91 protein-coding genes, 3 tRNA genes and 1 pseudogene (2 of these 95 cut by a window edge) are annotated in these 115,343 nt (G+C 44.1%); 32 read left to right on the top strand and 63 right to left on the bottom strand.

The genetic code is table 11. The features are described from left to right. The 19 genes and pseudogenes from cheY to flhD form a co-directional block, all read right to left on the bottom strand. Positions 1 to 389: the 5' portion of a chemotaxis response regulator CheY gene (cheY, locus tag ACSSU7_RS02820; RefSeq protein WP_015832190.1), read on the bottom strand. The gene continues 10 nt to the left of window position 1, outside the view; the window shows 389 of its 399 coding nt (coding positions 1-389); its start codon is at positions 387 to 389; its stop codon lies beyond the left edge, outside the window. A gap of 209 nt (positions 390 to 598) precedes the next feature. Further along, on the bottom strand, positions 599 to 1,669 hold the full coding sequence (locus ACSSU7_RS02815) for a protein-glutamate methylesterase/protein-glutamine glutaminase (RefSeq protein ID WP_492517221.1): 1,071 nt from the start codon (positions 1,667 to 1,669) through the stop codon (positions 599 to 601). 32 nt (positions 1,670 to 1,701) lie between these two features. Continuing rightward, positions 1,702 to 2,310, bottom strand: coding sequence for a chemoreceptor glutamine deamidase CheD (cheD, locus tag ACSSU7_RS02810; protein WP_492517220.1), 609 nt, complete (start codon positions 2,308 to 2,310; stop codon positions 1,702 to 1,704). Further along, positions 2,307 to 3,191 (bottom strand): CheR family methyltransferase, encoded by an 885-nt coding sequence (locus ACSSU7_RS02805; RefSeq protein WP_492517219.1) that lies wholly within the window; start codon positions 3,189 to 3,191, stop codon positions 2,307 to 2,309. The genes cheD and ACSSU7_RS02805 overlap by 4 nt, the downstream gene beginning before the upstream one ends. Before the next feature lie 304 nt (positions 3,192 to 3,495). Continuing rightward, entirely contained in the window at positions 3,496 to 4,062 is a 567-nt protein-coding gene (fae, locus tag ACSSU7_RS02800) for a formaldehyde-activating enzyme (RefSeq protein WP_036302902.1), read from the bottom strand. Between the two features lie 214 nt (positions 4,063 to 4,276). Next, the gene (locus tag ACSSU7_RS02795) at positions 4,277 to 6,349 is read right to left on the bottom strand and encodes a methyl-accepting chemotaxis protein (protein ID WP_492517807.1); all 2,073 of its coding nucleotides are present in this window, start codon (positions 6,347 to 6,349) and stop codon (positions 4,277 to 4,279) included. An 81-nt stretch (positions 6,350 to 6,430) separates the two neighbouring features. Further along, a pseudogene (locus ACSSU7_RS02790) lies at positions 6,431 to 6,877 on the bottom strand (MCP four helix bundle domain-containing protein); the annotation flags it as partial. Positions 6,878 to 6,973: 96 nt separating this feature from the next. Further along, positions 6,974 to 9,493: a methyl-accepting chemotaxis protein gene (locus tag ACSSU7_RS02785; protein ID WP_492517218.1), complete on the bottom strand. Its 2,520-nt coding sequence runs from the start codon at positions 9,491 to 9,493 to the stop codon at positions 6,974 to 6,976. 154 nt (positions 9,494 to 9,647) lie between these two features. Further along, positions 9,648 to 12,209, bottom strand: a complete 2,562-nt coding sequence (locus ACSSU7_RS02780; protein ID WP_492517217.1) for a methyl-accepting chemotaxis protein — start codon at positions 12,207 to 12,209, stop codon at positions 9,648 to 9,650. Positions 12,210 to 12,319: 110 nt separating this feature from the next. Next, positions 12,320 to 14,650 (bottom strand): methyl-accepting chemotaxis protein, encoded by a 2,331-nt coding sequence (locus ACSSU7_RS02775; protein ID WP_492517216.1) that lies wholly within the window; start codon positions 14,648 to 14,650, stop codon positions 12,320 to 12,322. 201 nt (positions 14,651 to 14,851) lie between these two features. Further along, positions 14,852 to 15,352: a chemotaxis protein CheW gene (locus ACSSU7_RS02770; RefSeq protein ID WP_492517215.1), complete on the bottom strand. Its 501-nt coding sequence runs from the start codon at positions 15,350 to 15,352 to the stop codon at positions 14,852 to 14,854. A 12-nt stretch (positions 15,353 to 15,364) separates the two neighbouring features. After that, positions 15,365 to 17,674, bottom strand: coding sequence for a chemotaxis protein CheA (gene cheA, locus ACSSU7_RS02765; protein WP_492517214.1), 2,310 nt, complete (start codon positions 17,672 to 17,674; stop codon positions 15,365 to 15,367). A 291-nt stretch (positions 17,675 to 17,965) separates the two neighbouring features. Further along, entirely contained in the window at positions 17,966 to 18,334 is a 369-nt protein-coding gene (locus tag ACSSU7_RS02760) for a response regulator (protein WP_015832200.1), read from the bottom strand. 120 nt (positions 18,335 to 18,454) lie between these two features. Continuing rightward, positions 18,455 to 19,003, bottom strand: coding sequence for a chemotaxis protein (locus tag ACSSU7_RS02755; RefSeq protein ID WP_492517213.1), 549 nt, complete (start codon positions 19,001 to 19,003; stop codon positions 18,455 to 18,457). 116 nt (positions 19,004 to 19,119) lie between these two features. Then, on the bottom strand, positions 19,120 to 20,058 hold the full coding sequence (motB, locus tag ACSSU7_RS02750; RefSeq protein WP_492517212.1) for a flagellar motor protein MotB: 939 nt from the start codon (positions 20,056 to 20,058) through the stop codon (positions 19,120 to 19,122). Positions 20,059 to 20,069: 11 nt separating this feature from the next. After that, entirely contained in the window at positions 20,070 to 20,930 is an 861-nt protein-coding gene (gene motA, locus ACSSU7_RS02745; RefSeq protein WP_492517211.1) for a flagellar motor stator protein MotA, read from the bottom strand. 231 nt (positions 20,931 to 21,161) lie between these two features. Further along, positions 21,162 to 21,956 (bottom strand): class I SAM-dependent methyltransferase, encoded by a 795-nt coding sequence (locus ACSSU7_RS02740; RefSeq protein WP_492517210.1) that lies wholly within the window; start codon positions 21,954 to 21,956, stop codon positions 21,162 to 21,164. A gap of 136 nt (positions 21,957 to 22,092) precedes the next feature. Further along, positions 22,093 to 22,671, bottom strand: coding sequence for a flagellar transcriptional regulator FlhC (gene flhC, locus ACSSU7_RS02735; protein WP_492517209.1), 579 nt, complete (start codon positions 22,669 to 22,671; stop codon positions 22,093 to 22,095). Positions 22,672 to 22,721: 50 nt separating this feature from the next. Next, positions 22,722 to 23,039, bottom strand: a complete 318-nt coding sequence (gene flhD, locus ACSSU7_RS02730) for a flagellar transcriptional regulator FlhD (RefSeq protein ID WP_492517208.1) — start codon at positions 23,037 to 23,039, stop codon at positions 22,722 to 22,724. A gap of 656 nt (positions 23,040 to 23,695) precedes the next feature. On the opposite strand from flhD, the gene flhB reads away from it, so the two are divergent. From flhB to motD, 7 genes are all read left to right on the top strand, one after another. Next, complete coding sequence (flhB, locus tag ACSSU7_RS02725; protein ID WP_492517207.1) at positions 23,696 to 24,859, top strand: flagellar biosynthesis protein FlhB; 1,164 nt, start codon at positions 23,696 to 23,698, stop codon at positions 24,857 to 24,859. Between the two features lie 23 nt (positions 24,860 to 24,882). Further along, a complete protein-coding gene (flhA, locus tag ACSSU7_RS02720; protein ID WP_492517206.1) occupies positions 24,883 to 26,964 on the top strand; it encodes a flagellar biosynthesis protein FlhA in 2,082 nt (693 codons plus the stop codon). After that, a complete protein-coding gene (gene flhF / locus ACSSU7_RS02715) occupies positions 26,961 to 28,295 on the top strand; it encodes a flagellar biosynthesis GTPase FlhF (protein ID WP_492517205.1) in 1,335 nt (444 codons plus the stop codon). Before flhA ends, flhF begins: the two co-directional genes overlap by 4 nt. A gap of 62 nt (positions 28,296 to 28,357) precedes the next feature. Further along, positions 28,358 to 29,137: a MinD/ParA family ATP-binding protein gene (locus tag ACSSU7_RS02710; RefSeq protein WP_492517204.1), complete on the top strand. Its 780-nt coding sequence runs from the start codon at positions 28,358 to 28,360 to the stop codon at positions 29,135 to 29,137. Between the two features lie 9 nt (positions 29,138 to 29,146). Next, positions 29,147 to 29,881: an RNA polymerase sigma factor FliA gene (locus ACSSU7_RS02705; RefSeq protein WP_492517203.1), complete on the top strand. Its 735-nt coding sequence runs from the start codon at positions 29,147 to 29,149 to the stop codon at positions 29,879 to 29,881. Beyond that, on the top strand, positions 29,863 to 30,612 hold the full coding sequence (locus ACSSU7_RS02700) for a flagellar motor protein (RefSeq protein WP_492517202.1): 750 nt from the start codon (positions 29,863 to 29,865) through the stop codon (positions 30,610 to 30,612). Before ACSSU7_RS02705 ends, ACSSU7_RS02700 begins: the two co-directional genes overlap by 19 nt. A gap of 38 nt (positions 30,613 to 30,650) precedes the next feature. Then, on the top strand, positions 30,651 to 31,505 hold the full coding sequence (gene motD / locus ACSSU7_RS02695; RefSeq protein WP_492517201.1) for a flagellar motor protein MotD: 855 nt from the start codon (positions 30,651 to 30,653) through the stop codon (positions 31,503 to 31,505). Positions 31,506 to 31,626: 121 nt separating this feature from the next. Here motD and ACSSU7_RS02690 read toward each other — a convergent pair whose 3' ends face one another. Together ACSSU7_RS02690 and typA are read right to left on the bottom strand one after the other, a co-directional pair. Next, positions 31,627 to 32,154 carry a PepSY domain-containing protein gene (locus tag ACSSU7_RS02690; protein WP_492517200.1) on the bottom strand — a complete coding sequence of 176 codons (528 nt, stop codon included), beginning with the start codon at positions 32,152 to 32,154 and terminating at the stop codon, positions 31,627 to 31,629. Between the two features lie 249 nt (positions 32,155 to 32,403). Continuing rightward, positions 32,404 to 34,212 (bottom strand): translational GTPase TypA, encoded by a 1,809-nt coding sequence (gene typA / locus ACSSU7_RS02685; protein WP_492517199.1) that lies wholly within the window; start codon positions 34,210 to 34,212, stop codon positions 32,404 to 32,406. A 414-nt stretch (positions 34,213 to 34,626) separates the two neighbouring features. Between typA and ACSSU7_RS02680 the strand changes: the two genes are divergently transcribed. Both ACSSU7_RS02680 and ACSSU7_RS02675 read left to right on the top strand, forming a co-directional pair. After that, positions 34,627 to 36,321, top strand: coding sequence for a DEAD/DEAH box helicase (locus tag ACSSU7_RS02680; RefSeq protein ID WP_492517198.1), 1,695 nt, complete (start codon positions 34,627 to 34,629; stop codon positions 36,319 to 36,321). A gap of 36 nt (positions 36,322 to 36,357) precedes the next feature. Then, a complete protein-coding gene (locus ACSSU7_RS02675) occupies positions 36,358 to 37,740 on the top strand; it encodes a DEAD/DEAH box helicase (protein ID WP_492517806.1) in 1,383 nt (460 codons plus the stop codon). A 57-nt stretch (positions 37,741 to 37,797) separates the two neighbouring features. On the opposite strand, the gene ACSSU7_RS02670 is transcribed toward ACSSU7_RS02675, so the two are convergent. The 3 genes from ACSSU7_RS02670 to ACSSU7_RS02660 all read right to left on the bottom strand — a co-directional run bounded on the left by ACSSU7_RS02670 (position 37,798) and on the right by ACSSU7_RS02660 (position 41,161). Beyond that, positions 37,798 to 38,226 carry a group II truncated hemoglobin gene (locus ACSSU7_RS02670; protein ID WP_492517197.1) on the bottom strand — a complete coding sequence of 143 codons (429 nt, stop codon included), beginning with the start codon at positions 38,224 to 38,226 and terminating at the stop codon, positions 37,798 to 37,800. 94 nt (positions 38,227 to 38,320) lie between these two features. Then, entirely contained in the window at positions 38,321 to 39,520 is a 1,200-nt protein-coding gene (gene purT, locus ACSSU7_RS02665; RefSeq protein WP_492517196.1) for a formate-dependent phosphoribosylglycinamide formyltransferase, read from the bottom strand. Between the two features lie 225 nt (positions 39,521 to 39,745). Continuing rightward, positions 39,746 to 41,161 carry a sigma-54-dependent transcriptional regulator gene (locus tag ACSSU7_RS02660; protein WP_492517195.1) on the bottom strand — a complete coding sequence of 472 codons (1,416 nt, stop codon included), beginning with the start codon at positions 41,159 to 41,161 and terminating at the stop codon, positions 39,746 to 39,748. A gap of 472 nt (positions 41,162 to 41,633) precedes the next feature. On the opposite strand from ACSSU7_RS02660, the gene ACSSU7_RS02655 reads away from it, so the two are divergent. After that, entirely contained in the window at positions 41,634 to 44,048 is a 2,415-nt protein-coding gene (locus ACSSU7_RS02655; RefSeq protein ID WP_492517194.1) for a TonB-dependent receptor, read from the top strand. 132 nt (positions 44,049 to 44,180) lie between these two features. On the opposite strand, the gene ACSSU7_RS02650 is transcribed toward ACSSU7_RS02655, so the two are convergent. Then, a complete protein-coding gene (locus ACSSU7_RS02650; protein ID WP_492517193.1) occupies positions 44,181 to 46,688 on the bottom strand; it encodes an ABC transporter permease in 2,508 nt (835 codons plus the stop codon). Next, positions 46,685 to 47,371 (bottom strand): ABC transporter ATP-binding protein, encoded by a 687-nt coding sequence (locus ACSSU7_RS02645; RefSeq protein WP_492517192.1) that lies wholly within the window; start codon positions 47,369 to 47,371, stop codon positions 46,685 to 46,687. Before ACSSU7_RS02645 ends, ACSSU7_RS02650 begins: the two co-directional genes overlap by 4 nt. 2 nt (positions 47,372 to 47,373) lie before the next feature. Here ACSSU7_RS02645 and ACSSU7_RS02640 point away from each other — a divergent pair, with 2 nt between their 5' ends. Beyond that, a complete protein-coding gene (locus tag ACSSU7_RS02640; protein WP_492517191.1) occupies positions 47,374 to 48,018 on the top strand; it encodes an arylesterase in 645 nt (214 codons plus the stop codon). Positions 48,019 to 48,058: 40 nt separating this feature from the next. On the opposite strand, the gene tilS is transcribed toward ACSSU7_RS02640, so the two are convergent. From tilS to ACSSU7_RS02600, 8 genes are all read right to left on the bottom strand, one after another. Continuing rightward, a complete protein-coding gene (gene tilS, locus ACSSU7_RS02635; RefSeq protein ID WP_492517190.1) occupies positions 48,059 to 49,540 on the bottom strand; it encodes a tRNA lysidine(34) synthetase TilS in 1,482 nt (493 codons plus the stop codon). Beyond that, the gene (locus tag ACSSU7_RS02630) at positions 49,509 to 50,480 is read right to left on the bottom strand and encodes an acetyl-CoA carboxylase carboxyltransferase subunit alpha (protein WP_492517189.1); all 972 of its coding nucleotides are present in this window, start codon (positions 50,478 to 50,480) and stop codon (positions 49,509 to 49,511) included. Before ACSSU7_RS02630 ends, tilS begins: the two co-directional genes overlap by 32 nt. 159 nt (positions 50,481 to 50,639) lie before the next feature. Further along, complete coding sequence (dnaE, locus tag ACSSU7_RS02625; RefSeq protein ID WP_492517188.1) at positions 50,640 to 54,122, bottom strand: DNA polymerase III subunit alpha; 3,483 nt, start codon at positions 54,120 to 54,122, stop codon at positions 50,640 to 50,642. A gap of 207 nt (positions 54,123 to 54,329) precedes the next feature. Then, on the bottom strand, positions 54,330 to 59,510 hold the full coding sequence (locus ACSSU7_RS02620) for a hybrid sensor histidine kinase/response regulator (protein WP_492517187.1): 5,181 nt from the start codon (positions 59,508 to 59,510) through the stop codon (positions 54,330 to 54,332). A gap of 90 nt (positions 59,511 to 59,600) precedes the next feature. Beyond that, positions 59,601 to 61,388 carry a methyl-accepting chemotaxis protein gene (locus ACSSU7_RS02615; RefSeq protein ID WP_492517186.1) on the bottom strand — a complete coding sequence of 596 codons (1,788 nt, stop codon included), beginning with the start codon at positions 61,386 to 61,388 and terminating at the stop codon, positions 59,601 to 59,603. Between the two features lie 92 nt (positions 61,389 to 61,480). After that, positions 61,481 to 61,996 carry a chemotaxis protein CheW gene (locus tag ACSSU7_RS02610; RefSeq protein ID WP_492517185.1) on the bottom strand — a complete coding sequence of 172 codons (516 nt, stop codon included), beginning with the start codon at positions 61,994 to 61,996 and terminating at the stop codon, positions 61,481 to 61,483. A gap of 85 nt (positions 61,997 to 62,081) precedes the next feature. Further along, positions 62,082 to 62,447: a response regulator gene (locus ACSSU7_RS02605; protein WP_492517184.1), complete on the bottom strand. Its 366-nt coding sequence runs from the start codon at positions 62,445 to 62,447 to the stop codon at positions 62,082 to 62,084. A 2-nt stretch (positions 62,448 to 62,449) separates the two neighbouring features. After that, entirely contained in the window at positions 62,450 to 62,830 is a 381-nt protein-coding gene (locus ACSSU7_RS02600) for a response regulator (protein ID WP_135276513.1), read from the bottom strand. 334 nt (positions 62,831 to 63,164) lie between these two features. On the opposite strand from ACSSU7_RS02600, the gene ACSSU7_RS02595 reads away from it, so the two are divergent. The 4 genes from ACSSU7_RS02595 to ACSSU7_RS02580 all read left to right on the top strand — a co-directional run bounded on the left by ACSSU7_RS02595 (position 63,165) and on the right by ACSSU7_RS02580 (position 65,891). Continuing rightward, on the top strand, positions 63,165 to 64,316 hold the full coding sequence (locus ACSSU7_RS02595; RefSeq protein ID WP_492517183.1) for an FIST signal transduction protein: 1,152 nt from the start codon (positions 63,165 to 63,167) through the stop codon (positions 64,314 to 64,316). 130 nt (positions 64,317 to 64,446) lie between these two features. After that, positions 64,447 to 64,947, top strand: coding sequence for a thiol peroxidase (gene tpx / locus ACSSU7_RS02590; protein WP_015832237.1), 501 nt, complete (start codon positions 64,447 to 64,449; stop codon positions 64,945 to 64,947). Between the two features lie 86 nt (positions 64,948 to 65,033). Then, the gene (locus ACSSU7_RS02585) at positions 65,034 to 65,375 is read left to right on the top strand and encodes a hypothetical protein (protein WP_492517182.1); all 342 of its coding nucleotides are present in this window, start codon (positions 65,034 to 65,036) and stop codon (positions 65,373 to 65,375) included. A gap of 54 nt (positions 65,376 to 65,429) precedes the next feature. Then, positions 65,430 to 65,891 carry a signal peptide prediction gene (locus ACSSU7_RS02580; RefSeq protein ID WP_492517181.1) on the top strand — a complete coding sequence of 154 codons (462 nt, stop codon included), beginning with the start codon at positions 65,430 to 65,432 and terminating at the stop codon, positions 65,889 to 65,891. Positions 65,892 to 65,893: 2 nt separating this feature from the next. Here the strand turns inward: ACSSU7_RS02580 and ACSSU7_RS02575 are convergent, their stop codons facing one another. Genes ACSSU7_RS02575 through ACSSU7_RS02555 form a run of 5 tightly spaced genes read right to left on the bottom strand, consistent with a single transcriptional unit; the run spans position 65,894 to position 70,762 of the window. Continuing rightward, a complete protein-coding gene (locus ACSSU7_RS02575) occupies positions 65,894 to 66,394 on the bottom strand; it encodes an aminoacyl-tRNA deacylase (RefSeq protein WP_492517180.1) in 501 nt (166 codons plus the stop codon). 39 nt (positions 66,395 to 66,433) lie between these two features. Continuing rightward, positions 66,434 to 66,787, bottom strand: coding sequence for a nucleotide pyrophosphohydrolase (locus ACSSU7_RS02570; protein ID WP_492517179.1), 354 nt, complete (start codon positions 66,785 to 66,787; stop codon positions 66,434 to 66,436). 9 nt (positions 66,788 to 66,796) lie between these two features. Continuing rightward, a complete protein-coding gene (locus tag ACSSU7_RS02565) occupies positions 66,797 to 68,044 on the bottom strand; it encodes a THUMP domain-containing class I SAM-dependent RNA methyltransferase (RefSeq protein WP_492517178.1) in 1,248 nt (415 codons plus the stop codon). 3 nt (positions 68,045 to 68,047) lie between these two features. Beyond that, positions 68,048 to 68,854, bottom strand: coding sequence for a polyamine aminopropyltransferase (locus ACSSU7_RS02560; RefSeq protein ID WP_492517177.1), 807 nt, complete (start codon positions 68,852 to 68,854; stop codon positions 68,048 to 68,050). Beyond that, on the bottom strand, positions 68,855 to 70,762 hold the full coding sequence (locus ACSSU7_RS02555; protein WP_492517176.1) for a ribonuclease catalytic domain-containing protein: 1,908 nt from the start codon (positions 70,760 to 70,762) through the stop codon (positions 68,855 to 68,857). A gap of 106 nt (positions 70,763 to 70,868) precedes the next feature. On the opposite strand from ACSSU7_RS02555, the gene ACSSU7_RS02550 reads away from it, so the two are divergent. The 3 genes from ACSSU7_RS02550 (at position 70,869) to ACSSU7_RS02540 (ending at position 74,033) form a co-directional block, all read left to right on the top strand. Beyond that, entirely contained in the window at positions 70,869 to 72,455 is a 1,587-nt protein-coding gene (locus tag ACSSU7_RS02550; RefSeq protein ID WP_492517175.1) for a protein adenylyltransferase SelO, read from the top strand. Positions 72,456 to 72,482: 27 nt separating this feature from the next. Then, positions 72,483 to 72,944 carry a Fur family transcriptional regulator gene (locus tag ACSSU7_RS02545; RefSeq protein ID WP_492517174.1) on the top strand — a complete coding sequence of 154 codons (462 nt, stop codon included), beginning with the start codon at positions 72,483 to 72,485 and terminating at the stop codon, positions 72,942 to 72,944. Positions 72,945 to 73,016: 72 nt separating this feature from the next. Next, on the top strand, positions 73,017 to 74,033 hold the full coding sequence (locus tag ACSSU7_RS02540; RefSeq protein ID WP_492517173.1) for a CobW family GTP-binding protein: 1,017 nt from the start codon (positions 73,017 to 73,019) through the stop codon (positions 74,031 to 74,033). 54 nt (positions 74,034 to 74,087) lie between these two features. On the opposite strand, the gene ACSSU7_RS02535 is transcribed toward ACSSU7_RS02540, so the two are convergent. Next, positions 74,088 to 74,876, bottom strand: a complete 789-nt coding sequence (locus ACSSU7_RS02535) for a class I SAM-dependent methyltransferase (RefSeq protein ID WP_492517172.1) — start codon at positions 74,874 to 74,876, stop codon at positions 74,088 to 74,090. Between the two features lie 66 nt (positions 74,877 to 74,942). Between ACSSU7_RS02535 and gloB the strand changes: the two genes are divergently transcribed. From gloB to ACSSU7_RS02505, 6 genes are all read left to right on the top strand, one after another. After that, positions 74,943 to 75,731, top strand: coding sequence for a hydroxyacylglutathione hydrolase (gene gloB, locus ACSSU7_RS02530; RefSeq protein ID WP_492517171.1), 789 nt, complete (start codon positions 74,943 to 74,945; stop codon positions 75,729 to 75,731). Between the two features lie 106 nt (positions 75,732 to 75,837). Further along, a complete protein-coding gene (locus ACSSU7_RS02525; protein ID WP_492517170.1) occupies positions 75,838 to 77,604 on the top strand; it encodes a LysM peptidoglycan-binding domain-containing protein in 1,767 nt (588 codons plus the stop codon). Positions 77,605 to 77,635: 31 nt separating this feature from the next. After that, positions 77,636 to 79,291 carry a peptide-binding protein gene (locus ACSSU7_RS02520; RefSeq protein WP_492517169.1) on the top strand — a complete coding sequence of 552 codons (1,656 nt, stop codon included), beginning with the start codon at positions 77,636 to 77,638 and terminating at the stop codon, positions 79,289 to 79,291. A gap of 5 nt (positions 79,292 to 79,296) precedes the next feature. Continuing rightward, positions 79,297 to 80,319, top strand: a complete 1,023-nt coding sequence (locus tag ACSSU7_RS02515; RefSeq protein ID WP_492517168.1) for an ABC transporter permease — start codon at positions 79,297 to 79,299, stop codon at positions 80,317 to 80,319. Positions 80,320 to 80,341: 22 nt separating this feature from the next. Then, a complete protein-coding gene (locus tag ACSSU7_RS02510; protein WP_492517167.1) occupies positions 80,342 to 81,187 on the top strand; it encodes an ABC transporter permease in 846 nt (281 codons plus the stop codon). Between the two features lie 98 nt (positions 81,188 to 81,285). Further along, positions 81,286 to 82,071: an enoyl-ACP reductase FabI gene (locus ACSSU7_RS02505; protein WP_015832253.1), complete on the top strand. Its 786-nt coding sequence runs from the start codon at positions 81,286 to 81,288 to the stop codon at positions 82,069 to 82,071. A gap of 111 nt (positions 82,072 to 82,182) precedes the next feature. Here ACSSU7_RS02505 and ACSSU7_RS02500 read toward each other — a convergent pair whose 3' ends face one another. The 8 genes from ACSSU7_RS02500 to tig form a co-directional block, all read right to left on the bottom strand. Continuing rightward, on the bottom strand, positions 82,183 to 84,081 hold the full coding sequence (locus tag ACSSU7_RS02500; RefSeq protein ID WP_492517166.1) for a SurA N-terminal domain-containing protein: 1,899 nt from the start codon (positions 84,079 to 84,081) through the stop codon (positions 82,183 to 82,185). A gap of 242 nt (positions 84,082 to 84,323) precedes the next feature. Beyond that, positions 84,324 to 84,400: transfer RNA gene (locus ACSSU7_RS02495), tRNA-Asp, on the bottom strand. Positions 84,401 to 84,562: 162 nt separating this feature from the next. Continuing rightward, positions 84,563 to 84,638 (bottom strand) — tRNA-Val (locus tag ACSSU7_RS02490). Positions 84,639 to 84,657: 19 nt separating this feature from the next. Further along, positions 84,658 to 84,930 carry an HU family DNA-binding protein gene (locus tag ACSSU7_RS02485; RefSeq protein ID WP_015832259.1) on the bottom strand — a complete coding sequence of 91 codons (273 nt, stop codon included), beginning with the start codon at positions 84,928 to 84,930 and terminating at the stop codon, positions 84,658 to 84,660. A 137-nt stretch (positions 84,931 to 85,067) separates the two neighbouring features. Next, positions 85,068 to 87,515, bottom strand: coding sequence for an endopeptidase La (gene lon / locus ACSSU7_RS02480; protein WP_492517165.1), 2,448 nt, complete (start codon positions 87,513 to 87,515; stop codon positions 85,068 to 85,070). A 317-nt stretch (positions 87,516 to 87,832) separates the two neighbouring features. Beyond that, entirely contained in the window at positions 87,833 to 89,113 is a 1,281-nt protein-coding gene (gene clpX / locus ACSSU7_RS02475; protein ID WP_492517164.1) for an ATP-dependent Clp protease ATP-binding subunit ClpX, read from the bottom strand. Positions 89,114 to 89,210: 97 nt separating this feature from the next. Next, positions 89,211 to 89,855: an ATP-dependent Clp endopeptidase proteolytic subunit ClpP gene (gene clpP / locus ACSSU7_RS02470; RefSeq protein WP_135276452.1), complete on the bottom strand. Its 645-nt coding sequence runs from the start codon at positions 89,853 to 89,855 to the stop codon at positions 89,211 to 89,213. Beyond that, on the bottom strand, positions 89,856 to 91,160 hold the full coding sequence (tig, locus tag ACSSU7_RS02465; protein WP_492517163.1) for a trigger factor: 1,305 nt from the start codon (positions 91,158 to 91,160) through the stop codon (positions 89,856 to 89,858). A gap of 774 nt (positions 91,161 to 91,934) precedes the next feature. Between tig and ACSSU7_RS02460 the strand changes: the two genes are divergently transcribed. Next, complete coding sequence (locus ACSSU7_RS02460) at positions 91,935 to 92,573, top strand: hypothetical protein (RefSeq protein ID WP_492517162.1); 639 nt, start codon at positions 91,935 to 91,937, stop codon at positions 92,571 to 92,573. A 108-nt stretch (positions 92,574 to 92,681) separates the two neighbouring features. Here the strand turns inward: ACSSU7_RS02460 and ACSSU7_RS02455 are convergent, their stop codons facing one another. After that, positions 92,682 to 93,212: a Spy/CpxP family protein refolding chaperone gene (locus ACSSU7_RS02455; RefSeq protein WP_492517161.1), complete on the bottom strand. Its 531-nt coding sequence runs from the start codon at positions 93,210 to 93,212 to the stop codon at positions 92,682 to 92,684. 198 nt (positions 93,213 to 93,410) lie between these two features. On the opposite strand from ACSSU7_RS02455, the gene ACSSU7_RS02450 reads away from it, so the two are divergent. Next, positions 93,411 to 94,118, top strand: a complete 708-nt coding sequence (locus ACSSU7_RS02450; protein WP_492517160.1) for a response regulator — start codon at positions 93,411 to 93,413, stop codon at positions 94,116 to 94,118. Continuing rightward, entirely contained in the window at positions 94,115 to 95,548 is a 1,434-nt protein-coding gene (locus tag ACSSU7_RS02445; RefSeq protein ID WP_492517159.1) for a HAMP domain-containing sensor histidine kinase, read from the top strand. Before ACSSU7_RS02450 ends, ACSSU7_RS02445 begins: the two co-directional genes overlap by 4 nt. A gap of 178 nt (positions 95,549 to 95,726) precedes the next feature. On the opposite strand, the gene ACSSU7_RS02440 is transcribed toward ACSSU7_RS02445, so the two are convergent. Continuing rightward, positions 95,727 to 95,811: transfer RNA gene (locus ACSSU7_RS02440), tRNA-Leu, on the bottom strand. 224 nt (positions 95,812 to 96,035) lie between these two features. Here ACSSU7_RS02440 and ACSSU7_RS02435 point away from each other — a divergent pair. The 4 genes from ACSSU7_RS02435 (at position 96,036) to ACSSU7_RS02420 (ending at position 102,171) form a co-directional block, all read left to right on the top strand. Next, complete coding sequence (locus tag ACSSU7_RS02435; RefSeq protein WP_492517158.1) at positions 96,036 to 96,284, top strand: hypothetical protein; 249 nt, start codon at positions 96,036 to 96,038, stop codon at positions 96,282 to 96,284. A 29-nt stretch (positions 96,285 to 96,313) separates the two neighbouring features. Further along, positions 96,314 to 97,759: a TolC family protein gene (locus tag ACSSU7_RS02430; RefSeq protein ID WP_492517157.1), complete on the top strand. Its 1,446-nt coding sequence runs from the start codon at positions 96,314 to 96,316 to the stop codon at positions 97,757 to 97,759. 46 nt (positions 97,760 to 97,805) lie between these two features. Beyond that, complete coding sequence (locus tag ACSSU7_RS02425; RefSeq protein WP_492517156.1) at positions 97,806 to 98,870, top strand: efflux RND transporter periplasmic adaptor subunit; 1,065 nt, start codon at positions 97,806 to 97,808, stop codon at positions 98,868 to 98,870. Positions 98,871 to 99,024: 154 nt separating this feature from the next. After that, a complete protein-coding gene (locus tag ACSSU7_RS02420) occupies positions 99,025 to 102,171 on the top strand; it encodes an efflux RND transporter permease subunit (protein WP_492517155.1) in 3,147 nt (1,048 codons plus the stop codon). 21 nt (positions 102,172 to 102,192) lie between these two features. Here ACSSU7_RS02420 and ACSSU7_RS02415 read toward each other — a convergent pair whose 3' ends face one another. Genes ACSSU7_RS02415 through ACSSU7_RS02395 form a run of 5 tightly spaced genes read right to left on the bottom strand, consistent with a single transcriptional unit; the run spans position 102,193 to position 106,689 of the window. Next, entirely contained in the window at positions 102,193 to 102,570 is a 378-nt protein-coding gene (locus ACSSU7_RS02415; RefSeq protein WP_492517154.1) for a 4a-hydroxytetrahydrobiopterin dehydratase, read from the bottom strand. A 27-nt stretch (positions 102,571 to 102,597) separates the two neighbouring features. Next, entirely contained in the window at positions 102,598 to 103,245 is a 648-nt protein-coding gene (locus tag ACSSU7_RS02410; protein WP_492517153.1) for an amino acid kinase family protein, read from the bottom strand. A gap of 35 nt (positions 103,246 to 103,280) precedes the next feature. After that, positions 103,281 to 104,708 (bottom strand): aminodeoxychorismate synthase component I, encoded by a 1,428-nt coding sequence (gene pabB / locus ACSSU7_RS02405; protein WP_492517152.1) that lies wholly within the window; start codon positions 104,706 to 104,708, stop codon positions 103,281 to 103,283. Then, the gene (locus ACSSU7_RS02400) at positions 104,705 to 105,757 is read right to left on the bottom strand and encodes a hydantoinase/oxoprolinase family protein (RefSeq protein ID WP_492517151.1); all 1,053 of its coding nucleotides are present in this window, start codon (positions 105,755 to 105,757) and stop codon (positions 104,705 to 104,707) included. Before ACSSU7_RS02400 ends, pabB begins: the two co-directional genes overlap by 4 nt. After that, entirely contained in the window at positions 105,754 to 106,689 is a 936-nt protein-coding gene (locus tag ACSSU7_RS02395; RefSeq protein ID WP_492517150.1) for an ATP-grasp domain-containing protein, read from the bottom strand. Before ACSSU7_RS02395 ends, ACSSU7_RS02400 begins: the two co-directional genes overlap by 4 nt. A 319-nt stretch (positions 106,690 to 107,008) precedes the next feature. On the opposite strand from ACSSU7_RS02395, the gene ACSSU7_RS02390 reads away from it, so the two are divergent. Next, entirely contained in the window at positions 107,009 to 107,734 is a 726-nt protein-coding gene (locus ACSSU7_RS02390; protein WP_492517149.1) for a HisA/HisF-related TIM barrel protein, read from the top strand. 53 nt (positions 107,735 to 107,787) lie between these two features. Here ACSSU7_RS02390 and hxlB read toward each other — a convergent pair whose 3' ends face one another. The 8 genes from hxlB to mch form a co-directional block, all read right to left on the bottom strand. Continuing rightward, on the bottom strand, positions 107,788 to 108,327 hold the full coding sequence (gene hxlB, locus ACSSU7_RS02385; protein WP_492517148.1) for a 6-phospho-3-hexuloisomerase: 540 nt from the start codon (positions 108,325 to 108,327) through the stop codon (positions 107,788 to 107,790). Between the two features lie 127 nt (positions 108,328 to 108,454). Continuing rightward, on the bottom strand, positions 108,455 to 109,087 hold the full coding sequence (gene hxlA, locus ACSSU7_RS02380) for a 3-hexulose-6-phosphate synthase (protein WP_036302738.1): 633 nt from the start codon (positions 109,085 to 109,087) through the stop codon (positions 108,455 to 108,457). A 264-nt stretch (positions 109,088 to 109,351) separates the two neighbouring features. After that, positions 109,352 to 110,305 carry a transaldolase gene (tal, locus tag ACSSU7_RS02375; protein WP_492517147.1) on the bottom strand — a complete coding sequence of 318 codons (954 nt, stop codon included), beginning with the start codon at positions 110,303 to 110,305 and terminating at the stop codon, positions 109,352 to 109,354. A gap of 85 nt (positions 110,306 to 110,390) precedes the next feature. After that, complete coding sequence (locus ACSSU7_RS02370; protein WP_492517146.1) at positions 110,391 to 112,427, bottom strand: CHASE2 domain-containing protein; 2,037 nt, start codon at positions 112,425 to 112,427, stop codon at positions 110,391 to 110,393. A 268-nt stretch (positions 112,428 to 112,695) separates the two neighbouring features. After that, positions 112,696 to 113,382: a response regulator transcription factor gene (locus tag ACSSU7_RS02365; RefSeq protein ID WP_492517145.1), complete on the bottom strand. Its 687-nt coding sequence runs from the start codon at positions 113,380 to 113,382 to the stop codon at positions 112,696 to 112,698. A 125-nt stretch (positions 113,383 to 113,507) separates the two neighbouring features. After that, the gene (locus ACSSU7_RS02360; protein ID WP_492517144.1) at positions 113,508 to 114,362 is read right to left on the bottom strand and encodes a triphosphoribosyl-dephospho-CoA synthase; all 855 of its coding nucleotides are present in this window, start codon (positions 114,360 to 114,362) and stop codon (positions 113,508 to 113,510) included. After that, positions 114,362 to 115,255: an ATP-grasp domain-containing protein gene (locus tag ACSSU7_RS02355; RefSeq protein WP_492517143.1), complete on the bottom strand. Its 894-nt coding sequence runs from the start codon at positions 115,253 to 115,255 to the stop codon at positions 114,362 to 114,364. The genes ACSSU7_RS02360 and ACSSU7_RS02355 overlap by 1 nt, the downstream gene beginning before the upstream one ends. 55 nt (positions 115,256 to 115,310) lie before the next feature. Next, a protein-coding gene (gene mch / locus ACSSU7_RS02350; RefSeq protein WP_492517142.1) for a methenyltetrahydromethanopterin cyclohydrolase crosses the window boundary here: on the bottom strand, positions 115,311 to 115,343 show its final stretch. It continues 948 nt past the right edge of the window; only the last 33 of its 981 coding nucleotides appear in the window; its start codon lies off the right edge, out of view; its stop codon occupies positions 115,311 to 115,313.

The following is a 115,343-nucleotide window of genomic DNA, read 5'->3' as shown; positions in this document are numbered from 1 at the left end:
GCTTTCTCAAGCTTCTCGAATATTTTTGATAGTTTTTCATCAAGTGTAGCGGCAGTAAAAGGTTTTACCACGTAACCATTAGCACCAGCCTGTGCTGCTGCAATAATATTTTCTTTTTTTGCCTCTGCCGTCACCATCAGCACTGGAAGCTTAGATAACTCAGCATCAGCACGAATGTTTTGCAGTAATGTTAAGCCATCCATATTTGGCATATTCCAATCGGATACTACAAACTCAAACCCACCACCTTTCAGTTTGCTTAGTGCTGCAACACCATCTTCAGCTTCATCCACATTGGTGTAACCCAACTCTTTAAGCAAGTTGCGAACAATTCTACGCATCGTAGAAAAGTCATCCACAACCAGAAATTTAGTATTTGTATTCGCCATGCTCTACTCCATTAACATTAACTACTCTTAGTGTTGCAAACTTTCAATCATGTTTGAACACTACGAATAAATTCTATAACTTTTATATATTGTACTGACTTATGACAAAGCCTGCTTTATTAACTCAAGGTACTATGATTAACTCGAGGATTAACTCAAGACATCGTGCATCTATAAAAACAATCCAGTATTCTAGGTATCACCAAGTCTTACACGCGTAATGCACGTGTGCTATTAGACATTAAATGATTAAGTACCAACTTTGGCAAGTCATTTAAATGTGCGACTTCATCCACGCCACCGTGCGCCACAGCCTCTTTCGGCATACCATACACCACACAGCTTTCCTCATTTTGAGCAAAATTGTAAGAGCCAGCATTTCTCATTTGTGCCATACCTGCTGCACCATCTTTACCCATACCAGTTAAAATTACACCAATAGCATTCTTACCCGCATGTAATGCTGCTGAGTCAAATAGTACATCTACTGAGGGTTTGTGACGATTCACCGGAGGTGCATCGCTCAACTCTGTTACATAATTGGCACCACTTCTTGCCAATAACAAATGCTTATCGCCTGGCGCAATATAAGCATGCCCAGGTAAAATACGCTCCCCACCCTCTGCCTCTTTAACGGATATTTGGCATAAAGAATTTAGCCTATTTGCAAAAGATTTAGTAAAGCCTGCGGGCATATGCTGCGTGATTAATATGCCAGGACAATCTGATGGCATCTGCAATAAAAACGCCTTAATGGCTTCTGTTCCACCTGTAGAAGCACCCACAATCAACAGTTTTTCACTACTAATCAGCGGGTTACGCAACTGCAACGGGCGTCCCTCAGCATTAGGTGCTACAGGATGGCGGCTAGGAGATGAAACCTTGGCTTGTGATGCAGCGCGGATTTTATCCGTGATTTCATGTGTGTATTCACGCATGCCTTCAGTGATAGACATTTTAGGTTTAGTCACAAAATCTGTTGCACCTAACTCTAATGCGCGCATGGTAATTTCTGAGCCTTTTTCGGTCAGTGTAGAAACCATCACAACAGGCATCGGACGTAAACGCATCAGCTTTTCTAAGAAATCCAGGCCGTCCATTTTAGGCATTTCCACATCAAGCGTTAATACATCAGGATTTAATTGCTTGATCATTTCTCGCGCAATCAGTGGATCCGGTGCAGCACCTACGACCATCATGTCTTTTTGGTCATTGATAATCTCAGTAAGTAAGCTACGAATTAGTGCTGAATCATCAATAACAAGTACTTTTATTTTCATTTGCTTATTCTCACGTCTTATTGCTCATTCAATTAAAACAAATCAATTGCACCACCGACATCAGCCGTTTTAAGTTTACTTGCGTAAACCTCTTCACGTTTAAACAAGGTGTCGTTATGCATTTGTTTCAGCTTCTTCACTAAAACCCGGCCAGTTTTAGGAAAGAAATAAACTTTTCTAGGATAGATATCTAATAAATCTTCACCTGTAATGCGTATCCCCTCGGCATTCAGATATTTTCTTACAAAAATAGCATTACGATCCCCAACATTGGTCGTAGTAAAACTCTTCAGCACATTACCACCGCCAAATATCTTGGCTTCTAAATTCTCACGGCGCGCACCGTTGCGTAGCAATTGATTAATCAAAACTTCCATGGCATAAGTACCATAGCGCATAGATTCAGAAACCGGACTATCTTTATCCGCTGCCGCACTGTCTGGCAACATAAAATGATTCATACCACCTACGCCTGTTTTGCTATCACGTATGCATGCAGATACACATGAACCTAACACCGTCACAATCAACATATCTTTATCGGTAAAGTAATACTCACCTGGCGCTATTTTTGCCGCATCACAGTCAAAAGTCCGGTCAAAATAAATCGTAGTAGAAATTTCTTCTTCTAACATACTCATGACGTCTTCTCTTTTTCCTGATAACCAGAGCGCCTGTGATGGCTACCGTCACTTAACGTGTACACAGTTTTACCTTTCAAATGAAAGGCATCTGAAACATAAAGAAAGTTCTCTGAATGACCAGCGAACAATAGTGCATGGGACTTCATTAACGGTACAAAGCGGCTCAAAATCTTAGACTGTGTAGGTTTATCAAAATAAATCATGACATTTCTACAGAAAATTGCATCGAAAGGCTCATGTAATGCCCAATTTTCATCGAGTAGATTAAGCTGATTAAAACTAATCATCGCTTTTAGCTCTTTTTTCACAGAAACCAGGCCCTCATTAGGGCCGGTGCCTTTTAGAAAAAAACGCTTACGTCTTTCTTCTGAAAGTTTGCTCACGCGCTCATAAGGGTAAACTCCACTTGATGCTGTAGACAGAACATTAGTGTCTATATCTGTGGCAATAATCTCAACTGGTGGATTTAGGCTACCAAAGGCTTCACAAGCAGTCATGGCAATTGTATAAGGCTCTTCGCCAGTAGATGCGGCAGAACACCATATACGTATAGGTTTTTTGAGCGATAGCAGATGGTCTGCAAGGATAGGGAAATGGTGCTCTTCACGAAAAAACGAGGTTAGATTTGTTGTGAGTGCATTAGTAAACGCCTCCCACTCAGCTGAGTCGTTTTGACTTTCGAGAATATCGAGGTATTGCTTAAAGGATGTTGCGCCTAAAACACGCAATCTTCTACCAATACGGCTATAGACCATATCAGACTTAGCTTCAGATAAAGAAATACCCGCATGACGATAAATTAAGTGACGTACTCTAGCAAAATCTTGAGCAGTAAAATTAAACTCTCGCCCCTCGTCGTGCTGCTCTTTTTTCAACATTAATTTCACCACGTAATTATTGTAAATTACTTACTGTACCAGTCTGGTACAAAGCACTTTAGCAATATGCTTTTGGCACTTTTAATTTATTATTTATTAATATTTTGCTGTTACTTATTATTTAACTTTTGATTATTGCTAGACAATATCAACGTGATGACAAGGTAGCAATGCAAGATGTAAATATCGACAAAACCATTTAATTAAAACTGGTGCTATCTGACATTTTCCATCTTAAAACATTGCTCCACATCACAACTTACTTATTATTACTTAACTTCTTATTACTAAACTACAAACTACTTTATGCCTTATCTGTTGCTCTTCTGTTGCCTTCTTTTGCAGCAAAAGGATGTGCAGAATCTTTATAAACTTTCAACAAATCAGCAGCTTTTGGCTCACGAGCGATTGCGCTTTTGATTGCTTGTTTAGTAGCACGGTAGTTCCAATCTTGAATACGATCATCCATGTCTGCAGTTTGGTCAATAAATACACCAACAGAAATGAATACGTCATCAGCTTCTTCTACTGGGATTGTGCCATCAGCAACACAGTCCATCACAGCCATCGCAACACCGCGTTGAGCTGGGCCAAACATTTGTAGTGATTGTTTAGTGTTTTTCAAAGTCACTTTATTAAACATTACTGTGTTTGGTTTTACCATCATGTTAGGAGCAACAATAGCTAACAAGCCATTCACACCTTCTTTTTGATCAGTTAGTGTACGGCAAAATGCATCTTCTGCAGCGCTACCACGTGGGCCCATGATAAGGTCGATGTGAGCAACATTTTTAAGATCCAAACCACTACCATCTGGACGATCTTCGATCACCAATGCTTCACCAATTAATACACGATCAATTACAGCCATTTAAGTCTCCTAGAACTTCTAAATAAATTTCAAAATTAACTACTTTGTTACACTTGGCGGTCGAGTGTAGCGTTACCACCAACTTTTACTTACATATGGTGGACAACGCTACACTCATCCACCTTACCCTATCTTAAAATTGCTAAAGTTAGCTGTCCGCTAACGATTTACCCTCTATTGTAAACCATTAGGTGCCTTAGCATAAAATCACTTTTTAAAACTCTTCCCAATCTCCATCATCAGAATTGGTTTTTACACTCAATTTGACAGGCGCAGGTCTTGTCACATGCGCTACTTTACTCACAACTACTTTAGACGCAGCTCGTGATGTCACTCGGCTTTCGTTATTGCTGCCCAGCTGAAACACGCTGATGGCGTTCATCAACTCATCTGCTTGTTCCATCATCGATTCAGCTGCTGCAGCGGCTTCTTCTACCAAGGCGGTGTTTTGCTGTGTGACATCGTCCATTTTCATAATGGCTTCGTTCACTTGCTCAATACCGGCGCTTTGCTCTTGTGATGCTGCTGAGATTTCTCCAATGATGTCAGATACTCGCTTGACTGAGCTGACGATTTCTTGCATGGTTTCACCAGCAGTTTCTACTTGTTTAGTACCTTCTGCAGTTTTGTTCACTGAGTTTGTAATCAGTTCTTTAATTTCTTTGGCAGCTGAGGCTGAGCGTTGTGCAAGATTACGTACTTCTCCGGCTACCACAGCGAAACCACGACCTTGTTCCCCTGCTCTAGCCGCTTCAACAGCTGCGTTCAAGGCTAGGATGTTGGTTTGGAAGGCGATGCCGTCAATGACGCTAATGATGTCTTCAATCTTTTTAGCGCTTTCGTTGATTTCTGCCATGGTGTTCACTACCGCAGATACCGCGACGCCGCCTTTAACCGCTACGCCTGAGGCTGCTGAGGCTAGTTGGTTGGCTTGTTTGGCGTTGTCTGCATTTTGTTTAACAGTAGATGAGAGTTCTTCCATGCTGGCTGCTGTTTTTTCTAGCGATGCCGCTTGGTCTTCTGTTCTGCGTGAGAGGTCTGCGTTACCTTGTGCAATTTCTTTTGCTGCGGTGTTGATGGTTTCAACGGATTGCTGCACGGTAACAATCGGGCTAACGATCATTTCTAGGGTTTCGTTCATGCCGTTCACAATTTTACGGTAGTCGCCTTGGTGTCTGTCTGCATCTGCACGTACGGTTACGCGGCCTTCACGCGCCGCATCTGCAAGTAGCTGAGCATCTTCGTTGAGTGCTTTGAGGTGGGCACGTACTTGTTCAATGGCTTCGTTGACGAATACTTTTTTGCCTGGGAATGTTTCTAATGGTGCGTCAAAGTCGCCTTCACCAAAGGCTTTAACACAGGCGAGTGCTTTCTCTGTTAGTTCTAGTTGGCCAGCAACAATGGCGTTAACGGCTGTCGCTAGTTCTGAGAAGCCGCCTTTAAATAGATGCGCATGCAGGCTCATGTCAATGTTGCCTTGTGCATGTTCGTTCGTCACCCATTTCACTGAGTCAACTGCGCCTTTAAGTTTGCCTTTGAGGCGATCTAGGTTCTTGTTGATCTCTGCTTTTTTACCAGGATATTGCTGTATCTGTACTTCAAAATCTCCGTCACCTAGCGCTCGCATCACTTGCGTGACTTCTTCTTTCTCTCGTACGTGGGCGCTAACCATCTGATTTAATGACTCAGCCATCTCAGCGTAAGTGCCTGCGAATTTAGAGGTATCGATAGCAGCATCAATCTCGCCCAAGTCATGTTGCTGAGACATGGTTTGCATTTCGCTGACAAATGTTTTGATATTGGCACGTAGTTGCTCGACACCTTCATTAATAAAGGCGCGTTGACCTGGGAAGCGTTCTAAAGGTGCATCAAAGTTACCCTTAGCAAACTCACCAATACATGCTGTAACTTTACGCATCACATTTGCTTGGTTAGAGGCCATTTCGTTAACATTACCAGCCATCACCTGATAGCTGCCACGCAGCTTACTGGTGTCGATAGAAGCGCCAATATTACCCAATTTATTTTGGGCTGACATAGCGCTCTGTTCTTCGATAACTGTTTTAAGTGCTTGCTGCATTGTCAACATGGAGGACATCAAACTTGAATCATCACGTGAGTCAACGTTAATCGTGCTATTTAAATCGCCTCTTGCAATATCGTTAGCAATTTTAGCAACCTCACTTGGCTCACCACCCAACTGTTTTCGTAAACTACGGGCAATTACCACACCAATCAAGATAGCAATAATCACAAAGAGTAAGCCTACTGCTAAAGAAAGCTTCATTGAGTTTTGCTTTACCGTTAGGGCATTAGCAGCAAACTTCTGACCAAGCTCAACTTTATAACGCATATGTGTAGCGATACTATCGTTTGCTTTTTCTGCTGGCGTACGAATCGCTATATAAAGTTCGTGTGCTAATTCTTTTTGATTAGCGCGTGAAGCTTCTAATATCGGCTCCATACGTGCGAAATAGACTTTTAAGTCTTCTATATCGGTTGCCAGCAAACCTTTTTCTTGCTCATCTGACACTAGGTCACCATACGAACCTGTAATCTCATTCAACTCGGCCTGTAGTTTTCTGATAGCCTCTTCAACTTCAGCCATTTTCGCTTCGTCTTTAATCAGCGTGTGATTTGCAACCCGAATACGTAGTGTATTGAATTTATAGCGTATTTCATCAAGTTTGATAACACTTGGCACAATATTGGTATTAGCATAATTTGCATCGTTATATACAGCATCCGACTGAAATGAGTTTAACGTTAGAACACCAACCAAACCTAAGACAGAAACCAATGTAATTAATAACATTTTTTTTGCGACAGTCATTTGCATTTAAAGCCCATTCCTTACTGAAAAAACCAAAATATCCATATATTCAAACATACTATTTAAAGATATAGCCAGTTAAAACTCTTCCCAATCTCCATCATCAGAATTGGTTTTTACACTCAATTTGACAGGCGCAGGTCTTGTCACATGCGCTACTTTACTCACAACTACTTTAGACGCAGCTCGTGATGTCACTCGGCTTTCGTTATTGCTGCCCAGCTGAAACACGCTGATGGCGTTCATCAACTCATCTGCTTGTTCCATCATCGATTCAGCTGCTGCAGCGGCTTCTTCTACCAAGGCGGTGTTTTGCTGTGTGACATCGTCCATTTTCATAATGGCTTCGTTCACTTGCTCAATACCGGCGCTTTGCTCTTGTGATGCTGCTGAGATTTCTCCAATGATGTCAGATACTCGCTTGACTGAGCTGACGATTTCTTGCATGGTTTCACCAGCAGTTTCTACTTGTTTAGTACCTTCTGCAGTTTTGTTCACTGAGTTTGTAATCAGTTCTTTAATTTCTTTGGCAGCTGAGGCTGAGCGTTGTGCAAGATTACGTACTTCTCCGGCTACCACAGCGAAACCACGACCTTGTTCCCCTGCTCTAGCCGCTTCAACAGCTGCGTTCAAGGCTAGGATGTTGGTTTGGAAGGCGATGCCGTCAATGACGCTAATGATGTCTTCAATCTTTTTAGCGCTTTCGTTGATTTCTGCCATGGTGTTCACTACCGCAGATACCGCGACGCCGCCTTTAACCGCTACGCCTGAGGCTGCTGAGGCTAGTTGGTTGGCTTGTTTGGCGTTGTCTGCATTTTGTTTAACAGTAGATGAGAGTTCTTCCATGCTGGCTGCTGTTTTTTCTAGCGATGCCGCTTGGTCTTCTGTTCTGCGTGAGAGGTCTGCGTTACCTTGTGCAATTTCTTTTGCTGCGGTGTTGATGGTTTCAACGGATTGCTGCACGGTAACAATCGGGCTAACGATCATTTCTAGGGTTTCGTTCATGCCGTTCACAATTTTACGGTAGTCGCCTTGGTGTCTGTCTGCATCTGCACGTACGGTTACGCGGCCTTCACGCGCCGCATCTGCAAGTAGCTGAGCATCTTCGTTGAGTGCTTTGAGGTGGGCACGTACTTGTTCAATGGCTTCGTTGACGAATACTTTTTTGCCTGGGAATGTTTCTAATGGTGCGTCAAAGTCGCCTTCACCAAAGGCTTTAACACAGGCGAGTGCTTTCTCTGTTAGTTCTAGTTGGCCAGCAACAATGGCGTTAACGGCTGTCGCTAGTTCTGAGAAGCCGCCTTTAAATAGATGCGCATGCAGGCTCATGTCAATGTTGCCTTGTGCATGTTCGTTCGTCACCCATTTCACTGAGTCAACTGCGCCTTTAAGTTTGCCTTTGAGGCGATCTAGGTTCTTGTTGATCTCTGCTTTTTTACCAGGATATTGCTGTATCTGTACTTCAAAATCTCCGTCACCTAGCGCTCGCATCACTTGCGTGACTTCTTCTTTCTCTCGTACGTGGGCGCTAACCATCTGATTTAATGACCCGGCCATTTCAGCAAATGCACCTTTATATTGGCTTGCGTCTATACAGACATCAATATTACCGATTTCGTGCTCTTTGCTCATATGTGCCACACCTTCTGTGATGGCTTTAACATTGGCGCGCAGCTGCTCAATAGCTTCATTAATAAACTTAAGGTTTCCAGGTAACGCATCAAAAGGTTTGTCAAAATTACCATTCGAGAAATCAATCGCATTTTGTGCGATTTTTTGCACTAGGCTTGATTGTACAGCTAGCATCACGTTGATTTTTTCTGCCATTGTATGATAGCTACCATGCAGGTTTTCTAAATTAATAGCCGAATTTACATTGCCTTTTGCATACTCAAGCGTAATGTGCTCAACGCGATCTACAATCGTAGATAAATTACTATTCATTAACTTTAGCGCATACTTCACACTAGACCTATCATTAGCATCGACATCAATTGCAACGCCTAAATTACCATTGGCCAATTGCCTAGTGATATCCACCAACTCCTCAGGGGCACCACCAACCATAATGGCCTCTTTACGAAGATTATTGGCAATAAGCATTAAAAAACCAGCTTCAATCACTACAGCCAATGCATGTAAGATTACTAAATTGTTATTTGCACCCAGTTGGAATAAATAAAAACCAGAATCAGGGGTTTGCAATAAATTGAAAGTTAAATGATGGAATGTAATTACTAATGCCGCGATAAAAATCGGTTTCCAATCACGGTAGGAGAGCAAAACAGCCAGCAAAATGAAAACAGAAAAATGTGCTTCATTCAAACCATGTGTTTGCTGAATAAATAGTGCGGAAAAAACCATAAAAGCAATGGCCAAAACCAATCGACTAACTATCGAACCAGGGAGGATGTTAATAATTAACAATGGAATTAATAGCGCAGGCAAACCAACTGCAAAAACTTCTGATTGCGTGCCGGAAGAAAAGCCGATGATTAAGCTAATAACGAACAATAGCAGCAAAGTCCAAGACATTAGCTTGTCAGTACTGGCAGCCCAAGCGTCAATGTGTGTATCTCTAGTTTTTTGCAATTTCATTTCCAATCTATTTAAAACATCTCAATTAATATATCAACCAAGCAAACACCGACAGGCAAAATCTAAGTAAGCAAATGTCGGTATATAACTCTTCTGCTAATATTGACTGTTGATATATAAAGGTCTGAGACCATTAATTTCTGTTACTCAATAACTAACTTCTTTTGCTGTCATGACCTAGTGTTGCGATACGTGCAGGTTGTGCTATCACCCTTAAATTTGGTCTGCTCTGCACGCGTCCGCTACTTAATTTAAACGCATTTACGGTATCCATCAAACCTACCGCTTGATCAACTAACGATTCTGCCGCTGCCGCAGCTTGCTCAACCAAGGCCGCATTCTGCTGGGTCACTTCATCCATGCTGGTGATCGCGTTGTTCACTTGGTCAATACCAGCACTTTGTTCGATAGAGGCTGCTGCAATCTCACCCATGATGTCAGTCACGCGCTGTACTGAGTTCACAATCTCTTGCATGGTTTTACCCGCTGTTTCTACTTGTGCGGTGCCTTGCGCTGTTTTACTGACTGAGTCAGTAATCAGTTCTTTAATTTCTTTCGCAGCTGAGGCTGAACGTTGTGCTAGGTTGCGCACTTCGCCTGCCACTACCGCAAAGCCTCGTCCTTGCTCCCCGGCTCTGGCCGCTTCAACGGCTGCGTTCAAGGCCAGAATGTTGGTTTGGAAGGCGATGCCGTCAATCACGCTAATGATGTCTTCAATTTTCTTGGCACTGGCATTAATGTCGCTCATGGTGTTAACCACTTGCCCGACTACTTCGCCTCCTTTAACCGCTACGCCTGAGGCTGCGCTGGCTAGCTGGTTGGCTTGCTTGGCGTTTTCTGCGTTCTGTTTTACGGTAGATGCTAGTTGTTCCATGCTAGAGGCGGTTTCTTCTAGGCTAGAGGCTTGCTGTTCGGTGCGGCTAGATAAGTCAGTGTTACCAGAGGATATTTCACCTGCAGCTGTGTTAATCGTTTCTCCAGCTTCGTGTACTTGGATAATCACTTCCGTTAATTTGTCCATCAACGCATTCACACCATCGCATAAGCTCGCAATCGCTCCCGTCTTGCCCGCTAAAGATACTCGGCTGCTTAAATCTCCCCCCTTAGCACCTTCAATGATAGCTTGAGTCTCCGCCACAGCATCAGATAATATTTTTGCTTCTTGCGCCTTCTCTGCAGCATCTGTAGCATTTTGCTGCATCACAGTATCGAGTGTGCCATTTACACCTTCAACAATTTTTCTGTAATCACCCCAGTGTTTTGTTACATCTGCACGTGTATTTAACTGGTGATTTTGAGCAGCTTGTGCCAACAAGTTAGCATCTGACACCAATAGATTTAAAGCATCAACGCAGGCATTTAAGTTGTTTTTAATAATATTAAAATCACCATTGTAATGGTCTGTAATTTTAGCTGGAATATTGCCCTTGGCAAAATTATCAACATAACCAGCTGCTACGCTTAGTGGACCAACTACAGCATCCAAACAATTATTAAAACTCTCAACGACTTTGCGGAAATCACCTTGATATTTAACAATGTCACCACGGTTATTCAATTGCCCTGCAATCGCAGCGTTTTCTAAGCTCATCGCTTCGTTGACTAGATTATTGACCGCATCAATACAAGTGTTTAAGTTATTTTTAATTGTATTAAAGTCACCATTGTAATGATCTGTAATTTTCGCTGGAATATCTCCTTTGGAAATTCTATCTACATAGTTTGCAGCCACATTAAGCGGCCCAACAATGGCATCTAAAGTATCATTTACGCCACTGAGTACCTTACGGAAATCCCCCTGATGACGGCTAACCTCAGCACGCGTTGCTAAGCGACCTTGTTGTGAGGCTTGCGAAAGCACAGCGATATCTGAGATTAATAGCTTGATATTGGCTTGCATAGTACTCATCGCAGCCATGGTGCTACTGCGATCATTTGCTTCTAATGGGATAGTAAAATCCAAATCCCCTAACGAAATACGCTTAGCAGTGTCGTACATCGTATCAGGTTCACCACCTAAGGCTTTCGTAATTGATCGTGTAATAGCGAAACCTAGCCAGACTAACATTAATAGCGCAAAAGCCAGCCCAGAGAATGTCAACAGGCGTACTTTTTCATAATTTGCAGATGCTGTGATGTATTCGTTTTCGGCTATTTCCAAATTATATTTAAGCAATGCTTTTAAATCAGTTTCAGCGGCCTCATACAAATCCACAGCCTGATCACTAATTGGCTGCAAAGCCTCATAATTATTAGCGCGCAATTGGGTAACTGCCGGCTTTAAAATTACTGAAACAAATTGACCTCGACTTTTTGCAAACTTATCTGCAAGCACTCTTTCCTCTGGCGATAAGTCGCTGTTGATATACGTCTCCCATATCTGACTTATTTCTTTCATTCTGCTTTCAATAAAATCAGCTTGTTGATTCGAATATTGTGCATCCAGCTCAATAGTCACCTGTCCATTTTCACCTACTATCGCTTTATAGTGACCTAACGCTGCATTTAGTCGCGCGCGATTCTTGAGCATATTAATCGCAATCTGATTTAAAGAACCCACTGGCACCATTCGGTGCTGATAAACAGATTTCAAACTATTTTTCACTTGACTCAGCTCAAAAAGACCAATTGCAGCCTGTGTTACTACCACCACCACAGCGAGTGCAATAATCACCATTAATCGCTGCGCAACAGTTAGCGCTCTAAGTAGCTTCATCCTAATATCTCCATTTTTACTACATATTTAATACAACAAAATTAACGCTATCTCTAAATTAAAGTTCGCACATTAAATGTAGAGACGCGTTTCTTTTGAATGCTTATTAACTAAAATTCTTCCCAATCACCATCATGACCAGCACCATTTAACTTAACCATTGGCGCATGCAACGCTTTACTTACTGGTTGTTTTAATGCGCTATTAAACCTAGCCAGTGAAGCTGGTTTTGAATTATTGCGCGCAACACTTTGCTTACTTCCGTACGTAGAGCCTTCACTTAATTTAAACGCATTTACGGTATCCATCAAACCTACCGCTTGATCAACTAACGATTCTGCCGCTGCCGCAGCTTGCTCAACCAAGGCCGCATTCTGCTGGGTCACTTCATCCATGCTGGTGATCGCGTTGTTCACTTGGTCAATACCAGCACTTTGTTCGATAGAGGCTGCTGCAATCTCACCCATGATGTCAGTCACGCGCTGTACTGAGTTCACAATCTCTTGCATGGTTTTACCCGCTGTTTCTACTTGTGCGGTGCCTTGCGCTGTTTTACTGACTGAGTCAGTAATCAGTTCTTTAATTTCTTTCGCAGCTGAGGCTGAACGTTGTGCTAGGTTGCGCACTTCGCCTGCCACTACCGCAAAGCCTCGTCCTTGCTCCCCGGCTCTGGCCGCTTCAACGGCTGCGTTCAAGGCCAGAATGTTGGTTTGGAAGGCGATGCCGTCAATCACGCTAATGATGTCTTCAATTTTCTTGGCACTGGCATTAATGTCGCTCATGGTGTTAACCACTTGCCCGACTACTTCGCCTCCTTTAACCGCTACGCCTGAGGCTGCGCTGGCTAGCTGGTTGGCTTGCTTGGCGTTTTCTGCGTTCTGTTTTACGGTAGATGCTAGTTGTTCCATGCTAGAGGCGGTTTCTTCTAGGCTAGAGGCTTGCTGTTCGGTGCGGCTAGATAAGTCAGTGTTACCAGAGGATATTTCACCTGCAGCTGTGTTAATCGTTTCTCCAGCTTCGTGTACTTGGATAATCACTTCCGTTAATTTGTCCATCAACGCATTCACACCATCGCATAAGCTCGCAATCGCTCCCGTCTTGCCCGCTAAAGGAATACGACTGCTGAGGTCTCCATCCTTGGCTGATTCAATAATGTGATCTGTCTCAGCAACAGCAGCTGCCAACTCGATTTCAGCAACGTGTTGTTGCGTAACATCGATGGCAACTTTAAAAACTTTAACCGGGCGACCTTGCACATCACAAATTGGGTTATAGCTCGCTTGCAGCCAAATCTCCTTACCACCTTTACCTACACGTTTATAAATTCCATGGTCGAATAGACCTTTGTTTAAGTTTTCCCAAAACTGCTTATATTCCAAACTATTAGCGTAGGCTGGATCAACAAGTTTACTGTGATGCTGTCCAATTACTTCTGCTTTTGAATATCCCACAACACTTTCAAAGTTTTCATTAATACTGGTCACTTTGCCGTCCATGCTAAACTCAATCACGGAATAAGCACGATCAATGGCAGCTAACTGCCCTGCGTTACCCGCATCTCGCAAGCTTTGCTCTGTGATATCAATCGCATAATTCACGATTTTAATGATTTTGCCATCTATGCCTTTAATCGGGCTCAAGTACGCCTGAACCCAAACCTCTTTACCACCCTTGCCTATACGTTTAACCTTACCTGACACATACTCACCTGATACTAGCTTTTTCCAGTTTTCTGCATACACAGGGCTTTTAACATCTGCAGGGTCAAGCAGCATTGACGAGTGTTTGCCAATCAATTCTGGCAATTGATAGCCCAGCAAATTAAGATAAGTTTCATTCGCATAAATGATGTTTCCTTCCAGATCCATCTCTATCATTGCTTGAAACCTTGCTATTGATTCATTTTGTGTTCGACTATCGAAATCCGCCACTTCACGTGCTTTAACCGCAGTAACATCTCGCCACTCTAAAACATTGCCAATGTACCCGCCCTTAGCATCATAGGTGGCAGTGACATAAAGCGAAATGACAAGCGAACCAACTTTGATTTCTGTTGAAAATGGTAAACGTGCAGGGGTTGCCAACATTTGACGCTGATGTTGTGGGTTTTTATGAAACACATCAATGCAAGTACCAACAATTTTAGCTGGATCAAACGTCGGAAACACTTTTAAAAACTCAGCTTTGTTGCTATTAAATAGAGCAGTGCTAGCTACGTTGACGTAGGTAACAATAAAGTTACGGTCAACCATCATGATGGCTGAAGAGGAACTATCCATTGCACTTTTTATTGTTGCCAATGTAGCTTCTCGCTTCTTCAAATCAGCAATCTCCGCATTTTTTTGGGTGATTTCTAACACAGACTGTTCAATCAGCGCTTTTTGCTCTTTTAATTCTTTTGATGTCTTACCTGTTAATCCATTAATTAATGCGGTAATCATGTGTTAGCTCCCAAAAGTGATGTAACGAAGTATTTAATTCAAACTAGTGTTTTATTTTTTTTCTACATTGAGCATCTTAAATTGCTCGTTTAAATCATCAAACGTTAACGACTCTATACATTAAAACTGTTATAAATCTCACCTTTCAAAACTCAGCTTACATAGCTAAAAGCTATAACCCTCTTATCTTAATACCGACTTCTAAGCTGCAACAGCATCTACCAGCGCCATTTCTTGACTAGTCATTAACTGTTCAATATCAACTAAAATCAACATTCTTTGCTCTAGTGTCGCCAAACCAACAATGTATTTAGTGTCGATACTGGTCACCAACGAAGGCACATCACGAATTTGATCTTCTTTCAATGCAATCACATCTGATACACCATCGACCACAATACCAACCACACGACCGTGCAGGTTCAAAATAATCACTACTGTAAATTCGTTATACTCAACTTTTCCTAAGTTGAATTTGATGCGCAAATCTACAATCGGCACAATCTTGCCGCGTAAATTCACCACGCCCTTAATAAACTCTGGCGTATTCGCAATTTGCGTTACCGCATCATAGCCACGAATTTCCTGTACTTTTAAAATTTCAAGCCCGTACTCTTCTGCCCCTAACACAAAGGTTAGATATTCACCCTCTGCGCTTTTAGCTTTTGAACTTACATTATTTACTACATTGTCAGTACTCATTGTTTAAGCTCCTTATGCATTGCGTTGCATATGCTGATTATTTTGGTTAGAAAATGAGGCTGCGCCGGTAATATAGTTGGTACTTTGCCCCATTTGTATCAAAGCAGCGACGTCCAATATTAAAGCCACTGAGCCATCCCCCATAATGGTCGCACCGGATACACCCAGTACCTTCTTAAAGTTTGTTTCTAAACTCTTAATTACAACCTGTTGCTGCCCCACTAATCGATCAACAAATAAAGCTGATTTTTTACCATCCGACTCTAACAGCACCAACACGCCTTGGGTTGGGTCGGTAATATCTGTCGCGTGATTAAACAGGCTATGTAATGCGATAATTGGCAAATACTCACCGCGCACATGCACCATACGCCCCTCGCCTGTCACTGTTTTAATATCTTCAGCGCGTGGTTGTAAGGTTTCAACAATCAAATTAAGCGGAATCACATAAACACTGTCGCCCAGCGATACTGACATGCCATCTAAAATTGCAAGCGTCAGAGGGAGTGAGATTGAAATAGTGGTACCAAAACCAAGCGCTGATCGAATCTCAACAGCACCACCCATAGAGGTAATGTTTCTCTTCACTACATCCATACCCACGCCTCGTCCAGAGACATCGGTAACAACTTCAGCAGTAGAAAAGCCTGGGGCAAAGATGAGTGAGAAAACCTCACTATCAGTCATGCTTTCACTTACAGCTAAGCCATTTGAGTGGGCTTTGGCTAGAATTCTGTCTCGATTTAAGCCTGCGCCATCATCCGTCACCTCAATAACGATACTGCCACCTTTATGCGCTGCAGACAAAGTTAAAGTCCCAGTCTCACTCTTACCGGCTTTCCTACGGTTTTCAGGTATTTCAATACCATGGTCTACACTGTTTCTAACCAAATGTGTCAGTGGGTCAACAATACGCTCGATTAAGCCTTTATCTAACTCAGTGGTCGCACCTATCGTGGCAAAGTCCACTTTTTTGTTTAGCTTAGCGGCTAAGTCCCGCACCATACGAGGAAAGCGAGAGAATACGAAATCCATCGGCATCATACGAATTGACATCACCGACTCTTGTAAGTCACGAGTATTGCGAGTCAATTGTCCTACACTGTTAATTAACGCCTCGTTTTGTACCGGATCCAACATACTGATGCGTTGCTCGATCATCGCTTGCGTAATCACCAGCTCACCTACTAGATTAATCAGTTGGTCAACCTTTTCAACGCCAACACGAATCGATGATGCTTCGGCACTTGCAGGTGCTTTGTCAGACTCACGACGTCCTGGATTTTTACGTTCAACCTCTTGTGCCAGCCCGCTGCCCGCCACAGCTTCTGGTTTAGCTGCACCAGTGGTCGGTTGCGCATTAGTCACACCACTATTAGATAAAGTAAGCGTGGTATCGTCACCTATCAGTTCTGACTTAACGGCATCTGGGTGAGGTTGGAATGGTGCAAAAAATCCGTAGCCTTCTTCTTGCTTTTCTTTGCCATCCTCTTCAAACAGGCCATAGCCTACTTCCTCATGAATAAGGACTTTAGTAGTAGACGCTGCTTTGCTTTCAACCGCTTCTGCGGCTATCGGATTAACTTCTGCAGCTGGCATTGTTGCAAATGATGCAACTGAGTTAGCTTTTAGTGAAATAACTAGATCATCAGGGTCAACAATAAAGGAACAAATAGAAACAATGTCTGCCTCAGATGAGTCTGTCGTCAATGTAATAACGAAATGCCCATCAGCCTGCTTGCTCACAGCAACATCGCCTAGCAAACCCAGCTCTTCTTTTAGGTTCTCTACATCTTTTTCTGTGATATCAGGCATCACAATATTAAAACAGCTGATACCATCAGCTACTTCAGTTTGCACAGGTGCAGCATCAACAGGCTGAGACACAGGTGATGGTGGTGCAACAACAGCTGTGGCTGGGGCTGGTGTTGCACCAGCTTCAGAAAGCTGTTTCAACATCATCTTCACATCAGCCACTTGATCTTGATCTACATCAGTTGCTAACCGATGGCCGTCCAACTCCATTTTAAGCACATCTTTAGCGGCAAGAAACGCATCAACATGCTCAGCAGTCAGAGCCATTTCGTGCTTACGAATCTTGTCTAACAGATTTTCGAGGACATGCGTAATTTCAGTCATATCCATAAAACCGAAAGTAGCAGCTCCACCTTTAATTGAGTGAGCTGCGCGGAAGATTGCGTTTAACTCTTCATTATCAGGATCGTCAATGTTAATACCCAATAGTAAACGCTCGGCCTCTGCTAGTAGCTCTTCAGCCTCATCAAAGAAGACTTCGTAAAACTGACTCATATCGATTGTCATTGCCGTACTCCATTTATTTACGTGCGCCACGTACAAAACGTACGATTCACACCAATACAGTTACCACATTTATCTCACGTATCCAGTAATTTCTACGACAAAACTACTGTTCCCGAACAACATTAAACACACTCAAACTAAAACACTTAACAGCAAAATAAACCTTAGTAGAAATACCTAGTAAATTTTACGTGCATTTAATACTTAGGCTTTAGAGCGCTAAGCTCAAGCTCTCCACTATTAGGGCGTTAATAGCGGTATAAACACCAGAAAAACATTAACTCTCAACAATTAAGAGCCAATGACTTTTTGCACGACTTCAATCAAACGTTTTGGGTCAAATGGTTTTACCAACCAGCCGTTAGCACCAGCAGCTTTACCTTTGGCCTTCATTTCATCGCTAGACTCAGTGGTTAACATTAAAATTGGCACTTTTTGATACGAGCCTAATCCGCGTAAGTTCTTAATTAAGGTCAGGCCATCCATAATTGGCATATTTTGGTCGGTTAAAACCAGATCTACAGTTTTCTCTTTTGCTTTATTTAAGCCATCTTGCCCATCTACCGCCTGAATTACATCATAGCCTGCAGCTTTAAGGCTAAATGCCACCATTTGGCGCAGTGAGCCTGAATCATCTACTGCTAATATTGTTTTTGCCATTTATCTACTCACTTTTATTACTGTTAACAAATAATCACCCAGACCACTAAAGTCAGAGCGCTTTCATGCTTAACCTATACTGCTTAACGGCACTAAATTTAATATATTTAGCGCAACTTACTAAAAAAGATCTATTTCACCTGTAGCCATATCTTGCTGACCAACTGATTGACGCAAACCACCAGACAAGGCACGACTACCCACCTGCAAACTACGACTCATTTCCTCTAAAAACTTAACAATTTCTTCATGCTCATGCCCTGGATCCATCTCGTTACTGTGTGACTCCAACTCATGTAACAAGTCCTTTAAACCATTAACTCTCTTGATTGTTCTAGCGACAAGCTGACTAGTAAGGTCTTGAAATTGAAGGCTAGTAATGACCACGTTGACTTCATCACCGATCTTAGATTTGAACGAATCTAATTTTTCTAAAACCGGTTCTTCAATTGCATATTTTGTAACCAAGGCATCTAAAACCTGCTGCTGTGCACAGACTGCATCATGCACTGCCGTAAAACTGGTACTTAACTTTTCAATTGCCTCACTTAACAAAAAAGTTGTTTGCAGCAAATCTGCCTCAACCTCAATTAAATGCTGCTTACCATGATCAGAAACCGCAGCAAGCAATTTTCGTAACTCAGCAATTGGTAATGTTTTTGTTTCCATACAGCAACAATCCTAACGCGTTAATCCCGCTTAATTAAACATACCCATCAATAACCATCAAACTCGCAACCCTTCGTATGAATAAAACGAGCAAGGCCTGCGACAAAACTTACTTATCATTTGCTCTTATTCAGTACGCTATCCATTGCCGCATGGTCAGCATCGGATTGTAATTTTGTTTCACCATCGTCTTTCAATGCATCTAGCTCGGCCTGTTTATTCATGACAATAATACTGATGCGCCGATTAATTGGATTAAGCGGATCATCTTTATCAAACAGCGACACTGAGGACAGCCCTACAACACGCAACAACTTTGCTTCATCCATGCCGCCAGCGATTAACTCCCTACGCGACGCATTGGCACGATCAGATGAGAGCTCCCAGTTACTATAACCCTTTTCGCCACTTGAGTACGGCGCAGCATCAGTATGCCCAGATAAACTAATTTTATTGGTGACACCATTGAGCATCTGGCCAATTTCTTTCAAAATCTGCTTAGCATATGGCTGCATTTCCGCTTTTGCAGACTCAAACATTGGCCGATTTTGCTCATCAACAATCTGTATACGCAAACCTTCAGTAGTGATATCAATCAATAGCTGTTTTTTGAATTTACTTAAAGTCGGGCTATCTTCGATGCTTTTCTCAAGTTTCTGTTTTAACTGCTCCAATTTTTCAGCTTCGGCCTTCTCCAACGCGGCCTTAGCATCCTTAATATCGACTGCTTTTTGCTTGCCGGGCGGACCATCAACCGGCTTCACCTGCCCTTGCTTTTTCGTCATATCTTTACCGCCACCACCTTTAATCAAGGTATCGCTAGCGCCGACAGAATCTCCTCCCATCAAAGCTACTTTTAGCGGCGTTTTAAAATACTCAGCAATACCTTCTTTTTGTGCCTTAGAAGTAGAACCCAAAAGCCACATCAGTAAGAAGAAGGCCATCATTGCTGTTACAAAGTCGGCATAAGCAATCTTCCAGGCACCGCCATGATGCCCGCCTCCGCTTTTTTTAATTTTTTTAACAATAATCGGCTTGCGTAATTCCTCTGCCATAACAAGCTCCCTTATTTGCCTTTAGCTTGTTTAACGTGTGACTCAAGTTCGGCAAAGCTAGGACGCTCTGTTGAATAAAGCACTTTACGCCCAAACTCAACGGCAATAGCAGGCGCATAACCATTAAGGCTTGCTAACAACGTCACCTTAACCGTTTGAAACATCTTCGTACTTTCCTCTAACTTCTGTTCTAGCAAGCCTGAAAGCGGCCCAACGAAACCATAGGCAAGCAAAATACCTAAAAACGTACCGACCAGGGCATGCGCAATCAGAATCCCCAGCTCAGCTGGCGGCAGAGCAACGTTTTCCATCGTGTGCACCACCCCCATCACTGCGGCTACGATACCAAACGCAGGTAGACCATCACCCAGCTTTGCAACGCAATGCGCAGGAACGTGCCCCTCCATATGATGCGTTTCAATTTCGTTATCCATTAAGTTCTCAACCTGGAAAGCGTCCATATTGCCAGAAACCATCAGGCGCAAATAATCTGTAATAAACTCAATCAAATGGTGGTCATGCTGCAAAGTAGGATATTTACTGAAGAGCGGACTAGCCTCAGGATTTTCCACATCATTCTCAATTGACATCATGCCGTCTTTACGAATTTTGGTCAGAATTTCAAACAGCAACGCCAATAAATCCATATATAGCGCTTTATTAAACTTTGACCCCTTGAACAGCGTCGGCAACGCTTTTAATGTTGCCTTCTGCGCCTTACTATCATTACCCACAATAAAGGCACCGACCGCACCGCCGAAAATCATCAACACCTCTAGCGGCTGCCACAACCCACCCAGGTGCCCCCCTGCTAGCGCATAACCACCAAAAATGGTGCCGCAAACAACAACATAGCCAATGATTACAAACATACTTACGCACCCCAGGTTTTGATACTACGATTTTCGAACATTCCCAATAGAATAGCCAATATAACGTAATTTAATTACTTGAATAAAGTAATTTTTTTTAGCCATGCATCTAATTCAAACCTAATCAACACAGACCGCATATCCATTCGGATGGATATATACCTAAAAATCATGTGGTTATACAAGAAAACCAGCTACAAACCTATCGTAAAACCGATTTCCTCAAATTTGTTAAACTTTCCATACATATAACATCTTTTTATGGCTACCCAACTGAACAACCTGCGTCGGCGCAACACCATCAATCTCAAACTCATAGCTGACTAGCAAACCACCGGTACGCATTTGCGCTTGTACCTTTTGCCACAAATCCGTCATTGCCGCAGGTGATAAATAAGCAAAAACAAGATCATAGTTTGCAAAATCGAGCGCACGATAGTCACCAAGCTTAAAATCGACTTTTGAACCATTAAACTTTGAACGCAACTTACTAACCAACCAAGGCAATGGAGCAATTTCTGTACCATCAACAAGGCAATCCGGTCTTTTTTCTGCAATATACATAGACATATCGCCCAAACCACTGCCTATATCGATGATACGCATGGCTTGATGCTGGGGGATTAAGGTTAAGACCTGTTGCCAGACAATTGGCATAGAGGGATAAAATGGTACTTGTGTGCGGAACGTTGTCCAATACAAACTAAGGCTAAGCAGAAAACCCATCAGGTAAAATGTATTGGATATCTGCCACTGCGACATCACCCAAACAGATATGGGGAATATAAAATGTATCCAACGCCACCATTTAGCCATGTTAGCGATGTAGGCTAAACATACGGCAAAACTGGCCTGTAACAAGATTAAGTAATATGGAAAATGACTGCGAGCTATATCAGTGTCATATAGCAACTGAGCTTGTAGAATGGAATCTAGTGAAAAAACAAAAGAAAATGCAACAAACTGTATCAGAACAGCGAGCGTTGCTGGCTTTAGATTGATTTTATTGAAAAATAACTGCAGCATTTTGATGCCAATTTAATTTTCGATACACACTCACCTCCCCAGTAACGTAGAGCATGTATTGATGTTTTTATTATATTTTTATGTACTGCTAGGCTATCAAAACTTTAACACAATATAAGAACATTACAAACGCTTGTTAGGCCGTCATTGTTACAACCTTGAAAGTAAGCGACTTGCTTTTTTTTGTTTTTCCCGCACGTGAAGGTACGTGGCATAAATTACAAACATAACTGCTATTTAAATCGTAAGCATTCACAATAAAGTTGCCGCCGCAACAGCTACAGCTTTGTAGCTTCAACATTTTACTCTCAACAAAACGCACCATTGTCCATGCACGCGTCATTGACAGCACAGGCTCAGCAGACTCTTCAGTTTCAACCTGCTGCAAATATAAGCTATACGCTTTAATAATTGCATGTATACCAGTTTCACCTGTGTAATCAAGCATGAATTTGTATATATTATAGAAAATAGACGAATGGATATTTGGCTGCCATGTTAAAAACCAGTCAGTAGAAAACGGTAGCATACCTTTAGGTGGTGAAACACCTTTAAGCTCTTTATAAAGTTTAATCAGGCGCTCACGAGACAACGTCGTTTGAGACTCCAGCAATTGCAGCCTTGCACCTAATTTAATCATCTGGATGGCAAGCTGAATCTGCTCAGATTCATTGACCACACTTTTAGCAGAAGTCACTGGGCTTTTATTTTCCATGATGGTTTCCTTCTTATTTTAAGCAGTATACTTATCAACCCTGATGACACTTAAACAATCGCCTCTGCCACTTGGCCCGACATCAGAATAGCTGCATGCAAATGCGCTTGTGAACGATCTTTTGTGTAATTGGTAAGCATACCTAGAATCGCGCTATCATCAAAGCGAAACCTCGCCAACATAACATTCGCACTGCTTAATTTAACCAACTGCATATTGCTCAAGCCTTCTAACAAATCTGCAATTTCACTACTAATACCTAAACGGAAAATTGCGGTCGCCTTATCAGCCCGGATAAGCTGTTGCGCCAACATTAAATAGTTGAGGTTGGCATCTCTGATTTCCGACATCAATTCTATTTCAGTCATTTTAAATTCCGATCTCAAGTATCTTGCTGTTGTTAAAACCATAGAACAATATGGTTAGTTGTACTTTGAGCCTTTTTAGGGCGATTAGCAAGAATACGCTGTCGGTATTTTTTGTGAGCAAACAAGACAAGCCAGTGTAGGCGCTTGTCTTACAAGCACCTACACTGGCTTAATAGGAACACAAATTGTAGCCTATATAGTTATACTCATCATGAGCATTAAAATACAGGGGGAATTATTTAACTAGCTTATAGTCGATAAAATTCCTAAAGTTTAAGTGATGAATTACCGTTAAAAATATCGCTGACATTCAACAATAAAAACATTAACGCCTTCATCCAATAAACACTTATCGGCAGAAGTTAAGGAAACTTTAGGGTGATCTGTAAAAAAATTTAATAAAATTTGAAAATAAATTATAACTAATTGTTTTTATTGTTTAATTTATTTTAATTTTTTTTGAAAAAAAATTAAAATAATGGCAAAAAAACATAAAAAACATTTAAAGTCATAACGTCAGCTACAAGAAAGCATGGTTTTTGCCCCCTATTCTTAAGATGCAATGGTAAGGTTTCAATGAATAATTTAGTTATTGAAAAAAGTAATCAGTTTTTTAGCAATGAACCGATTGGCAATATCAAATAACAGGGTACGTAATGGCTGAAGAAAGTGACTTAGAGAAGACGGAGGACGCCTCCCCCAAGCGCCTAGAAAAGGCTCGTGAGGAAGGCGACGTCCCTCGCTCTAGAGAACTAGCTACGGTAACTGTATTGTTAGCCGCAGGGTTTGCCATGCTGATGATGGGCGGACAACTGGCTGATGCGTTAAAAACATCAATGAGTTCTGGTCTGAGTTTTCAACGTGCCTATGCCTATGACCCTATGCTACTTCTGATGAAAATCTCAGATAATATTTACAATTTACTGCTGGCATTCTCACCCCTGGCGCTTATATTATTTTTTGTAGCAATCGCATCACCTGCCCTTATCGGCGGCTGGGTATTTAGCGAAAAGGCACTTATCCCAAAATTTGGAAAATTAAATCCGATTACAGGATTTAGCAATATGCTTTCCAAAAACTCTGTCGCAGAGCTCGTTAAGTCTATTGCTAAAGCCATATTAGTTGGCCTTATTTCCTACATCGTCATCTCACATGACATGGACTCCATTCTTTCACTTTCCTTACTGCCTTTAAATGAAAGCATTGCCGAAGTAAACCACTTACTACTTTCCAGCTTTTTGGCTATTGTGAGTGCGCTGGTGCTGATTGCAGCCATCGACGTGCCGTTTCAACTGTACCAATACGCAGAGAAGCTTAAAATGACCAAAGAAGAGGTCAAGCGCGAATCTAAAGAGTCTGACGGTAACCCTGAAATAAAATCAAGAATTCGCCAACAGCAGCGTGAGATGTCAAGGCGTAGAATGATGTCGGAAATTCCAAATGCGGATGTTGTGATTACCAACCCAACACATTACGCTGTGGCTATTAAATATAAAGAAGGTGGTATGCTAGCACCTGTTGTTGTAGCTAAGGGCGCAGACGCCGTAGCACTAAAAATACGTGAGGCCGCAGAGGAGCACAAAGTGCTCATTGTTGAATCACCAAAATTAGCGCGCGCCATATATACACACACTGAACTGGAGCATGAGATTCCTGAAGCGCTATATACAGCTGTTGCTGAAATACTGGCCTATGTCTTTCAAATGCGTATTTTCAATAAAGATGGTGGTTATCAACCTGAAGTCCCAAGCACACTACCGGTGCCTGATGAGCTAGACCCCCACAGCCTGCTGCCACTGCCTGGTGTGGATGATGTATAAAATGAATCTGGAGCACTTGTTTAATGAATCCAATTAATTTACCAGCTTGGATGAACAACCTCGGCAGCCGCACCGTTGCTGCACCACTTATCATTGTTTTGCTTTTATCAATGATGATCTTGCCGTTACCGGCTATCGCATTGGATGTGTTATTCAGCTTTAATATTGCCTTATCTATTATGGTATTGCTCATTGGTTTGCAAACCAAAAAGGCATTGGACTTTATTGCATTCCCAACGGTGTTATTAGTCACCACGATGTTGCGACTATCATTAAACGTGGCATCTACACGCGTAGTGCTCACCGAAGGACATACCGGCCCTGATGCCGCAGGTAAAGTGATTGAAGCATTTGGGCACTTTTTGATTGGCGGCAATTACACAGTGGGTATCGTAGTATTTGTGATATTGACGATTATTAACTTCACTGTTGTGACAAAAGGTGCGGGCCGTATTGCTGAGGTTGGCGCAAGATTTACATTGGACGCAATGCCAGGTAAGCAAATGGCGATTGATGCCGACTTGAATGCCGGCTTAATCGGTGAAGACGAAGCTAGAAAACGCCGTACAGAAATTAGCCAAGAATCTGAGTTTTACGGCGCAATGGACGGTGCAAGTAAGTACGTGCGGGGCGATGCTGTCGCAGGTATTTTAGTTACCATCATCAACATCGTAGGTGGTTTATTTGTTGGGATGATTCAACATGGCCTAGCATTTGATGATGCTGTCAAAATTTACACCCTACTTGCCATTGGTGACGGCTTGGTTGCGCAAATACCTTCGCTGGTGATTTCTGTCGCAGCCGGTGTGGTGGTATCTAGGGTAGCCAATAGTGAAGATATTGGCGGCCAGTTAACCACGCAACTATTTTCTAACCCCAGAGTGATTTATGTCACAGCCGCCATCGTTGGTGGTATGGGCATTATTCCAGGCATGCCTAATGTTGCATTTTTAGCCTTAGCAGCCTTTCTTGCTGGCATTGCTTACCTTGTTGATGAGCGCCAGAAAGTCGCGAATGCAGAACCTCAAGTTGAAGAGGTTCCTGTTGCGCCAATAGAGGTAGAAGAAGCTAGCTGGGACGATGTAACGCCAGTAGATACTGTGGGGCTGGAGGTTGGCTATCGCTTGATTCCATTAGTAGACAAGTTGCAAGGTGGCGATTTGCTAAAACGTATCAAAGGCTTACGTAAAAAGTTTGCCAATGAAATTGGCTTTCTCGCCCCTACTGTGCACATTCGTGACAATCTTGAACTAAAGCCATCTGGCTATCGTATCACTTTAAAAGGGGTTGAAATCGCGACCGGCGAGTCAAATTACGGTCAATTCCTAGCCATAGACCCTGGTATGGTCACAGGCCCGCTTGCCGGGCAAATTACAACAGATCCGGCTTTTGGTTTACCAGCAGTATGGATTGACGCCAGTCTTCGTGATGAAGCACAAAGCATGGGTTATACCGTCGTTGATGCTGGCACAGTGATTGCCACCCACATCAACCATATTATCTCCATGCATGCTGCTGAGTTATTAGGCCGCCAAGAAGTACAGCAACTACTAGATCACATTAGCAAAGAATCTCCAAAACTCATTGAAGATTTAGTACCAAAACTCATGCCGCTGTCTGTGGTACAAAAAGTGTTGCAAAACTTGCTGATGGAGGGTGTGCATATCCGCGATATGCGTACGATTATTGAGACCCTTTCAGAACACGCAAGTCAGACTCAGGATACAAACGACTTAACCGCATTGGTACGTGTGCAACTAGGCCGCGCCATCGTGCAGCAATTATTCCCTACCGGCAATGAAGTCACGGTGATGTCACTGGATAATAACTTAGAACGTCTGCTGTTACAGGCAATGCAAAACAACACTGGTGGCTCCGCAATGGAGCCTGGTATGGCAGAAACGCTATCTAGACAGGCTGAGGAAGCCGCAAGGCAACAAGAACAAATGGGCTTAACGCCAGTGCTACTTGTCTCTGCCCCGCTGAGAGCTGCGCTTGCCAAATTTCTGCGCAGGGCTGTACCAAATTTACGTGTACTTTCACACGAAGAACTACCGGATTCCAAAACAATACGAGTCACTAGTCTGATTGGAGGTTCTGCATGAACATTAGACGATTCTTCGGCAAAAACTCGCGTGAAGCACTGACAATCGTCCGTAGAGAACTAGGCGATGATGCGGTGATTCTATCCAACCGAGCGGTTGCTGGCGGCAATGAAATTATGGCGTTTACAGAAGTAGAAATGAACGCAATGGTCAATGCTAACCCAGCACATATGGCAAGTGAACCCTCTGAAGCAAAACCATGGCTGTCATTGCTGAATAAAAACGCGAGTGAAGAACATCAAGGCGTTGACGCTAACAGCATGGGCAGTGCAGCCAAGGCAAGCAATCTACGCCCAACACCCATCAACCACGATACGAATTTACACAACAATCTACAATCGAATAAAAGCAATGTCGCAACCAGCAAACAGATGGTATGGATGCTAAAAGAAATGCGTAGCATGCGCAACGTGATTGAATCACAACTGGCTACGATCGCTTGGGGCAATATACAGCAACGTGACCCTATTAAGTCTGAAGTGTTGAGCACTTTATTAGGCGCCCGCTTTAGCCCAGCATTATCAAGATATTTAGCAGAAAAGTTACCATCAAATTTAGATAGTAAAAAAGCCCAAGCATGGGTGAAATATATCCTGAGTAAAAACCTGAGCACCATAGAAAACGAAACCGAAGTATTGGACCAAGGTGGTGTGTTTGCCTTAATTGGCCCGACTGGTGTTGGCAAAACCACAACCACAGCAAAGCTGGCTGCGCGCTATGTAATGAAACATGGCACACAAAGCCTAGGCTTGATTACAACCGACGCATACCGGGTTGGCGGACATGAGCAGCTCAGAATATACGGTAAGATTCTAGGTGTGATGGTTTATGCCGTCAAAGATGAAACAGACCTCGCACTTGCGCTCAATGAACTGAAGAACAAGCATACGATTTTGATTGACACTGTTGGTGTAAGCCAACGTGATCGCATGGTCACCGAACAAATCGCCCTGCTCTCAACTAGCAATACGCCTATTAAGAAATTACTATGTTTAAACGCCACCAACACTGGTGAAACCTTAACCGATGTTATCAGTGCTTATAAAGGAAAAGGGCTGGATGGTTGCATCATGACCAAACTTGATGAAGCCGTCACCATAGGTAATACACTTGATGTGATTATTCGTGAAAAATTAAAACTGTATTACACAGCCGATGGACAACGTGTGCCTGAAGATATCAACCTAGCGAATAAAGTAGCGCTGATTCATTTAGCATTAAACTCAAAATCGCCAGCTAACCGCCCTTTTGAATTTTTAGAAGAAGAACTGCCATTTGTCATGGGGCAAGCTAGCAGCTTGAACACTATCTCTCAATTAGCGGAGATTTAATCATGTCTAATTTCAACAGCAGTCCTACACCTAACGATCAAGCTGCCGGATTAAGGCGAATTATGGCAAAGCCAAAGCCTAGAATAGTGTCGGTGCTGTCTGCGTCATCTACCCAAGCACAACCGCGCCTTATCACCAACCTTGCCGCCTCTATGGTTGCCCAAGGCAATGAAGTGCTAGTCATGCATGCCTCAGAGCACGCATCTGAACATCATTATGAATTGGGCCAGTCCCCTACGCTACTGGATGTGATTTCTAACAAGCATACGTTGGCGCAAGCAATCAAATCCACCAGCCATGGATTCTCTAGTGTGAAACTAATGCACAAAAACTCAGGTGCAAAGGCAAGTGAAAACCATACCAACAGCCAGCTTAACCTGATGTTTAACCAATTAGCTCAGCAATATGACATGGTGCTAGTTGACACCATGCTTAACTCAGCCAATGTGCTGCCCTTACATAAACTCAATGAAAGTGAAATCATTATCCAGCTCTCACGTAAGCCAGAATCGATTACAGAGGCGTATTCATTGATTAAACAAGTTTGCAGTGAGCTTGGCAGGCGTTCTTTTGGTATCATTGTGGAAGACTCAACTGATGCGCAGGCACAAATAGTATTTGGTAATATCGCACAGGTGGCAAAACGCTTTATGCAAATTGAATTAGAGTTTTTTGGTGCAATTCCTGCTGATAGCCACATCAGCCGAGCTTCCAAGCTGGGGCGCTCCGTCATTGATGCGTTTCCGCTCGCGATAGCGTCAACCGCATTGAAACAAATTGCACAACGCTTAGATTACAAGCATGATAATATTTTTAACAATAAGCAGGCACAACTAAGCTAAAGACGATTTATGTACACAGCGCACGGGAAAAAAGATCAAAAAGACGTTTTGCTGGATCAGCACGCTATCTTAGTTAAAAAACTCGCCTATCAATTAAAAGCAAAGCTACCGCCTAGCGTAGAACTTGATGATTTAATTCAAGCGGGCATGATGGGCCTGCTCGATGCTGTTAATCGCTATGAAGACACGCATGGTGCCCAGTTTGAAACCTATGCCGCACAAAGAATCCGCGGGGCAATGCTAGATGAGCTACGTAGCTCAGACTGGTTACCGCGTAGCATCCGTAAAAACATGCGTGATGTTGAACACGCCATTAGCCAACTAGAACAGCAGCTTGGTCAGCCCCCCACTGAAAACGATGTAGCCAAAAAGCTTAACTTATCGCTAGCGGAATACCATGAGATGCTAGGTGACTGTAGCGGACACCAACTGGTCTATTACGAAGACTTTCATGAAGCCGACAGTGGTGAACACTTTTTAGACCGCTTTCAAACCGATCATGATAGTGATCCAATTAAAGGCTTACTAATTGGTGACTTCAAAGATGCACTGATTGCTGCGATTGACTCACTACCTGAGCGAGAAAAAATCCTGCTGGGTTTATATTACGAACAAGAACTAAATTTAAAAGAAATTGGTGCGGTTATGAGTGTTTCAGAGTCCCGCGTATGTCAACTACATAGCCAGGCGGTTGCTAGGCTGCGTGCCAACTTAAGAGAGAAGTCATGGACTGGGGCAGTGTAATCGGGCTAATCCTTGCTGTTGCAGGGATTATACTAGGGCAAAAACTTGAGGGTGGAAACGTTGAATCGCTGTTGCAATATGCAGCTTTCCTTATCGTGATGTTTGGTACTTTTGGTGCGGTACTTGTGCAAACCCCACCAAAAACTTTTTTGCAAGGTTTAAAAATGCTAAAACTAGTATTTAAAAAACCTGTTGATGACAAAAAAGAACTGACGAAACGCATTTTAAACTGGAGCAACTTTGCGCGTAAAGAAGGCATTTTCATGCTGGAGCCTTTCTTAAAAAGGGAAACTGATCCTTTCATCATTAAAGGTATGCGCTTGATGATTGATGGCACACCGCCAGAAAAAATTCGCGAGATATGCGCCATTGACATCTATTTCCATGAAGTTCAAATGCGTGGCGCAGCAAAAATATGGGATGCGGCCGGGGGCTATGCGCCAACTGTGGGTATTTTAGGTGCAGTTCTAGGCCTAATTCATGTGATGGAAAACCTATCCGACCCGAGCAAGCTAGGTAGCGGTATTGCTGTTGCATTCGTGGCCACGATTTATGGTGTTGGTTTTGCTAACTTGATATTTTTACCGATTGCCAACAAATTAAAAACACACATTCAAGCAGAGTTGAAAACACGTGAAATGCTGCTTAATGCATGGGTGTCTATAGCCAATGGCGACCATCCTAGAATCGTTGAAGAGCGCTTAGATAGTTACCTAGATAAACCGCACTAACCGCCCATCCATACAAAACAGCCATTTGAATATAAATCATGTCGAAACTCATTCGTAAAAGAGTAGAAGAGGATCAAGAGAACCACGAGCGGTGGCTGGTTTCTTATGCTGACTTTATCACGCTTTTGTTCGCGTTTTTCGTCGTTATGTACTCTATTTCCTCTGTAGAAATAGGCAAATACAAACAACTTACCAATTCTATTGGCACCGCTTTTAGCGGCAACGGTAGCTCTGGTGTTAACCAGACAAGTACAGAAAAAGGCCTAGGCGCACGTGGCGTTACGGAAGCTAATACATCGATTGTCAAACCACTTCCACTAAGTCATTTATATTCAGAAAAAATGCGTAGAGAGCGTGACTCTATGGCTAAAACTGGTACTGAGGTATCCAATAAATTAGCGCCGATGATTACCGAAGGCAAGATTCAAGTCATACAAACCAGCCGTGGTATCCGTATTGATATACAAGATAACCTGCTATTCGGCGCCGGATCTGCTGACTTATCACCGACAGCCAATGCAATCATCAGCGAAATTGTGCCACTCATTAAAGATAATCAACGGAAAATTCAGGTAGAAGGCCACACGGACAACACACCAATTCATACCGCTACGTTCTTCTCCAACTGGGAGCTTTCTGCCATACGCGCCAGCAGCGTTGTACGTTTACTAAGCAGCTTGGGTATCAGTGAGCAGCGTTTGAGTGCCACCGGTTTAGGTGCATCACAACCGATTAGCGAAAATGAATCAGAAACTGGGCGCGCTAAAAATAGACGTGTATCTATCATCATTACCTATGAACTGCCTACGCAAGAGGATACATCTAACGTGATTGCACCACAGGCATCTGCCCTACTGCCTAAAACGCAAGCAGTGCAGAAAGTCCTTAATTAGCCAATACCCAGTTTTTGAATCAATGACTTAAGTGTAGGTTAATTCGCTTTACCACCGCCAGAAAAAATTAAAGCCAGCATATTCTGGCTTTAATTTTATACAGAATCTATTATTTTACGAATTACTCTTTACCGATTTGGTATTCTTCGTAGCTTACTTCAACAATTTTGCCAGTAGTTGCATCAACTTCAACCTTAACCTCTTCTTTGTCCGCTTCTAAAATATCAAACTCGTAAGATGCTTTACCATCAGGCTCAAGTTCGTACTCTACTTCAACGACTGTACCAGGATGCGCAGCTAGTGCCGTTGCCTTAGCATCAGCCTCTGATACTTTAGCTAATGCTTTGAATCTAGCATTATCAGCTTTGACTTCTTCTTCAATTTCAGTCACTTTTCCTGTTTTAGCGTTGCACTCAACATCCCATGCTTTGCCATCTGCAGTTTCGATATCAAACTCATAAACACCCGCTTTATTCTCTGACTTAAATTCAGCCTTTACAATGGTGCCTTCGCGCTTAGTTAATGCGGCTTTTACGCACTTACCTAGGCTGTCATAAGCTTTTGGTTTGATTGTTTCATGGCCTGCAACTGCAGCGTTTGCAAAAAATACCGCCGCGATTAAAGTTGACCCTAAAGATAAACGAAACATTGTTAACTCCTATTATTGTTAGTGAAGTATAAAAATTAAGTAGCTAGATAAATCTATTACTATTTTTCAATTTTACCAAACTAGCACTAACCACTTGATTGTTTTACAAAATTATTACATTTTTGGTTGTAATCAGCCAACACTAGGCACCATGGCAGCACGATAAAGGCTGATTACAGCCAACCATCACTGAATCAAACGAGCATAATAAAAAACCCAGCACATGGCTGGGTTTTTTAATGACATCAATTACTCTTTTGATGCACGTTTACGCTCATGCTCAAGCAAGTAACGTTTACGGATACGAATGCTCTTCGGTGTGATTTCTACCAATTCGTCATCATCAATAAACTCAACTGCAGACTCTAAAGACAAGGCAACTGGTGGAATCAAGCGCACAGCTTCATCAGTACCAGATGCACGCACGTTAGTTAATTGTTTACCTTTAACTGGGTTAACGATCAAATCGTTATCACGGCTATGAATACCAATTACCATACCTTCGTATAGCTTGTCGCCAGGTACTGAGAACATACGACCACGGTCTTGTAGCTTCCACAATGCATAAGCCACAGCTTCACCCTGCTCAGCAGAAATCAATACGCCGTTGCGACGACCAGGCATATCAGCTTTAACAGGTGCATATTCGTCAAAAATATGTGCCATTAAGCCAGTACCGCGCGTTAAGGTTAAGAACTCACCTTGGAAACCGATCAAACCACGTGCTGGAATTTTGTACTCTAAACGGGTACGGCCATTACCATCAGATTCCATATTTTGCATTTCACCACGACGACGGCCTAACTCTTCCATCACGCCACCTTGGTTTTCATCTTCAACGTCTACCGTCAAGATTTCATATGGCTCACACTTTTCACCATTGATTTCACGGTACACCACTCGTGGCTTACCTACAGCCATCTCAAAACCTTCGCGACGCATATTTTCTAGAAGAATCGTCAAGTGCAACTCACCACGGCCAGAAACGCGGAACACGTCAGCATCTTGTGTATCTTCAACACGCAACGCCACGTTAACCAACAACTCTTTAGTTAAACGGTCACGGATTTGACGTGAAGTCACAAACTTACCTTCTGTACCCGCTAATGGTGAAGTGTTCACCATAAAGTCCATGGTCAATGTTGGCTCATCCACGCCTAAGTGTGGCAAACCTACTGGGTTTTCACGGTCACAAATAGTGAAACCGATACCAATATCATCAAGACCAGAAATAATCACGATATCGCCTGCTTCAGCTTCTTCCACTGGCACACGCTCAAGACCTCTAAAACCTAACACTTGGTTGATACGGCCTTGTGCAACTTGGTTGCCTTCGTTCATCACCACAACAACCTGACCAGGCTTGATTTTACCGTTACGTACACGGCCAACACCAAGACGGCCAGTGTAAGTAGAATAATCTAGTGCAGAAATTTGCATTTGCAATGGTGCACTGCTGTCGCCTGCTGGACACTCTACGTGGCTTAAAATCGTTTCAAACAATGGGCGCATATTATCGCTAGCTACGCTCATATCTAAAGTTGCAAAACCATTCAATGCTGATGCAAAAACAACTGGGAAATCTAACTGCTCATCTGTTGCACCTAAATTAGCGAACAAATCAAATGTTTGGTCAATCACCCAGTCTGGACGGCTACCTGGACGGTCAACTTTATTAATTACTACAATAGGCTTCAAACCTAAAGCTAATGCTTTTTTCGTTACGAAACGTGTTTGCGGCATTGGGCCTTCTACAGCATCCACTAGCAATACCACGCCATCCACCATACCTAATACGCGCTCTACTTCACCACCGAAGTCGGCATGGCCTGGAGTATCCACGATATTAATATGTGTACCTTCATAGTTCAGCGCAGTGTTTTTTGCCAAAATGGTAATGCCACGTTCTTTTTCAATATCGCCACTGTCCATCACACGCTCAGACACTGTCTGGTGAGATGTAAATGTACCTGCTTGATGTAGAAGTTTATCAACCATAGTTGTTTTACCATGGTCAACGTGGGCAATAATTGCGATATTTCTTAAATTACGAGACATTGTCTTGCTACCAGTTCATTGAAAGGCGGCGATTTTAACACATTAACCCCCAAGAATGATTTAACAATATGCAAATATAGAAAAAACTCTTTGACAAAGTGTAATTAATGCATATAATGCGCACAACTTAGAACTTTAAATAGCTAAACAAATAGCTCTAAAAGTTTTAGATTCATCGCCCTGACCCTCAGTCACTCGTGAACTTTTGAAGTGACTATCTTTAGATTTAATATTAAATCTATCTTTACTGGTTAGCGGCTATGCCCGTGCGCTGGTAAATAAAGCATCTCGAAACTATATATTTGAAACTTGCTTTTTGCGTTATGTTGTTTTTACAACATCACTGTAAACATACATGTATTTGCTTGCGCCCTTTTTATTGTTTTTATAAAACTGCTTTTGAAAGGGACTACCTTGTCTTTTGAATCATTAAATCTGAACCCTGCTATCCTTCGCGCTATTGAAGAAACAGGCTACACTACCCCTACACCTATCCAAGCACAGGCTATTCCTGTGATAATGGAAGGCCATGACTTGATGGCCTCAGCTCAAACAGGTACAGGTAAAACAGCGGGCTTCATGCTGCCAGCACTTAACTTACTTGCAACTCCACATGAGTCAAAAAGCCGTGGTCCACGTATTTTAGTGTTAACACCGACACGTGAACTTGCAACACAAGTGAACGAAGCAGCACGTAAATACGGCAAATTCTTACGCGCACGTACTGTAAGTATTGTAGGTGGCATGCCTTACCCACTGCAAAACAAATTGCTATCACAACCTCTAGACATTCTAGTTGCTACACCAGGCCGTTTATTAGATCACATGGAACGTGGTCGCATTGACTTATCACGTTTACAAATGTTGATTTTGGACGAAGCTGACCGCATGCTGGACATGGGTTTCTTACCTGATGTTGAGCGTATTTGTGAGCAACTTTCTGCTGAACGTCAAACACTATTGTTCTCAGCAACATTAGATGGCGACATCGCACGCATTGCAAACAAGATTCTTAAAAACCCTAAAACGGTTCAAGTTGCTGCGCAACGTGAAAAACATGCCAACATTGAGCAACGCTTGCACTTTGTTGATGACATGACACACAAAAACAAACTACTTGAGCATTTATTGATTGCGCCAGAAGTTAACCAAGCGATCATTTTCACCAGCACTAAACGTCATGCCGATGTTTTAGCTGAGGATTTGTATGCTGCAGGCCATAAAACAGCGGCACTACACGGTGATATGACACAAGGCGCGCGTAACCGTACATTGACTAAACTACGTCATGGTGATGTAAAAATCTTAGTAGCGACTGACGTTGCTGCACGTGGCATTGACGTACATGGCATTACACACGTAATCAATTACGACTTACCAAAATTTGCAGAAGACTATGTACACCGTATCGGCCGTACCGGTCGTGCTGGCAACACTGGTATCGCTATTTCATTCGCATCGAACATGGATAGACACATTTTGCGTAAAATCGAACAATTCACTGGTAACACCATGTCGCCAGCTGTGATTGAAGGTTTTGAACCAAAACGTGCCATGAAGATGGATGGCCCAAGCGGCAGCCGTCGTGATGGTCATAAACCAGGTGGTCGCGGTGGCTTTAAACCACGTGATGACCGTGGTGGTTACAAAGGTCGTGATGATCGCAATGGCGCTAGCCGTGACAGCGCTCCTCGTAGCGAAAACCGTTTTGAAAACCGCGGCAACCGTGATTCAGCACCGCGTGAAATCAATGGCAACTCAGCTGGTTATGCTGGCAGATCTGATGCTAACCGCTCAGAAAGACCAGCAAGCGACCGCCCACGTAGCTTTGGTGACCGCCCAGCGTTTGATAAAAACTCTGGTGACCGTAGCCGTGGCAACAACGCTGGCACACCTAACCGAAGCTTTGGCGATAGCGTAGCTTTTGGTAAAAAACCATATGCACGCGACGGTCAACGTAGCGAAGGTCGTAATGATCGTGGCGCAGCACCTGCTGCACGTCGTGATGGCGCTCGCAATGACAGCCGCAGCCCAGCACGTAGTGGCTTTGGCGGTGCAAACGCAGGTGCAGGCAATGGCGCACCACGTCGCTCACGTAGTTTTGTATAATTTAAGTAAAGACTTTAATTGAACAGTACCCAACAAATGACAGACATCGTAACGACTGACAGCCCAAGTTTCAGCACATTAGGACTCGCACCTGAGCTCTTACGTGCATTAACTGAATCTGGTTACACTACCCCAACCCCAATTCAGGCACAGGCTATTCCTGTTGCCTTAGCTGGTGGGGATTTAATGGCAGGTGCACAAACCGGCACAGGTAAAACTGCGGCTTTTTCACTGCCCTTGCTACAGAAGTTACTACCGCTAGCCAATAACAGCACTTCACCAGCTAAGCACCCCGTGCGCGCGTTGATTTTAACGCCCACACGAGAGCTTGCGATTCAAGTGGAAGAAAGCGTGAAAGCCTATGCCAAGCATACGCAATTACGCTCACTGGTGGTCTATGGCGGCGTAGATATCAAAACACAGACACCTCACCTTAAAACTGGGGTTGAAGTACTGGTAGCGACGCCTGGCCGTTTGTTGGATCATATTGAACAAAAAACGCTACAACTTAATCAAGTGCAAATGTTAGTGCTTGATGAAGCAGACAGAATGCTGGACATGGGCTTTATGCCTGATTTGAAACGAATTTTGGCATTATTGCCAAAACAGCGTCAGAACTTAATGTTCTCAGCAACATTCTCCAACGAGATTAAGAAGTTAGCAGATGACTTTTTAACCAAGCCTCAATTGATTGAGGTTGCGCGCAGCAATGCAACCAATGACAATGTGACGCAAAAAGTATATCAAGTTGCGCAATCAGATAAAGAAGCCTTGCTGATTCAACTATTAAAAGAAGCCGATGCAAAACAAGTCATCGTATTCACCAAAACAAAATTAACGGCGAGCCGTTTAAGCCGCAGCCTAGTACGCGAAGGCATTGCCGCAGACGCGATTCATGGCGATAAAAATCAACAAGAACGTATTAAAGCCTTGGATGCATTTAAAGCTGGTACAGTTTCAGCGCTTATCGCTACCGACGTTGCTGCACGTGGTTTAGATATTAGTGAATTACCGATGGTGATTAACTATGAAATCCCTAGTGCACCAGAAGACTATGTGCATCGCATTGGCCGTACCGGACGTGCCGGTGCAAGCGGTGTTGCAATTTCATTTGTCAGTGATGATGAAGAAAAATACTTGGTTGAGATTGAAAAATTAATCAAACGTCAAATTACTAAAGAGACCGTTACTTTAGACAAACCAAGTTCACGCGCACGCAGCCACGGCGCTAGCCAAGTGAAAGAGCGAGAAGCATCAACCGTTAGACGCATCCCTGCTAAAAAGAAAAGTGCAGATCCGTGGTTTGATAAGCCATACGAGCCAAACACACAGCAAGACAAAAATGTTGTTGCTACCAGACAAACTAACGCCAAGAAAGCGCCAGTAGCAGCCCTGCTTGGTGGCTTATCTAGAAAATAATCTACAGCACAGCGTAGTCTACAAAATAAATAGGGGCACTGATGTGCCCCTATTTATTTACTGCCCCTGCTTATTGCGCATAAAGTCAGCGACACCATAGAGCTGGTTTGCTAACTTTTTCATCAAATCGTCGTCATACTCCAACTGATGCATGGCCTTAATCATGCAATACATCCATTGATCACGTGCTGATTCACCAATTTCAAAAGGCATATGCCGTTTACGCAGCATAGGATGGCCGTAGCGCTCGATATATAGCTGCGGCCCACCTGTCCATCCGGTGAGAAACATAAAAAGCTTCTCGCGTGCAGAAGTTAAATCTGACTGGTGCATATCACGCAAAGGCTTGGCCTTAGGGTCGCTATCCATGATGTCGTAAAACGTTTCAACTAGCAGCCGTATATTTTGTGTTCCATTTTCCGCACCGCCAAGCAGTTCAAAAAATGTACGTTTATCACTGCCCGCTTCTTCTATCTCATTCAACATTGTCTTAAAACCTTGATTGCAACGTATCAATTGTCTCAATCATTAAGATCGAGGCAATCAACGCTACACATAACATTTACATACTTAACAGGTATTACATATCTACCGTGGTTACCAAGCTAGCCGCTAACTTTGCACTTGCTCTTGCTTCGGTAACGTCTTTCCCTGTTGCTAGCGCAACACCCATACGTCTTTTGGTAAAGGACTCTGGTTTACCGAACAAACGAATATCAGTATTAGTGACAGCTAAGGCATTTTCTACGCCTTCAAATGCCAGTTGTTTGGTATTATGTCCACCGTAAATCACAGCGCTCGCGCCTGCTTCACGTAAACTCACATCGACCGGCAACCCTAAAATTGCACGTGCATGTAAATCAAACTCACTAAAGCGTTGTGTAGCCATGGTTACCATGCCTGTATCATGCGGGCGTGGGCTCACTTCACTAAACCACACGTGGTCACCCTTCACAAACAGCTCTACACCAAACAAGCCCAATCCGCCTAGGCTATCAGTCACAGCTTTGGCGATACGCTTAGACTCTTCCAGCGCGTTAGTTGCCATGGGTTGTGGCTGCCAACTCTCTACATAATCACCCTTTTCTTGCAGATGACCAATTGGATCACAGAAATAAGTATTAATTTCACCTTGTGCATTTTTGGCACGCACGGTTAACAGCGTAATCTCGTAGTCAAAATCAATCTGGCCTTCAACAATCACCACGCCTTGATTAACGCGGCCGGCTGATGCTGCGTAGCTCCATGCGGCCGATACTTCACTTGCCTGTGTAAGGCGTGATTGGCCCTTACCTGAGGATGACATGGTTGGCTTAATAAAACATGGGTAGCCGATGCCGGCATCGATAGCGGCCTGAAGTTCTGCCTCGCTACGCGCAAATGCGTAAGGAGATGTCGGTAAATTAAGCTCCTCAGCAGCAAGTCGGCGAATTCCCTCGCGGTTCATGGTCAGCTGCACAGCTTTAACGGTAGGAATCACGGTTGCAATTCCTGATTTTTCAATATCTGCAAGGGTAGCCGTGTTTAAAGCTTCAATTTCAGGCACAATTAAATGCGGTTGTTCAAGCGCAATGAGCTGACGCAACGCCTGATCATCTGTCATATCGATGACATGCGCACGATGTGCAACCTGATGACCCGGCGCATTTTCGTAGCGGTCAACCGCGATCACTTCAACACCTAAGCGCTGCAAAGCAATAATCACTTCTTTGCCAAGCTCACCACTACCCAAGAGCATGACACGGGTTGCATTAGGACTTAAGGGAGTTCCGATTCGCATAGGGATTCTTTCGTTTGATGATTGCTCGAATCATACCACGCAGCTATTTTTAAGAAAATTGCAGATGCGGGTTAATTCACAAGAAAATCAGAAATAGAAGCAAATCAGCGGGTAGTAGCTACCTGTGTAAGTCACGACCATCATCAATGATCAGACCTATAATGCAGACCTTATATGCACTAAACTTTTGATGCTAAGTTTGAAGCGCGCCAAGCCTAGAATAAGCTAGGGTTTGATTTGGTGCTTATCCATACGGTAGCGCATCGTCATGCGCGTAATGCCGAGCTTTCTAGCTGCTTCAGAAACATTAAATTTAGTTTCTGCCAACACCTGTAACAATATCGCGCGCTCGGCTGAATCTAAAGCAGATTGATGCGAATCTAAAGACATCAACGGCACTGGCTCTGCCGGACGAGTATTTGGCAATGCCAAATCTATATCCGTTAACTCACCATTATGACAAAGCAACATGGCGCGCGTTACTTGATGCTTTAGCTCTCGCACATTACCTGGCCATCTGTAAGCTTGTACAGTGCTAATCGCCTCACGTGTAAAATGTGGGCTTGTTAGGCCATAACGCCTTGCAGTTTGAGCAGCAAAATGCTGCGCTAGCAACATGACATCCTGTCCGCGATCACGCAACGGCGGCATAGAGATACTCATCATATTCAGCCTGTAGTATAAGTCCTGCCGAAAACGCCCGCTCTGCGACATTTCATGCAAATTGCGATTGGTCGCGGCCACAAACCTAGCAGGCACAGCGCGCTCTTTGGTTGAACCAATGCGCCGAACTACGCGACGTTCCAGTACATTAAGCAATTTGGCTTGTAGCGCTAACGGCAATTCACCAATCTCGTCTAAGAATAGAGTACCGTCTTCAGCAGCCTCAATCAAGCCAGGCCTAGCGCCAACTGCGCCGGTAAATGCGCCCTTCTCATGCCCAAACAGTTCACTTTCCATCAACTCAGCAGGTAGTGAAGCGCAATCAACCTGCACGAACGGTTTTTCACTATTAGCGCAGGATAAATGCAATAAACGTGCAGCTACATCTTTACCGGTACCGGTTTCACCACCAATCAGTACCGTTGGAGGCACGCTATCATGTGAAACCAGCTGTGCGATGCGCTTAATCTGCATTTTCACATTCTGCATCGCAGGGCTATCCCCCAACAACTCAACCCCTTCTGACGCATGCGCATTACGCTGACGTGAATAATCCAAACTCTTGCTCTGGTTTGCCGCAGTTTCGGCTTTTTGAATCGACAATAGCAACTCTTCGAGATCAATCGGCTTTTTAAGGTAATCAACCGCCCCCTGCTTCATGGCATTGACCGCATCGCTAATTTCACCATGCGCAGTCATCACAATCACCACCGCACCTTTTGCTACAAACTCCGGTAGCAAATCCAAGCCATTACCATCTGGCAGGCGCATATCGAGCAACACCACATCCGGCGTAAACTGCCTCACGATATTACGCGCATCCTGCAGGCTCTCTACGTGTGCACACTCATAGCCGGACTTTTGCAGGCGGCGCACCACTGCACGTGCAAACAGTGCTTCGTCTTCAACAATCAGTACTTTTGACTGCTGCTTTCCTGTTACTAAGTTATCGTTGGTGCCGAGGTACGCTAATTGCAATGCTTACTCCTGAAATGCGAATGTGAAGTTGTTATCTATCAGTCAACGTTAGCAAGAAACATTCCAAACAGTATTAATATGAAATTCAATTAATCGCTAACCAAGCCCGCACTATGCCAATTTCAATAAAAACTATGCGCTGTGTATTACCAACAGCGTACAAAGCTAGCCAAGGTTAAAATGTGTTCAGGTAATTTTTGCTCAATAATTTATTAATTCAATCACGACATATTCAACCATAATATGGTTTATTACAACCATATTATGGTTATAAACAACCAATCAAGGCTATTTACAACCACTAATCAGTATGAGTAAAACTAATCAACTACTGCAGGCTATAAAACATACTCTATAAAATTCAAATAGTTAAATAAATAACATAGAAATCGACACGAAATGGAATATTAATTGCATATATTGGGCCACTATCACATGACGATAAATGTAATTTTTTATTGAAAGTAGCAAAATGAAGAAACCAGTAATGAAACTAAGCGCTGTTGCCGTGATGCTTGCATTCGCAAACACATCAGCATTTGCAGACGATACGCCAATGACCCTTAAAAAAGTTGAGGTGTATGGAACAACACCACTGCCTGGTATTGGATTACCGTTAAACAGAGTGCCCGCTAATATTCAAATGGCATCACCAAAAGACGTTAAGAATCAATCTGGCGTGTCAATTGCCGATTACATGACAAACAACATGCAGGGCGTTACTGTATCTGACATGTCAGGCAACCCATGGCAGCCGGAAATCAACTTCCGCGGCTACTCTGCCTCATCGTTACTTGGCAACGCTCAGGGTTTATCTACCTATGTAGATGGCGTACGCGTTAACGAGCCGTTTGGTGACGTGACACTTTGGGACAAAATTCCTAGTTTTGCTATTGGCAATATGCAAATGGTACCGGGTTCAAACCCTTTATTTGGCCTAAACACATTAGGCGGTGCAATTGTAGTTCACACAAAAAGCGGGCGTGACAATCAAGGTATGGCACTAGAGTACGAAGCTGGCTCATGGGGACGCCAACGTGCTTTAATCGAGGCTGGTGGCGTATCAAAAGATGGTTCAGTTGACTACATGCTAGGCTATCAACACACGACAGAAGATGGCTGGAGAAAAAGCTCACCTTCTCACCTGAATCAGTTATTTGGTAAATTTGGCTGGCAGAATGAATCCACGAAATTAGACCTCACCTATATCGGCACAGATAACAGCCTGATTGGTAATGGTTTCGCCCCTCAAAACCTGTTGAGCGGCGATCGCGATCAAATCCATACGCGCCCAGATCTTACTAACAACTACTCGCACTTCTTGGCATTAAACGGCTCACATTGGATTAACGAAGACACCATGTTCTCCGGTAACGTCTATTACAGAAAATCTAACCGTCATACCAAAAATGGCGACTTATGGGAACTTGAAGGTGCAAATGCTTATGGTTTAGAGGACGATGAAGAGTATGTAGGTTCAGTCATGAACACATCCAAAACCACACAAGACACCTACGGTATGACCGGACAAGTGACCTTTGACCAAGATTGGATGGGCAAGAAAAATCAATTTGTGGTTGGCGCTGGCTACGACTACACACTGATGCGCTTCAAGCAATCTGAACATATTAACGTCTCTAGTTTTAGTGAAGGCGATGAAGGTACCAGTGGCCTACCTGGACTAAGTGACACTGTATTTGATGGCAGCCGAGCACCTATCATGGCTGGTGACGGCTTACTCCCGCAAAGACAAACCACTGGCCTTACCGGCAAGCAATACACTGCTCGCTTATTTGCCACAGACACATTATCTCTTAACGACAAGTGGCATTTAACCGGCGGTGCAAGCTGGAACTTCACCCGTGTTGATAACGTAGACACCTTAAGAGGTGACCGCTCTTTAAGTAACCCAAACAGCTTGACGGCAAGAGATAGCTATACACGTTTAAACCCAAGTGTAGGCCTAACTCATACACCTAATGACAACTTAACGTTCTATACCTCTTACAGCGAATCTAGCCGTGCACCAACAGCTATTGAGCTTGGCTGTTCTAACCCGGCAGCGCCATGCTTGCTACCTTCAGCAATGGCGGATGATCCTCCATTAAACCAAGTAGTAGCAAAAACTTATGAGTTTGGTGCACGTGGCTTACTCACTGAAAATGTTCGTTGGAATGCTGGTGTATATCAAGCCGTTAACCACGATGATATTCAATTTACTGCAGCAGGCTCAGTAAATGGTGCTGGCTACTATAAAAACGTAGGCAGAACTAAACGCCAAGGGCTAGATATGGGCTTAGCTGGAGATGCCGACAAATTCAAATGGAGTGCTTCATACAGCTACGTGCGCGCTACTTACGACTCAGATGTATCGTTTGTCAGCCCATCAAATTCATCACAAGACATTGATCATGTAATTAACGCAAAACCAGGTGACCGTATTCCGTCTATTCCTGCGCATCAGTTAAAACTGCGCGGTCAATATACGGTAACGCCAGCATGGACCATTGGCAGCAGCGTAGTTGGCTTCTCTAATGCTTATGTCTGGGGCAATGAGAACAACCAACATCGTGCTAACAGTGCAAATTGCGTAGCAAATAACAACGAGGACTGTGCAACAGGCAACGGTAAAGTAAGCGGCTATTTCATTGTTAACTTAGATACACAGTACAACATTGGTAATGGCTGGAAAGCATTTGCTAAAGCCACTAACATTTTTGACCGTGAATACAATGTGAGTGGCCGTTTAGCTGAAACCATGTTTGCGGCTGATGGCACATATGGCACTGAGTCAAAACAACTTGGCTTATTACCAGGTGCGCCACGTGCAGCCTGGATTGGTGCTCGCTATGAATTTGGCGGCCCAAAAACATCTGCAAGTAAATAAACAGCAGTAAAAATAAGCTAGGTCATTTTAACGAATGACGGCTTAATAAAAAGGGGTTACAGCATGCTGCAACCCCTTTTTTATATCTGCTTGCGTTAAGTGCTATTAACTACACACCCTACCAGCAACCGACTAAATACTATTGAGCAATTGCCTTGGTGGTATATTCAAAAAACTACGCAAGCCCAGCCATGCTGCCGTTGGAATGATGACCGCAGCAACAAGTGTGCCTACCAGCATCACGCTCAAATTAAACTGAAATGGAATATTAAGCACACGCACGCTAATGTAATAAGCTAAAAAGTTTGCTGCAATCGATGCCACCAGTGCCGAGATAAAACCAATACAGGCAAACTCAGTCATATAAGCGATACTCACCTGTTGGCGTGATGCGCCAAACACGCGCATCAGCGTTGCTTCCCTCACGCGCTCTTCTCTGGTTGCAACTAAGGCCGCATACAACACTGCAACACCCACAAGCAGGCTAAAAGCAAATACGTATTCAACCGCCTGACTCATTCTTTGCATAATGCCACGCACTTGCTGCATCAAGGCAGCAATATCAATCACCGTTAAATTAGGGTACTGCTTAATCAGTTGATTGAGTGACTGCTCCGCGCCAATCGGCAAATGAAAACTACTGATATGGCTGGCAGTAAATTTATCCAGCACGCCTGGTGGTGTCACAGCAAAGAAGTTAGCGCGCATGGTATCCCACTCTACTTTTCTGAGGCTACTTACAGTCAAAGTTAGCGGATTACCAGCCACATCAAACTGCAGCTCATCGCCAAGTTTAATATTCAGACTTTTTGCCAAACCTTCCTCTAACGATATCAATGACTTGCCATCATCCTGACTTGACCACCAACGCCCAGCTATCAGCTTATTATCGCTCTGCATTTCTGCCGCCCAAGATAAATTAAACTCCCGCTCAGCAAGCCTTTTGGCACGTTCGTCTTGCCACTCCACTGTTTGAATCAGGTGTTTATTTTTACTCACCAAGCGCGCTCGTACCATTGGGAAAATAGCTGCATCTTTAATGTGCTGTGCAGTAAAAAACTGATCTACTTGAGCAATCTGGCTTGGTTGAATGTTAATCACAAATCGATTCGGCGCACCTTCAGGCAAAGAAGCCTGCCAATTACGGATTAGATCACCACGTATGAGCGTGAGCAACATAATCACCATCAAACCCATGCAAAAGCCTATCATTTGCACAGTAGATAACCCCAGTCGCCGCCTTAAGCCTTGTATGCCAAGATTCACTGATGCCAATACCTGAGTTTTGGGCGTCACCAACAAAGAGCGCTGTACTAAAAAAGTCAGTACATAAACAAAACCCAACACCACTAGGCTCAGTGCCAGCATTGCCGCAATAGTAGATAGCGCAATATTCACGTCATGCGCCTGCCAGAAAATCATCAGCGTCATCATCAACGCAGCAGGTAGATACTTAGCCTGCGCAGTCAATGGTTGCATCAAGGTATCTAGCCTCAGTATATTCATTGCGGACAGGTTTCTCATTTGCCATGCATGCGGCAATACCACGGCAACCATCATGCCTATACTCGCAAAAATGCCTATCAACACCGGCGCTAAAGAGGTGGGCGGCAGTGTTTCAACAAACAAGCTGCCCGCCAATTGCGCTAAGCCCAACTGCGCAAAAAAGCCTAGCAACGCGCCAACCAATGCACTGAGCAACGCAATGATTAGGGTTTGAATGGTCAGTATTTGCAACACCGTATTTTGTTGGGCGCCAAAGCAGCGCATCAACGCAAACGTATTTAGGCTTTGCTTGATATAAGGCAGGCTAGACAGCAACATAGCCACCATCGCCAACACCACGCTCACCATGGCAGACAAGCCCAAAAACTGCTGTGCTTTATCTAACGCTGTTTTAATCTCCGGTCGTGCGTTACGCACATCATCTATACGCTCACCTCGGCTCAATTTAGGTTTAGCTTGTATAGAATAATCATTAATCTTTTCTGGCGTAGATGCTAGCAACAGCTGGTATTTCACACGGCTGCCATATTGAATCAGCTTGGTAGTGGCTAAATCCGAGGCGTTCATCATCAGGCGAGGTGCAAAGCTAAACATATTACCGCCGCGCGAAGGCTCACGTAACAATATCGCCGCCACGACTAAACTACGCTCCCCTACCTCTAGCTGGTCACCCACCCGAACATCCAACAAGGTGGCTAAGCGTGGCTCTATCCAGACCTCACCGGATTGCGGGGCAGATTGCACAGATTGCCCGACCTCACCGCTATGTTGACCAATCGTTAAATGGCCACGTAACGGGAAATTAGCTTCAATTGCCTTAATTTCAACTAATTGACTAGATTCTGCGTGCATCACCATACTAGCAAACTCATAGGTGCGCGTTGTTGGAATTTTCTGTATTACTGCAGGCTCACTTAGCGCCTGCGGGATAGGATGGTCTGCAATGACAGCCAAGTCGCCACCTATCAGCAAGCTACCCTGCTGATTAAGGGCAGACTCAATACGCTGCGTAAAGAAACTCACTGCAGTGATGGCTGCAACCGCTAATACTAGCGCAAACACCAACACTCTTAACGCCCCAGCTCGCCACAGACTAATGGTCTGCGACCAAGCTAATTTAGTCGCAAGCATCATGATTGCGTCACTTCACGTAGAACGCCACCATCCAACTTAAACAGACGCTTACAGCGGTTTGCAAGCTGTATGTCATGGGTCACCAACACCAATGTAGTACCAGCCTCTTGGTTCATATTAAACAGCAAATCGATAATCATTTGCCCAGTGGCGCTATCTAAATTACCGGTAGGTTCATCTGCAAACAAAATACTCGGCTGCGTTGCAAAAGCACGCGCGATTGCCACGCGTTGCTGCTCACCACCAGATAGTTGCTTAGGGTAATGCTCTACGCGGTGACTAAGACCTACTTTATCCAAAGCCTCTAAGCTTAATTTTTTTGCCGCTAGATGGCTTTTTAATTGCAGAGGTAGCATAACGTTTTCAAGCGCGGTCAATGCAGGCAACAATTGGAATGACTGAAACACGAACCCCATATCTGCAGCGCGCACTGCCGCGCGGCCGTCTTCATTTAAGGTGCTAAATGCCTCACCTCTAATTTGAACGCTTCCACTAGTTGGGATATCCAACCCTGCAAGCATGCTGAGTAATGTTGATTTACCTGAGCCGGAGCTACCGATGATGGCGACTTGGTCGCCCTTTGCCACGCTGAGATTTAGGCCACTGAGTATGCGAATTTGGTTATCATGGTTAGTAATTTCGTAATGTAAATCTTGCGCTTGAATCATAGGAGGTTGTTGCATTCATGTTGTTCCGTTTATTGTTAGTATTTAAAACCGTATTGCTTAGTTTGTTCTTTTTGAATTTCGTTGCATGGTCTAGCCCGGTTTCTGCAGAAAACGCAAAAATTATGGTGTATGGAGATAGTTTATCTGCAGCGTATGGCATCCCACAACAACAAGGCTGGACATCATTACTACAAAAAAAGTTAGATGCTGAGCGCTATCAATACAAAGTCGTTAATACCAGCATCAGCGGTGAAACCACCAGTGGCGGGGTTAGCCGCATTCAACACACGCTTGAACAAACCAAACCCAAGATTATTATTCTTGAGCTTGGGGCAAATGACGGACTGCGTGGTTTACCTATTCAGGAAATGACTGCCAACCTCAACACTATCATTGAACACAGCAAAAAATCTGGCGCCAAAATATTATTAGTAGGAATGAGAATTCCGCCAAATTATGGGCCGCAATACACAAAGCGCTTTAGTCAAAGTTACGTACAACTGAGTCAGGAGCATAGCATTCCACTCGTACCATTTATGCTAGAAAACATCGCGGCAAAAGCTAACCTGATTCAAGATGATGGACTACACCCCAACGCCATTGCGCAGCCATTGGTTTTAGATAATATCTGGCCGTACCTAAAGCAATTACTGAAAAAGTAATCTTAGCTTATAGGCACAGAATCAGTAAAAGGTATTGGCACTAAGCCATTGATTGATGCACTTCAAATGTGGCAGGTTGCCAAGTAACCTCTATCCCTAACTCATCTTCAGCGGCTTTTAACTCATGTGCAATGCCAACCCCTGGCACGCATGCCAAACTGTCCTGCCAGTATATCAACGGCAAATGGTCACGTTGCCAAGGCGGGATATCGGCAGCTTGCAACAGATGCTTCAATGTTCGGGTTGGTCTGGAAGCATCTGGCTTAAAACGCTCGCCACCGCTACGGTTAGTAATTCTGAGCCTAGCCATGCCAAATTTAAGCGCTAAGCCAGCACCTAGCACTTGCTTAAAGGTAAGCAAACCACCATTAGGCACCGTTAAAGTTTCTTCGCCATTCCACACTAAGTCAAACGGTACGTTTACTTGGTCAATACAAAGATAAGCCCGTTGCTGGTAACGCTTTAGGATGTAATGCTGTATGTTGATGCTTAACTCTGCATCAGGCTTAGCGTTAAGCAATTGCTGCAACATCTCGCTAAGATGATCTGATGTGGGCATCGCAAGCTTATGCTGTGCAAACCACCATCTCAATAAGTTCTTAGCACGAGCTATACCCAACTGCTCTAAACCACGCAAACAAATGCTGTCGTTAGCGACTAAGTGTTGTGCATCCATTTCAGCTAACTGCGCTAATAACTCACTCGCCTCCGCAAGGTGCGAGGCTGTTCTGGCGATGACAGACTGCACGCTAGGATAACGCTCCTGTAAAATAGGCATTACATCGTGACGTATAAAGTTACGCTCATATCTAGTATTGTCATTACTCTCGTCATCACACCATGCAAGCCCATGCTGCATCGCATAATCATAAAGTGACTGCCTAGACACACCTAGCAACGGCCGCATCAGGTTACGTGTCTGGTCCACGGCAGCCATACTGCTAAGACCCTTTACTCCAGCGCCTCTTAATAGTTGCAAGAGCAAAGTTTCCGCCTGATCATCCTGATGATGCGCGGTAACAACAAAGTCTGCTTGGATTACACGCCGCGCATCAAACAACGCTTGATAGCGCAATAAACGCGCTGCTGCCTCAATGCCTAATTTGCTGGTTGTATCTACACTAACGTGGTTAATCGTGACAGGTACATGAAACAATTGGCACTGTTGCTCACATAAGGTAGCCCAAGCATCGGCATTAGGGCTTAAACCATGATGCACGTGTAAAGCATACAACTCAAAGCCGAGTAGCGGTTTGAGCGTAGCTAATAAATGTAGCAGTACAGAGGAATCTAAGCCGCCACTTAATGCGAGCAAAAGTTTGGGTGTTTGAGCCAATCGTTGGGTTGATGGCTGTGTAGCAGAGTCTAAGCGATTACTTAAAAATAAGTGTTGGCTTAAAAAAGAACGTAGTTCAGATAAGACTGGGTGAAGTTCAGCAGAAACAGGCTGGTTTGCTAAAGCTTGCTTACCAGCCCTTTTGACAGAAGCGTTACTTTTCAGCAACTTCTTTGAACTTGCCATAGCTCATTAAGCGCTCATAACGGCTCACTAATAATGTTTTAATTGATTTAGCTTTAAAGCGAGTTAACTCTTCTTTTAACGCCACTTTTAATGAGGCCATCATCTCTTCTGGTGCACGGTGTGCGCCGCCCATAGGCTCTGGAACAATCTTATCAATTAAGCCTAGTGTTTTGAGTTTATCTGCCGTGATGCCTAAAGCCTCAGCCGCCACAGAGGCTTTATCTGCACTCTTATATAAAATAGAAGCGCAGCCTTCTGGTGAAATCACTGAATATGTGCCGTATTGCAACATCAACAACTGATCTACAACGCCTAATGCTAATGCACCACCAGAGCCGCCCTCACCGATAATCACCCCGATAATAGGTGTTTTAAGCTCAGCCATCACATATAAATTACGTGCAATTGCTTCAGATTGACCACGCTCTTCTGCGCCAATGCCAGGATATGCACCCGGGGTATCAATCAGCGTAATAATTGGTATATTAAATTTTTCAGCCAGACGGAATAAACGCAAAGCTTTGCGGTAGCCTTCAGGGCGTGGCATACCGAAATTACGATACTGGCGCTCTTTGATATCACGGCCTTTTTGATGGCCAATCACCATCACTGGCTGGCCTTCAAACCTAGCGATACCACCTACAATTGCCGGGTCGTCTGCATATGCACGGTCGCCGTGCAGCTCTTCAAAGTCTGTAAATAACGCCTGAATATAATCTAATGTATATGGGCGCTGTGGATGACGTGCCACTTGAGATATCTGCCAAGCAGTTAAATTGCCATAAATATCTTCAGACAGTTTTTTGTTCTTTTTCTCTAATGCTGTCAATTCTTTTGAGATATCCAAATTATCGTGGTCATCATGTGATGAACGCAGGCTCTCAATTTTCGCTTCTAATTGAGCGATTGGCTGTTCAAAATCTAAATAAGTAATTTTCATATCGTTATGTTTTGTCTCAAATAATCTGATTCTATAATGCCTAATTTGCTATCAGGTGCAGGTTTGCGCTAACCGCAAGCCCATTAAAGAAGCATTCAGTTTGCATAAATCCGTCATTATTAGCGGCGTGACCACTTATATAGCTATATCCACAATGCGCTAATTATATAGGATTTTTACATTATTCTTACTCAACCATTCGCTTAAACTCGCAATCAGCTCATCATGCAAATCCACGCGCCAATCATTCCCCAGCATCAGCTCAACTTTGCTGGTTTGATTATGATACTCAATTTTAATCGGGCATCCACGTGCCTCATCTGATGCACTGACGCAATAAGGTTTTAATAATGTTTTTAATTTAAGCGCGTCGGACTGGCCATTACACATGATTTTCAAAAAGCTAGCGCGGTTATTTCTTAATGCGGAAAGGTCATATAGTTTGCGTGCATTGACACGCACCCCGCCAGAGAACTCATCGTGACTCACGCGCCCTTCTACAATCACCAATTGGTCATCTTTCAGCAGTTGCTGAGATTGATTTAGCAAATCATTGCCAACCACTACTTCAATTCTGGTTGTGCCATCATCCAAACCAACAATCGCCATTTTTCCGCGCGCAGTCATCCGGTTACGCACACCAGAAACAATGCCAGCCAGTAGCTGCGGTTGCTCTTTAGGCGCTAAGTTAGCCAACGTGGTACTAATAAACTGACTTAGATCCTTTTGGTATGACCAATATGGATGGCCGCTAAAATAAAAGCCCAATGCGATTTTTTCTTCTTGCAGGCGCTGCTGTTCCGGCCAAGGCGTAACACTAGGCAGCACATGCACAGATTGGTCAGACGCCTCACCAAACAAACTATTTTGATTGCTGTTAGCATTAGTTTGCTCAGCGGCACTAATCGCCAAGGCGACCCCTGCCAATAAAGCATGGCGATTAGGCTCAAGCTTATCAAACGCGCCGGCGCGAATCAGCGATTCAATGACGCGTCTATTCACTTTACGCAAATCTAAACGACTACAAAAATCAAATAAGCCAGTAAATGGGCCATCTTTGGTGCGTGCTTGCAAAATCACATCAATCGCGGCTGAACCTGTACCTTTAATTGCGCCCAAACCATACAAGATTTGGTTTTTACTCACGGGTTTAAATTTGAACTCACTTTCATTTACGTCAGGTGGTAACACCTCAACCTGATTCGGTGCACAATCATCATAAAAGATATGTACACTGTCTGTGTTATTCATATCAGCAGACATGGTGGCCGCCAAGAACGCCGCTGGGTAATGCGTTTTAAGATACGCAGTATGATAAGCAACCAGCGCATAAGCTGCAGCATGAGACTTATTAAAACCATAGCCAGCAAACTTTTCCAGCAAGTCAAACAAATCACTGGCTTGCTGCTCAGTCATGTTGTTTTTAGTCGCACCCTCGGTAAATATTTTACGCTGGGCATCCATCTCTTCTTTTTTCTTTTTACCCATCGCGCGACGTAGCAAGTCAGCACCGCCTAGGCTATAGCCAGCTACCACCTGCGCAATCTGCATCACCTGCTCTTGGTAAACCGCAATCCCGTAGGTTTCTTTTAAAATTGGCTCAGTAAGCGGATGTGGGTACTCTACGCGCTGCTTACCATGCTTACGGCGGCAATAATCTGGAATCAAATCCATTGGGCCTGGGCGGTACAATGCCACCAAAGCAATAATATCCTCAAAGCAATCCGGCATCGCCTGTTTAAGCATATCCTTCATACCACGCGACTCTAGCTGGAACACAGCGGTGGTATTGGCCGTTTTTAATAGCTGAAAGGTGGGCTTGTCATCAATCGGCAGTGTTTCAAACGATAGTGGCGCTAACTCACGCTCGGCACGTTGCTTGTTCGCGTTTTCCAGCGCCATGTCTAAAATCGTTAGCGTACGTAAGCCCAAAAAGTCGAACTTCACCAACCCTACTGCTTCAACATCATCCTTGTCGTACTGACTTACCAAGCTCGCACCGTCTGGCTGGCAGTATACGGGTGAAAAGTCAGCAATCTTGCTAGGAGAAATCAACACACCGCCCGCATGCATACCGATATTCCGCACCAAACCCTCTAAGCGCAGTGCAAGCTCTAGTAGCTCATTTACTTCCTCTTCATTTGCACGACGCTCGGCCAGTTGCGGTTCTTTTTCCAGTGCATCAGATAAGGTAATACCCAGCTCTAGCGGAATAAGTTTTGCAATGCTATCCACAAAGTTAAATGGCAAATCCAGCACACGGCCAACGTCTCGAATCACGGCCTTTGCCGCCATGGTACCGAAGGTGGCAATCTGTGAAACAGCATCAATCCCGTATTTTTGCTTCACATAATCAATGACCCGATCGCGCCCTTCCTGACAGAAGTCAATGTCGAAGTCAGGCATGGAAACACGATCTGGGTTCAAGAAGCGCTCGAACAGTAAGTTATATTCCAATGGATCTAGGTCAGTAATGCCCAAACTATATGCAACCACAGAACCTGCACCAGAACCCCGCCCAGGGCCTACTGGTACGCCATTATTTTTAGCCCAGTTAATAAAGTCGGCCACGATCAGGAAGTAGCCGGCAAAGCCCATCTGATTAATCACGTTGGTTTCAAAATCTAAGCGTGCGGCATACGTATCTTGTTTACTGCTACGCACCTGCTCGTCTGGGAACAACACCTCCAAGCGTTTAGCCAAACCTAAGCGTGCCTCTGAGATTAAATAATCATTCAGGCTTTCATTATTAGGGGTAGGAAACTGCGGTAAATAGTTTTTACCCAGCGTGAGGTTTAAATTGCAACGCTTCGCGATTTCCACACTATTGGTAAGCGCTTCTGGCATATCGGCAAATAGCACGGCAATATCTGCCTGCGTTTTAAAATATTGCTCAGTGGTAAAGTTCTGCGGGCGCCTTTTATCTGCAAGGACATAGCCCTCTGCAATACAAGTTCTTGCTTCATGCGCGCGATAATCATCTGGCGTGGTGAACTGTATAGGGTGCGTAGCAACAATAGGCAGACTTAACTCATGCGCAATACGGCGAGCATGCTGGATATACTGCTCTTCACCTGCTTTGCTTGCATCGGTAGCGATGCGCTGCACTTCTAAATAAAAGCGTTCAGGAAATAACTGATGCCATTCATTTGCTAGCTTTTTAGCCAATACTAAATTGCCCTGCGTACAGGCATGTCCTACATCACCAGCAAGTCCGCCAGACAGCAGCAATAAACCTTCAGTACCCACTTCAGAGAACCAAGCTCGCTTAAATTCAGCTCGGCCACGGTATTGATTGGTTAGATATGCACGACTTAATAAATGACATAACGTTAAGTATCCGGCATGAGACTGGCACAATAATAGCAAACGCGAAGGTTGCTCTCGGTTATCGGTATTTTCTAGCCAGATATCACAGCCGACAATAGGCTTAACACCCTTACCACGTGCGGTCTTGTAGAATTTGATTGCACCGAATAAGTTGCTCAAATCAGTCAATGCCAGTGCTGGCATTTGGTCACTCACCGCCTGCTTGACGTAGTCGTCTATGCGCACGATACCATCCACAATGGAATACTCGCTATGGCAGCGCAAATGGACAAAACTAGGAGAAACTGAGGGGGTTGGTGTCGTTTGTAGCATAAGGTAATTTTACCTTATTGACGAGTATCGTTGTAGGCAATGTAGATGTTAAACACTACAAATATATTACTTAATGCATCATATTTCCCATGATTTAAAGCTTGCTAAATCATACTTTTTAATGGTGGACAATCAACACAAGCGCGGCGACAGCATAGCGCAACAACCTTGCCCCATGCCAGCACTTGCGCTTAAGCGCACATCCTATTAATGATTAAGTAAGGCATGCACTTGCTCGATCAGCACCTCATCTTGCACTGGTTTACCCAAGAAAGCATTTACGCCAATTTCTGTGGCCACATTACGATGCTTCTCTGCGGTACGTGAGCTAATAATAATTAATGGCGTATGCGAGGTTTGTACGTTATCCCGCACGTAACGTGAGAACTCAAAGCCATCCATGCGTGGCATTTCGATATCGGTCAGAATAATCGCTGGCGATATTAGCTGTAACTTCTGAATCGCGTCCATACCATCGTTGGCTGTCAGCACCTCAAAGCCATCTCGCTCTAATACGCGTGACAGCACTTTACGCATCGTGAGGGAGTCATCCACAACCAAAGCAACTTTCTTCAGTTTCTCTACCACAGGTGCCACATTAGTGACCTTGATTGTGCCACTTGATAGCTCTTCTCTATTGGCGAGCAATACAGGATTAATTACCAAAATAATCGCACCATCACCCATCACCGTGGCACCAATCATGCCCGGCACATGCGACAGCTGGGTACCCATAGGCTTCATCACCACCTCTTGGTTACCGATCAACTCATCTACATGCAGCGCCGTACGATAGGCACCGCTGCGTAGCAAGACCACAGGCGTGTAAGTATGTGCCTGCGCCATATGGTCAACATCACCAACTAGTTTGGACAAGAAATGTAATGGATACTCCCGACCAGCCCAGCTGATTTTGTTTGCGTTATAGGCATCACTTAAATCTAATGATTTAAGCTTTTGCACCTGTTCCACCATCACAGATGGAATTGCATAAGTTTGCGTACCAACACGTGCAAGCACCACTTGCGCAACAGATAGCGTCACTGGCAAGTAAATGTTAAACATTGCGCCTAAACCGGATGCATTACTTACATCAATACGACCGCCCAGCGCGGCAATATCGCTACGCACTGCATCCAAGCCTACACCGCGCCCTGCAATTTGAGAAACGGTATCCGCAGTTGAGAACCCTGGTTCAAAAATAATCGTCATTAGCGCCTGGTCGGAAACTTCTTGATCTGCGCAAAACAAACCTTTCTCAACAGCTTTCTGTTTGACTTTAGCTAAATTAACACCTGCACCATCATCGGTAATCACCAATGTAATTTCGTCATTTTCTAAGCTAACTTTTAGCTTGATATGGCCAACTTCAGATTTACCTAACTTCACGCGCTCACTGGCAGACTCAAGCCCGTGTGCAACTGCATTACGCAGCAAATGCTCTAACGGCGCACCCATTTTATCCAGCACACCACGATCCAGCTCTATGCTTTCGCCTTCAATGGTCATTTCTACGCGCTTATTCAACTCTCTGGCAGTTTGGCGTACGATACGTTGCAAACGCTCAGATATGGTCGAGAACGGCAACATACGCACAGTCATCAAGCCTTGCTGCAACTCACGGTTCATGCGGTTTTGCTGCTGCAATGCCGCATCGGTCTGATCAAGGTTCAGTAACAAACCATGTTGAATAGTGGCCACGTCGTTTACGCTCTCGGCCATCATACGGGTCAGCTCTTGCAAGCGGGTAAATCGGTCAAACTCTAGCGGGTCAAACGTTTCATTAGCTTCTTGCAGCAAGCTCATACGAGATTGCAGCTGTGTTTCTGCCTCAATTTCCAACTCACGCAGATAAGTACGCAACCGGCTAATACTATCCGTCAAATCAGTAGAAGACTGTTTGAAGTTCTGCATTTCTCTGTCCATACGAGAACGCATGATAGAAACTTCACCTGCCTCATTAATCAATCTATCTAGCACATCGGCACGCATACGCAAGAACTGGGTTTTACGTTCACTCTGTCTGGTTGATTTTGGGGTAGCCGCTTTTACTTTGGCTTGTGCTGGAGTATCGCTCACTACGGCGCTACTCATATCACCTACCACGTCCTCTAACATGTAACCGATACGGTCAAACTCGACAAACATCGCATCAAAATCATCGACGGTTACTTGATGCCTTAACGCGCGAATCACGTGATCTTCCATCCCATGCACGCTGTCGCCAATCGCAGCCTGCCCGGCCATACGCGCACTACCCTTCAGCGTGTGTAATGCACGCTGAAGGGAGTCTGGATATTCAGCCTCTTTAGGATTAATGCGCCAACCTCTTAAATCCTTACCAATTTGTGGAATAAGCTCACGCGCTTCTTCCACAAACAAAGCCAACAGTTCATCGTTGACGATGGCATCTTTTCGCTGCAACGCTTGCTCTGCTGCCAGCAATGCGCTCGGTTCCACTGGCAACTCAGCCACAGGCTCAGCCTGCACAACATCATCTTGGAGAAGCTCTACTAGAGCAAGGTTAGCTGCTGCAAGCTCAACTTGGGCAAGCTCATCCTCTTGTGCAGCTTCCACCAGCGCTTCTGTTGCATTAGCTTTTGACTTGGATTTTTTCTTAGACTTCTCTGCACGTTCAATTTCGAGTACGGCAGCTTCCGCTTCTTGCGCAGCAGATGCCTGCATTGCCGCGGTAGATTCACTCAGCGCTAAAATTAATGCACGTGATGATCTTGGATTTTTAAGTGCTTTAGCTTTTTCCAAACCATCTTTCAGCGCTTTAACCACATTGCCATACAGCGCAATGTGCTGCGCAGTCCAGGTACTATGATGCTCATCCAACCAATGCTCTAAAGCACGAGCCAAGTCACCAATCGCTTTAAATCCGGCGGTAAGCGCATTACTGCCCAAAGTATGTGCAGCACGACAACTTTCCGGTGTAGGTAAATCGGTAGAGTTCTCCACCAGAGCCGCCTGTGCATCAAGCAATGCCTCTAAATGCTGCTGCGCCTCACCTAGGAATATATTGAAGAATGCTTTACTTAACTTGCGAGTACCACCTATCAGCACTTCTTCTTTTTGTACGGCAGGTTTCGCCGTTGCAGCATCCTGCTCAAGCTCATTGATTAATGCTGCAGCTTGTTGCTGAAATGGCACTGGATTGAGGGCAACTTTTTGCGCCTGCTGCAATTCCGCTACCCAATTTGCAAATGCGGCACTGACTTTCTCTACAAAAGCCAAAATAGCCGGCGTTGGAAAGGTTTTGCGCTCTAGCACCACATTAAGCAAATGCTCCACAGCCCAAGCCACTTCGCCCATGCCTAACAGGCCAACCGTGCGCCCGCTACCTTTGAGCGTATGGTAAGAACGGCGCACCTCAACAAAGGCCTCGCTATCTGTTGCATTAACGCGTAATGCCTGTAAGTTTTGCGCTAATGCAGCAAGCACTTCTTCAGCCTCTGCCAAGAAAATATCCAGCAGCTCAGCATCAAATGCCTGATCCAACACCTCATCTGCAACATTTACCACCGCGCTAGCTGGCAGCGTTTCAGCTTGAGCTGATTCAGCCTCAGCATCATCGCTTAAATTCAAGTCGATAGCTGACAGATCGACTGCTAACACATCCTCAGTTGAGCTAAGCTCTGTTAGGGCTAGATCTGGTGAAACAAGCCCAGTCGAAGTAAGCCCCAGTGTATCCGCTGCCTGTTCTAAACGTAACAATGCATCTGCCAACGCACGTTCAGCCTCGCTATGTACATTTGGCAACTCTTCCGCATACAAACCTAACATACTTAGGTTTTCAGCAATCAGTTCAAATACTGATAAGTGACCTGTGCTATCGTGCTCTCTAAAGTGCTCAACAAAATTGACGCTCAATTGTGCAATTGATTTTGGCACAGGCATTTCTAACATATCAAATGCTGCGGCAATTTGTTGTAATGGCTTGCTGGCCTCTTCTAACTCAGCAGTGTTTTCTGGGTTTCTGAAGAAACTATCTAATGCTTTTTCAACAATCGCCAGAGCTGCCAACACTTGTTTGGCAACAGCTTCCACCAAGGTGGCATCATGCTGAGCCTGCGCAAATGCATCCACAGCTGGCGCCAATGTCTCGCCACGCATGACAGCATGCAGGCGTGAGATTTGTGTATTAATTTTCTGATTAGCTTCTGCATCTAACTGCTGGTAATAATCGCAACTAGACTCCAGCAAATTCAACGAAGCAGCAACTTCGATAAATGCAACATCATTTAATTTAGCATCATCATGCTGCAAGCCTTCTGCAGTTTGATACGTAACCTTAAATAAATTAACGACACCCTCATGATTGAGGCCTTGCTGGACGGTATTCAGAATATGTTCAAATTTATTGACCAATGTAGCCAAATCAAGCGCGCTAGCTAGCTCATCATTAACACTAATGCTCGACCATAAATCTTTAAGCGTTGGGATATCTGCAATCAACTGCGCTAATGCCGCCTGCTCTGCCGCATTAGAGCTCGTAGCCTCCACTGCTTGTGTTTCTGACGGTAAAGCCGCATCTAACTCAAATGTATTTTTAACTGCTGAAATAGTGTCTGTGCTTCTGTCGCTAATCGCAACGTAATAAAGTAAATCTCGCAACAAACGAGATGGGACTTTGCCGTCCCCCATCGCTACATTACGTAATTGACGATCTAGCTTGCTACACAGTTTTTTTGCACCAGGGTTATCTGCTACTTTTTCTTGAGCCAGCGCATCAGTAAAGGCGGAGGCAGTCCACCACAGTGTTCTTGGTGCACTTTTAGATTGCACCTGCTGAACTTTAGCAACCGCAACGCGCATACCATCCAGTGCCACCGCATCCTTAGTGCGCAACCAATCTAGTAAAGACTTTTGAAAAGCAGCTCTTTGTTCTGAGACAAAAATCGGGATTGAAGACTCTTCAATCGGGTTGCTAGGTAAATCTTTAGGTGCGCTATTATCTACATCAGGAAAGAATAACTCACTCTCATCCAAGGTCTCGCCTTGCGCTTCAACGATAGGCTTTAAGGTTTTATAGAGCTTAGTGGGTTGGTCTGGCTGGCCATTTAGCAAATCTTGCAGATATTTAGACAACGCCTCTACAGCGCCAATCAAATGCTCCATTACCTCTGGGCTCACAGCGGTTTGCTGCTTTGCCAAACTATCGGCTAGTTTTTCTAGCTCGTGGCAATAACGTTTGCAGCCTTCTAAGCCAACCATATCAAGCGCACCGCTCACCTGATACAGATGCGCAATGGTAAACCTCAAGTTCGCGAACTCACTAGGGTTTTGATTGACCTCACTAAAGCTTTCCAGCACCTTTTTCAGTGACTGATCAATCTCATCTTTAACCCAAGACAATGGGCCAGTATCAAATGCTTCAGGCATTATTTACTTCCATTTTCGGTGTGTAGTTTTTCATGGCGTTTTATGTGTCTTATGCTAAAAATTAAACTTCTACGCAAAATATTCCATGTCTTAAAGTTTAAAACCAGCTACTGAATCACGTAACTCTTCCGCCAACGATGTGAGCTGACCTACAGACTCAGCAGTCAGTTTTGTACCTTCTGTGGTCTGTGTTGTAATCTCTTGAATCATCTGCATGTTATTTGCCACGGTGGTGGCTGACTCTGTTTGTGCATTGGTCGCGGTAGAAATCGATTGAATCAATCGCGCAAGATTAGTGGTAACAGACTCAATCTCATTCAGTGCTTGTCCTGCAGCATCCGCAACGCGTGCACCCTCAACTACACCCTCGGTTGATTTTTCCATCGCGGCCACCGCACCGTGGGTATCGGTCTGAATCGTCTTCACAATCGCACTAATTTGTTTAGTCGCCTCAGATGAACGTTCCGCAAGTCGCTGAACCTCCTCTGCAACCACGGTAAAGCCTCGTCCTGCCTCACCAGCTGAAGCCGCTTGAATTGCCGCGTTCAACGCCAGAATGTTAGTTTGTTCGGTAATGTCAGAAATCAGCTCAACGATCTCACTAATCTCTTGCGAGCTTTCGCCCAAGCGTTTAATGCGTTTAGAGGTTTCCTGAATCTGGGTACGAATCTCATTCATCCCTGAAATAGTGTTCTGTACCGCTTGTGAACCTTGAATCGCCGCCTCTAGTGAGCGCTGCGCCACCTGAGAAGCCTGCTCCGCATTGCTAGACACTTGCAAAATAGAGCGGGTCATGTCGTTAACCGCTTGTGTAGTTTGTGTAATCTGTGCCGCTTGTGTTTCAGCGGCAGTTAGCAACTGCTCAGAAGTACCTTGCGCCACAGAGGTCGCAGAAGTCACCTGCTCAGTTGCACGGTTAATCTCAACTACAAGGTCTCGCAAACTATCAATCGTATAGTTAATAGAGTCAGCAATCGCCCCTGCAATATTATCGCGTACTTCCGCTTTTACCGTTAAGTCGCCATCCGCCAAGTCACCCATCTCGTCTAGTAGTTGCAGCACCGCTTCTTGGTTTTCTTGGCCTTCTTTTGCAAGCTGGCTGGTTAAAGTAATCGATTGCACTGCCTGCTTCTTACCGTAAAAATACATCAAGCCAAGCAACACTAAACCTAGTAACAACAAACCAACCAATACCAATCGAATAAAACTGGTTTGCGACTCAATCAATGATTTATTTTCTTTAGCAATCATCTGGGTAAACGTATTACCTGCCTGCTTAGAAGCTTCAAAAGCAGCTGTTAGCTCTAGCAATGGCGCAGAAGCTGCTACGGTTCCTAATGGTAGTGCCGGAACATAGCGTTTATTTGCCACCTCAAAAAAGTTAGCACCAGCACTAATCACCTCTTCCAAAGGTGCAGCCAATTTTTTATTACTTAAATTCTTACGCCAGTATTCAGAACGCTCCTTGAACATGGCTTCACTTTTAGCCGCATTTGCTAAGGCATTGTCACGTTTCTGGTTATTAAAACTGGTAGAAGCAACATATGCCTCGTTGTATGACGCAAAAGCATCTAACGGGAACATTGGCGGCGGATTAGTATCTGCCGTTAGTCGGTCATAAGTATCTAGAATATTATAAATAGGGCCATTCACACGCACCTGATTAATTACCCAAAAGCTCAGTAAGGCAAACAAAATAAACGCAACAATCTGTAAGAAAAGCTGGCGGTAACCAGCACTCATGCTACCACTATCAGAGTTAGTTTTTTTGGCGATGGTCGAGTTAGAAATTTTCTCCTTAACGTTCGTCAAGAACCCACCCATCAACGAGCCTATTTGTGGTGGCAGGCCTTTTATAGCTGCAAGATTTAATGCCATTGTTAACCCCGATTTCTAAATTTATTTGCTTACTTAACCACTATTCAACCACTAAGATATCAATACCTAATACTTTACTCATGCTTAACCAATTATATTGGCTGTACAAAGTTTTTATTTTGAACCAGCGCCTCAACATCAAGCTCCAGCCAATCTCCACTCTCAGCATCTTTATACACGTTCATGCTAAAAAAATCAGCCTCACCTTCTGCAGGCTGAAGCTGCATACCTTGAATGCTACGTAGACCAATCAAACTATCTACCAGTAACGCTACTTGCGCGGTGGATTCTGTACTGAGCAACAAAATGCGATTATTAATAGATTTAGACGTTGGTGGCATCCCCATAAACTGCGCTAAATCTGAAATGCTATATAAATTACCACGGACGTTAGCAACGCCCAAAAACCATGGCTGTGTAAATGGCACCAACTGCATTGGAGGCACTGGCAACACTTCTTTCACGTCCTGCAAGTTGATTAAAAATCTTTTATTGCCAACAGTAACGCCTAAACGGGACGATGACTCCCCTCCAACTTGGTTAGCAGCATCTTTCAGTTTAGAAAGAATCGCCTCTTGAAACTCACGTAAATTAGAAGTTTGTGCCACGATTAATTATTAATCCTAATCAGTACCATTAAAAATATAAAGAAAACACATGACTAACAACTTAAACTCATCCACTTAAAGTTGATTACTCTATCGTTTTAATAATAGCCAGCAAGTCCGCCTCTACCACAGGCTTAGTAACACAGGCTTTAGCACCCATTTTTAATGCCCAAGCCAAATCAGTTGCCTGCGATTTACCCGTACACAACACAACGGGAATATGTGCAGTTGCAGGGTTTTTTGTCAGCGTGCGCGTCACCTGAAAACCGGTTAAGCCAGGCATCACTACATCACACAACACAAGATCGGGCGGATTAGCACCCACTTTAGTTAAGCACTCTTCGCCGCTTTCAGCCCCTACGACACGGTAGCCTGCTGTTTCTAACATTTCGGTTAGAAAAAAACGGTCTGTTGCAGAATCATCAACGACTAAAATAGTTTGTATTGCCATATTCAATCCACCTCTTTTTGATTACTTTTAGCCTTTGCAGCATAGATTTGTACTGCTTCTATCAGTGTTTCTTGGGTAAAGGGTTTGGTAAGGTATTGGTCTGATCCGACCATGCGACCGCGTGCCCGGTCAAACAAGCCATCTTTGCTAGATAGCATAATGACAGGCGTGGCCTTGTAACGGGCGTTTCTTTTAATGAGAGAACAAGTCTGATACCCATCAAGCCTGGGCATCATAATATCAACAAAAATCAAATCGGGATGCTCGTTAGATATTTTAGCCAATGCATCAAAACCATCTTCTGCGAGTATCACTTCGCAGCCAGATGCCTTGAGAAATATCTCCGCACTACGACGAATCGTATTGCTATCATCTATCACCATGACTTTGATTGTTGAGAGCTGATCTAATGTCAACTTTTCTTGAAACGGCTTTTCCTGGCTCACCAGTAAGCTCCTTATTTTGTATGCATCGCTACTATAGTATCAATTCTGCACTTGTTATATTTCATTTTATATACAGTCTGTCTTAATAAGCAATACCATTATTTACATTAATCAAAAAAATAATAATATTTATTTCAATCACTCTAAAGGGTAATCTATAATCAACAAAGTTACAATTTATTACAATTCATTACAATTGTCAGAATACAATAAAAACTTGACGCAGTAATAAATATTTTTAAAGGTCAATGCAGGTCATCAAGGGATAAGCATGATAATTAGACAAGAATCATTAACAGCTAAAATGTCGCTCAAAGATTTAGCTGCCACTTCACCTCTACCATCCGCTAACTTGGTATTGGTATTTGGATCAGTAAAGCGCTTTAGTGAAGCAAAACTTCAAAGCACATTAAAAGCACGTTACCCGACAGCACAAATCATTGGCTGCTCTACCTCTGGCGAAATAACCGCTACTGGCGTTTATGATGATAGCTTGCAAATCACCGCGATTTTATGGGAAAAGGCAGTACAGCGCGTCACCCACACCAAAATGACCGGCATGCAAAACTCATTTGAAACCGCAGTCACGCTAGCAAAACAATTAAAATCAGACAGCTTAAAAGCCGTGCTTGTGTACTCTGATGGTTTAAATGTGAATGGCTCAGAGTTACTAGAAGGCTTTAAAAGTGAACTCGGTGAAACGCCAATTATGGGCGGCATGGCGGGCGATGGCTTTAATTTTACCAAAACCGTACAGCTATTTAACGACACCGCGTCTGATGGCCTGGTGATTGCCGTGGGCCTATATGGCAACAGTTTAATTGCGGCCACTGGCGTTGGCCGAGGTTGGAAACCTTACGGCCCACCACGCAAAGTGACTAAGTCTGAAAAGAACGTGGTGCTGGAACTTGATGGCAAACCGGCGCTGCCGCTTTACAATATGTATATAGGCGCACACTCAGCTAAAGGGCTGCCAGGCAGCGGCTTAAAATTCCCATTTGCGGTAATTGAAGAAGGCAAGCGCGATATTGAGAAGATTCGTACCTTGCTCGCCATTGACCCTAAAACCAACAGCCTGACCTTTGCCGGTAACGTAGATGAAGGTGAAACCGTGCGTTTATGCCAATCTACGCATGACCGCTTAGTAGAAGGCGCTGGCGATGCTGCGCATTTAGTATCTAGCCATGCCAATGTAAACCAAACCGGCTTAGCCATCTGTGTAAGCTGTGTTGGCCGTAAAGGTGTCATGGCAGACCTAGTAGCTGACGAAGTTAAATTAGTGCAGCAAATTTTAGGTAATCAAACAGCTATCACTGGCTTTTATTCATACGGTGAATTTGCACCAAGACCGGACACTAACGATAGCGTATTGCATAACCAAACAATGACGATTGGTTACTTGAGCGAAGATCTACTGGCATAAGTAAACCCATACAATCAATGAATCAGGTGTGTAAATGGGCAGTATACTACTAACCCACAATGCACTTATGGTTGATTGCTTTAACTATAAACGATAAAGTTAGCCACTTTATAACAAAGGAGAATTAAGCATGGCAACAGTGACCCTCAAAGGCGGCCCAGTTAACGTAGGCGGTAACCTGCCACAAGTAGGCCAAACAGCACCAAACTTTGAACTAGCCGATGCAAAACGCGTGACACAATCACTCGATGCATTCTCTGGCAAACGCAAAGTATTAAACATTTTCCCAAGCATCGACACACCGACTTGCGCAACTTCTGTACGTACATTTAACCAAAAAGCGAGCAGCGTTGCTAACACCGTAGTGTTATGTATTTCTGCAGACTTACCTTTCGCACAAAGCCGCTTTTGTGGCGCAGAAGGCATTGAAAATGTAGTGACATTATCTACATTCCGCAATACAGCTAAATTTGCAACAGATTACGGTGTATTCATTACAGACAGCAGCCTAGCTGGCTTAACAGCACGAGCAGTTGTAGTGCTAGATGAACACAACAAAGTATTACACAGCGAACTAGTAGCTGAAATTGCAGACGAGCCTAACTACGAAGCAGCTTTAGCTGTTTTATAAGTTGTACGTTTGAATAACAAAAGCCCAGCAGATTAATTTGCTGGGCTTTTTTATTGAGCACTTTTCACGAATACTCAATTGACGTTATGCATAAAGATATCGACTACACCCCTAACCACATTCCAGCTAATGAAAGAATGCAAAATATTGCTTTTTCGATTTTACTGGCAGCTTATGGCGCATATGGTGTCTGGGTTAATGACTTATACATCCCTGGTAAGCGATCTAAAGGCGTCCATCTCCATGACGTTCCCGCGTGGATAATGTATGCAGCATTTATTTGCGCCTGTTTAGTTATGCTGTCAGTTGTCGTTGATCACTACGATAGACGGAACAACGAAACAAACTACAAGTTATTTGCCAATGTTTTTAGATATTTGGGATGGGGATTTTTTGTGCTTTCTTTAATCATGGCAATTATTCGTTAATTTACTCCGTCAAGTGGGCGACTAATGACGCCATCAATGCAAACATTAGCCTTTATGAGCACATATCTCAGAACACTTTCCAAGCTAATTGCATATGCCTGGGCTGCACCCAACACATTGCTGGGTATATTGCTTGGGCTGGTAATGATTGTTTTTGGTGGCAGAGTGCACTTTATGGATGGAGTAGCTGAATTTCATGGCGGCTGGGTGGGCAATTTCTTTGCATCACGCCCCCGTCCATTCTGCTTTGGCGCGATAACAGTTGGTCATGTTATTTTAGGTACATGCCACAACGAGCTTAGCGCACTGCGAGCGCATGAGCATGTACATGTTAGGCAATACGAGCGATGGGGAGTATTATTTTTGCCGGCCTATGCTTTGTCTAGCCTGTGGGAAGTGTGTCATGGGCGTAATGGTTACTGGAACAACTGCTTTGAAAAGCAGGCCTATGCTGAAGAAGCTAAGCAAAAGTTACAGGCTAGCTCATCTAGTGAAACATCTCATGGCGCCAGCTAGCCCTAAGCTTCAACCTTAACAAACTCGCCTTCATCTGCACCTGCAAATAAGGTCAATAAAGCCTCAGTGTTAAGTGCTAGCGCATAGCCCAACACTCCACTCCCGATGACCACAGTCTCATAATTGCGCACGCTTTTATCTACTAGGACACGTACCGTTTCTGGCAGCGCAATTGGCGGCACCGCGCCAACCACATAGCCTGTGGCTTCTGGCACTTCGTCATACTCTGCCATACGCAATTTACGCTCATTTAGGTGTTTGCGTAGTACGCCCCAATCAGCACGGCCGCCACCAGCTACGGCCAGCAATACAAACTGACCAGACTCACCCCTGAACACAACGCTGCGCAAGACAGCATTAGGATTTAACCCTTTGCTACTGAGCAGTTCTTCTAAGCTGCGTATTGGCTTTTTATCTTCACTTAAAGGAATTTCGATGACGTCAAAAGCAACTCCTTGCTGTTCAAGCAACTGGGTTACTGGAGATTGAATTGTATTACTCATCTTTTGCCCCTAAAACAATAGTACTAATCAATAGGCTGGTTATTCATACGCGCTGTATTTAGCGTTGCTGCCTTTGCATTTTTCTACTGGATATTTTTGCGCGTTCAAATCTATTTTTTTATTGGCGGCTTCAATTAAATCAACACCGCAAACTTCGGCAATCCGTAACAAATAAACCAAGGTATCAGAAAGCTCTTGCCCAACTTGCTCTTTAGTCTCGGCGTCTAAATTACGGCTTTCATCTTCTGTCATCCACTGAAAATGCTCTACCACCTCGCCTGCCTCTACTATCATGGCCATGGCGAGGTTTTTAGGTGAGTGAAACTGCGCCCAATCACGCTCGGTGACAAATGCATTGACGCGGGCTCTTAGTGCATCTAATGAGTCTGCCATGTGGTTTCCTTATGCCTCTGGTTTATCTTTTCGGTTAGAGCCTGCCACCATTTTAATTTCGAATAAGCGGCACTCTAATGGGCCATTAAATAGCGGCGTTTTTTTACTTGGTGAAAGGCGCATTAGCTTGGGCATGCGTAAATCATTGGTGAGGAAGTAAGTGTTCCAGCCCGCAAATTTGTGTTTAAGCGTTTCGCCCATTTTTGGGTAGAGCAAGGTGAGCGCTTCATCTTCACCAATACGCACGCCATATGGCGGGTTAGCCACTAACACCCCATGATCAGCTGGTGGAATCACGTTTAACATATCAACATGCGACACTTGCACCGCATCTAACAAACCGGCAGCTTCCAGGTTTTGCTTGGTCACGCGTACTGCGCGCAAATCCATATCGGAGCCGTATATTTTCTGGAAACTGACTTTTTTAACTTTGCTTAACGCTTGGTTTTTAATCTTTTTCCAAGTGTCTGATTCAAACGTTTTAAGTTTTTCAAAACCAAATTCACGTTTAATACCTGGTGCCATTTCAAGTGCCATCATGGCTGCTTCTAACAGGAAGGTACCGCTGCCACACATTGGATCTAACAATGGTTGGCCTGCTTGCCAGCCTGTGAGTTTTAAAATGCCTGCGGCTAAGTTTTCACGCAATGGCGCTTCAATGCTCGCGCCGCGGTTGCCGCGCTGGTATAGAGCTGCGCCTGAGGTATCAACATAATATTGATACTCATCTGTAGTTAGGTAAGCATGGATACGTACACTTGGTGTTTTAGTATCAATGTAAGGACGGCTACCTACTGCTAACCTGAATTTATCGCAAACCGCGTCTTTAATTTTTAGCGTTGCAAACTCTAGGCTTTTTAATGGGCACTTAACGCCTGTTACTTTCACCATAAAGTCATGTTTTACATCAAACCATTGCGGCCAGTTCATTTTGTAAGCGGCATTGAACAAGTCTTCCTCATTCAGGTATTTACCGCGCCCAACTTGCCACAAAATACGGGTGGCAATGCGCGAATGCAGGTTAGCCGCATAGCACACTGACCAATCACCATCAAAGCTCACACCACCATCAGTCACATTCACCACTTTTGCGCTAACTTGCTTAAGCTCATCCGCCAGCAGTTGCTCTAAACCGCGTGGACAGGTAGCAAAGTAGCGATTAGGCGCTTGCCTGTTTGGCTGCGCTGGTCTATTTTGCTGACCCTGCGGTTCACGTGGGCTGCGTTGGTCACGCGGGCTGTTTTTATCAAGTGCCATAAATTAACGATCGCTTTTCATAAATATTCGGTTATTACTACTATTGTTATTGTCTGCCAGTTTTTCTACAAACTGCATAAATTCAATTTTGTGTGTCTTTTCTAATAACTTTGCGCGGTCGCGCAGGCCATTTAGCCTTAAATCTGCAATGCCTTGCTTAAAGCCAAATACGGCAATATTGCCAGGCTTGCCAGTGCGCAATATCAGCACACGCTGATTAAAACTTTGCTCGATTCTAGTCAGATACACATCAAATTTTTTATCACTACCCCAGAGGTTAATCACAAATACGCCATCATCTTTTAAGGTTTGCGCGCATTGGTCAAAAAAGTCTTGGCTACAAAAGTTCGGGGGAATGCCGTTGCTATCAAAAGCATCAATAAATAAAACGTCAGCTACTTCTGTGTGCTCAGCTAAATAAACTAAGCCGTCACCCTCGATTACCTCAAACTTTTCATCATTATCTGGCACAAAGAACTGATTTTTAGCCACTTGGATGATTCTAGGGTTAATTTCAACGACAGTACCCTTAATTTCCGGGCAGTGTGCATAAACATACTTAGCAACTGAGCCGCCACCCAGTCCTATCGTCAGCATGTGCCTAACGTTACTGTGAAACAACAAAAAACACATAATAGCACGCGTATAAGTGAGCTCCAGCTCAAACGGCTCTCTAATCCGCATGGCACTTTGTACGGTAGCAGAACCTAAATGCAGTGCGCGCACCCCATTCAGCTCACTAACATCGACGGCTTCACTCAAAGCTGCATGCGCAAAGCCTTTTAGCATTTTTTTTGCCGCAGTAAACACTTAAGCTGCCTCCACTTCAGTTCCCTCATCCTCGGCAGGTATTTCGGTAACGGCTGCTTCATTCTCTAACACTTGCAGGAACTTAGTCCGCAGTTCCATCATCAGCGTATCCACTTCTTGCACTTGCAAACTCACACGCGTACCCACTTTTAACTCCGGCAGGCCGTAGACTTTGGTCATATACGGTAGATTATCCAAGCGCACCAAGTTTTCGCGCCATACCGTGGCGTGTACTTCTTGAATGTCTTCTTGAATCAAATACTGCAAGCACCAATAGCGCTCCATACGAATCTGAAACTCGCTGTACGCTTTATAGGTAAGCTCAAAGTTACGCATATGTGTGGTGAGAGCATCACTGTTTTGCGGGTAAACCGGTGGCTGATTTTGCACCACACTGATAATTTGTCGCTGGTTTATAAGATCAACTGCGCGGCGTAAAGGTGATGTGCTCCATGAATATTGTGCAACACCCAAGCCTTGGTGCGGCTCGGCCTTAGTGGTCATGTAAACTTTGCCGCCCATTTGCGCACGGTATAAACCCGGCACTTGGTGGCTGGCTAATAACGCACCCCATTGGCTATTGGCTTCAATCATCAACTCGGCCACTAGTTTATCCATAGGCGAGCCACGATGGCGCCCTACGATGCTCACTTTGCCGTCATTCACATAAAAGTTGTAATCTACCTGCGGCGGTTTTGTTGGGTCATATTTGCCGCGTGCTTTTTCTAAAGATTCTGCCAAATTAAATAAGAACAATAACTTAGACCAATACGGGTGGCCACTATCTGCCGCCAGCGTGGTTTCGTTAAAATATGGCTCCAACGCGTCATGCCGCAGGTTTTCTGCCACCTTAATCAACTCCACTTTACTGTGGCGCTGTGCGATAGTAAGGTCAGGATTCACATGCAGATACATCGACAGTACCGGCTTAATCTGCCCTTCATCTAAGCTAAACGGACGAATAGCCGACTCCGGCAGCATGGTGATTTTATGACCAGGCATGTAAACCGTGGACAATCGGTGCATCGCAGCAAGGTCTAAAGGGCTATCTACATCAATACCCAATGCTGGCGCGGCAATATGTATACCTACGCACGTTAGGCCATCGTCAAGCTGGCGGATAGAGAAAGCATCATCAATCTCAGTGGTGGTGCTATCGTCGATACTAAATGCCTCAGCTTCGGCCATAGGTAAATCAAAGCTGATACCCGCAGACAAGGCCGATAATTGCTCATCGGTAAACGCCTCGCCTTTTGCAAAATACTCGCGTAAAAAAGCACCCAAGTGATAATCATGCACGGAAGGAATCGCACCGCAGGCATGCAACAATTTAAGGTGGCTCAAATGCAAGGCACCGGCAGCCGTATCTAACACTTTAAATTCAAATGCGTTTTTATCTGGCTCGTACAGCAGCATATCGCGCTTTTGCATTAACTCTTCTGGCATGGTCAGCGCTTTTAGCTGCTCCACATAACCAGCCATTTTTTCTGCTAACAAACGCTTCTTTTCCAGCCCGGCTAATGCCGCTTTTAAAATATCTGCGGGCGCCGCCTTATAGCGGCCCTTACCCTTGCGGTTAAAATAAACCGGCGCACTGTGCAGGCGAACAGCAATAGCAGCCGCCTCTAAATGCGTTGGTTTTTTACCGTAATATTCCTGCGCAAAGTCTTCAAAGTTAAACTCGGCCTCGCCGCAACATTCCCACAGGAAATCAAGCTCAAGTTTATCTGCCTCAGCTTGTGCGGTTTCTAAAAAGCCAGACAATGGCGCCTCAAAGCGCAGCAACGCATTAGCCGCCTTGATTTTGCTACGTTTTCCGCTAATTGATTCAACTTGCATCGAGCTTTCAGCCTCGCTCATGATGCTGGCAACTTTAAAGTTGCCGTCTTCTTCGTAAAATACGTTCATTCCGTTTTTTCTATTTCCAATATAACCGCAATGATACATGAGCTAGCCTATGATTCACTGCAAAAAATTGTAACTTTAAGTAAGCCAAACCATCTAAAATGCAGGTATGAGAACACTTAATTTTGATAATCGCTTTTACAGAGAACTCCCAGGCGACGCAGTGACCGCCAACTACACACGCCAAGTAAAAGATGCACTCTGGTCCAGCGTCATGCCTACACCGGTGAAAGCCCCGTCCCTAATGGCCTATTCAAGCGATGTTGCTGAGATGCTGGGGCTGTCTGATGCCGATATGCACGACCCAGCCATGGTGAGTGCTTTAGGCGGCAATCAGCTACTGGAAGGAATGCAGCCCTATGCCACTTGTTATGGCGGTCATCAATTTGGCAATTGGGCTGGGCAATTAGGCGATGGCCGTGCCATTTATTTAGGCGAGCTGATTCAGAACAACCAGCGCTTTGAACTGCAACTCAAAGGTGCTGGCGAAACACCCTACTCACGCCGTGCCGATGGCCGTGCCGTGTTACGTTCTTCATTACGTGAGTTTTTATGCAGCGAAGCCATGTACTACTTAGGCGTGCCAACTACCCGCGCATTAAGCTTAGTAAAGACAGGCGACCAAGTAGTACGTGATATGTTTTATGACGGTAATCCTCAAATGGAGCAAGGCGCCATTGTTTGCCGCGTAGCGCCATCGTTTACGCGCTTTGGGCATTTTGAGCTATTAGCCAGCCGTGGCAACCATGCGCTTTTAAAACAAATGATTAGCTTTACGATAGATCGCGACTTTAGCGACTGGTTAAAGCAACAAACACACAGCTTAACCAAAGATGAACCCTCTGCATCACTCATTGAAGCGTGGTTTACAGAAATATGCGCACGCACAGCGCGCATGATTGCACACTGGATGCGCGTAGGCTTTGTGCACGGCGTGATGAATACAGACAACATGTCGATTACTGGTCTCACCATTGACTACGGCCCTTACGGTTGGGTAGATAATTTTGACCCAGGCTGGACACCGAACACAACTGATGCTCAAGGCAAGCGTTATTGCTTTGGTCGGCAGCATGATATTGGGCGCTGGAATTTAGAGCGCCTTGCCGATGCACTATCAACCATTTTGCCGGATGCCGTTGGTCTAAATCATGCGCTAGACCAGTATGAGGCCGTATATACACAAAGCTTGATAGACGCATTAGTGGGTAAGTTCGGACTTGATGATTGGCAAGAAGCTGATGGTGAAATGATTAACCGCTGCTTTGAGCTGATGACCCGTGCTGAAGTGGATATGACCTTATTTTTCACCCATTTACCACATATTGATTTAGCAACACCGAATATCGTAGATTTAAAAATCGCGTTTTATACCGAGCAAGGCTATAAAAACTTTGAGGCAGACTTTAATGATTGGTTAGCCCTATATGCAAAACGCATATTGCAAAGTGCTGAATCAGCAACAGTAAGGCACGCACGCATGGCTAGCCATAACCCGCGTTATGTGTTGCGTAATTACCTAGCGCAAGAAGCAATTGATTTAGCCGATCAAGGCGACACCAGCATGATTGAAGCGCTGCTTAAATTGCTGCGCAGCCCTTATACAGAACAAGCTGGCATGGAAAGATTTGAACAAAAGCGCCCGGATTGGGCAAGACATAAAGCGGGTTGTTCCATGCTCTCCTGTAGTTCATAATGCGCCCCTAATTCACCACAGTTACTCATGAACACACAACAAATTTTTACTGATGCCGGCTTAAGGTCAACCAAAGCGCGCCTTGCCGTACTAACAGTACTTACCAGCGCACGCACCGCATTGAGCCACTCTGAAATTTTAGAGCAGATGGCCAGCCAAAAAGAGTTTGATCGCGTCACCATTTACCGCGTGCTAGATTGGCTAACAGAACACCATCTGATTCATAAGATTTCAGGTGAAAACCGCGCATGGAAGTTCCAGTTTTCACACAATACTTATACACGTAGCGAAGCCAATGCGGACGAAAAGCAGCTACTACCGAACGCACACCAGCATGCTCACCTGCACTGCACCTCGTGTGGTGAAGTCACCTGCATACATGAAGTAAAACCGCAGTTTCCAAAACAAGTATTAGAGCTGTATCATGTTGAATCTATTGATATTAATATCAAAGGCTTGTGTCAGCACTGCAACACACAAACACGCTGACATTCAACTTGAGCAATACCCCCAACAAATTTAAACGCTAAATAAATTCAACATTAAGATAAATCTCGACCTATGGATAAACGCATCCCCGTTACACTGCTCACAGGCTTTCTAGGCTCTGGCAAAACCACTTTACTCAATAAGCTGTTGAGTGACCCTAAAATGCATGATTCTGCCGTCATCATTAATGAACTTGGTGAAACAGGCCTAGACCATATTCTGGCTACGCAGGTAGATAGTGAGCATATTGCAGATAACACCGTATTATTGAACTCAGGCTGCGTCTGCTGTACCTTAAAAAACGAGCTGGCGGACACTATGCGCGATTTATTCTTTAAACGTGCGCTACAGGCGATTCCGCAATTTAACCGCTTAGTGATAGAAACCACCGGCATGGCTGACCCCGGCCCGATTTTGGGTAATTTAATGAACGAGCCGGTGATTGAGTCCACTTTCAGGCTAGATGCCGTGGTAGTCACTATTGATAGCGTTTATGGTTTAAGTCAATTAGAAAACAATGTAGAAGCACTCAAGCAGGCCGCTGTAGCCGATGTTCTGCTGCTGACTAAAACCGATATCGCAGAACCGTCACAGGTACAGGCGCTACAGGAGAAACTAGCAGAAATTAACCCAGGTGCTAATCAACATTTGATTCAACATGGAGAAATCAACCCGGATAACATCATTGATGTTGGCTTATTTGACCCCACAGGCAAAACTGCAACACCGCAACGCTGGTTACGCACCCCAAGTAAAATTAGTGCGCCTAAAGGCACGTTACCGCAAAAACCACATCAGGACGGTATCACCAGCTTTACCGTCACCATGCCCAAGCCGCTGAACTGGCGCGATTTAAAACCTGTGATTTTGAAACTGTGCCAAACCCATGGCGCAAAACTATTACGTTTAAAAGGCATTATTCACGCGGAAGACCAGCCCGCACCGCTGGCGATTCATGCAGTGCACTTCACCCCCTACCCACCCACATTGCTGGAGGGTTGGGATGAAGAAGACGCAATGTCGCGCATCGTCATTATTGGTAAAGATATTGATGAAGCTGAAATTAGAAAAGCATTGATGCAGATTTAACTGATTTACGGCTAATTCATAGATTAAAAACTCTGATACTTTGCCATATCAGAGCTAGTCAGAACGCCCACGTTGACTAGGCTTACGTTGTGTAGGACGTACCACCAAATTCGGTTTTACTGGCACTGTTTTCCAGCTAGGCTTCAGTGGCGTCATGCCTGCTACACGTTTTTTGGCCACAATAAAATATACCCCGCCAATTGCCGATAACCATTTTGCGCCAAGCTTATCCATAAAGCCAAAACGGCGATGCCAAGACTCTTGCTCACAGGGTGGGGTATGACAACACATTTGTACCGAAATCACCTCAAACCCTAGCAAGGCTAACCAGTCTTTTAAACGACCCAAGCCAATAAAACTACCATTCCACGGAAATGTTTTCGCAGCGGCATCATTGTTGTGCAGTAAATTTCTCAAGAATAACGCCATGCCCCACAAACTCAGTGGATTAAAGCCTGATATCAACAAATGCCCTTCCGGCATCATCACACGCGCTGCTTCGCGTAGCGTCTGGTGGGGGCGCTCACTAAACTCAAGCCGGTGCGGTAAAATTAATAAATCCAAACTAGCATCTGCAATAGGCAAAAAATCATCGCTGCAATACAAATGCGGGAACTCCATTGCATTAGCATACTCTGTAGATCTATATCGGTGCGCTATACGTGAGCTGCGTAGCAAATCCATTTGCAAACAACCGATTTGCAATGCATTAAACCCAAACAAATCGACCACTGCCTGATCGTATAGCACTTGCTCTTCATGTTGCAAGTAACGACCAAGTGCTGAATTTAGCCATTGATACTCCGGGTGCTGCGGTGCTGATGTATTTAGTAGCTGACTCATAGCGTTGATGTCACTTTAATTGAATTAAAACAAACTAAATTTTAGTAAAGTAATATACTTAAACAGATGATAGACGATATACAACATCCAATACAAATTATTCCAATCACGGCTTTTAATGACAATTACCTGTGGCTTATTCACAACCAGCGCAAAGCCATTGTGGTGGACCCCGGAGATGCTACACCTGTCATTAACACCCTAAATCAACTTGGCCTAGATTTACAAACCATCTTAATTACTCACCACCATCAAGATCATATCGGCGGGGTGGATTTACTATTAAGAACATATCCTAATGTAGAAGTTTTTGCCCCAAAATTAGAACAGTACACATTTGCACATAAGCCTGTGAGCGAGCCAGAGCAACTGTATTTGGGTGATTGGATAAGCCACGCAAAAGTGATTGATGTACCAGGGCATACACTTGGCCATATCGCTTATTACATTGAAAATCAAGAACAGCAATGGCTATTTTGCGGCGACACCTTATTTGGCGCTGGCTGCGGCAGACTGTTTGAAGGGACACCGGCACAAATGATGGCATCACTGCAAAAGCTGGCAGCACTCCCTGCTAGCACGCAAGTGTACTGCACGCATGAGTACACCTTGCACAACATTAACTTTGCACTCAGTTTAGAGCCCGGCAACCCGTCGCTAGTTAAACGCCAACAGGATGCAAAAATACTGAGAACATCAGGCCAACCCACCCTACCCTCTACCCTTGCTTTAGAACTGGAAACGAATCCATTTTTACGCTGCCATATGCCTGAAATTCAAGCATCATTAAATACTGAAACAGCAACTAACTTACAAACATTCAGCGCAATGAGATCGCTTAGAAACTCATATTAATCATGAAGATAGACAATATTTATAAAGCATTTTACGGTGATTTTAACTTGACTTTGCGAACACACGTTCGTTACTATGTTGCATTATGATGAACAAGAGCGTTTTTATGGGTATTCAATTTTTCTTACGCATTGGTCAATCTATTCAAACTCCTGCCATCCAAACTATTGTTAGTTTAGTACGCACGCTCCAGTCCACACTGCTCATCAGCTTAGCCACTACAGTCATGTTGTTCAGCACAGCATCGTATGCAGAATCAAACACTATTTCTAATGTTGCTGGTGATGAGATTATTATTTTCTCAGATGACTCGTTTAAACCAGCCATGCGAGATTTAGGCAGCAAACCGGAAGCCAGTAAAGAGCTGCAAAGCCAAAAACCTTCACGAGGCGGACGCCTAGCAGATAGCTTTGAAATCAACATCAAAGACAATAAAACCAGCACAAACAGCGAAGCCAGCACTACGACATTAGATCAATCTGCAACGCAACATGATGATCTATGGCAACGCATTAAAAATGGCTATGCCATGCCAGATTCAACCTCTGCACTCACTACTAAACACGAGGAATGGTACAGCTCGCGCCCAGACTATGTACAACGCATGGTCGAACGTAGCCAACGCTATTTATTCCATATCGTTGAGGAAGTTGAAAAACGCGGCATGCCAACCGAAATTGCACTTTTGCCAATGATTGAGAGTGCATACAACCCTAAAGCTTACTCAAAAAGCAGCGCGTCTGGCATCTGGCAATTTATTCCGTCTACAGGCAAACATTTTGGCTTAAAGCAAAACTGGTGGGTGGATAACAGACGCAACATCACCATGGCTACCGACGCAGCCCTTACTTATCTGCAAAAGCTGCACGCTATGTTTGGTGCTTGGGATTTAGCGCTCGCCGCCTACAATGCAGGCGAAGGCACCGTTGGACGAGCCATCGAACGCAACCGTAAACTTGGCCTGCCCACAGACTACGAAAGCCTGAACCTATCAGATGAAACCAAGAACTATGTGCCTAAATTACAGGCAGTCAAGAACTTGATGACAGACCCTAGTAATTACGGGCTAAAGATACCAACCATTGCTAATACACCTTATTTTGCCAAAGTAAGCGCGCCAGCGCGCATCGATACCCATTTAGTCGCCAAGCTTGCGGAAATTAATCATGAAGAGTTTCTTGCGCTCAACCCGAGCTATGACCGCCCGCTGATTAATAGTGATCGTGAAAACCTGGAACTATTGTTGCCGATTATGGCAGCACAAACCTTTAGAACCAATCTCGCTAACTACGAAAAGCCTTTAGTAAACTGGCAAACTTATCAGGCAAAACGCGGTGAAAGCATGGATAAAATCGCCAACAAGTTTGGCATGAATCTAGCACAGCTAAGAGACGTCAATGATTTGTCCGCGCAAGCTAAAATGAAAAAAAGCACAACCATCTTGGTGCCTAAATCTGACGCAAATGACGATGCGCCACTAACGGTAATTGAGGATCATGAAATAGAGAACGTAGCGCCACAAAAACAAACCATCACGCACAAGGTGAAAAAAGGTGAGGTGATGCAATCGATTGCCAAATACTACGGCGTTAGCGTTAAACAAATATTGGCAGCTAATACCTTACGTAATGGCAAACTAAAAACTGGGCAAGTGTTGAGTATTGATGTTTCTGACGCAAAAGAGACGGCTACTCCTAAAAAGTCTGCAGGCAAGAGTCAATCGGTAGAAAAGAAACAAACTTATATCGTTAAACGTGGTGACACATTACACAGCATTGCTGATAAATTTGATGTGGCAGTGGCAGACCTTAAACGTTGGAACAAAAAATCATCCAGCCATATTACCCCTGGCGCCAAGCTGATCATCCAATAACAGCATAACGTTTAATAGATAAATACTGCCAATGCCGCCACTATTCAGTCTACACACCACAACCAGCCTGTTACTCGCCTTAGTTATTACAGGGTGTGGTGCGACCACTGACCAGCAAAATCAGATTGATTACAACGTTAACTCACCTAAAGTCTCTGGCGGCACATTAATTAACGCAATGACAGGTGAGCCTAGCGGCCTCATTTCTATGATCGCAGGAGAGTCAGCATCCTCAGCAATCAGCAGCAACATCTTTAACAGCTTACTCAAATATGACAAAAACCTTGAGCTAGAAGGCGATTTGACTGAAAGCTGGCAAATATCCCCTGACCAGAAAACAATTACTTTCAAGCTGAAGCCCAACCTAAAATGGGCAGACAATCAGCCGCTTAGCAGCGCAGATGTAATGTTTACTTGGCAAGCAGTGACCGATGAAAAAAACGCCAGTCCATACGCTTCTGATTTTTTACTGGTAAAAAAGGCAGAAACACCAGACCCGCAGACGTTTCGTGTTACCTACGCCCAAGCCTATGCACCAGCCCTAGATAGCTGGGCCGGCCTACAAATACTGCCCAAACACCTGCTTGAGGGTAAAGACCTGCACACCACTGCATTCGCTCGCAAGCCAGTAGGCAGTAACTATTACAAATTAGACAACTGGAAGCATGGCGAACACCTGATGCTTTCCAGAAATGCCAATTCTGTACTTGGGCCAGCCCAAATTGATAGTTTGGTGACACGGATCATTCCAGACAACTCCGCACAGTTTTTAGAGTTAATGGCCGACAACATTGACCTGATGGGTCTGGATCCGATTAAATACTCGCGCATCATCCCTGCCCGCCCTGAATTGCTCAAAAAACTCGCGCTGTATAAAGAACTCGGCAATAGTTACACCTACATGGGCTTTAATCTCAAACACAAACCGTTTGATGACGTACGTGTACGGCGTGCTATCAATTACGCTATTGATAAGCAAGAAATCATAGACGGTGTTTACCTAGGGCTAGGCATTAACATTGCTTCTCCATACAAACCGGGTACGCGCTGGAGCAACCCTGCCCTGCAACCTTACCCTTACGACCCAGCCAAAGCACGCGCTTTGCTGAAAGAAGCGGGCTTTACTGACAGCAATGGCGACGGCATATTAGAACGTGACGGTAAACCTTTTAGCTTTGAAATCATCACCAACCAAAATAAAGAGCGTGAAAAATCAGCAGTGCTGATTCAACGCAGACTGAAAGAAGTCGGCATTGACGTCAGAATCCGCGCCATAGAATGGGCAAGCTTTATCAGCCGCTTCATTAAAACTGGTGATTTTGATGTAGTCGTATTGGGCTGGGGCTTAGGTTTAGATCCGGACCAATACAATATTTGGCACTCCAGCCAGCAAGCACCTGGCCAATTTAATTTCATCGGTTACAACAACCCTAAAATTGACGCACTGCTGGAGCAAGGCCGACTAGAACTGAACCCAAATAAGCGCATGGTGATTTACCACAAGTTCGCGGAAATACTGCTTGAAGACAGCCCCATCATCTATCTCTCTGCAGGCTATGGTTTGACCGCGATACATAAGCGTGTCAAAGGCATTGATGACCCAGCACCGCCCGCCGGCATAGGCCATAACTCACAAGATTGGTATATTCCACAATCTTTAAGAAGAAATGAAATTAGCACTCAATAACTATTATGATTAAATATCTAGTCAAGCGTGTGTTGTGGATGATACCGATGCTCATAGGCATCAGCCTGATCTCATTCTTTATCATGCATCTAGCGCCAGGTGATATTACCAATAATGAAGCCGCCTTCAACCCTAAAGCGAGCGAAGAATCCAGACAAAAACTACGTGAAATGTACCATTTAGATAAACCTGTCATCGAACAGTATGGTTTATGGTTAAAACGCATGGTTACATTAGATTTTGGCAACTCGTTTGCATCGCACCAAAAACCTGTGTTTTGGCAAACCGTAGATGCTGATGGCAACGTGACCGAAGGCATGATTCAACAAGCCTTACCAATTACCTTAATGATTAACGTAATCGGCTTAGTCATCACCCTTGCTCTGGCAATACCACTGGGCATTATTGCCGCACGCAAATATCAAGGCTGGCAAGACCGATCAATCACCCTATTTAACTTCATCGGTTTTTCTATCCCTAGCTTCTGGCTATCTTTACTGCTTATGTACTGGCTGGGTGTGGTACACAACTGGTTTCCTATCTCCGGCCTGCACAGCCTCAATTATGATTCAATGGACACCTGGCATAAAATAAAAGACTCTTTCAGCCACTTATGGCTGCCTGTGATTATTCCATCAATTACAGGGCTTGCGGGCATCACCTTATTTGTGAAAAACGGCATGCTGGATGTATTGCAGCAAGACTACATCACCACTGCACGTGCCAAAGGCTTAGGTGAACGTAAAGTAGTGTACACACATGCCTTACGCAACGCGTTACTGCCGCTCATTACCATTGTAGGCTTATCAATCCCAGGCCTCATTGGTGGCTCAGTGATTGCAGAAACCATTTTCGCTATCCCCGGCATGGGTAAACTGTTTTACGATGCCGTGCTGATGCGCGACTTCCCCGTGGTAATGGGCATACTAACAATAGGCTCAGCATTAACACTGATCGGCAACCTGCTAGCAGATGTAGCCTACGCATGGGCAGATCCACGTGTACGTCGTGGCGTAGCGAAGGCCTAACCGTATTTAAGGTTTAATAAAGATGAATACGCAAACAACGCTCTTCAAAAAAGCATTATCTAATCCACTTTCATTAGTCGGCTTCATCATTATCGTATGCGTGTTCTTATTATCAATGCTCGCGCCTATCATCGCGCCATACGATCCCAACTACATCGATGTGAAGGCAATATTACTTGACCCCTCTATGGAGCACTGGATGGGCACCGACGGATTAGGTCGAGATGTGCTTAGCCGTATGCTCTACGGTGGCCGCATTTCGCTATTAGTGGGCTTAGTAGCAGTTGGCATATCGACTGCCATCGGCATCTTACTTGGCGCGCTCGCTGGCTTTTATCGCGGCTGGGTAGATACATGCATCATGCGCATCGTTGACGTCATGCTATCCATCCCTAGCTTCTTCCTGATACTGGCCGTGATTGCCTTTTTAACACCTTCTATCATTAACATCATGATCGTGATCGGCCTCACCTCATGGATGGGCGTTACCAGGCTGGTGCGCGCGGAGTTCTTAAGTTTAAATGATCGCGAGTTTGTCATGGCTTCGCGCACGCTAGGCGCAAAAAATGCTAGGCTCATTTTCACCCATTTGCTACCCAATAGCCTGACGCCTATCATCGTCAGTGCGGTATTAGGGGTGGCTGGCGCCGTACTCATGGAGTCAGGCTTAAGCTTTTTAGGCTTAGGTGTACAAGCGCCTCAAGCCTCCTGGGGAAACATTCTAACCGATGGCAAAGAATACATTCAGTTTGCTTGGTGGCTATCGTTGTTTCCAGGATTAGCGATTTTAATTACCGTGTTAGGTTATAATCTGCTCGGTGAGGGTTTGCGTGATGCACTAGACCCACGAAGTGGAAGCAATCGTTAGTTCCATACAAAAATATAATCTAAGCTATCACGCAGCTATCGAGTTTAGTAGACGCTAAACCACCCCTTCCTCTAATGACAAGTAAATAGGAAATAACTATGGGATTCTTAGCTGGTAAAAAAGTACTCATCGCGGGCTTATTAAGTAACCGCTCAATCGCTTACGGCATTGCTGCCGCAATGAAAAGAGAAGGCGCCGAACTCGCATTCACTTATCAAGTCGACAAACATGAAAAGCGCGTAGCAGACTTAGCCGCAGATTTTGATTCAAAAATTGTATTGCCATGTGATGTTGCAGAAGACGCGCAAATCGATGCACTATTCCCTGCACTAGCCAAACACTGGGACGGTTTAGATTCACTAGTGCACTCTGTTGCCTTTGTACCTAAAGTAGCACTTGCTGGCGACTACCTTGAGGCAGTTGACCGTGAGTATTTCCGCATTGCACACGACATCAGCTCATATAGCTTTTCAGCACTAGCTAAAGCCGCTTACCCTATGATGGAAGGCCGTAAAGGCAGCCTGTTAACACTAAGCTACCTAGGTGCAGAACGCACAATGCCAAACTACAACGTCATGGGCTTAGCTAAAGCGAGTTTAGAAGCGAATGTACGCTATTTAGCACAAAGCTTAGGCCCACGCGGCATCCGCGTTAACGCAGTGTCTGCAGGCCCAATTAAAACGCTTGCAGCGTCAGGTATCGCAGACTTTGACAAGATGATTGGCTTTAACGAGAAACACGCTGCATTACGCAGAAACGTCACGATTGAAGAAGTCGGTAACGCCTCTGCCTTCTTATGCAGTGACCTAGCTTCTGGTATTACAGGTGAAATCACATACGTAGACGGTGGCATGAATATCACTGCTGCGGGCAGCATTGATTAAGCTAAGAGATTAGCGCACAATAAAAAAGGCACCTAGGTGCCTTTTTTATTGTCTACTACCAACAGTTTGGCCTCAATCTGAGGCCAAACTATATCATCAGTGGCTAGATCATTAGTGGCTAGTGTTTTCTAACAACAAACGTTGGTTAACCGTTACTTTAACTTTTTCACGTAGAGATTGTTTATATGCTGATAAGTATTCATCTGATAACACTTGGCTAAGCTCGCCTTTAGCCGTTTTTACTGATTCAGCATCAGCAACGCTAGCAGTATCTACTTCAATGATTTTTACAATCAAATAACCCAGCTTGCTATCAGCCAAACCAGAGTAAGCCGGTAACTTGCTTACATCAGTCTTAAACACTTGGGTCATCGCCAACTGCGTCAAACCTTGTGCATTTTTACGATCCACCTTAACTTCAGGAATCCAATCCAGATTAGCAACTGCACCGCCAGCACGTAAGGTTTTCAAAGCCTCATCACCTTTAGCAATTGCCAATTTTGAAGCCGCCTCAAGTTTAAGTAAATCTTCAATACCAGCTTTTACAGCATCAAACGATTTTGTTGCTGCAGGTTTGTACTCAAGCACACGTGCTGAAACTAGATTGTTAGGTGAAATCTCAACAGCCTCTGTATTACGGTGCTCTTTAATAGCCTCTGGTGAGAAAATCAAACTAACGATTTTATCGTTCTTGAAGAACTTAGTCGCATCTTCACGTGAAGTCCAACCAGAAAGCTGTAACTGACCACCAAACATTTTAGCAACCGGTGCCAAGCTTTCAGATTGTTCATAAACCGCATTGCTAAAGCTTTCGGCTTTTTCAACAAACTCAGCTTGTGCCTTTTGGAAAATCAAGTCACCTTTAATTTGCGCTTTTAATGACTCAAAATCAGAGCCTTGGCCAGTAATTTCTGTCACTTTAATGATGTGATAGCCAAACTCAGACTCTACTAAGTCACTAACCTCTCCCACCTTCATTTTGAATGCTGTTTCTTCAAATGGCTTTACCATTGCGCCACGGCCAAAGCTGCCCAAATCGCCACCTTTAGTTGCAGAACCAGGGTCTTGTGAGTTTTTAATTGCTAACTCTTCAAAAGATTTTGGATTCTTTTTGATAGTTGCTAACAAAGCTTGCGCTTTATTTTTAGCTTCTTGTTTTTGCTCTGGCGTTGCGTTCACACCAAAGCCAATCAAGATATGGCTAGCGCGTCTTTGCTCATCGCCTTTAAATTTAGCTGCATTCTCATCGTAATAACGCTTCACATCAGCATCATCTACTTTAATACCTGGCACTAAACTACTTGCAGATAATAATAAGAATTCAATTTTCACTTGCTCAGGATCACGCAACTTATCTTTATGCTTATCGTAGTAAGCTTTTACCTCTTCTGGAGATACTTTAACTTGGTCTAGATAGTCTTTAGTTTTAAGCTCTGACACTGTCACCAAACGCTTCTGATTTAAAAGCTTTAGCGTCTTGTCGGCACGTGCAGTAGAAATAAAGCCAAGCTTAGCAATGCCATCCTGTGCTTGCTGTGCTAATAAAGTAGCACGAATCTCAGCTTCAAATTTTTTCGGGGTATATCTGTTTTGCTGTAACAGTTCATCATACAACTCTTGTGAGAACTTGCCGTCTTTTTGGAAAGATGGCATCGCAGTAATATAAGTTGCTAATTGTGCATCGCTGATTTTATAGTTTGCTCGTTGTATTTCTTTTTCTAGCAATTGCTCATTGATCAACTGATCCAACACCATTGCTTTTACTTCTGGGCTGTCTAATTGCGCCTGATCTGCTTTTCCTTCACTTTGCATCCGACTACGTAAATTCTGCATTGCATTTGAGTATGCTTGCACAGAGATTTCGCTACCATCAACTTTTGCAATTGCAGCATTATTACCGGCTTGACTCAAATAAGAGTCAATCCCAAATAAAGCAAAAGGCACTGTAATGAAAGCCAATATAGCTTTCCCAACCCAGCCTTTAGCTACAGAACGGATACCATCTAACATAAAGTTCTCTTCTTAAAAATATGCTGAAAAATCATTAAAAATGTAAAAGCTTACAATCAAAAATTAACCACAAGCCAAGGGTCATTAATATATCACAAGTTATACTTGAAACATGCTTAGAGTGAGTGATGAAAAAGATTAACGCAACAAGTTCAGGTAACGAACGATAAGATTTACGCCTGCTAAAAGACATTAGATAAGATAGAAATAAAAAAGCGAGCCATAAGGCTCGCTTTTTTATTTGGCGGAGTGGACGGGACTCGAACCCGCGACCCCCGGCGTGACAGGCCGGTATTCTAACCAACTGAACTACCACTCCATAACTCAGTATCTTAATTAAATAAGATAACTAAAAATTTGCGCTTCTAATAATTGCAGTCGTTTAATACTGCAAATTTTTTACAAAATAAAGAGCGCCTAAACAACAAGCACTCTGAATTTATAAAATTAGAAACGGCTTAGTCACATTATCGTTGGTTTTTGGTGGGTGCTAACGGGGTCGAACCGCTGACATTCGCCTTGTAAGGGCGACGCTCTACCAACTGAGCTAAGCACCCTGCATCACCAACGAAAACGCTAGTTTACAGCATCTTTAAGCGCTTTACCAGCCCTAAATTTAGGAGAATTTGCAGCTTGAATTTTAATTGTTTCGCCTGTGCGTGGATTACGGCCGTTACGAGCCTCACGTTTACCTACATAAAATGTACCAAAGCCAATCAATGTTACTAGATCACCTTTTTTAATTGCTTTTGTTATTGCAGCAGTTGTTGCATCTAGCGCACGACCAGCAGCAGCTTTTGAAATACCTGCGGCACTAGCAATCTCGTCAATTAGTTCTGATTTATTCACGTGTAATCCCCTCTCAAGGTTTATTAAATAAAATAACTTCGGCAGACAGTCTGGGTAACAAACCACCCGTATCAACTTTATATCAAGCCAACAAAGGCTATGTCAAGCGTTAATACGGGTTAAAGCGCACTTATTTTTTAATGCTTCGTTGTTTCTAGTGCAACGTCAGAATTTTCCTTCGTATTATCAGTAGGTTGAACATCTTTTTCAACGTCAACCACCTCTGAACGCGGCACTGGTTTTGTAGCCAACGCTAGCGCCAATACATCATCAATCCATTGCACTGGGTGTATATCCAGATGATTTTTAATGTTTTCCGGTATATCAGCCAAGTCTTTCACGTTTTGCTGTGGAATCAATACAGTTTTAATGCCACCTCGATGCGCAGCCAATAGCTTCTCTTTCAAGCCGCCAATTGGCAATACTTCACCGCGCAAGGTAATTTCACCCGTCATTGCAACATCTGCACGCACAGGAATGCCCGTTAAAATTGAAACTAATGCGGTAGTAATAGCAATACCCGCACTTGGCCCATCTTTAGGGGTAGCCCCCTCGGGGAAGTGGATATGAATGTCATGCTCTTCGTAGAAATTACTTTCTATACCCAAGCGCTCCGCTCTACTACGCACAACGCTCATTGCCGCCTGTGTAGACTCTTTCATCACATCACCGAGCTTACCTGTCGTCGTGGTTTTACCTTTACCTGGCAACAACACAGCTTCAATGGTGAGCAATTCGCCACCAACGGATGTCCAAGCAAGTCCGGTTACTTGGCCCACTTGATTTTCTTTAGCGGCAACGCCAAAGTCATAGCGCTGAACACCTAAATATTTATCTAGGTTCTTCGGTGTTACATTAATCTTTTTAGGTGCTTTTGCACCCTGCTTGGCTTTAGTTGTGAGTAATTCTTTTACCACTTTACGGCAAACTTTTGCTACCTCTTGCTCTAATCGACGCACGCCAGCTTCACGTGTATAGAAACGCACAATGTCACGAATCGCCGGCTCAGAGATATGCACCTCAAGCTCGTTCAAGCCATGTGATTTAAGCTGCTTAGGCAGTAAATAGCGCATTGCAATATTCACTTTTTCATCTTCCGTGTAACCTGAAAGATTAATGATTTCCATACGATCCAACAAAGGAGCTGGAATATTCATTGAGTTTGCTGTCGCCACAAACATCACATCCGACAAATCGTATTCAACCTCAATGTAGTGATCAGCAAAGGTATGGTTTTGCTCCGGATCCAGCACCTCTAGTAAAGCTGAAGATGGGTCACCTCTGAAGTCTTGGCCTAATTTATCCACTTCATCCAGCAGGAACAATGGATTTTTCACGCCAACTTTAGACATGCTTTGCAGAATTTTACCTGGCATAGAGCCAATGTAAGTACGTCTATGGCCGCGAATTTCAGATTCATCGCGCACGCCACCCAATGCCATACGGATAAATTTTCTATTCACCGCTTTGGCAATGCTTTGCCCTAATGATGTTTTACCAACGCCAGGAGGTCCCACCAAGCATAAGATTGGCGCTTTAATTTTATCCACGCGTTGCTGCACCGCGAGGTACTCAACAATACGCTCTTTTACTTTCTCTAAACCGAAATGATCATCGTCCAACACCGCTTCGGCTTTAACTAAATCTTTACTAATTTTAGTTTTTTTCTTCCACGGCAAGTTGATTAACGTATCAATGTAATTACGTACCACAGAAGCCTCTGCCGACATTGGCGACATAAGTTTCAGTTTTTTAAGCTCACTAGACACTTTAGCAAGCGCCTCTTTTGGCATACGTGCTTCGTCAATACGCTTCTCTAGCTCATCCATTTCAGCGTTTTCATCTTGCTCGCCCAACTCTTTCTGAATCGCTTTCACTTGCTCGTTCAGATAGTATTCGCGCTGTGTTTTTTCCATCTGGCGCTTTACGCGGCCGCGGATACGCTTTTCTACTTGCAGAATGTCAATTTCACCTTCCATTAGGCGCAACAAATGCTCCAAACGCTCGGCAACATCAATCATTTCCAGAATTTTCTGTTTTTCTTCCAGCTTCAACGTAAGGTGAGCAGCAATGGTATCCGCTAGCCTGCTAGCCTCATCAATGCTCGCAAGTGAAGTTAGAATCTCTGGTGGAATCTTTTTATTCAACTTAACATACTGATCAAACTGCGCAAACACTGTGCGCATCAAGGCTTGGATTTCCACATCACTATCAGATTCCGCAATCAACTCTGCGCGGGCGGCAAAGCACTCGTCAGTTTCGGTAAATTCGCTGACGCGAGCACGCTGCACGCCTTCGACCAATACTTTTACAGTGCCATCAGGCAACTTAAGCATTTGCAGCACGGTCGCTACCGTGCCAACTTCATGCAAGTCGCTGGCTTCAGGGTCGTCTTTATTCGCTGACTTTTGCGCAACCAATAGAATTTGCTTATTTCCTTCTGACGCAATCTCAAGGGCTTTGACAGACTTAGTGCGCCCAACAAAAAGAGGGATAACCAAATGCGGATATACAACGACATCACGCAAAGGTAATAGCGGTAATAAGCCACTATCTGGATTGTATGAAGGTAATGATTGTGCCATGTGTAGACTTCCAAAATTAAGCTAAGAGTTAAGCCCAAGAGAGCTTATATATTGATTGATGGGGATAACTATTAACAGTTCAAGTATTTATTAGCATTTAACACCAAATTTAACAAGTAATTGTAAAAAGATTAAAGAAATTTATGGCTAGACATCCAAATATAGTGAATCACTACTGCTACAGGACTAGATTGATGACAATACTGGGTGTATCTAACGCGACATATGCGTTTAGTGAAAAATCCATGCACATGCAAAATGACAAGTGCACGGCGTAAAAACTAAAAAGCCAGCAATTTAAGTTGCTGGCTTTTTAGTTAAGCGGAGGCCTCGTCGGCTGGCTTATCCGCATAAATTAATAGCGGCGGGGTATCACCTCGAATCACACCTTCATCAATCACAACTTTGCTCAAGTTCTTTAATGATGGTAATTCGTACATCACTTCTAGTAGCGAATGCTCCATGATAGAACGCAGACCACGCGCACCAGTCTTACGCTCCAATGCTTTCTTCGCAATCAACAACAGTGCTGATTCCCTGAACTCCAAATCAACACCTTCCATTTTAAACAATTTAATATATTGTTTAGTCAGTGCGTTTTTTGGCTCTGTCAGAATCGTCATCAATGCGGCTTCATCCAGCGACTCTAATGTAGCAACAACAGGCAAACGACCAATAAATTCAGGAATCAAACCAAACTTAATTAGGTCTTCTGGCTCCACATCACGCAATACTGCACCTACTTCACGCACATCAGCTTTGCTTTTTACTTCTGCACCAAAACCAATACCGCCTTTTTCAGAGCGCAAGCGAATGACTTTTTCCAAGCCATCAAACGCACCGCCACAAATAAACAGGATGTTTGTAGTGTCTAACTGCACAAACTCTTGATTAGGATGCTTACGGCCACCTTGTGGTGGAATTGAAGCAACAGTGCCTTCAATCAATTTCAGCAATGCTTGTTGCACACCCTCACCTGACACATCACGTGTGATAGATGGGTTGTCTGATTTACGTGAAATTTTGTCTACTTCATCAATATACACGATACCACGCTGTGCTTTTTCTGTGTCGTAATCACACTTCTGCAACAGTTTCTGCATGATATTTTCAACATCTTCACCCACATAACCAGCTTCGGTTAATGTGGTTGCATCAGCCATCACAAATGGTACGTCCAGCAATCTTGCCAGCGTTTGTGCCAATAAAGTTTTACCTGACCCAGTAGGCCCAATCAGCAGAATATTGCTTTTTGCAATTTCCACTTCATCTTTTTGGCCACCATTAACTAAATTGTTATGACCTAAACGTTTGTAATGGTTGTAAACAGCAACAGCTAAGTTTTTCTTCGCTTGTGTTTGGCCAATCACGTACTGGTCTAATATTTTACAAATTTCTTGTGGTGTAGGCAGGCTGGTATCAGTGGATTTTAATCCATCTGAGTTTTGAATTTCTTCTTTAATGATGTCATTGCACAGATCCACGCATTCATTACAAATGAATACAGATGGGCCTGCTATCAGTTTTTTTACTTCATGTTGGCTTTTGCCACAAAATGAGCAATAAAGTAATTTATCGTCGTCGGCTTTAGTCGCCATTTAGTATTTCCTAACGTAGTGTTACGCGCCGATTAACAGGCTCTTAACTCACTGAGTTATCTCAATGAATTTAGACGCCTATAATCTAATTAATAGTTTAAACAGCTTCGTTACGATTACCGATTACTTTATCGATTAACCCATAAGCCACAGATTGCTCTGCACTCATAAAGTTATCGCGCTCAGTATCGCGGTCGATTTCTTCAGCTGTTCTACCTGTATGATGAGCTAAGATATCATTCAGTTTCGCACGTAAGTAAAGAATTTCTTTCGCGTGAATCTCGATATCTGATGATTGCCCTTGGAATCCACCAGAAGGCTGATGAATCATAATGCGAGAGTTTGGCAAACTATAACGTTTATCTTTCGCCCCAGCCGCTAATAAAAATGCCCCCATACTTGCCGCTTGGCCAATACATAAAGTGCTTACGTCTGGTTTGATGAACTGCATTGTGTCGTAGATAGACATACCAGCTGTTACTGAGCCGCCTGGTGAGTTAATGTAGAGCGAGATATCTTTATCTGGATTTTCGGCCTCTAGGAACAATAGCTGCGCCACAACTAGGTTTGCAGACATATCGTTCACAGGGCCAACCAAGAAAATCACGCGCTCTTTTAACAAGCGCGAGTAGATATCAAATGAACGCTCACCGCGACCACTTTGCTCAATCACCATTGGGATATATCCCAACCCAGTGGTGATTAATTCAGATTGAGCTTGAGGTTGCAGGTGCTTATTCATTTACGCGTTTCCCATTAGGTCATCAAATTTAACTTTTTTATCAGTCACTTTAGCTTGAGACAACACCCAGCTCACTGCGTTCTCTTCAGTTGCTAATGCAGCAGGTTCATCTAAGCGTTTGTGGTCGGCATAGTACCAAGTAACCACGTCAGCTGGGCGCTCAAAGCTTTGTGAGAACACATCAACCATTGCGCGCACTTGGTCTGCATTCGCATGTAGGCCATTAGTATTAATCAACTCACCTAGCAGTAGGCGTAATTTAGTGCTGCGTTTTGCTTGATCTTCAAACATTGTAGGCTCTAACTGGATGTTAGCCAAATCTGCACCACGTTGTTTCAGATTTTGCTCAGTTGTTTGCATCATGCGATTGATTTCAGTTTCTAGCAAGATACGTGGAATATCAAAATCAGCTGATTCCACCAATGCTTGGAATACTTGTTCTTTTAATTTTGCACTTACGCGCTTAGCAACTTCTTGCTTCAGGCTTTCTGCAACTTCCGCTTTCATTTTTTCAACATCGCCATCTTCAACGCCTAGACTTTTTGCAAAGTCCGCATCGATTTCTGGCAATACTGGTTGTGAAACAGAAACAAAGGTCACTTCGTAACCAACTGTTTTACCTGCTAATTGTGCAGGGTTGTGGTCTTCTGGGTAAGTAATGTCAAACTTCTTAGTTGCGCCAGTTTTACCGCCGACCAACTCATCATCAAATGCAGACATACGGCCAGCTTCACCAAGCACCAAGTCGATACCATTGTCACCAGTAGACTCTACTTCTTCACCGTCCATAAAGGCTTTTAATGTTACGTTAACGCGATCACCTTTTTTAGCTGCGCGTTTTACTGGCTCAAACTTCACACGTTGCTTAACTAAAACGTCCAATGTTTTTTTCACATCAGCTTCGCCAACTTCAAGTACTGGGCGTTCGATTTTAACTTTTGATAAATCACCCAACACAACTTCTGGGAACACTTCGAAAGTTGCTGTGTACTCCAGGGCTTCTGATGCAGCATCAAATGGTTTGTGTTGAATGTTAGGGAAGCCCGCAACACGTAATTTTGCGCCATCTACAGCTTCACCAAAACTTTTTTCTACCGCTGCTGAGTAAATTTCATCACGCACTTGATTGCCGTAATGTTGGTTAACCAAGCCCATAGGAGCTTTACCTGGCCTAAAACCAGAAAATTTTGCAGTACGTGCAACTTGATTTAATCTTTGTTTAATTTGCGCCTCTAGCGGTTGCAAAGGAACGCTAATAGAAATTCTACGTTCAAGGTTGCTGAGGGTTTCAACATTCAGAGCCATGCTGTCATTCCTAAATTCTTAACTGCACATCATAAATAAGCGTCCATTATGAAGCGCTATCTACAACCGTGCTATTTATAAAGTAAGTGGGGACGAAAAAGTTATCGTTTGCTATCACGCCATACGGCATCAGGATATCAAACTAGTCTTTAACGCCTACAACCTATTTGTCGCTTAATGTTTTAATAGACTCAGGTAGATTACCTGAAAAATTCAAAACCTTACTAAACAATTAAGGTTGAAAGACTGTGGATGTTACACAAGAAAACCCATGAAGTCTAGATGAAATAAGCAAGTTAAAAACTTATATAAATATAGGAATTGAGCCTACTTATAAAAAATGATGCATGCCATGAATCAGTTTTGGTAAAACAGCACTTTAAACGCTGATTTAGACCCTATCGCCGCCACTTATCTGCTACAAAAATACTTAGCCACTACACCTAACCATAATACTAAAACAAATAATGTAAACCTTTACACAAGCTTACATAAGTTTACATTTATTTCAATAAGATACCTTTTGCTGACACTTTGGCTGTAAACAACCAGAACACTTAACTTAGCCCCTATTGACCTAAACTTAACAAGGACCAAGTTCAACCGTGTACAGACACTGCAAACCAAAGCCCTCACACAGACAGCTATCGACACAGCTACATATGTCTAATTAAACAAGCATGCTATTCATAACACACAAGATTAAACACAGTGTGCTGTTTAATTTAGGACAAGTAGCGTTTTTAAAGTTTCATTCATTTAGGAGCGATTATTATGACCAGCATCAATAGTGTTTCATCTACAAACAGCATATACCAAACTTCACAAGTTAGCTCCGGCACCACAGCTGCACGATTCAAGCCAGAGGATGAATCACGTCAAGGTAAAGACGGAGGCGGATTACTAGGTGCGATTGATAGCGCTCTTAAGGCTGCAGGTATTAGCGGTGGACTTTCATCTATCTTAAAAGATGCCGACAGCACTAGCGCTTCATCCAGTGATACAGAGTCAAGTTCAGATACAACATCAACCACAGATGCAAGCTCTGCACTGAGTGAGTTTATGGCTAACCTCATGGCTGCGTTACAATCACAAAATGGCACAGGCGTAGATTCATCGGCAGCAACCAGTGACATGCCACCCCCTCCTCCGCCACCTATGGGGATGGGAAAAGGTGACATAGAAAGCAAACTACAAAGCCTGATTTCGCAATTAAATAACACCAGCAGCATATCCACCGACGACAGTACTGATACAGATAGTGACGCATTAAGCACTAGCTTTAGCGAGCTAATGAATGCATTGGGTAAACAATCCTCTAGCAGCAGTGATTTAGAGGCATTTTTACAAGCATTATCAAGCAAACTATCAGGACAAGGTTCATCCGGCAATGTGATTAACACAACGGCCTAAACCTGCTACAACACATTATTATGTGATGTTTTTACAAATACTGCATCTAGGTGCTTGATGGCATGCAACAGTCCATCAAGCACCTAGATCAGCTAACATTTTTATAGCTTACAACAAGCGCTCTAGCTTTTTGGCTTGATCCGAACCATGATTAAATCTGCTTCTGCTAAAACCATCAGCGTGATGCGATTTCATTTCAGCCAACTGCTTACGCTGCTCAGGGCTCAAAATCAAAAAGATCTGGTTATCTATAGCAGCGCGCTTAAACATTGTGTCTTTTTCAATGACTGCTAACTTTTCTGCAATCTGTTTGGCTTTGTCGCTATCAAACGACGCTGAGTTTGACAGGGTTTTAAGCTCAGCCATTAACTGCTCACGCTGCTTCTCTGATTGCCTGATTTGTGGCACTTGCGGGTAGATTAACTCAAATACTTTATCTTGCTGACTATCTGATAGGTTCAACGCTGCCAGATGCGGTGGCAGCCCTCTTGCAGAAAAAGCGTCATGCGAGAACTTTCCGGCACCATGTGTTTTTGCAGCATGCTCACAGCGATCACGTTTTGCAGGTTCTGCCTGCGACGTGAATGGAACCGTCATTGCAGCTAACGCTAACACTAAAATTGGGGTGGTGATTTTCATTTACAGCCTCCTGGTGGATAAATTTAAGTATCATGGTTGGAAAATAACCAATCAAATGACAGTTGCATTTTGCCTTGGTCGCTTGTAAATGCAGGTTAAGCAATAGTAAAGTTAGGTAAATGTCCCGCGATACTATTGTCGCGGGCTTAGTAGCATCGTTATGATGTAGCATCTTTATAATCAACTCCCCATGTCACCATGCACAAAATATTACTGATTGATGATGATGTTGAACTCACCGCTATGCTTAAAGAGTTTTTATGCACTGAGGGCTTTGACGTGGCAACAGCTAGCGACGGCGTTACCGGCGCACAACTAGCCCTTAGCAATCAATTTGATCTGGCTGTACTGGATGTGATGATGCCGAAAATGAATGGCATTGAAACACTAGGCCTAATCCGCAAAACAAGTCACATTCCCGTCATTATGCTCACCGCCAGAGGTGATGAGTCAGATCGTTTTTTTGGCCTAGAACTAGGTGCAGATGATTACGTACCAAAACCTTGCACCCCGCGTGAGCTCACCGCTCGTATTCGTGCAATATTGCGGAGAGCAAAACCAGCACAAGATAGTTTGCAGATTGACAGTCAGCTCACGGTTGGTGACCTGACTATATGGCCAGAGCAACGCCGCGTAGAGCTAGATGGAAGCGAAATCAACCTGACCAGCACCGAATTCAACCTACTGGAAGTACTGGCTAAAAATGCCGGCCATGTTGTGAGTAAAAAAGAGTTAGCCAAGCTAGGTATGGGCAAACCTCTGGCAAGGTTCGATCGCAGCATAGACGTGCATATGAGCAGTATCAGACAAAAAATTGGTACGCTGAAAGATGGCAGAGACTGTATTCAAACCGTCTATCGCATGGGCTACCAACTCATTAAAACACTGCCGATTAAACCATCATGAATAGGCTGTTTTGGAAGTTCTTTCTGTTTCTCCTTGTAGCTCAACTCACAGCTGTTACTGGTGTGAGCGTTGCAATCTGGCTACAACATCGCCATGAGGCTCTGCAAAGCACCGGGGTGGAGATATCGCCGCCAGCACGCTCACTGGTTGAAGCTGCCGCATCCACCTTGCAATTTGGCGGAGTAGATGCACTCAAGCACCTACTACTGAGCTGGCAAAAACGCCCAATGCCACCGCTACTGGCGATTGATAATAATGGCAAAGAACTACTAGAACGCAGCTATAGCAAAGCAAGCTTTGAAACCGCACTGGCATTAGTCCGCGACGATCAGCACCAGCGGCACGTAAAGCAGATAAACCTAAGCACCGGGCAATCATTTTTGCTATATGTACCAGATAATGGACGTAGCGCTAGCTTTGCACCAACATCATCAAAGAACAGCATTAGTAATAAAAACACTGCTGGTGACGCTCACATGCCACCACCGCCCGATAACTTAGAGCAATACAGAAGCGCATCGCGCAAACCGGCTGTGCGTTTCCCATTAATGCCGCTGCTGGGCGGTGTGGTTGTAAGCTTTTTGTTTGCAGCGTTGTTAGCTTGGTATTTTTCAAAACCGATTAATATTTTACGCAGCGCATTTGAACAGGCATCACATGGCAAGCTAGATGTACGGGTCGCCAATGCAATGGGTGGGCGGCGTGATGAGCTTTCAGATTTAGGCCATGATTTTGATGCAATGGCATCGCGCCTAGAAAGTTTACTGCAAAGCCAAACCAAGTTACTGCATCATATTTCACACGAGCTGCGCTCCCCGCTTGCCAGAATGCAAATGGCACTGGGGCTAGTCAAACAAACACCCCATAAGATTACTGAATTTATTGACCGCATCACGCTGGAAGCCAACCGCATGGATGGCTTGATTGGGGAGTTATTAACACTATCCAGACTGGAGTCCGGCGCAGTACAGATCAAAAAAGAAACGCTGGCGTTAAATCAGTTGCTGCATAGTATTGTAGAGGATGCCCAGTTTGAGGCTGCATCCAAAGACATTAAATTACGTATGGAGCTAGCGCATGAGCACAGCCTAGAGGGACAAGCAGACCTGTTATACAGAGCGATTGAGAACGTGGTGCGCAACGCTATTAAATATGGGCCCAACCATAGCGCCATTAGCATTAGCTGCTACAAAGACACTACAGACGCTTGCCTGCACATTGTCGTTACAGATGAAGGCGCTGGTGTTGATGCGCTAGAACTGGAAGACATATTCAAACCGTTTGTTAGAGGGGCTTCTGGTAGCCAAACCGTGGGGCATGGCGTTGGGTTGGCAATTACAAAACAAGTGATTGAAGCGCACGGCGGGCATGTGAGCGCACACAACCTCAACCCCACTGGCTTTTGTGTTGATATAACACTGCCCTGCTAGCTATTAATAGGGCTGCCAGTAAGTATGCAGCAACAACTCAGATTGATCATCAACATGCATGGGGCGATGTTGATGATCATTTCAAACCCATTAATTTCAAACGTAGAAATAAGAAAAACCCCACTATTCAATGACAAAAGTCACAAATAAATGGGGTTTTAATTTTTACTGCTAATTCTGGTGCGAAAGGAGAGACTCGAACTCTCACGCCTCACGGCGCTGGAACCTAAATCCAGTGCGTCTACCAATTCCGCCACTCTCGCAAGGTAGTGCTTAAACAACGTTTAAATGCTGCCGTTCAAACAAGGACGCCATTGTATATCAAGTTATCCCATTACGAAAAGAGATAATGCAAAAAATATGCTATTTTATTTTCGAATTGTCATTTTAAGTCACTTTGAATCTTGAATAACTAACAGTGCGGTCAATGATTGTGAGAAAATACACTTAGTACTATACTCAATTTATAAATAAAAGTTATTCAATCATGCCAAACACAATCAATCAAAACGAAATTAACATGCTGCGCACCGAGCTTGAGCTCTTAATGCGCGAGCGACAAGCTTTATTAAAGATTGCTGGCGTTGCTGCTGGGCTAATTGCCGAAATGGATAGTCACAACCTACCTATTTCTACTGTTGAAGCAGCTGATATTCTTGCAACATCCATCAATCAATTAAGTGAAGAAACGCTACAGGATGCATTAGATGCAGTACATGCAGAAATTGTAAGTTAGCTTTAAAGTACGACCAACCCAATCGGCGCATGCATTTAATCTCTAGCAAAGTTAGATTTCAGCTTCTGCACACTAGTTTATGGCTAGTATGCCTGCCACTGACACTATCTGCATGCGGCTTTATAGAATACATCGCCAAACCAATTGATCAGCAAGCGCTTATTCATAAGATTGAAAACAAGCATCCCGACAGTGCGCAGTTCAAGCAATTCTTGGCTGACAACAACTACACCCCCAATACCTTTCCTATTACGCAATGGAACTTAGATGAACTCATCTATTGTGCCTTGTTCTTTCACCCTAATTTAGACCTTGCACGTGCACAATGGCATGCCGCTGAAACAGCGCAAGCAACCGCAGGCGCTAGGCCGTTGCCCACGGTAAGTGGAAATTACGGCAAAAGCGATAATGCCAATGACGACATCAGCCCCTACACTTATGGCTTGAGTATCGACATACCGGTTGTAACGGCCAACAAACGTAATATTCGGATTGAAAATGCACAGCATTTGTCTGAATCTGCCAAGCTAGATGTGGCACAAACTGCATGGAACTTACGTGCGCAAGTCGCCACCACTTATTACGAGCTTCAATTTAACCAAGCGCAATTACGTGTGCTTGCGCGCGAATTAGCCTACCGACAAGACATTGTTGCCATGTACCAAAAGCGGCAAGACTTAGGCCTAGCTTCTAAAGTTGAATTAAGTCATGCCAAGCTTTTACTGCAAACCACCAATACAGATTTAAACACGCAGCAACAAAACAAACTGGTGCTCACCACAAAGTTGGCCAGTAATTTAGGCTTACCATTAACGCTAGTACAGCAAATGACGTTTGCTGATGCACCCAACGCCGAAAACATCATCACCAGCGCGCGTCCAGACTTAATAGCAAATGCACAATCAACCGCGCTATTAAACCGCCTGGACTTGCGCATTGCACTTGAACGTTACGCACTTGCAGAAGGCAAGCTCAAACTAGAAATTGCAAAGCAATACCCAGATATCACCGTCAGCCCGTCCTACACCTATGAGTTTGGTAGTCAAGTATGGTCATTGGGCTTATCTAGTTTACTAACGATACTTAATAAAAATAAATACGCCATTGCTGAAGCGAATCAATTGCGTGAAGTAGAGGCAGCGCAGTTTGAGTCTTTGCAAAGCCGTGTTATTAACGAGACGCATGCGGCACAGGCTAAATTGGAGCAAGCCCAGCATTCACTGGCCGATTACAAACGCGTGTACGCACTACAGCAAGATAACACCCAACGCATGCAACGCCTATTTACTGGCGGTGAGATTGATAGGCTAGAACTCACCATGGCAAAACTTGAAGACTTAATGTCTGAAAAAAGTTTAACGCTCGCCAACTTCCAACTGTATACATCCATTAACAATCTGGAAAACACATTACAGCACCCTTTGAATGAACACGGTATCCAACCTAATGCTTTTAATGCTGTACGCAACGATTGACGGGCTTTGCTAGGTAAAACTTAGCCGCGTGATGGAGACAAATTGAATGAATCGTAAACTTGCCATTATTATTGGCTTACAAGCTTTTTTAATTATCATGTTGTTTTGGCTGCTAGTCTTTTATGGAAAAGATGAATTTGAAGCCATTTCGGAACAAACTGAAGAAGAGATTGAAACCATCAATCGTGTTGCCACTAAAGATGGGCTCGCTGTTGTTAGCGTTAGCCCTGCTGCACAGAAGCAAAGCGATATTTTTACTGCGCCACTCAAAGCTAGCTCACATCAGGCCAGTATCAGCACTTATGGTAACGTAGTGAGCATTGATACGCTGATCGAACTACGCAATCGTTATTTGGCAGTTAAATCTGAAATTGATGTGTTAAAAACGTCGTTTAATCACAATAAAAATGAATTAGAACGCTTCAAAACTCTGAATCAAGATAACAAAAACGTATCAGACAAGGTCGTGGCAAACACTGCAGCCAATACCAAAGCGGATGAATCAAGAATCGCGGCGGCAGAGTCTAATGCTAGAAACATTGCAGACAGCATGCGCCAGCTGTGGGGAGATACGCTTGCACAAAATGCAACCAACCCCAAAATCAGTGATTTATTGCAAGCGCTAATCTCAAATAAAAAGGTACTGATTCAAACCACACTGCCGTTTGATGCGGCTGAACCACAATTAAACAGTAGCATTACCATAGCACCAACGGCGGCGCCATCACATACCATGCGTGCTGATTACATATCCCCAGCCCCTATCACTAACAGCACGATACAAGGTAAGACCTATTTTTACCACGCGGTGACCAATGAGTTGCGTACCGGCATGCAAATCAATGCCGTTACCGCGACGTCCAGTAAGAAAAGTAGCGGCGTGGTCATTCCCAACAACGCCATCGTTTGGTATGCAGGAAAGCCATGGGTTTATCAAAAAACCGGGGACGCTGCGTTTAGACGTAAACCGATTCAGACCGATATTGAGGTAGAAAACGGCTGGTTCTATCAAGGCAACTTAAAAGCCAATGATGAAGTTGTGGTTAGTGGCGCACAGTTATTGCTGTCAGAAGAATTTAAATCACAAATCATGAATGAGAACGATGATTAAGACAGCAGCTTCAACCGCATTTAGATAAAAAAATAATACAGCGCATCCAGCTATGACGCTAAAAAAACAAGGGACTAGCCATGCGAACAATTACTTTAGTTCATCGCTTCCATCATTTAGATTGCATTCAAACCTCACTTGAGGTTCGCCCACTATGATGCAGGCTTTAGTTCGCTTCTCAATCCGCTTTAGTGGCGTGATTATTGGTTTAGCCTCACTGATTATCGTGTATGGTTTGTTTAGCCTAACACGTAGCAATCTTGATGTCTTTCCTGAGTTTGCACCCACCCAAATTATCATTCAAACCGAGTCGCCTGGCTTATCTGCAGAGCTGGTAGAAAGTTTGGTCACCCAGCCCATCGAGACCAGCGCAGCCGGCACGGTTGGCATTAAAAGCATGCGTTCGCAGTCAATTCCTGGCTTGTCTATCGTCACTATTATTTTTAATGAATCAACCGATGTTTACCGCAATCGCCAAGTGATTGCGGAGCGCTTATCAACGCTTAGCAATAAGTTACCGCAAGGCATCACGCCCAACATCACCCCGCTCACGTCTTCAGCAAGTACCGTACTTGGCTTTGGCTTAACATCAAAAACGCGCACACTCACAGAAATTCGCACCATGGTAGATTGGACCATCGTGCCGCACTTGCTAGCCATTCCAGGGGTTGCTGACGTGAATGTGTTTGGCGGCAAGGTCAAGCAACTGCAAGTACAAGTTGACCCTGAAAAAATGATTCGTTACGGCATATCACTATTGCAAGTGGAAGAAGCCGTTAAAAAAGCCACTGGGGTGCGTGGTGGTGGCTATATCGAGAATAAGAACCAGCGCATCGTGATTAACACCGAAGGGCAATCCACTACCCCGGAAAAACTGGCACTCGTCACCTTGCTCCATAGAAACGGGCAAACGATCAGGCTGGGAGACATAGGCAAGGTTGTTGATGGCGCTGCGCCATCAATTAGCGCGGCAGCCATTAATGAAGAAAGCGGTGTTTACCTTTCAGTGCAGGGCCAACTTGGCGCCAATACCCACGGTGTAACGCTTGCGATAGAACAAGCATTAAAAGAGCTGGAACCTAACCTAACGGCAGAGCACATCAAGTTGCACCAAGGTCTATTCAGGCCAGCTAACTTTATTGAAGTGGCCATCAGCGGTGTGCGTGCGGATATTTTAATTGGCTCTGTGCTAGTGATTACCATTCTATTTTTATTTTTGTTTAATGTACGTACCGCATTTATCTCTGCGACAGCTATTCCATTATCACTACTCACAGCCATTGTGATCATGGGCTACTTTAATATTGGTTTAAATATTATGGTATTAGGTGGCCTCGCTATTGCGCTGGGTGAAGTGGTAGACGATGCAATTATTGACACTGAGAACATTTTTAGGCGGCTGCGTGAAAACCGCTTACTGGCAAAGCCCCTGCCCACTTATCAAGTGGTGTTTAATGCCTCAATGGAGGTGCGCACCTCTGTCGTCTATGCGACATTTATTGTGGCTTTAGTATTTTTACCATTACTCACCTTGGGTGGCGTTGCCGGGAAGTTATTCGCACCACTAGGTTTGGCTTACATTGCAGCCATTATGGCCTCACTATTTGTTGCGCTAACACTTACTCCAGCACTGTGCTACATCATGCTTGGCAATGCTGAGCTTGATGAAAAAGACCCACCACTTATTCATTTATTCAAAAGCATCTATGTAAAAGTACTAGTGAAGGTTGATGCGCATTACAAAGTGGTCATTGCCACCAGTTTCATTTTAATCGCCATTGGTTTAGGCACCTTACCGCTATTTAAAAGCCAGTTTATCCCTGCGTTGCATGAAGGCCATTACATTATGCATATGACAGCAGTGCCAGGCACCTCAGAACAAGAGTCACTGCGCATTGGTAAAAAGGTTTCGGAGGCTATCCGTAAGATTGACGGCGTTAAGTCAGTTACACAATGGGTAGGTCGCGCACCTAATGCCGCCGATACTTTTGGTACGCACTATAGTGAGTTTGAAATTGAAATTGGCGCAATTTCAGGTGAAGAGCAACGCCGAATTTTAACGGATATTAGGGAAGAGCTTTCTGGCGAAGATGTTGACCGTGATGGTGATGGTGTGGCCGAAACTGGTTTTGTCGGGGTCAATTTTGCTATTAATACATTTTTAACTGAGCGTATTGAAGAAACCATCTCAGGTTATGCAGCGACGACAGTAATTAACATTTACGGGCAGAATCTGGATACGTTAGATAGCGATGCAAACAACATTGCAAGAATCCTAAACGATATTAGTGGTGCAGCAGATGTCACTGTGCAATCGCCCCCTGGTACCCCCCAACTAGTGGTGCGCCTACGCCCAGAAAAAATGGCACAATTGGGCTTGTATCCGACAGACGTGCTGGACAACATTCGTGCAGCCTATGAAGGCTTGCCTGTCACACAGGTATATGAAGGTAACCGCGTGATCGGCGTTAGCGTTGTATTGGATTTAGAAGCGAGGGATGACGTCCAAGAGGCTGGTAATCTGCCACTATTTAATGCCGAAGGTAAATTGTTTAGACTACGCGACGTTGCAGATATCGTACAAGAGAACGGCCGCTCTAAAATATTGCATGCTGGTGCCAAACGTATTCAGACTGTAACTGCAAACGTCTCTGGGCGCGATATTGACTCGTTCACCAGCGAGCTAAAAACCCGCTTAAAGTCAGAGCTGACGCTCAGCCCAGGTAGTTATTTAGAGTTTACTGGCGCCGCAGAAGCCAATGCAAAATCTAGAGAAAAGCTTATCCTACAATCGGCACTGGCCGGCGTAAGCGTGTTCTTAATGCTATATATCGCATTTGGGCGTTTACGTAACCTACTACTCACCTTTGCAAATTTACCTTTTGCACTGATTGGCGGCGTACTTGCCGTGATGCTAACAGGTGGATGGATTTCATTAGGCTCATTAGTAGGCTTTGTTACGCTATTTGGGATTACCCTGCGCAACTCGATTATGATGGCGTCGCATTTTCAGCATTTAGTCGATGAAGAAAATTGCGTATGGGGTCTAGAAACGTGTATCCGTGGCGCATCTGAACGCCTGCCATCCATTTTGATGACGGCGCTAGTGACTGCCCTAGGCTTATTGCCACTAGCAGTTGGCAGCGGCGAGCCGGGCCGAGAAATTGAAGGGCCGATGGCCACCATTATCGTCGGTGGTTTGGTCACATCTACCATACTTAACCTACTGATACTGCCGACGATTATGCTGCACTTTGGTAAGTTTGAGCGTGGCGTCAAGTTCGAACCGCACGAAGCTTGAGCATCACCATTAGATTAAATGTTATTTGTCGTCGTATTTAATATATTTAAAACGTACATCATCGTTTGGCGTACCTGTTAAAGCACCACCATCCTTAGCAGGCTGCCAAGCGATGACAGACTCAATCTTCTTCGCCAGCTCAAAATCTTTTTCGGTAATGCCTTTTGCGTCATGCGTGCATAATTTCACGATAACAAATGCATAAGAGACTGTTAAGTCAGGGTGATGCCATGCCGCCTCTGCCAAATGCCCAACCGTGTTCACCACCATGAGCGTGGCTTTCCAACCGCTGGTTTTATACTTGCGTCGTATCCAGCCATTTTCCAAATACCAGTGCGGGAGCTCTGCAGCTAATCTTACTTCGACTTCTTGCTCAGAAAATACAGGGGTTGCAGACATAATAGAACTCTCTTTTAACAAGCCAATTTAACAATTAACAAGCAGCACATGATCTGTGGCTACGCTCAAATCGTCCACGCGGCGCTTACTCAATATTGGTTCAACCGCGGCATAATTGGCTTTATGCACCACATAGGTTTGAAAATTCTTCTCAAAGCAGTAGTCACTAAATGCATCATCCACTAGCTCATCTTGCACCAATGTTTGCAGTAACACCGATGTTGAGTTTGCGTAATTACTGAGTGGCTTGGACTTTACTAGTAATAAACGTTCAGCACCAATCTTATGGGCCAGCCATGCACTTAAACTATCAGAAGTCACTTGCCAGTTTTTAGCAATAGCATCATCTGCCAATACCATTTTACTCGGCAACCAGACGATGGCTCTATGCTGCCAGCCGCGCTCAGCAAGCTCCAACTCGCTACTCGCGGTGACCAAGCTGGGGTTAATGCCAGTCAGTAGCAAACCAAACTGGTCCATGGCTAGCAATGCCAAGTGATGTGCAAGGGCATCGCTCACCCCCGAGCGTTGCTGCGCCGCGCGCACGGCATCGGCAAAGACACTGCCTCCAGGTACGATCACTACTTTGCCATCACTGATTTTAACCAGCATTTCTAGCCAACGCGGCAGCTCTGGTGACCCCAGTAAACTACCCCCTAATTTTACTACCCACATAGGCGACCCCTTGATTTAAACTTAGGGTTTTAAAGCTAATCAACCTTACGGCTGAAACACTCCACTACTTTTAGCATACTGGAGGCTTTATCCCAAGTTTCCACATATTCTTTTTCAACATCTGAATCTGCAACAATACCACCACCAGCGTAAAAACTAATCTCACCTTCGCCATTTTGTTTTTCCACATAAACAGCTGTACGTATCGCAATATTGGTATCCATATTGCCATCAAACCCGATATAACCAATCGCGCCGCAATACACCCCACGCCGATGCGGTTCTAACTCTTCAATAATTTGCATAGCGCGTAGTTTGGGCGCACCAGTAATTGAGCCACCCGGAAAACAGCCTCGCAATAAGTCGATCGCGGTTTTATCTTGCAGCAGCTCTCCTATCACGATACTCACCAAGTGATGCACATTAGCAAAACTTTGTAATTGAAATAATTTATCTGCTTTAACCGAACCGGTCTTACAGTTCTTGCTAATATCATTGCGCAGCAAGTCTACAATCATTAGATTTTCCGCACGATCCTTCAGGCTCTCAAGTAGCTCTTGCGCATACAGTGCATCTTGCTCGGCATCAGCAGCGCGCGGCCTAGTGCCTTTAATTGGCCGAGTCTCCACATACCCATCTACCACCTGCAAAAATCGCTCTGGCGAGCCAGAAACCACCTGCATACCCCCCAGATTCATGTAAGCCATAAACGGTGCAGGGCTTATTGCTCTTAGTTGCTGATAAAACGTCCAAGCATCGCCGTGCGCCGTGGCGGAAAAACGCTGAGCCAGATTGACCTGATAGCAGTCGCCTTCATGAATATAAGTCTTTATCGCATTAAAAGCAGTGGCATAAGCCGCTTTATCCATGTTAGAGCGTACCGCGGACGTGATTTCAAAGTTAGCCTGTTGCTCGGCTTCACTTTCACTCACCCCATCAAACAATGTACATAACGACTGCCAGTCATCGTGAGTTTGGCGATCCAAACCATTGGAAACCAGATGCGCTGTTTTAGCACGGTGGTCCACAATCACTGCCCAGTCATAAATACCGATTTGCATCTGTGGGATTAAGCCATCATCTGCCGCTGTATTTTCTAGCTTTTCCAGCCGCCTAGCTAAATCATAGCCAAAATAACCAACCGCTCCGCCGGTAAACGGCCATGCTGACTGCTTAGCATGGAGCGGCAACAAGGCATCATTCACTAACTTAAATGGATCTTCAAGTGACAGGTGTTTTTTGTCACCACTCACTACTTCTGTATGCTGACCATTACTAGTGAATGTCATGAATGGCTTAGCCACTAAAATATCGTAATGACCATATTGGCTACCAGCCTTTCCCGTAACTGGCTCTGGCAACTGCCCGCTATCTAAAAACATAGCCCAAGGCATCTGCGCGATACGCGCAAAATATTGCGCACTATCTGCGTGATATTGCAATTGATGCTTTAAAAAACTCATCTAGACAGCCCCAGCGAAGCGACTGCAAAAGCAGGAAAACAAACCTTTGCCATATTCTTGATCAAACCACTTTCTGCACTAATAAAATCACTAACTGAGCGATATGGAATCCCTAATTGCTGTGCAAGCGATGCCGTTAGAAACTCGCCAGCACCTGCGCCTACCAATTGTAAAGAAGGCTCAGTATTTTGTTTAGATGATAACTTCGTTAGTACGGACTGCCGCACCAAGTTAAGCTGTGCATGTTTAAATGCATGGGCAAGCCCTATCCATACAGCCAAGGGCGCATCATGCGCATCCCATCCCACCATTCTGGCAATACGCCGCGCACTAGCTGCTATATCTTTATCTGCACCATCTGCTGTGTCTGCCATATTATCATCTGGCGCTAACTCACCGGTTAATGTGTAAACATCAGCGGTGGTTGCAAAGTGCTCGGCAGCGACATTCACCAACTGCCCTGCAAACGGAATTTTTTGCGCCAATGCCATTAATGGCGTGCGCACAACCCCAGTATAAACCAACTCATCAAACTGCATGCGTGTTGCATCGGTCACCCCCAACACATTCGGTTTACCATCACTTAACAATGCAATGTCTGTGGTGGTACTGCCAATATCAATGAAAATAGCTTGTGGTAACTTCTGTGCCAAATAATGCATGCTGGCGAGCCAGTTCATCGAGGCAATATCACTTGTTACCTCGGCAACAGCATCCAAAGTCACGAAGCCTTGATTACCTGCAAAAAACTTAAGCTGCATTTCAGGGTTAGCTGCATTAAGTTTGCGCTGCATGGTCTGCGCAATCGCCAACACACCGCTGTGCCGATCTGGAAATATATCAGCTAACTCACCTGTCATGGTCACCGTATGCGACTCAGCCTGCATTTCAAGCAGAATAGCATCTATGGCTGATTCCAGCTCATTTAGCCCACGCCACAAAGGGCAATAGACCTGCTTAGCATCCAACACATGTCCCTGCGCGTTAATTAAGACGGCTTTCAGGTGTGCGCCACCCACATCCCAACCGATGATATTTTGCTGGCTCATAATGGAATAACAACCTGCTTTTTACCTAGATTTGGCATTGAAAACTTATCATTTAACACACAATCCATTATTAATTTAGCCGGATTATAATCTATCGCCTGCTCCAGCCCTACGTAGCTGGTAGTCAAGCGTGGGTTAATTTCAATCACATAAATCTTATGGTCGTGCTCGGTATCAACAATCAAATCCACACCAACATAGCCCAGCGCATCCGGCAGCATTTTTGCAATTTTTCTGGCAATGGTTTCAAAACGTTGCCAGTAGGTTGGCATCCCATTAATGGTAATTCCAGACAACCTAAAATGATCGCCATCGCGTGTAATATGCTGCTCATTACAGCTTAATAGCCATGCCTTGCCATTACGGCACAACATAGAAAAACTAGCAGCCACACCAGTTTGATAAGGCTGCGCTAAATAGGTCAAATAACGGTCATCTTGTTTAATCCAATGCGTTAAGTCATCAATGGAGTCAAATAACCGAATACCATCGCAGCCCGCACCATCCTCTGGTTTAGCAACCCAAGTATTAATACTTTCTGTGCTTAGCTGTGCACACTTGCCCGCTACGAGGTCCTCCCCTGCATACACAGGCAAGGTATGAATCTTAGCTTCGCGCAAAGCTTCAAAACACAAAGTCTTACTGGTACCAATTAAGGTAGCATCAAACCCACAACCTAAAAATAAAGCGCCTTTGTCATGACTCGCATAACATAACTCACTTAGCTCTAGCAAAACGCCATTAGTTTCCGGTGCAATCAGCCATACTAGCTCCACACCAGACAGCGCCTCTGCAAAAATATGATTAAATTGCCCAACTGCCACTGCCATACTATGGCTCGCCAATGGTGACGGCGTCAGTCTGGCATCATGCAATGTGACGATTTCAAATTGATTCATTTCAGCCAGATGATGCAGCAAAGCATCCCGCATAAGCGAGCCTTCATTCACCAAAGAGTCAGGCAGCGCCTCTGCACTCAGGCCACCGCCAGTAATATACTCACAAACTAATATTTTTTTTAATGCTTCGATGATGAATATTCCTCTTTAATTACATTACTAGGCATATTGTGCAGCAATCCATAATCGTCTTGATTGAAGGGCATACAAAGCACACAGAAGCTGGGATAATATGCCTTAAAATTGATATCTATCGCCTTTGAAAGTGTAGGCTAAGATGCAAATTTAACAAAGCGGCTAGCGCTAAAACCATAACAAAAACATAGCAACTATTACGTTTCTTGAGATATTAATGCAGATAATTCCAGTGATTGATCTATTAAACGGCATTGTCGTTCATGCAAAAAAAGGTGAGCGTCACAACTACCGCGCAATCGCATCCGCGCTTACCCCCTCAAGCCAACCCTTGGATATCGTTGCCGCGCTACTTGCGCTTTACCCTTTTGAACAACTCTACATTGCAGATCTAAATGCAATACAAAAACTTAGTAATACACAAAACTGCACGCAAACTAACAACTTTAGCGTGATTGCATCTATCGCGCAGCGCTACCCCAATCTTACGCTTTGGGTGGATGCGGGCATCAGCAATACAGATGAACTTGATTTATGGTCGCAACTGCCCGCAAAACTCACCCTCGGCAGTGAAAACTTTTCAAGTATGGAGCAATACCTTGCCGTCTATCATGCTAGCAGCAGTCAAACCATCCTCTCGCTCGATTTCATGCCAACTGGCTACCAAGGCCCACAAGCCTTATTGCAAAACACGACCTACTGGCCGCAAAACGTAATTATCATGTCGCTTGCACATGTAGGTTCCAATCAAGGTGTTAATCAGCAGCTACTTTCACACCTTAAAACTAAGGCTGGCGATTTTAACTTATATGCGGCTGGTGGCGTTAGAGATATAACAGATTTAAATACGCTAAAATTATTAGGAATTCATGGTGCACTAATCGCCACTGCCCTGCATGGGAAGCAGCTTTCACCCCAACAACTAGCATTACTTAAACAATAAAAAAGCCCGACTAATCGGGCTTTTTATACAACTGAAACAACTACAGCTAACGACTACTCCAAGTTTGCATGGATAGCGCGCATACCTTCTTCAGTTAAGCCTTTTGCAAAAATCAAATCTGCAATGGTAGCTTCTAAGAAAAGTAGTGTTGAAAGCTCAAATTGTGAACCCATTGGCATACCATTAGTTAATGGGAAGCTGCTGTCATTACCAATTTGAATTGTTAAATCAGCTGCGTCAGCCATTGGTGAAGCTTTCTTCATAGAAATCACCACTAATTTAGCACCCACTGATTTTGCTTTTTTCACGAATGGTAATAAAGTTTCTGTACCACCAGAACCTGAAACCAAAATCAACAAATCACCTGCTTTAATTGCTGGTGTTACAACTTCACCGATCATGCTTACATTGTAACCAGCGTGTACTAAGCGCATTGCAAAGAAACGTGATACAAGTAAAGAACGACCAGCGCCACCGATAAATGTACGGCCAGCACCTTCAACCAGTTTTAACAGCTCAGCTGATTTAGAATTGTCTGTTTCAGCTAGGATGCTTGTTAATTTGTCTAAAATTAATTTTTGACTACTACTCATGATATTTCCTTATCGAATCAATGATTTTAGAGAATACTTAAAAATGCCAAAAAAAATCCCGACCCATTACTGAGTCAGGATTTTTTAATCGTTCATTTCAATAAAAACTTATTGAAAAGAGCTTAAATTAAGCGTGAACGATAGCTGTGATTTCAGCAGCAGCAGCAGCTGGGTCAGCAGCGCCGTAGATTGCAGCACCAGCAACGATGATTGTTGCGCCAGCATCTTTAACTTGTTTAGCTGTAGCAGCTTTAACGCCACCAGCAACTGAGATTTCAACGCCTAGGTTCAAAGCAGCAACCAATGCTAAGTCAGCAAATGGAGTTTGACCAGCAGCTTGTTGGTCTAAACCAGTGTGCACGCCAATGATGTGTGCGCCAGCAGCAGCAGCAGCTTTAGTAACAGCAGCTTTATCAGCAACGTTGATCAAGTCGATTTGTGCTTTTTTGCCGTATTTGTTAGCAGCATCGATTACACCTTTGATTGTACCCATATCAGAAATACCTAATACAGTAACGATGTCAGCACCAGCTTTGTAGAATGGCTCAGCTTCGTAGAAACCAGCGTCAGCTGTTTTCAAGTCAACTAAGATTTTGTTGTTTGGGAATTTAGCACGTAATGTTTCAAGCAATTTGATACCGTTGTGCTTGATGCATGGTGTACCGATTTCAAGAATGTCCACGTGTGGAGCAACTGTTGTTGCTAATGCAACTGTTGCGTCGAAATCTAATGAATCTAATGCCATTTGTGTTAATGCCATGGTGTTTCTCCGTTTAATAATTTTAAGAATTACATTTTATTGCTATTTTGCGAAACTCGTTCCACATCGAACTTAACTAACATTCGCAATTTACTACGACATACTCAACTAAGGTTGGATGTGTTTCGACTTCCACTAGTTCGAATTTAAGTGCCTAAATTCGGCCTCATAAAAAACTGGACACTTATGTTAAATGCCCAGTTGAATTATGTCAATTCTAAAGCGGCATGATTACGCTTTAATTACAAAATTAATACCAAAGTATTAAAGTTTTTCGCTTAATGCTGCTTCAAGTTTGTTTTGGTCTACTACGAAACCACGGATACCTTCAGCAAGTTTTTCTGTTGCCATTGGATCTTGGTTTAACTCAAAACGGAACTCAGCTTCAGTCATTTTTGCTGGTGCTGGTTTAGTAGCGCCTGTATCTTTCAATACTTGAGTCAATGTACCTTCTGTTGCAGCTAGATCTTGCAATAAGTTAGGTGAAACAGTCAAACGATCGCAACCAGCTAATGCTAACAACTCACCAGTGTTACGGAATGAAGCGCCCATTACCACTGTTTTGTAGCCGTGTTCTTTGTAGTATTGGTAGATAGCACGCACTGAAACCACACCTGGGTCTGTTTCTTGTGTGTACTCTGTTGTTGGGTTTTTAGCTTTGTACCAGTCTAAGATACGACCAACGAATGGAGAAATCAAGAATACACCAGCTTCAGCACATGCACGTGCTTGACCGAAACCGAATAACAATGTTAGGTTACATTGAATGCCTTCTTTTTCTAAGATTTCGCCAGCTTTAATGCCTTCCCATGTTGATGCCAATTTGATCAACACGCGCTCTTTGCTTACGCCTGCATCTTCGTAAAGTTTGATCAACTTACGGCCTTTAGCCACCATTGCATCTAAGTTGAAAGATAGACGCGCGTCAACTTCTGTTGAAATACGGCCAGGTACTTCTTTAGTGATTTCTGTACCAATCAATACCGCCAATTTATCAGCTGCATTGTCAATTTGCTCAGCCTTAGTACCGCCTTGTGCTTTTGCGTATGCAATAGCAGCGTCAATTAAAGGTGCGTATTGTGGCAATTGGCTTGCTTTTAGCACTAATGATGGGTTTGTTGTTGCGTCAACAGGCTTAACAGCCTTAATCGCTTCAACATCACCAGTATCTGCCACGATAGTGGTCATAGATTTTAATTGCTCTAACAAATTAGCCATTACTGCCTCCTAAAAAATTATCTGAATACAACTCATATACAAAATCAAGAGCAAGATTATATCTTAAAAGTAATGATGTTAAAAACTATATGGTGTCATTAAATGGCGATACATGATGCTTTCTGCGTTCATGTTCAACAGGTCGATTAACTTTACGACGCTCCAAGGGCAGCGAAACAATGAAAGTGGCCCCTCGCCCCTCTTCACTATGAACAGAAACGCTACCACGATGCTTTTTGATGGTTACACTCACAAAATATAAACCTAAACCACTGCCTTCCTGCGCCTGATGCTCGCCTTCAGCTCGGCTGAAGCGTTTAAATATTTTTGCGATCTTTTTTGCCGGTATTCCTGGGCCCTGATCAATCACTTTCAGCACTATCGATTGCTCGTTGCCTTTTAAGATTACACTGATCACGCCCCGCTCTGGTGAATACTTGACCGCATTCAACAACATATTTGAAACAGCTCTCAGCAGCAAACCAAAATCCCCTCTTACCCACACGCACTCCTCGGGAAAGTCTTTATGCAGCTTAAGCTGCTTTGCCATCGATATTTCATACACATCATCAATTGCCTGCTGCGTGAGACTCACTATATCCAGCTCATGAAATCTATTCACATTGGCCATCTCCGCACGCGATGCCTGCAAAAAACCTTCAGCCATGCTGTGTGCGCGGGTTAACATTTTGCTCATACGCTGGGAGTATTTATTGGCTTCGAACTTATCCAGCAACATCATTGCTGCACCAAGCGGCGCCCGAATATCATGTGAGATGAACGCTAACGTATCATTTCTACTTTTATGTAAGTTTCTCAAGTGCTGTGCGGTCAGATTCACCTTTAGAATTCTTGATTGCAACGGATCTACATTAGCTTCGTCCAAGCTATCTTCCGTCACCATACCCAGGGCTGCTAACTCATCACGTAACCGCTGCAACTCCTTATCCAAAGACAACTGCGCAGAGTTAAGCTTGCGCCAACTCCAGACTGGATATGCCAACAATATAGCAGCCAAGGCACCTGAAGCAGGAATCCACAAACTCCACCAGTGCATAATAGAAAGTGAAGCTAAGATAATCGTAGAGAAATATATTGCAATCAGCACCACAGATTTCAAAGGAGGTAGCTTAGGCAGCCATAACAGAGGCAGTGTTGCCAATAATGCACATAGCAAACTAACGACCCAGCTTGGCGCATCCACTACCAATGAAGAGCCCTGCATGGCGGCAATTGCGTTAGCATGAAACTCTATACTTGGCATCGGTTGTGAATAGCTTGAGGCAGGCGTGGACAACACATCCCCAACCCCCAATGCTGTCACACCAATCAATACAATTTTATCTTTAAAAAAACCGGATGAATATTTATTTGCCAGCACATCTAGATAAGATATCTGATTAAAGTGCCCTGGTGGTCCGAAGAAATCAACTTTACGCGGTGCGTAGGAAATCAAACGCTGCGCAGCGTCTCCACCATAACCTAGCGCACTCAACTTCGACGGGTAAATAACAGGAGCAGCAGTATTGATATAAGCAGGGAGCAGTTGGGCAACTTGCAATACTGATTGTGAAAAGTGCGGCAAGCCTACCGTGGATAAGTCAGCTGCTGACACCCCCTCCCACAAGTAAAGACTGCGTGCAACGCCATCAGCATCTAACGAAACATTCAAGCGACCCAAACCAGCCACCGCTGAAGCCAACGGCGGAATAGGCAAACTTTGCTTAATCGCGCCGCCTACATATGGCGCTTCAAGCAAAACAGGCAAGACAACATTGCCGGCACGTCTAATCGCTTGTGCAAAAGCATAGTCTACTTCTTTAGCATCGCGCTCTGGCTCAGAAAAGACAACACCAAAGCCTATTGCTTTCGGTTTCTGGTTAATTAAATGATTGATGAGCTCAGTATGGAATCGCTTAGACCAAGGCCAGCTGCCAATCGCATTTATACTCGCCTCATCAACTGCAACAATCACGATATTGCTTGGTGCATTTTTGAAACTTAGGCGCTGCCCTAAATCATAATAAAAATGATCAAACCGAACTAAAACTTCACTTAAAGTAAATATACAAGCGATTAGTGCAAGTGCAATGGCTGTAAACAACTTGTCATTAATTTGCATAAATCAATGACAGGCTGATAGGGATGATGTGAATGGATTGCTGCAATGCTGGATGCAATGCCTCATTAGCAAAGGAATATTCGCCAAAGCCAATAGCAAAACTACTATACCGCAGGAAAGTTTTTTTATTTTTATGATTATCATGCAAGTTAATTTTCAAACTGTAACTGATGCACAAAATACCACGAACCATCCCATTTTTTTTCAATATCAAGCGATACTGATTGTTAAGTTTTGTAAATTATCGGCAACCGATAAGAGCAGCGACCTACTGATTGCGCTCTAAGCGATAGCCCTGCTGGTAAATTGACGTTAATCTCCAACCATACTCTGATGTAAGCTTTAGCTTCGTGCGTAAATGACTAATATGCACATCTACTTTACGTGTTTCCACCTCTGAAGTAGCACCCCACACCACATTCATCAAATGGACTCTTGATAACAAAGCGCCTTCATTTTTCAAGAAATACAAGGCTAAATCAAACTCTTTATCGGTTAGCCTAACCTCTTCTCCAGCAAGTGTTGCGACCCTTAGTTTCACATCAAAATTTAATGTGCCAAACTCATAATTAGTTTTATCAACCAACTGATTCGATGTGCGCCTTAGCAGTGCATGAATGCGCGCCATTAACAAAGGGCGGCTGGCTGGCTTAACTACATAATCGTCAGCGCCTGCTTCTATTACACGAACAATATCTTGTTCCTCAGACCTGCCAGTGAAAAAAATAATTGGGGGTAACTTATTGGCTCTAAGCTTAATGCTGACCATGACATCAGGCCCCTCCATGTCTGGCAAGGCCCAATCAAACACACATAAATCATATTGTGTATGTGGAAACTGGCGTAAGAAATCTATCCCAGACTTAAAATGGTCCACCTCAAAACCATCTTCTTGCAACCATTCAATCAACACTTCGGCAAATGCCAGATCATCTTCCAACAATGCTATTTTCATTTATATTTTTTATTCCGAATTGGTGGTGTTTACTGCCTAAATTCACTTAACTATTTGCGTCATTTGTTACCAAGCCTGAAAGTAAATAGCTAAGCTAGAATGAGATAATTATGATGACGTACTTTTTATGTTGCAAGCGCCAAATCGCTAGCCAGCAAGGTAGCCACGGTTAAGTCTGCGCTAGTACCCGGGTTGATTTTTCTTGCTTTAAGTGAGGCATCCCAAGCTAGCAACTGCTTTTGCATAAGTTTGGGATTGTGCGTAGCCCAATAGTTAGACTCAATCTCTTTAGCTTCTTGCATCAAGAGATTAGCGACTTGCTCCCCATGCTTGCGCAACACATGTGTGTCGGCATATCTAGTCAAAAATCCTAAATATAAGGCGGTTGTTGCCCAAGCCGCATTTTCCCACTTCAGTAATGCATCAGCATATAAATTAACACCAAAACCCACTATATTCTGAAAAGCATTTGCATATTGCCAGGCAATGCGGTCTTTATCTTGCGCTGAATGCATCATCTCAAGCAAGCTAACTTTAGGAGCCTCATGCACATCATGCTGAGCGGATGCACCCAAGCCGCCCGGGTTAGCAAGCACAATTGCCTTGGCAACCCAAACTGCATCATCTACGCTCAGCTGACTTAATGTTTGGTGCAACTGACCCCACAGTGATTGATTAGCTGGCAAATTTTCTGCTGCATGCAACAGCGGTGCACAGAGCAACAGCATGCCTAAATTGGTGTTTTGCCCAACTGCACTTTGGGTGACTTCTACTGAATAAAAAACACGCTCGCCTACGGATAAGCCTATTCTAGCAATAGGTTCTGCCGTTACATCAGCACTTTGAATAAAGTCCTGAATCGTCATTCCGTGACCATCGGAAAATGCGTGCACATTGCCGGGCTTTAATGCTTGCAACTCGCCCATACATGCGTTTTTGTAGGCTTGTGCTAATTGCGCAGGTGTTAGCTGACTCGACATCACTCAGCCTCCTCGCTCAATTTTTGCAAAAAGTCATCCACTAGCACTTCTGCAATATTAAAATTCGTCACGCTTTGCAGGCCGCGCCATGCGGGAATGCTATTGACTTCAAGCACATAATATTCGCCACTCGCCGCCTGAATCACATCAACGCCGCAGTAGTCTATATCAACCGCTTTAGCTGCTTTTAAAGCAATTTCCACCATTGCATCATCAGCTTCAACTGCTTCGCAGCGGCCGCCAGCTGCAACGTTATTAACAAAGCCACTGCCTAATCTGCGCATTGTAGATATTACTTTGCCAGCAACCACAAACACACGGTAATCATGCGGCGCATCTGCTGTTTCAATGAATTCCTGGAAGTAATAGACGCCATCTACGTATTGCTGCATCGGCACGGGCAAAGGTTCTTCTGCCTCTAGTTTACGCACCCCTTGCCCTTGTGAGCCAAACAGTGGCTTTAATACTAACTGTTGATTATTCCGAGCAGCCTGCTGACGTACCATTTCAGCTTGGTGCCTAGACTCGCATGCCCAAGTAGCCGGCGTCATCACCTGATGCTCACGCAGCAGGAAGCTAGTCATAGCTTTATCTACAGTACGCTCAATTGCACGCGCTTGGTTGTAAATGCGCACGCCTTGCATAGTTAGCAGATGCAAAACATTTAAGCGGGTAATCACCTGCTGTAAGCTACCGCCTGCCACACCACGTACAAAAGCCGCGCGAGGATTGGTATCGAAACCTGGAATATGAATCTGTGAACGTGGTTGCGAAAGATCAATCGCACAGTCTTGCAGTGACACAAAGCTGGCTTCAACCCCACGCTTTGCAAACGCAAGCTTGAGCTGGTTGCCCTGCCAACCAGCATCATCGGTAAAAATAGGTATATTCAAGTGTGCGTAAAACGAATAGTTAAAATGACTCAGGGCTCAATTCACACGCTAACACTTAACGAAACGAGATATTAATCAAATCCGCATT

The sequence above is a fragment of the Methylotenera sp. E1MeOHC1 genome (assembly GCF_058745595.1).
This window is presented reverse-complemented; position numbering and strand designations above follow the sequence as displayed.

What these genes read in the sequence shown, in the direction of transcription:
- motA (WP_492517211.1), bottom strand. Translation starts at nt 20,930, where the DNA reads ATGTTTGTAATCATTGGCTATGTTGTTGTTTGCGGCACCATTTTTGGT.
- motB (WP_492517212.1), bottom strand. Translation starts at nt 20,058, where the DNA reads ATGGCAGAGGAATTACGCAAGCCGATTATTGTTAAAAAAATTAAAAAA.
- ACSSU7_RS02655 (WP_492517194.1), top strand. Translation starts at nt 41,634, where the DNA reads ATGAAGAAACCAGTAATGAAACTAAGCGCTGTTGCCGTGATGCTTGCA.
- ACSSU7_RS02415 (WP_492517154.1), bottom strand. Translation starts at nt 102,570, where the DNA reads ATGTCTGCAACCCCTGTATTTTCTGAGCAAGAAGTCGAAGTAAGATTA.
- ACSSU7_RS02705 (WP_492517203.1), top strand. Translation starts at nt 29,147, where the DNA reads ATGTACACAGCGCACGGGAAAAAAGATCAAAAAGACGTTTTGCTGGAT.
- ACSSU7_RS02365 (WP_492517145.1), bottom strand. Translation starts at nt 113,382, where the DNA reads ATGAAAATAGCATTGTTGGAAGATGATCTGGCATTTGCCGAAGTGTTG.
- ACSSU7_RS02575 (WP_492517180.1), bottom strand. Translation starts at nt 66,394, where the DNA reads ATGAGTAATACAATTCAATCTCCAGTAACCCAGTTGCTTGAACAGCAA.
- ACSSU7_RS02525 (WP_492517170.1), top strand. Translation starts at nt 75,838, where the DNA reads ATGGGTATTCAATTTTTCTTACGCATTGGTCAATCTATTCAAACTCCT.
- ACSSU7_RS02425 (WP_492517156.1), top strand. Translation starts at nt 97,806, where the DNA reads ATGAATCGTAAACTTGCCATTATTATTGGCTTACAAGCTTTTTTAATT.
- flhA (WP_492517206.1), top strand. Translation starts at nt 24,883, where the DNA reads ATGAATCCAATTAATTTACCAGCTTGGATGAACAACCTCGGCAGCCGC.
- ACSSU7_RS02785 (WP_492517218.1), bottom strand. Translation starts at nt 9,493, where the DNA reads ATGAAATTGCAAAAAACTAGAGATACACACATTGACGCTTGGGCTGCC.
- ACSSU7_RS02570 (WP_492517179.1), bottom strand. Translation starts at nt 66,787, where the DNA reads ATGGCAGACTCATTAGATGCACTAAGAGCCCGCGTCAATGCATTTGTC.
- ACSSU7_RS02565 (WP_492517178.1), bottom strand. Translation starts at nt 68,044, where the DNA reads ATGGCACTTGATAAAAACAGCCCGCGTGACCAACGCAGCCCACGTGAA.
- cheD (WP_492517220.1), bottom strand. Translation starts at nt 2,310, where the DNA reads ATGAGTATGTTAGAAGAAGAAATTTCTACTACGATTTATTTTGACCGG.
- lon (WP_492517165.1), bottom strand. Translation starts at nt 87,515, where the DNA reads ATGGCACAATCATTACCTTCATACAATCCAGATAGTGGCTTATTACCG.
- flhB (WP_492517207.1), top strand. Translation starts at nt 23,696, where the DNA reads ATGGCTGAAGAAAGTGACTTAGAGAAGACGGAGGACGCCTCCCCCAAG.
- ACSSU7_RS02585 (WP_492517182.1), top strand. Translation starts at nt 65,034, where the DNA reads ATGCATAAAGATATCGACTACACCCCTAACCACATTCCAGCTAATGAA.
- motD (WP_492517201.1), top strand. Translation starts at nt 30,651, where the DNA reads ATGTCGAAACTCATTCGTAAAAGAGTAGAAGAGGATCAAGAGAACCAC.
- flhF (WP_492517205.1), top strand. Translation starts at nt 26,961, where the DNA reads ATGAACATTAGACGATTCTTCGGCAAAAACTCGCGTGAAGCACTGACA.
- ACSSU7_RS02690 (WP_492517200.1), bottom strand. Translation starts at nt 32,154, where the DNA reads ATGTTTCGTTTATCTTTAGGGTCAACTTTAATCGCGGCGGTATTTTTT.
- ACSSU7_RS02630 (WP_492517189.1), bottom strand. Translation starts at nt 50,480, where the DNA reads ATGAAAATTACTTATTTAGATTTTGAACAGCCAATCGCTCAATTAGAA.
- ACSSU7_RS02580 (WP_492517181.1), top strand. Translation starts at nt 65,430, where the DNA reads ATGAGCACATATCTCAGAACACTTTCCAAGCTAATTGCATATGCCTGG.
- ACSSU7_RS02760 (WP_015832200.1), bottom strand. Translation starts at nt 18,334, where the DNA reads ATGGCAAAAACAATATTAGCAGTAGATGATTCAGGCTCACTGCGCCAA.
- ACSSU7_RS02770 (WP_492517215.1), bottom strand. Translation starts at nt 15,352, where the DNA reads ATGAGTACTGACAATGTAGTAAATAATGTAAGTTCAAAAGCTAAAAGC.
- ACSSU7_RS02430 (WP_492517157.1), top strand. Translation starts at nt 96,314, where the DNA reads ATGCATTTAATCTCTAGCAAAGTTAGATTTCAGCTTCTGCACACTAGT.
- ACSSU7_RS02700 (WP_492517202.1), top strand. Translation starts at nt 29,863, where the DNA reads ATGGACTGGGGCAGTGTAATCGGGCTAATCCTTGCTGTTGCAGGGATT.
- pabB (WP_492517152.1), bottom strand. Translation starts at nt 104,708, where the DNA reads ATGAGTTTTTTAAAGCATCAATTGCAATATCACGCAGATAGTGCGCAA.
- flhC (WP_492517209.1), bottom strand. Translation starts at nt 22,671, where the DNA reads ATGGAAAATAAAAGCCCAGTGACTTCTGCTAAAAGTGTGGTCAATGAA.
- ACSSU7_RS02520 (WP_492517169.1), top strand. Translation starts at nt 77,636, where the DNA reads ATGCCGCCACTATTCAGTCTACACACCACAACCAGCCTGTTACTCGCC.
- ACSSU7_RS02545 (WP_492517174.1), top strand. Translation starts at nt 72,483, where the DNA reads ATGAACACACAACAAATTTTTACTGATGCCGGCTTAAGGTCAACCAAA.
- tal (WP_492517147.1), bottom strand. Translation starts at nt 110,305, where the DNA reads ATGGCTAATTTGTTAGAGCAATTAAAATCTATGACCACTATCGTGGCA.
- hxlB (WP_492517148.1), bottom strand. Translation starts at nt 108,327, where the DNA reads ATGAGTAGTAGTCAAAAATTAATTTTAGACAAATTAACAAGCATCCTA.
- typA (WP_492517199.1), bottom strand. Translation starts at nt 34,212, where the DNA reads ATGTCTCGTAATTTAAGAAATATCGCAATTATTGCCCACGTTGACCAT.
- tilS (WP_492517190.1), bottom strand. Translation starts at nt 49,540, where the DNA reads ATGGCAAGTTCAAAGAAGTTGCTGAAAAGTAACGCTTCTGTCAAAAGG.
- ACSSU7_RS02805 (WP_492517219.1), bottom strand. Translation starts at nt 3,191, where the DNA reads ATGTTGAAAAAAGAGCAGCACGACGAGGGGCGAGAGTTTAATTTTACT.
- ACSSU7_RS02370 (WP_492517146.1), bottom strand. Translation starts at nt 112,427, where the DNA reads ATGCAAATTAATGACAAGTTGTTTACAGCCATTGCACTTGCACTAATC.
- ACSSU7_RS02450 (WP_492517160.1), top strand. Translation starts at nt 93,411, where the DNA reads ATGCACAAAATATTACTGATTGATGATGATGTTGAACTCACCGCTATG.
- ACSSU7_RS02675 (WP_492517806.1), top strand. Translation starts at nt 36,358, where the DNA reads ATGACAGACATCGTAACGACTGACAGCCCAAGTTTCAGCACATTAGGA.
- ACSSU7_RS02600 (WP_135276513.1), bottom strand. Translation starts at nt 62,830, where the DNA reads ATGGTGATAGATGATAGCAATACGATTCGTCGTAGTGCGGAGATATTT.
- ACSSU7_RS02390 (WP_492517149.1), top strand. Translation starts at nt 107,009, where the DNA reads ATGCAGATAATTCCAGTGATTGATCTATTAAACGGCATTGTCGTTCAT.
- ACSSU7_RS02815 (WP_492517221.1), bottom strand. Translation starts at nt 1,669, where the DNA reads ATGAAAATAAAAGTACTTGTTATTGATGATTCAGCACTAATTCGTAGC.
- ACSSU7_RS02455 (WP_492517161.1), bottom strand. Translation starts at nt 93,212, where the DNA reads ATGAAAATCACCACCCCAATTTTAGTGTTAGCGTTAGCTGCAATGACG.
- flhD (WP_492517208.1), bottom strand. Translation starts at nt 23,039, where the DNA reads ATGACTGAAATAGAATTGATGTCGGAAATCAGAGATGCCAACCTCAAC.
- ACSSU7_RS02605 (WP_492517184.1), bottom strand. Translation starts at nt 62,447, where the DNA reads ATGGCAATACAAACTATTTTAGTCGTTGATGATTCTGCAACAGACCGT.
- ACSSU7_RS02755 (WP_492517213.1), bottom strand. Translation starts at nt 19,003, where the DNA reads ATGGAAACAAAAACATTACCAATTGCTGAGTTACGAAAATTGCTTGCT.
- ACSSU7_RS02595 (WP_492517183.1), top strand. Translation starts at nt 63,165, where the DNA reads ATGATAATTAGACAAGAATCATTAACAGCTAAAATGTCGCTCAAAGAT.
- ACSSU7_RS02775 (WP_492517216.1), bottom strand. Translation starts at nt 14,650, where the DNA reads ATGATTACCGCATTAATTAATGGATTAACAGGTAAGACATCAAAAGAA.
- ACSSU7_RS02780 (WP_492517217.1), bottom strand. Translation starts at nt 12,209, where the DNA reads ATGAAGCTACTTAGAGCGCTAACTGTTGCGCAGCGATTAATGGTGATT.
- tpx (WP_015832237.1), top strand. Translation starts at nt 64,447, where the DNA reads ATGGCAACAGTGACCCTCAAAGGCGGCCCAGTTAACGTAGGCGGTAAC.
- ACSSU7_RS02510 (WP_492517167.1), top strand. Translation starts at nt 80,342, where the DNA reads ATGAATACGCAAACAACGCTCTTCAAAAAAGCATTATCTAATCCACTT.
- ACSSU7_RS02515 (WP_492517168.1), top strand. Translation starts at nt 79,297, where the DNA reads ATGATTAAATATCTAGTCAAGCGTGTGTTGTGGATGATACCGATGCTC.
- gloB (WP_492517171.1), top strand. Translation starts at nt 74,943, where the DNA reads ATGATAGACGATATACAACATCCAATACAAATTATTCCAATCACGGCT.
- ACSSU7_RS02410 (WP_492517153.1), bottom strand. Translation starts at nt 103,245, where the DNA reads ATGTGGGTAGTAAAATTAGGGGGTAGTTTACTGGGGTCACCAGAGCTG.
- ACSSU7_RS02645 (WP_492517192.1), bottom strand. Translation starts at nt 47,371, where the DNA reads ATGCAACAACCTCCTATGATTCAAGCGCAAGATTTACATTACGAAATT.
- ACSSU7_RS02500 (WP_492517166.1), bottom strand. Translation starts at nt 84,081, where the DNA reads ATGTTAGATGGTATCCGTTCTGTAGCTAAAGGCTGGGTTGGGAAAGCT.
- ACSSU7_RS02540 (WP_492517173.1), top strand. Translation starts at nt 73,017, where the DNA reads ATGGATAAACGCATCCCCGTTACACTGCTCACAGGCTTTCTAGGCTCT.
- ACSSU7_RS02395 (WP_492517150.1), bottom strand. Translation starts at nt 106,689, where the DNA reads ATGCGGGATGCTTTGCTGCATCATCTGGCTGAAATGAATCAATTTGAA.
- dnaE (WP_492517188.1), bottom strand. Translation starts at nt 54,122, where the DNA reads ATGCTACAAACGACACCAACCCCCTCAGTTTCTCCTAGTTTTGTCCAT.
- ACSSU7_RS02550 (WP_492517175.1), top strand. Translation starts at nt 70,869, where the DNA reads ATGAGAACACTTAATTTTGATAATCGCTTTTACAGAGAACTCCCAGGC.
- clpP (WP_135276452.1), bottom strand. Translation starts at nt 89,855, where the DNA reads ATGAATAAGCACCTGCAACCTCAAGCTCAATCTGAATTAATCACCACT.
- ACSSU7_RS02650 (WP_492517193.1), bottom strand. Translation starts at nt 46,688, where the DNA reads ATGATGCTTGCGACTAAATTAGCTTGGTCGCAGACCATTAGTCTGTGG.
- ACSSU7_RS02740 (WP_492517210.1), bottom strand. Translation starts at nt 21,956, where the DNA reads ATGCTGCAGTTATTTTTCAATAAAATCAATCTAAAGCCAGCAACGCTC.
- ACSSU7_RS02360 (WP_492517144.1), bottom strand. Translation starts at nt 114,362, where the DNA reads ATGTCGAGTCAGCTAACACCTGCGCAATTAGCACAAGCCTACAAAAAC.
- ACSSU7_RS02640 (WP_492517191.1), top strand. Translation starts at nt 47,374, where the DNA reads ATGTTGTTCCGTTTATTGTTAGTATTTAAAACCGTATTGCTTAGTTTG.
- ACSSU7_RS02710 (WP_492517204.1), top strand. Translation starts at nt 28,358, where the DNA reads ATGGCAAAGCCAAAGCCTAGAATAGTGTCGGTGCTGTCTGCGTCATCT.
- ACSSU7_RS02535 (WP_492517172.1), bottom strand. Translation starts at nt 74,876, where the DNA reads ATGAGTCAGCTACTAAATACATCAGCACCGCAGCACCCGGAGTATCAA.
- fae (WP_036302902.1), bottom strand. Translation starts at nt 4,062, where the DNA reads ATGGCTGTAATTGATCGTGTATTAATTGGTGAAGCATTGGTGATCGAA.
- tig (WP_492517163.1), bottom strand. Translation starts at nt 91,160, where the DNA reads ATGGCTCTGAATGTTGAAACCCTCAGCAACCTTGAACGTAGAATTTCT.
- ACSSU7_RS02795 (WP_492517807.1), bottom strand. Translation starts at nt 6,349, where the DNA reads ATGAAGCTTTCTTTAGCAGTAGGCTTACTCTTTGTGATTATTGCTATC.
- ACSSU7_RS02420 (WP_492517155.1), top strand. Translation starts at nt 99,025, where the DNA reads ATGATGCAGGCTTTAGTTCGCTTCTCAATCCGCTTTAGTGGCGTGATT.
- ACSSU7_RS02615 (WP_492517186.1), bottom strand. Translation starts at nt 61,388, where the DNA reads ATGGCATTAAATCTTGCAGCTATAAAAGGCCTGCCACCACAAATAGGC.
- hxlA (WP_036302738.1), bottom strand. Translation starts at nt 109,087, where the DNA reads ATGGCATTAACACAAATGGCATTAGATTCATTAGATTTCGACGCAACA.
- ACSSU7_RS02400 (WP_492517151.1), bottom strand. Translation starts at nt 105,757, where the DNA reads ATGAGCCAGCAAAATATCATCGGTTGGGATGTGGGTGGCGCACACCTG.
- ACSSU7_RS02620 (WP_492517187.1), bottom strand. Translation starts at nt 59,510, where the DNA reads ATGCCTGAAGCATTTGATACTGGCCCATTGTCTTGGGTTAAAGATGAG.
- ACSSU7_RS02435 (WP_492517158.1), top strand. Translation starts at nt 96,036, where the DNA reads ATGCCAAACACAATCAATCAAAACGAAATTAACATGCTGCGCACCGAG.
- ACSSU7_RS02505 (WP_015832253.1), top strand. Translation starts at nt 81,286, where the DNA reads ATGGGATTCTTAGCTGGTAAAAAAGTACTCATCGCGGGCTTATTAAGT.
- cheA (WP_492517214.1), bottom strand. Translation starts at nt 17,674, where the DNA reads ATGACAATCGATATGAGTCAGTTTTACGAAGTCTTCTTTGATGAGGCT.
- ACSSU7_RS02460 (WP_492517162.1), top strand. Translation starts at nt 91,935, where the DNA reads ATGACCAGCATCAATAGTGTTTCATCTACAAACAGCATATACCAAACT.
- ACSSU7_RS02445 (WP_492517159.1), top strand. Translation starts at nt 94,115, where the DNA reads ATGAATAGGCTGTTTTGGAAGTTCTTTCTGTTTCTCCTTGTAGCTCAA.
- purT (WP_492517196.1), bottom strand. Translation starts at nt 39,520, where the DNA reads ATGCGAATCGGAACTCCCTTAAGTCCTAATGCAACCCGTGTCATGCTC.
- clpX (WP_492517164.1), bottom strand. Translation starts at nt 89,113, where the DNA reads ATGGCGACTAAAGCCGACGACGATAAATTACTTTATTGCTCATTTTGT.
- ACSSU7_RS02555 (WP_492517176.1), bottom strand. Translation starts at nt 70,762, where the DNA reads ATGAACGTATTTTACGAAGAAGACGGCAACTTTAAAGTTGCCAGCATC.
- ACSSU7_RS02670 (WP_492517197.1), bottom strand. Translation starts at nt 38,226, where the DNA reads ATGTTGAATGAGATAGAAGAAGCGGGCAGTGATAAACGTACATTTTTT.